Annotated in this window: 87 protein-coding genes, 1 rRNA gene, 2 pseudogenes and 2 riboswitches; of the genes and pseudogenes, 39 read left to right on the top strand and 51 right to left on the bottom strand. The window is 74.7% G+C overall.

The window, feature by feature from the left end:
• The 4 genes and pseudogenes from ACFVHB_RS17360 to ACFVHB_RS17375 all read left to right on the top strand — a co-directional run.
• Positions 1 to 84, top strand: a pseudogene (locus tag ACFVHB_RS17360) (transposase); the annotation flags it as partial.
• Positions 85 to 137: 53 nt separating this feature from the next.
• A complete protein-coding gene (locus tag ACFVHB_RS17365; protein WP_380322101.1) occupies positions 138 to 680 on the top strand; it encodes an MOSC domain-containing protein in 543 nt (180 codons plus the stop codon).
• Positions 681 to 797: 117 nt separating this feature from the next.
• Positions 798 to 1922, top strand: coding sequence for an NUDIX domain-containing protein (locus tag ACFVHB_RS17370; RefSeq protein ID WP_380322104.1), 1125 nt, complete (start codon positions 798 to 800; stop codon positions 1920 to 1922).
• Positions 1923 to 2097: 175 nt separating this feature from the next.
• A complete protein-coding gene (locus ACFVHB_RS17375; RefSeq protein WP_380322107.1) occupies positions 2098 to 2526 on the top strand; it encodes a DUF6188 family protein in 429 nt (142 codons plus the stop codon).
• Positions 2527 to 2621: 95 nt separating this feature from the next.
• Here the strand turns inward: ACFVHB_RS17375 and ACFVHB_RS17380 are convergent, their stop codons facing one another.
• The 7 genes from ACFVHB_RS17380 to ACFVHB_RS17410 all read right to left on the bottom strand — a co-directional run bounded on the left by ACFVHB_RS17380 (position 2622) and on the right by ACFVHB_RS17410 (position 9038).
• The gene (locus ACFVHB_RS17380; RefSeq protein ID WP_380322110.1) at positions 2622 to 2996 is read right to left on the bottom strand and encodes a hypothetical protein; all 375 of its coding nucleotides are present in this window, start codon (positions 2994 to 2996) and stop codon (positions 2622 to 2624) included.
• 200 nt (positions 2997 to 3196) lie between these two features.
• Complete coding sequence (locus tag ACFVHB_RS17385; protein ID WP_380322113.1) at positions 3197 to 3583, bottom strand: roadblock/LC7 domain-containing protein; 387 nt, start codon at positions 3581 to 3583, stop codon at positions 3197 to 3199.
• Between the two features lie 82 nt (positions 3584 to 3665).
• Positions 3666 to 4802 carry a hypothetical protein gene (locus ACFVHB_RS17390; protein WP_380322116.1) on the bottom strand — a complete coding sequence of 379 codons (1137 nt, stop codon included), beginning with the start codon at positions 4800 to 4802 and terminating at the stop codon, positions 3666 to 3668.
• Between the two features lie 163 nt (positions 4803 to 4965).
• On the bottom strand, positions 4966 to 5349 hold the full coding sequence (locus ACFVHB_RS17395) for a hypothetical protein (RefSeq protein ID WP_380322119.1): 384 nt from the start codon (positions 5347 to 5349) through the stop codon (positions 4966 to 4968).
• Between the two features lie 1520 nt (positions 5350 to 6869).
• A complete protein-coding gene (locus ACFVHB_RS17400; protein ID WP_380322122.1) occupies positions 6870 to 7400 on the bottom strand; it encodes a GNAT family N-acetyltransferase in 531 nt (176 codons plus the stop codon).
• A 153-nt stretch (positions 7401 to 7553) separates the two neighbouring features.
• Positions 7554 to 8306 (bottom strand): hypothetical protein, encoded by a 753-nt coding sequence (locus tag ACFVHB_RS17405; RefSeq protein ID WP_380322125.1) that lies wholly within the window; start codon positions 8304 to 8306, stop codon positions 7554 to 7556.
• A gap of 138 nt (positions 8307 to 8444) precedes the next feature.
• Positions 8445 to 9038 (bottom strand): DinB family protein, encoded by a 594-nt coding sequence (locus ACFVHB_RS17410; RefSeq protein WP_380322128.1) that lies wholly within the window; start codon positions 9036 to 9038, stop codon positions 8445 to 8447.
• Positions 9039 to 9147: 109 nt separating this feature from the next.
• On the opposite strand from ACFVHB_RS17410, the gene ACFVHB_RS17415 reads away from it, so the two are divergent.
• From ACFVHB_RS17415 to ACFVHB_RS17435, 5 genes are all read left to right on the top strand, one after another.
• Entirely contained in the window at positions 9148 to 9789 is a 642-nt protein-coding gene (locus tag ACFVHB_RS17415; protein ID WP_380322131.1) for an alpha-ketoglutarate-dependent dioxygenase AlkB, read from the top strand.
• Between the two features lie 89 nt (positions 9790 to 9878).
• Positions 9879 to 10655 (top strand): VOC family protein, encoded by a 777-nt coding sequence (locus ACFVHB_RS17420; RefSeq protein ID WP_380322134.1) that lies wholly within the window; start codon positions 9879 to 9881, stop codon positions 10653 to 10655.
• 1 nt (position 10656) lies between these two features.
• Positions 10657 to 10986 carry a hypothetical protein gene (locus ACFVHB_RS17425; RefSeq protein ID WP_380322137.1) on the top strand — a complete coding sequence of 110 codons (330 nt, stop codon included), beginning with the start codon at positions 10657 to 10659 and terminating at the stop codon, positions 10984 to 10986.
• Between the two features lie 241 nt (positions 10987 to 11227).
• Positions 11228 to 11977 carry an alpha/beta hydrolase gene (locus ACFVHB_RS17430; RefSeq protein WP_380322140.1) on the top strand — a complete coding sequence of 250 codons (750 nt, stop codon included), beginning with the start codon at positions 11228 to 11230 and terminating at the stop codon, positions 11975 to 11977.
• 594 nt (positions 11978 to 12571) lie between these two features.
• A complete protein-coding gene (locus ACFVHB_RS17435; RefSeq protein WP_380322143.1) occupies positions 12572 to 13120 on the top strand; it encodes an Imm50 family immunity protein in 549 nt (182 codons plus the stop codon).
• A gap of 78 nt (positions 13121 to 13198) precedes the next feature.
• Here the strand turns inward: ACFVHB_RS17435 and ACFVHB_RS17440 are convergent, their stop codons facing one another.
• The 7 genes from ACFVHB_RS17440 to ACFVHB_RS17470 all read right to left on the bottom strand — a co-directional run bounded on the left by ACFVHB_RS17440 (position 13199) and on the right by ACFVHB_RS17470 (position 22289).
• Entirely contained in the window at positions 13199 to 13630 is a 432-nt protein-coding gene (locus ACFVHB_RS17440; RefSeq protein WP_380322146.1) for a hypothetical protein, read from the bottom strand.
• A gap of 4 nt (positions 13631 to 13634) precedes the next feature.
• A complete protein-coding gene (locus ACFVHB_RS17445; RefSeq protein WP_380322149.1) occupies positions 13635 to 14213 on the bottom strand; it encodes a universal stress protein in 579 nt (192 codons plus the stop codon).
• Positions 14214 to 14459: 246 nt separating this feature from the next.
• The gene (locus tag ACFVHB_RS17450) at positions 14460 to 15815 is read right to left on the bottom strand and encodes a nitrate/nitrite transporter (RefSeq protein ID WP_380322152.1); all 1356 of its coding nucleotides are present in this window, start codon (positions 15813 to 15815) and stop codon (positions 14460 to 14462) included.
• Entirely contained in the window at positions 15812 to 16168 is a 357-nt protein-coding gene (gene nirD / locus ACFVHB_RS17455; protein ID WP_380322155.1) for a nitrite reductase small subunit NirD, read from the bottom strand. Before nirD ends, ACFVHB_RS17450 begins: the two co-directional genes overlap by 4 nt.
• Complete coding sequence (nirB, locus tag ACFVHB_RS17460; RefSeq protein ID WP_380322158.1) at positions 16165 to 18759, bottom strand: nitrite reductase large subunit NirB; 2595 nt, start codon at positions 18757 to 18759, stop codon at positions 16165 to 16167. The genes nirD and nirB overlap by 4 nt, the downstream gene beginning before the upstream one ends.
• 51 nt (positions 18760 to 18810) lie before the next feature.
• The gene (locus ACFVHB_RS17465; RefSeq protein ID WP_380322161.1) at positions 18811 to 20169 is read right to left on the bottom strand and encodes an NAD(P)/FAD-dependent oxidoreductase; all 1359 of its coding nucleotides are present in this window, start codon (positions 20167 to 20169) and stop codon (positions 18811 to 18813) included.
• Positions 20169 to 22289, bottom strand: a complete 2121-nt coding sequence (locus ACFVHB_RS17470) for a molybdopterin oxidoreductase family protein (RefSeq protein WP_380322164.1) — start codon at positions 22287 to 22289, stop codon at positions 20169 to 20171. Before ACFVHB_RS17470 ends, ACFVHB_RS17465 begins: the two co-directional genes overlap by 1 nt.
• A 192-nt stretch (positions 22290 to 22481) precedes the next feature.
• Between ACFVHB_RS17470 and ACFVHB_RS17475 the strand changes: the two genes are divergently transcribed.
• The 3 genes from ACFVHB_RS17475 (at position 22482) to ACFVHB_RS17485 (ending at position 25055) form a co-directional block, all read left to right on the top strand.
• Positions 22482 to 23627, top strand: a complete 1146-nt coding sequence (locus ACFVHB_RS17475) for a uroporphyrinogen-III synthase (RefSeq protein ID WP_380322167.1) — start codon at positions 22482 to 22484, stop codon at positions 23625 to 23627.
• A gap of 224 nt (positions 23628 to 23851) precedes the next feature.
• Entirely contained in the window at positions 23852 to 24568 is a 717-nt protein-coding gene (locus ACFVHB_RS17480; RefSeq protein ID WP_380322170.1) for a sirohydrochlorin chelatase, read from the top strand.
• 79 nt (positions 24569 to 24647) lie between these two features.
• The gene (locus ACFVHB_RS17485) at positions 24648 to 25055 is read left to right on the top strand and encodes a hypothetical protein (protein WP_380322173.1); all 408 of its coding nucleotides are present in this window, start codon (positions 24648 to 24650) and stop codon (positions 25053 to 25055) included.
• Here ACFVHB_RS17485 and ACFVHB_RS17490 read toward each other — a convergent pair.
• Positions 25007 to 25570 carry a hypothetical protein gene (locus ACFVHB_RS17490; RefSeq protein ID WP_380322175.1) on the bottom strand — a complete coding sequence of 188 codons (564 nt, stop codon included), beginning with the start codon at positions 25568 to 25570 and terminating at the stop codon, positions 25007 to 25009. The genes ACFVHB_RS17485 and ACFVHB_RS17490 overlap by 49 nt on opposite strands.
• Before the next feature lie 258 nt (positions 25571 to 25828).
• On the opposite strand from ACFVHB_RS17490, the gene ACFVHB_RS17495 reads away from it, so the two are divergent.
• Together ACFVHB_RS17495 and ACFVHB_RS17500 are read left to right on the top strand one after the other, a co-directional pair.
• Positions 25829 to 27487 carry a carboxyl transferase domain-containing protein gene (locus ACFVHB_RS17495; protein ID WP_380322178.1) on the top strand — a complete coding sequence of 553 codons (1659 nt, stop codon included), beginning with the start codon at positions 25829 to 25831 and terminating at the stop codon, positions 27485 to 27487.
• Positions 27488 to 28004: 517 nt separating this feature from the next.
• Positions 28005 to 28379 (top strand): transglycosylase SLT domain-containing protein, encoded by a 375-nt coding sequence (locus ACFVHB_RS17500; RefSeq protein WP_380322181.1) that lies wholly within the window; start codon positions 28005 to 28007, stop codon positions 28377 to 28379.
• Positions 28380 to 28686: 307 nt separating this feature from the next.
• Here ACFVHB_RS17500 and ACFVHB_RS17505 read toward each other — a convergent pair whose 3' ends face one another.
• Positions 28687 to 29136 carry an HD domain-containing protein gene (locus tag ACFVHB_RS17505; protein WP_380322184.1) on the bottom strand — a complete coding sequence of 150 codons (450 nt, stop codon included), beginning with the start codon at positions 29134 to 29136 and terminating at the stop codon, positions 28687 to 28689.
• A 142-nt stretch (positions 29137 to 29278) separates the two neighbouring features.
• Between ACFVHB_RS17505 and ACFVHB_RS17510 the strand changes: the two genes are divergently transcribed.
• Positions 29279 to 30325, top strand: a complete 1047-nt coding sequence (locus ACFVHB_RS17510; protein ID WP_380322187.1) for an AEC family transporter — start codon at positions 29279 to 29281, stop codon at positions 30323 to 30325.
• Positions 30326 to 30405: 80 nt separating this feature from the next.
• On the opposite strand, the gene ACFVHB_RS17515 is transcribed toward ACFVHB_RS17510, so the two are convergent.
• Positions 30406 to 30840 carry a MarR family winged helix-turn-helix transcriptional regulator gene (locus ACFVHB_RS17515; protein WP_380322335.1) on the bottom strand — a complete coding sequence of 145 codons (435 nt, stop codon included), beginning with the start codon at positions 30838 to 30840 and terminating at the stop codon, positions 30406 to 30408.
• A gap of 117 nt (positions 30841 to 30957) precedes the next feature.
• On the opposite strand from ACFVHB_RS17515, the gene ACFVHB_RS17520 reads away from it, so the two are divergent.
• The 3 genes from ACFVHB_RS17520 to ACFVHB_RS17530 all read left to right on the top strand — a co-directional run bounded on the left by ACFVHB_RS17520 (position 30958) and on the right by ACFVHB_RS17530 (position 33426).
• Positions 30958 to 31887 (top strand): alpha/beta fold hydrolase, encoded by a 930-nt coding sequence (locus ACFVHB_RS17520; protein ID WP_380322189.1) that lies wholly within the window; start codon positions 30958 to 30960, stop codon positions 31885 to 31887.
• A 201-nt stretch (positions 31888 to 32088) separates the two neighbouring features.
• The gene (locus ACFVHB_RS17525; protein ID WP_380322192.1) at positions 32089 to 32628 is read left to right on the top strand and encodes a DUF6817 domain-containing protein; all 540 of its coding nucleotides are present in this window, start codon (positions 32089 to 32091) and stop codon (positions 32626 to 32628) included.
• Between the two features lie 30 nt (positions 32629 to 32658).
• Positions 32659 to 33426, top strand: a complete 768-nt coding sequence (locus tag ACFVHB_RS17530; RefSeq protein WP_380322194.1) for a maleylpyruvate isomerase family mycothiol-dependent enzyme — start codon at positions 32659 to 32661, stop codon at positions 33424 to 33426.
• Between the two features lie 347 nt (positions 33427 to 33773).
• On the opposite strand, the gene ACFVHB_RS17535 is transcribed toward ACFVHB_RS17530, so the two are convergent.
• Complete coding sequence (locus ACFVHB_RS17535; protein WP_360192205.1) at positions 33774 to 34037, bottom strand: dsRBD fold-containing protein; 264 nt, start codon at positions 34035 to 34037, stop codon at positions 33774 to 33776.
• Positions 34038 to 34270: 233 nt separating this feature from the next.
• Here ACFVHB_RS17535 and ACFVHB_RS17540 point away from each other — a divergent pair.
• Both ACFVHB_RS17540 and ACFVHB_RS17545 read left to right on the top strand, forming a co-directional pair.
• Positions 34271 to 35110, top strand: a pseudogene (locus tag ACFVHB_RS17540) (DMT family transporter); the annotation flags it as partial.
• A 276-nt stretch (positions 35111 to 35386) separates the two neighbouring features.
• Complete coding sequence (locus ACFVHB_RS17545; RefSeq protein ID WP_380322197.1) at positions 35387 to 36055, top strand: DUF6629 family protein; 669 nt, start codon at positions 35387 to 35389, stop codon at positions 36053 to 36055.
• Positions 36056 to 36152: 97 nt separating this feature from the next.
• On the opposite strand, the gene ACFVHB_RS17550 is transcribed toward ACFVHB_RS17545, so the two are convergent.
• From ACFVHB_RS17550 to ACFVHB_RS17560, 3 genes are all read right to left on the bottom strand, one after another.
• The gene (locus ACFVHB_RS17550; protein ID WP_380322200.1) at positions 36153 to 37571 is read right to left on the bottom strand and encodes an MFS transporter; all 1419 of its coding nucleotides are present in this window, start codon (positions 37569 to 37571) and stop codon (positions 36153 to 36155) included.
• A complete protein-coding gene (locus ACFVHB_RS17555) occupies positions 37568 to 38239 on the bottom strand; it encodes an ArsR/SmtB family transcription factor (protein WP_380322203.1) in 672 nt (223 codons plus the stop codon). Before ACFVHB_RS17555 ends, ACFVHB_RS17550 begins: the two co-directional genes overlap by 4 nt.
• A 166-nt stretch (positions 38240 to 38405) precedes the next feature.
• Positions 38406 to 39203 carry a hypothetical protein gene (locus ACFVHB_RS17560; RefSeq protein ID WP_380322206.1) on the bottom strand — a complete coding sequence of 266 codons (798 nt, stop codon included), beginning with the start codon at positions 39201 to 39203 and terminating at the stop codon, positions 38406 to 38408.
• A 335-nt stretch (positions 39204 to 39538) separates the two neighbouring features.
• Here ACFVHB_RS17560 and ACFVHB_RS17565 point away from each other — a divergent pair, with 335 nt between their 5' ends.
• On the top strand, positions 39539 to 41380 hold the full coding sequence (locus ACFVHB_RS17565; RefSeq protein WP_380322209.1) for a helix-hairpin-helix domain-containing protein: 1842 nt from the start codon (positions 39539 to 39541) through the stop codon (positions 41378 to 41380).
• Positions 41381 to 41747: 367 nt separating this feature from the next.
• Here the strand turns inward: ACFVHB_RS17565 and ACFVHB_RS17570 are convergent, their stop codons facing one another.
• Together ACFVHB_RS17570 and ACFVHB_RS17575 are read right to left on the bottom strand one after the other, a co-directional pair.
• Positions 41748 to 42407 (bottom strand): response regulator, encoded by a 660-nt coding sequence (locus ACFVHB_RS17570; protein WP_380322338.1) that lies wholly within the window; start codon positions 42405 to 42407, stop codon positions 41748 to 41750.
• A gap of 232 nt (positions 42408 to 42639) precedes the next feature.
• Positions 42640 to 43881 (bottom strand): sensor histidine kinase, encoded by a 1242-nt coding sequence (locus ACFVHB_RS17575; RefSeq protein WP_380322212.1) that lies wholly within the window; start codon positions 43879 to 43881, stop codon positions 42640 to 42642.
• 456 nt (positions 43882 to 44337) lie between these two features.
• On the opposite strand from ACFVHB_RS17575, the gene ACFVHB_RS17580 reads away from it, so the two are divergent.
• Together ACFVHB_RS17580 and ACFVHB_RS17585 are read left to right on the top strand one after the other, a co-directional pair.
• Positions 44338 to 44484, top strand: coding sequence for a hypothetical protein (locus ACFVHB_RS17580; RefSeq protein WP_380322215.1), 147 nt, complete (start codon positions 44338 to 44340; stop codon positions 44482 to 44484).
• A 329-nt stretch (positions 44485 to 44813) separates the two neighbouring features.
• Positions 44814 to 45536 carry a (2Fe-2S)-binding protein gene (locus ACFVHB_RS17585; RefSeq protein ID WP_380322218.1) on the top strand — a complete coding sequence of 241 codons (723 nt, stop codon included), beginning with the start codon at positions 44814 to 44816 and terminating at the stop codon, positions 45534 to 45536.
• A 46-nt stretch (positions 45537 to 45582) separates the two neighbouring features.
• On the opposite strand, the gene ACFVHB_RS17590 is transcribed toward ACFVHB_RS17585, so the two are convergent.
• The 5 genes from ACFVHB_RS17590 to ACFVHB_RS17610 form a co-directional block, all read right to left on the bottom strand.
• Positions 45583 to 46656 carry a hypothetical protein gene (locus tag ACFVHB_RS17590; RefSeq protein ID WP_380322221.1) on the bottom strand — a complete coding sequence of 358 codons (1074 nt, stop codon included), beginning with the start codon at positions 46654 to 46656 and terminating at the stop codon, positions 45583 to 45585.
• A 273-nt stretch (positions 46657 to 46929) separates the two neighbouring features.
• On the bottom strand, positions 46930 to 48510 hold the full coding sequence (locus tag ACFVHB_RS17595) for an alpha-amylase family glycosyl hydrolase (RefSeq protein ID WP_380322224.1): 1581 nt from the start codon (positions 48508 to 48510) through the stop codon (positions 46930 to 46932).
• Between the two features lie 179 nt (positions 48511 to 48689).
• Positions 48690 to 49355 carry a bifunctional 4-hydroxy-2-oxoglutarate aldolase/2-dehydro-3-deoxy-phosphogluconate aldolase gene (locus ACFVHB_RS17600; protein WP_380322227.1) on the bottom strand — a complete coding sequence of 222 codons (666 nt, stop codon included), beginning with the start codon at positions 49353 to 49355 and terminating at the stop codon, positions 48690 to 48692.
• A gap of 34 nt (positions 49356 to 49389) precedes the next feature.
• Complete coding sequence (locus tag ACFVHB_RS17605) at positions 49390 to 50961, bottom strand: amidohydrolase family protein (protein ID WP_380322230.1); 1572 nt, start codon at positions 50959 to 50961, stop codon at positions 49390 to 49392.
• A gap of 167 nt (positions 50962 to 51128) precedes the next feature.
• Positions 51129 to 52472 (bottom strand): amino acid deaminase, encoded by a 1344-nt coding sequence (locus ACFVHB_RS17610; protein WP_380322233.1) that lies wholly within the window; start codon positions 52470 to 52472, stop codon positions 51129 to 51131.
• Positions 52473 to 52656: 184 nt separating this feature from the next.
• On the opposite strand from ACFVHB_RS17610, the gene ACFVHB_RS17615 reads away from it, so the two are divergent.
• The 4 genes from ACFVHB_RS17615 (at position 52657) to ACFVHB_RS17630 (ending at position 55904) form a co-directional block, all read left to right on the top strand.
• Positions 52657 to 53790: a sugar kinase gene (locus ACFVHB_RS17615; RefSeq protein ID WP_380322236.1), complete on the top strand. Its 1134-nt coding sequence runs from the start codon at positions 52657 to 52659 to the stop codon at positions 53788 to 53790.
• A complete protein-coding gene (locus ACFVHB_RS17620; RefSeq protein ID WP_380322239.1) occupies positions 53787 to 54539 on the top strand; it encodes an IclR family transcriptional regulator in 753 nt (250 codons plus the stop codon). Before ACFVHB_RS17615 ends, ACFVHB_RS17620 begins: the two co-directional genes overlap by 4 nt.
• A 28-nt stretch (positions 54540 to 54567) precedes the next feature.
• Positions 54568 to 54993: a RidA family protein gene (locus ACFVHB_RS17625; RefSeq protein ID WP_380322242.1), complete on the top strand. Its 426-nt coding sequence runs from the start codon at positions 54568 to 54570 to the stop codon at positions 54991 to 54993.
• A 191-nt stretch (positions 54994 to 55184) separates the two neighbouring features.
• Positions 55185 to 55904, top strand: a complete 720-nt coding sequence (locus ACFVHB_RS17630; RefSeq protein ID WP_380322245.1) for a DUF2470 domain-containing protein — start codon at positions 55185 to 55187, stop codon at positions 55902 to 55904.
• 41 nt (positions 55905 to 55945) lie between these two features.
• On the opposite strand, the gene ACFVHB_RS17635 is transcribed toward ACFVHB_RS17630, so the two are convergent.
• A complete protein-coding gene (locus ACFVHB_RS17635) occupies positions 55946 to 57532 on the bottom strand; it encodes an APC family permease (RefSeq protein ID WP_380322248.1) in 1587 nt (528 codons plus the stop codon).
• A 469-nt stretch (positions 57533 to 58001) separates the two neighbouring features.
• Positions 58002 to 59036 carry a peptidoglycan DD-metalloendopeptidase family protein gene (locus ACFVHB_RS17640; RefSeq protein ID WP_380322251.1) on the bottom strand — a complete coding sequence of 345 codons (1035 nt, stop codon included), beginning with the start codon at positions 59034 to 59036 and terminating at the stop codon, positions 58002 to 58004.
• A gap of 3 nt (positions 59037 to 59039) precedes the next feature.
• Positions 59040 to 59199: riboswitch (cyclic di-AMP (ydaO/yuaA leader) on the bottom strand.
• Positions 59200 to 59509: 310 nt separating this feature from the next.
• Here ACFVHB_RS17640 and ACFVHB_RS17645 point away from each other — a divergent pair.
• The gene (locus ACFVHB_RS17645; protein ID WP_380322254.1) at positions 59510 to 61060 is read left to right on the top strand and encodes an MFS transporter; all 1551 of its coding nucleotides are present in this window, start codon (positions 59510 to 59512) and stop codon (positions 61058 to 61060) included.
• Between the two features lie 13 nt (positions 61061 to 61073).
• Here ACFVHB_RS17645 and purB read toward each other — a convergent pair whose 3' ends face one another.
• The 4 genes from purB to ACFVHB_RS17665 form a co-directional block, all read right to left on the bottom strand.
• Entirely contained in the window at positions 61074 to 62504 is a 1431-nt protein-coding gene (gene purB / locus ACFVHB_RS17650; protein WP_380322257.1) for an adenylosuccinate lyase, read from the bottom strand.
• A 143-nt stretch (positions 62505 to 62647) separates the two neighbouring features.
• Positions 62648 to 63100 (bottom strand): MarR family winged helix-turn-helix transcriptional regulator, encoded by a 453-nt coding sequence (locus ACFVHB_RS17655; protein ID WP_380322259.1) that lies wholly within the window; start codon positions 63098 to 63100, stop codon positions 62648 to 62650.
• A gap of 95 nt (positions 63101 to 63195) precedes the next feature.
• Positions 63196 to 63612 carry a DUF3037 domain-containing protein gene (locus tag ACFVHB_RS17660; RefSeq protein ID WP_380322261.1) on the bottom strand — a complete coding sequence of 139 codons (417 nt, stop codon included), beginning with the start codon at positions 63610 to 63612 and terminating at the stop codon, positions 63196 to 63198.
• Positions 63609 to 64364: a HipA family kinase gene (locus ACFVHB_RS17665; RefSeq protein ID WP_380322341.1), complete on the bottom strand. Its 756-nt coding sequence runs from the start codon at positions 64362 to 64364 to the stop codon at positions 63609 to 63611. The genes ACFVHB_RS17660 and ACFVHB_RS17665 overlap by 4 nt, the downstream gene beginning before the upstream one ends.
• 194 nt (positions 64365 to 64558) lie before the next feature.
• Between ACFVHB_RS17665 and ACFVHB_RS17670 the strand changes: the two genes are divergently transcribed.
• Positions 64559 to 65917, top strand: coding sequence for an NAD(P)/FAD-dependent oxidoreductase (locus ACFVHB_RS17670; RefSeq protein ID WP_380322264.1), 1359 nt, complete (start codon positions 64559 to 64561; stop codon positions 65915 to 65917).
• Between the two features lie 95 nt (positions 65918 to 66012).
• Here ACFVHB_RS17670 and ACFVHB_RS17675 read toward each other — a convergent pair whose 3' ends face one another.
• Both ACFVHB_RS17675 and ACFVHB_RS17680 read right to left on the bottom strand, forming a co-directional pair.
• Positions 66013 to 67266: a GDSL-type esterase/lipase family protein gene (locus tag ACFVHB_RS17675; protein ID WP_380322267.1), complete on the bottom strand. Its 1254-nt coding sequence runs from the start codon at positions 67264 to 67266 to the stop codon at positions 66013 to 66015.
• A gap of 156 nt (positions 67267 to 67422) precedes the next feature.
• On the bottom strand, positions 67423 to 68760 hold the full coding sequence (locus tag ACFVHB_RS17680) for an aminotransferase class I/II-fold pyridoxal phosphate-dependent enzyme (protein ID WP_380322270.1): 1338 nt from the start codon (positions 68758 to 68760) through the stop codon (positions 67423 to 67425).
• 34 nt (positions 68761 to 68794) lie between these two features.
• Here ACFVHB_RS17680 and ACFVHB_RS17685 point away from each other — a divergent pair, with 34 nt between their 5' ends.
• The 6 genes from ACFVHB_RS17685 to ACFVHB_RS17710 all read left to right on the top strand — a co-directional run bounded on the left by ACFVHB_RS17685 (position 68795) and on the right by ACFVHB_RS17710 (position 74461).
• Positions 68795 to 69457, top strand: coding sequence for a pyridoxamine 5'-phosphate oxidase family protein (locus ACFVHB_RS17685; protein ID WP_380322273.1), 663 nt, complete (start codon positions 68795 to 68797; stop codon positions 69455 to 69457).
• 13 nt (positions 69458 to 69470) lie between these two features.
• A complete protein-coding gene (locus ACFVHB_RS17690) occupies positions 69471 to 70088 on the top strand; it encodes an FMN-binding negative transcriptional regulator (protein ID WP_380322276.1) in 618 nt (205 codons plus the stop codon).
• A gap of 211 nt (positions 70089 to 70299) precedes the next feature.
• Positions 70300 to 71712 (top strand): sugar porter family MFS transporter, encoded by a 1413-nt coding sequence (locus tag ACFVHB_RS17695; RefSeq protein WP_380322279.1) that lies wholly within the window; start codon positions 70300 to 70302, stop codon positions 71710 to 71712.
• Between the two features lie 63 nt (positions 71713 to 71775).
• The gene (locus tag ACFVHB_RS17700; RefSeq protein WP_380322282.1) at positions 71776 to 72477 is read left to right on the top strand and encodes a dienelactone hydrolase family protein; all 702 of its coding nucleotides are present in this window, start codon (positions 71776 to 71778) and stop codon (positions 72475 to 72477) included.
• A gap of 82 nt (positions 72478 to 72559) precedes the next feature.
• Positions 72560 to 73837 (top strand): MFS transporter, encoded by a 1278-nt coding sequence (locus tag ACFVHB_RS17705; RefSeq protein ID WP_380322285.1) that lies wholly within the window; start codon positions 72560 to 72562, stop codon positions 73835 to 73837.
• Between the two features lie 90 nt (positions 73838 to 73927).
• Entirely contained in the window at positions 73928 to 74461 is a 534-nt protein-coding gene (locus ACFVHB_RS17710) for an HAD domain-containing protein (RefSeq protein ID WP_380322288.1), read from the top strand.
• Here the strand turns inward: ACFVHB_RS17710 and ACFVHB_RS17715 are convergent.
• Together ACFVHB_RS17715 and ACFVHB_RS17720 are read right to left on the bottom strand one after the other, a co-directional pair.
• The gene (locus tag ACFVHB_RS17715) at positions 74439 to 75227 is read right to left on the bottom strand and encodes a CPBP family intramembrane glutamic endopeptidase (protein WP_380322291.1); all 789 of its coding nucleotides are present in this window, start codon (positions 75225 to 75227) and stop codon (positions 74439 to 74441) included. The two genes, ACFVHB_RS17710 and ACFVHB_RS17715, sit on opposite strands and share 23 nt — an antisense overlap.
• 116 nt (positions 75228 to 75343) lie before the next feature.
• The gene (locus ACFVHB_RS17720) at positions 75344 to 76849 is read right to left on the bottom strand and encodes a glutamate--cysteine ligase (protein ID WP_380322294.1); all 1506 of its coding nucleotides are present in this window, start codon (positions 76847 to 76849) and stop codon (positions 75344 to 75346) included.
• Between the two features lie 367 nt (positions 76850 to 77216).
• Between ACFVHB_RS17720 and ACFVHB_RS17725 the strand changes: the two genes are divergently transcribed.
• Together ACFVHB_RS17725 and ACFVHB_RS17730 are read left to right on the top strand one after the other, a co-directional pair.
• Positions 77217 to 77789: a hypothetical protein gene (locus tag ACFVHB_RS17725; RefSeq protein ID WP_380322297.1), complete on the top strand. Its 573-nt coding sequence runs from the start codon at positions 77217 to 77219 to the stop codon at positions 77787 to 77789.
• A gap of 388 nt (positions 77790 to 78177) precedes the next feature.
• A complete protein-coding gene (locus tag ACFVHB_RS17730) occupies positions 78178 to 78369 on the top strand; it encodes a DUF5999 family protein (protein ID WP_380322300.1) in 192 nt (63 codons plus the stop codon).
• Positions 78370 to 78477: 108 nt separating this feature from the next.
• On the opposite strand, the gene gcvP is transcribed toward ACFVHB_RS17730, so the two are convergent.
• Entirely contained in the window at positions 78478 to 81378 is a 2901-nt protein-coding gene (gcvP, locus tag ACFVHB_RS17735) for an aminomethyl-transferring glycine dehydrogenase (RefSeq protein WP_380322302.1), read from the bottom strand.
• A gap of 238 nt (positions 81379 to 81616) precedes the next feature.
• Positions 81617 to 81720: riboswitch (glycine riboswitch) on the bottom strand.
• Positions 81721 to 81943: 223 nt separating this feature from the next.
• On the opposite strand from gcvP, the gene ACFVHB_RS17740 reads away from it, so the two are divergent.
• On the top strand, positions 81944 to 83143 hold the full coding sequence (locus ACFVHB_RS17740; RefSeq protein WP_380322305.1) for a PRC and DUF2382 domain-containing protein: 1200 nt from the start codon (positions 81944 to 81946) through the stop codon (positions 83141 to 83143).
• Positions 83144 to 83330: 187 nt separating this feature from the next.
• Entirely contained in the window at positions 83331 to 84827 is a 1497-nt protein-coding gene (locus ACFVHB_RS17745) for an MFS transporter (protein WP_380322308.1), read from the top strand.
• A gap of 143 nt (positions 84828 to 84970) precedes the next feature.
• Here ACFVHB_RS17745 and ACFVHB_RS17750 read toward each other — a convergent pair whose 3' ends face one another.
• From ACFVHB_RS17750 to rrf, 12 genes are all read right to left on the bottom strand, one after another.
• Positions 84971 to 86425 carry a DNA polymerase IV gene (locus ACFVHB_RS17750; protein ID WP_380322311.1) on the bottom strand — a complete coding sequence of 485 codons (1455 nt, stop codon included), beginning with the start codon at positions 86423 to 86425 and terminating at the stop codon, positions 84971 to 84973.
• A gap of 63 nt (positions 86426 to 86488) precedes the next feature.
• Positions 86489 to 87193: a vancomycin high temperature exclusion protein gene (locus ACFVHB_RS17755; protein WP_380322314.1), complete on the bottom strand. Its 705-nt coding sequence runs from the start codon at positions 87191 to 87193 to the stop codon at positions 86489 to 86491.
• A 138-nt stretch (positions 87194 to 87331) separates the two neighbouring features.
• Positions 87332 to 87991, bottom strand: coding sequence for a MerR family transcriptional regulator (locus tag ACFVHB_RS17760; RefSeq protein ID WP_380322317.1), 660 nt, complete (start codon positions 87989 to 87991; stop codon positions 87332 to 87334).
• A gap of 273 nt (positions 87992 to 88264) precedes the next feature.
• On the bottom strand, positions 88265 to 88741 hold the full coding sequence (locus tag ACFVHB_RS17765) for a bifunctional nuclease family protein (RefSeq protein WP_360185161.1): 477 nt from the start codon (positions 88739 to 88741) through the stop codon (positions 88265 to 88267).
• Between the two features lie 74 nt (positions 88742 to 88815).
• Positions 88816 to 89508, bottom strand: coding sequence for a MerR family transcriptional regulator (locus ACFVHB_RS17770; RefSeq protein WP_380322344.1), 693 nt, complete (start codon positions 89506 to 89508; stop codon positions 88816 to 88818).
• 182 nt (positions 89509 to 89690) lie between these two features.
• Positions 89691 to 90236, bottom strand: a complete 546-nt coding sequence (locus ACFVHB_RS17775) for an FHA domain-containing protein (RefSeq protein ID WP_380322320.1) — start codon at positions 90234 to 90236, stop codon at positions 89691 to 89693.
• A 553-nt stretch (positions 90237 to 90789) separates the two neighbouring features.
• Positions 90790 to 92019, bottom strand: coding sequence for a DUF881 domain-containing protein (locus ACFVHB_RS17780; protein ID WP_380322323.1), 1230 nt, complete (start codon positions 92017 to 92019; stop codon positions 90790 to 90792).
• A gap of 55 nt (positions 92020 to 92074) precedes the next feature.
• Complete coding sequence (locus ACFVHB_RS17785) at positions 92075 to 92407, bottom strand: small basic family protein (protein WP_030062488.1); 333 nt, start codon at positions 92405 to 92407, stop codon at positions 92075 to 92077.
• Positions 92404 to 93537 (bottom strand): DUF881 domain-containing protein, encoded by a 1134-nt coding sequence (locus ACFVHB_RS17790; protein WP_380322326.1) that lies wholly within the window; start codon positions 93535 to 93537, stop codon positions 92404 to 92406. Before ACFVHB_RS17790 ends, ACFVHB_RS17785 begins: the two co-directional genes overlap by 4 nt.
• 157 nt (positions 93538 to 93694) lie before the next feature.
• Positions 93695 to 96190, bottom strand: a complete 2496-nt coding sequence (locus ACFVHB_RS17795) for a sugar phosphate nucleotidyltransferase (RefSeq protein WP_380322329.1) — start codon at positions 96188 to 96190, stop codon at positions 93695 to 93697.
• Between the two features lie 123 nt (positions 96191 to 96313).
• Positions 96314 to 96934: a CDP-alcohol phosphatidyltransferase family protein gene (locus ACFVHB_RS17800; RefSeq protein WP_380322332.1), complete on the bottom strand. Its 621-nt coding sequence runs from the start codon at positions 96932 to 96934 to the stop codon at positions 96314 to 96316.
• A 99-nt stretch (positions 96935 to 97033) separates the two neighbouring features.
• Positions 97034 to 97125: ribosomal RNA gene (rrf, locus tag ACFVHB_RS17805) — 5S ribosomal RNA — on the bottom strand; the annotation flags it as partial.

Consider the following 97125-nt stretch of genomic DNA (forward strand, 5'->3'; position numbering starts at 1 on the left):
ATCCGCCGCTACATCATCTGGCGAAACAAGCACGCCGCCGACGAGCACCTACGCGAAGTCGTCACCAGGGCAAACGTTGCCTGATGCGGCACTAGGCTCCTGACGAGACGTCGATGCGATGGGGGAGGGCCCTCGGCATGAGCGGAACGGTCACGGCGGTCAGCAGCAACGGCGAGTACGCGTTCACCAAACCCAACCGGGTCGCGATCACCCTGCTGGCCGGGCTCGGCGTGGAGGGCGACGTCCACGCCGGGGTCACGGTCAAGCACCGTTCGCGGGTCGCGCAGGACCCGACCCAGCCGAACCTCCGGCAGGTCCACCTCATCCACGAGGAGCTGTTCGCCGAGGTCGCCGGGGCCGGTTTCGCCGTGCGGCCCGGCGACCTCGGCGAGAACGTCACCACTCGTGGCATCGACCTGCTCGCCCTGCCGGTCGGGACGCTGCTGCGGCTGGGGGACGAAGCGGTCGTCGAGGTCACCGGCCTGCGCAATCCGTGCCTGCAGATCGACGCCTTCCAGGACGGGCTGCTGAAGCAGGTGGTCGGCCGGAACGAGGCCGGCGACGTCGTGCGCAGGGCCGGGATCATGGGCGTCGTCCGGGCGGGCGGCGTGGTGCGGCCGGGCGACGCGATCGCCGTCGAGCTGCCGGACGGCCCGCACCGGCCACTCGAACGGGTCTGACGCCCGTCCCGTCCCGGGCGCTCCCCCGTCGGTCGGGGAACCGTTGGGACGTGCGGGGGTGTCGTGGTGGGCAGCGGGCGGGGGTCTGCCCGGTTTGGGGTGGAGGGAGCTGCTGTGGTGTCGTCACCGCCTGCGGGAGGTCAGGACGGACGTGCCGGGCGCGGATTGCTGGCGGCCTCCGGGGTGCTGTTCCCGGACGGGCGGGGCAACCTGCTGGTGGTGCGCCTGCCGTACGACCGGAAGCATCCGATGTCGATCCCGGGCGGCGGCTGGGAGCCCACGGACCTGTCGCCGCGCCGGACTGCCGTCCGGGAGATCGCCGAGGAGCTGGGGTTCACGCCCAGGCTGGGGCCGCTGGCCTGCATCGACTGGGCGCTCGGCCTCTCCCGGCCGCCGATCGCCGCGCACCTCTACTGGGCCGAACCGCTGACTCCGGAGGAGCTGGCCGCGTTCACGCCGGACGTGCTGGAGGTCGGCGGGTGGACGTGGCTGACGCCGGAGCAGGCGGGCCACGCGCTGCCGCCGCGGCTGTCCCGCCGGGTGAGCGCCTGCCTGCGGGCCCCGCGCGAGGCCGGGCCGCTGGAGTTGGAGGACAGCCTGCCCGCCGGGCACACGCTCGACCACCTGGCGGTCGAACCGCCGCCCGAGTACACCGGACCGGCCGGGGTCGTGCTGGCCGGTGCCAACGGCCGGCCGCCGGCCGCGCCCGTCGATCCGCCGCTGGACCGGGACACCTACCTCGCCACCCGGCCGCGGATCCGGGCCAAGGCCCGCGCCCTGTTCACCGACGCGGCCGGGCGGGTGCTGCTGGTCCGGCTCCGGCCGTGGTCCGGCCCCGGCGGCGAGGAACCCTACTGGGTGCTGCCCGGCGGCGGCATCGAGGCGGACCGGGAGACGCCGCGGGAGGCCGCCCGCCGCGAGGTCCGCGAGGAGTTGGGCTGGGAGTGCGAACCGGGCCGGCTGCTGGCCCTCGACTGGCTGCCCGGGCGGGCCGCCGACCCCGCCACCGGGCGGGACACCGCCGTCCTGGTGTATGTGTTCGACGGCGGAACGGTGACGGACGAGCAGCTCGCCTCGATGGTGATGGCGGAGGACGAACTCGTCGAGTGGCGGCTCTGCGAGGCGGCGGAGGCGCGGGCGCTGCTGTCCGCTTCCTCCTGGGCCAGGACGGCGGCCGCGCTCGCCGCCCGTGACCGCGCCGGCGGCCCGGCCGAACTGGTCGGCGGCCGGCCGGCGGTCTGAGCCGACGGCCGGGAGCACGGTCCGAACCGGCGTTCCGAGCCGTCGTTCCGAACCGGCGTCCCGAACCGGGCGTTCAGCCGGCGGGCGTTCAGAGGCGGCAGCCGGTGCCGCCGGCCCCGTCGTCCGTGGGACGAAGCGCCGGACCCGGGTGGTGGTCCTGGTTCACACTGGACCCATGCAGAACACGATCGGAGAGGTACTGGCCGGCCGCCGGGTGGTCGCGGTCGGGGGCGGCGCCCGGCTCGACATCACGCTCGACGGGCCGGTGACCGTCCGGGTGGCGCACGAGTTCGTGTTCACCACGCCGTCCGAGGTGGACCACTTCTTCCCCGCGCTGACCTTCCGCCCCTCTCCGGGCCTGCTCGGCCTGGTGGGCCGGACGGTCGGTGCGGCCCGGGTGACCATGGCGGGCGGGCTGCGACTGACCTTCTCCGGCGACGGCGAAGGCGAAGGCGAGGGCGAGGGCGACGGCATCCTGCTGTCCGTGCCGCCGCACGCGCTGGTCGCGCCCTGGAGCGTGGTCACACCGGACGGTGCCGTCTGCGCCGGGCTCGCGGGCGGCGAGGTGGCGTGGACGGAGGAGCCGGCGACGCCCAACGGGTGACCGGCCCGACGGGTAACCGGCCGGCCCGACGGGTGACCGGCTGCCGGATGGCCGGACGGACCCCGCGCCGCGCGACGCGGGGTCCGGGTCCCGGGTCAGACCTCCAGGTCGGTCTCGATCTTCGTCAGCTGGTGCCGGGCCATCGCCAGGTTGGCGCGGCCCCGGTCCAGCGCGAGGTAGAGGAACAGGCCCTTGCCGCTACGGCTGGTGAGCGGGCGGATCAGGTGGTACTGGCTGCTCAGCGTGATGAGGATGTCCTCGATGCCGTCCGCCAGCCCGAGCATGTCCATCGTGCGCATCTTCGCCCGGACCACGTCGGTGTTGCCCGCGGCGGCCACGTTGAGGTCCAGCCCGCCGGGGCCGTCGAGGGTGGCGAGGGCCATGCCGCTGTTGTAGTCGACGAGGGCGGCGCCGACGGCGCCCTCGATCACGGTCATGGCCTGCTTGAGCGCGCCGGCTGCGTCCGTCATGTCGGTTTCTCCAGTTCGTTCGGAAGGAAGCGGAAGGTCGGTCGAAGGGTCGGTTCGGTTCGGAGGGGTGTCGGGTCGGTTCGGAAAGGCGTCGGTTCGAGGAGTCGGAGCGGATCGGGTGGTGCCGGATCGGCTCGGAGCGGGTGGGATCGGGGCCGGTCGGAGGAGTGGCGTCGGAAGGAGTCGGGGCGGGCCGGGGGCTAGAGGGGCTCCCTCGTCGTCAGCGTTTCGTTGAGCAGGGCGGCGATGCGCTGGGCGGAGCGCCGGGCCTCCAGGTGCAGGCGGCCGACGTTCGCGTCCGGATGCGCCAGCATCGTCAGCACGCAACTCCCGCCCGCCGCGTAGGTGGCGACGTACCCGTGCTCGCCGCGCACCAGCGACTCCCGGAACTCGCCCTGCCCGGTGGTGTCGGCGAGCCGCTGGGCCAGGCTGAGCGAGGCGGCGGTCATCGCGGCCAGCCCGGAGGGCTCGGTCCCGTGGGTGTCGTGGGCGACCAACAGGCCGTCCACACTGGCCACCAGACCGCCCGCGAGGTGCGGGACCCGGTGCTTGAGAGCACGCAGTTCGGCCAGCAGCTCGGTCTCCAAGGCGATCAGTTGTCTCCTTCCGACACGCTGCTTGAGCGCCCGCCTCATGGCCGTGAGAACGGGGTCGCGGGCGGAGAGAGGTTCAAAGTCGGGCCTCCAGAAGGGTTCGGACCCGGGTCAGCAGCGCGATGTCCGGGTCGGGGACGGTCAGCGGGTGGGCCGCTGCCGGGGTCGGCGGGTGGGCCGGGGTCGGCGGGCCCCCGGACGGCGAGGGGTGGGCGGAGCGGGTGGCGCCCGGCGGGAGCAGCCCGGCCAGGGCCGCGCCGGGGACCCGGCGATGCAGCCCTCCGCCGGTCCGGGCCGGCGGGGCGTGCCCGGGCGGGGTCTGCACCGAACCCGCCTGCCCGGGAGCGGCCTGCCCGGGAGCGGCCCCCACCGAACCCGCCCGCGCGGGAACGGTGTCGCGCGGACCGGCCTGCGCCATGCCGACCGCGGCCGACGGCTGGGCGGCGGCGTGCCGTGGGGCGCTGCGCCCGGGGGTGGCGAGCAGTCCGGCCGCGGCGAGGCGGCGGACGTCGGCCGTGGTCGCGAACGCCGAGCGGCCGAGCAGCCGGGCCAGCTCCGCCGGGGTTCTTCGGCCGTCCGCGTGGTCGAGCAGCTCGCGCTGGCGCCGACTGGGCGGACCTGGGCGACCGGCGCGCGCGACGGGACCCTGGCACGGCCCCTGGGTACCGAGCCGGCGGACCGGCGCGGTGTCGAGCAGCGGCCACGGCCAGATCCGTTCGAGCAGCCGGCAGCGGCGTTCCACCTCGCGGCGCAGCCGTCGGGCGCTCACCGCGACGACCGGGCCGAGCCAGTGCCGGACGCCCGGCTCGAAGGTCCACGGACCGGCCGCCGGGCCGGCGGGGTCCAGCACGAAGTACGCGGCGTCGTAGAGGACAGCGAGCTGGCAGATCTCCAACTCGCCACGGGAGAGCCGGCGTTGCTCGACCAGGGCGCTGCCGACCCGGCCCTGCGGGCCGAAGGCGCGGACGGTCTGGCGCCACGCCTCCGGGGTGATCCGGCCGCAGCCGGTGAGCAGCGCGGCCAGGCCGGGCGCCCGCTCGGAGTCGGCGTGCACCACCAGGCCGTCGGCGAGGTGGACCGCTCCGCCGGGGGCCCGCAGAGCACCGGTCGCGCGCTCGGCGGCCAGCTGCTCGAGGATGACGAAGGCCTCGGCGGCGCCCGGGGAGGGCCGATCGGTGGACGGCACGGCCGCGAGGACCTCGGTGGCGTTCACCTCGACCGCCCGTTCCCGGCGGCGGACCGGGCCCGCCCGTCCGACGGCCGGCCAGCGCCTCGCCCCGCCCCCCGCCGCGCTCCCCCACTCGCCGACCGGCCCGTTGGCCGAAACGCGACCTCGCCGGCGGCGACGTCACCGGACCATTGCGTCTTCATGTCGCTCATCCGAGCACCAGCTCCTCGGCGAGGGTCTGGAGGCGGTAGCGGGCCCCGGCGAGGTTGCCCTCCGCCCGGTCCAGCCAGAGGTGCAGGACGAGCGGACTGTCGAAGACGGTGTCAATGAAGCAGATCAGGTGGTAACTCCGGCCCGCGGTGACGATGATGTCCTGCAAGGGTGCTCGCCGGTCCTCCGCCATGGTGAAGGTCTCGCTCTCAACGGCCGCCCGCACCAGGTCGGTTGTCTCCGCGGCCGAGGCCTCGTGGTCGCCGGTCGGACTGATGCCGGCGCTGCCGAGGGCGAGTCCGCTGCTCCAGTCGATCAGGCTGGCCGCGCGGGCGCCGGCGATCGCCATCGCCCCGGACAGGCATTCGTCGATACCCGGCACTCGGGCTCCTTCGGAGGGGGTTCGGACAGCCGGGCGCACCAGACCTGCGCCGACCGGACCGCCACAAGGAGTGGCGGGTTCGACACGGAAGGCTACTGGCGGATTCCATATGACGAACATTCCAATGGCATATTCAGATCTTTAGCCGCAATTTTCGGCCAAGCTATGACGGGCGGTCAGTCCGGACCGGCCCGCCGAACGCACTGGCCGGAGCCCCGGCAGCCCCCGCACCACCGGCCGGCCCACCGGCCCACCTGGCAGCGGACCTTGGCCGGTTGTCGGCCACGCCGGAGGCTTTCGGCCACGCACTGCGATAAGGCGCCCTCGGCGACCGGAACCCCTCCGACAGGCGATCGATGAGCCCGGGCGGCGGCGTGACCTCGCTCAAGGCGGGCTGATCCGGTACGGCCACCGCCCCGCACCCGACGGCCCTGCGCCGGCCGAGCTCCGCGCCCGACGACCCTGCGCCGGCCCGGCTTCGCACCCGACGGCCCCGCGCCGGCCGGCTCCGGGAACACCCGGCCGCAGCCCGCCGGGCCCGCGCGGAGCGGTGGCGAAAAACGACGAAGGGGCCGTTCCGCAACGGAACGGCCCCTTCGGGATGGAGCGCCAGGCCCGGGTTGAACGGACTCTCCCTACTGAAAGTAGGACGTGCTCCGGTAGCACCACTGACGCCTGTTCGAGAGATCGTTTCCTCTCGACGGGATGAACAGTAACACGACATCACCCCTGGTCAGAAATCGATCCGGAGGGAACCGCCCCCGGCGGAAAATCGGCGGACCGGACGGGCGGGGGTCCGCCAGGATGCCCACATGAGGTCCTCTTGAACCGCCACCTCCGCAACGGTCTCGCCCTGCATCCGGCCCTGCCCGCGCACCTGGTCGACCGGCTCGCCGCCGGGGCCGACCCCGAGCTCGCCTGGCACCTGGCCGCCCGGCCGGACCTGAGCCCCGGCCAGGTGCGCGCCCTCGCCGCGCGCAGCACGGAGGTCGCCCGGTCCCTGGTCCGCCGCGAGCTGCCGCAGTCCGGCCGCACCCGGAAGGCCGGCGGGGTCGAGGCGCCCCCGCCTCCCGCTCGGGGAGCAACCCGATGGGCACGGAGGACGCCGCACAGAAGAGTGATGGCGAGTCAGAATCCTGTCGGCGAAGCGGAATCCGACGACGTCCGTCAGCGCGATCAACCGCGCCGCGCTCCCCGGGGCGTCCCGCCGGGCGGCCCGGGTGGCCACCGCCTCCGCGCTCCGCACCGACTGGACGCCCCACCCGCCCGTCCGCCGCTCCTCCGGCGGCCTCGACGGTGGCGTGGCCGCCGCCACCACCGAGTCCCGCGAGGCGCGGTCCGGCCGCGCACGGGGTCGACGCCCCGGCCAACCGTGGAAACCACGGACCGACCACATCGACTCGGCCCTCGCCTCGGCCCCGGCGATCCTCGCCTGGTTCCCCGGGCTCTCCGCCACCGGGCCGCGACCGCCACCGGGAGGCGACGGCTATCGGGCGGTCACCGCCACCGGAAGGTGACCGCTACCGCCGCCACTCGTCGGCGAGGAGGCCGAGCACCACCTCGTCGGCGAACTCGCCGCAGACCCAGGCGGATCGGCGCAGGCGGCCTTCCGGGGTGAAGCCGGCGCCGGTCGCCGCCCGGATCATCGGGGCGTTGTCGGCGAGGGTCTCGATCTGGAGGCGCTGCAGGCCGAGCACCAGGAAGCCGTAGCGGCAGAGCACCTCCAGCACGTCGGCGGCGAGCCCGCGGCCCCGGTGGCCGGGGCGCAGCGCGACGCCCAGGTGGGCCGCCCGGTTGTGGGAGTCGATGCCCCAGAGCAGGGCTTCGCCGGCCAGTTCGCCGGACGCCGTCTCGACGACGGAGAAGGGCGCGACCTCGTCCACGGGGTCGGCCGGCGCGTACGGGGAGCGCGGTGAGCCGGGCGGGAGCGGCCGCCAGGGGCGGGTGTCGGCCCGCGAGCGGGTGGCGACGTCGTCGTACAGCTCGGCCTGGAGGACGGGGACGTCGCTCTCGTGCCGGGCTCGGAGGGTGATCAAGGCGCCTTGTAGCATGTCACATTGTCTACCAGCGCCCGGCCGCCCGCGGCCAACGCTTTTCCGCGCCGGCGAGCTCTGCGGGTGAGGAGCCCCGCGGGTGAGGAGCCCCGCGGGTGAGGAGCTCTGCGGGTGACGACCCCCGCGGCTGACAGGCCGGCCCCGGCCCGCTCAGCCGCGGCGGCGCCCCGTGTCCCCCTCCGCCGCCCAGGTCCGCAGCCGGGACGCGGCCTCTTCCGGTGACAGCGGGCCGCGTTCGAGATGCAGATCCTGCAGGTGGCGGGTGGCCGCACCGATCAGCGGGCCCGGAGGAAGGCCGAGCAGCTCCATGATCGCCTTGCCGTCCAGGGCCACGGGAACGTCGGCGAGCCGCCTTCTCCGCTCGGACTCGGCAGCGGCACGCGCTGTTCTCTCCTGCTCCGCCGAGTGCTCCTCGTCCCACTCGTCGTAGCTCGCCGCCCGTCGAGCGGTCCGGCCGGCCGATCGCCAGCCGTCCGTGTCCTGCTCCCAGCCGAGCCCCACCTCCAGGAACAGGTCGTGGTGATCCGCCCGTTCGGTGCTCCTCGGAACGACTCCGAGCCGGGCGAGCGCGGCATTGATCGGCCAGTCCTCCCGTGGACCGGTGAAGTCCCCGGTACTGGCCGGACCCCACACCCTCGCGCCGGCTCGCCACACGGCGGCGCTCTGGTGCCCGTCCCCTCCGTGGAACTCCGCCTCCACGTGCGCGATCGGCCCGCCCCGGGACCAGTGGCTCAAGATCCGTTCGAAGGCCGGGCCCGAACCGAGCTGGTCCAGGAGGTGTTCGGTGACGGGCACCAGCCCCATGCGCTGTCGGAGCGGGGCGACAGCCGCTCCCCGGACCCCGACAGTCCGGCTCCTGAGCAGGTCGAAGCGTCCGATGACGGCGTTGAGCTCGTACGGCATCCCCGCAGGCTAGCGCTACGGCCGCCCCGCGCAGGTGCGGGCCCGCCAGGGAGAACGCGCGCCGGACGCGCCCCCGGGCGAGCTCGTCGAGCGCTGAACGTCTCGCGCCGTCCCGGCCGGCCGACGGCCTTCCGGCGCCTAGGGTTCGCGGGCGGCGGCCTCCTTGGCGGCCTGTTCGACCCGGTCGCGGTGGGCCCGCCACCAGGCCGGGTCGCCGGGGGCGGTGTTCTCGCCGCCGGGGCGCTGGCCGGTGGTGCCGTCGATGAGTTCGCGGACGATGTCGGCGTGGCCGGCATGGCGCTGGGTCTCGGCGATCATGTGGACGAGGGAGCCGTGCAGCGTCACCTCGCCGCGGTTGCCCCAGGGGACTCGGCCGGTGGCGTCGAGCGGCAGCGCGGCGATCGTCCCGTCCGAGTGGGCCCAGACCCTCCGGTACGCGTCGACGATCTGCTCGCGGGTCTCCTCGGGGGTGGCCCAGAGGTCGGCGTTGGGCTCGGCGTCGCCGGTGATCCAGAGCCCGGGGCCGCTGAAGGGGCGCCCGTAGGTCTCGCCGAAGTAGACGGCTTCGGCGCCGGTCAGGTGCTTGACCAGGCCCAGCAGGTTGGTGCCGGTGGGCGTCAGGGGGCGCCGCACGTCGTACTCGGAGAGCCCTTCGAGCTTCCAGAGGACGGCGTCGCGCGCGTCCTGCAGGTAGGTCCGCAGGTCTTCCTTCGGGTCTCGTCCGGTCGCCATGCCGACCAGTCTGCCGATCGCCCGGTCCTTGTCCACCGCGTTTCCGAACCCCGGCGGGGTCACCCTCGCGATTCGAGCGGATGTTCGATTCAAAGCGTAGGCTGGATCCATGCGCACCGCCGTACACCTCCAGCCCTCGCTGTTCGACGACGCCGACCGGCGCGGGATCGCGCTGGGCCCGCTCGGCGGGCTGCGGCGCCGGCAGCTCGGGGCGGGAGCCTGGGTGGACGTGCTGACCGGCTGGCTGTCGGGGGCCGACGAGCTGTTCGAACACCTCGCCGCGCAGGTGCCGTGGCGGGCGGAGCAGCGGGAGATGTACGAGCGGACGGTCGAGGTGCCCCGGCTGCTCGCCTCGTACGGGGAGGGCGACCCGCCGCCGCATCCGGTGCTCGGGGACGCGCGGGCGGTGCTCAGCGCGCACTACGCGGCGGAGCTGGGCGAGCCGTTCCGCACCCTGGGGCTGTGCTACTACCGGGACGGGCGCGACAGCGTCGCCTGGCACGGGGACCGGATCGGGCGCGGGGCCCGCGAGGACACCATGGTGGCGATCGTCTCGGTCGGCGAGCCGCGCGCGCTGCTGCTGCGCCCCCAGGGCGGCGGCGGGCCGGCGGTGCGGCACCTGCTGGGACACGGGGACCTGCTGGTCATGGGCGGGTCGTGCCAGCGGACCTGGGAGCACGCGGTCCCGAAGACGGCCCGGCCGGTGGGGCCGCGGATCAGCATCCAGTTCCGGCCGCGGGGAGTGGCGTGAGCCCGGCGGCGGCCGGCGTGCGCGCCGCCGCCGGGTTGCCGCGGTCCGGGCGGCGGCGGAGGCTGGCCGGGAGCACCGAGGAGGACGCCATGCCGAAGGCGGGCAGGTACCGGGAGGGCGTGCCGTGCTGGGTCGAGCTGGCGGCCGGCCCGGACCGGCGGCGGGCCCGGCGGTTCTACGGCGGGCTCTTCGGCTGGGAGTTCGTCGACCTGGACGGGCCGCCCGGCTACACGGTGGCGACGCTGCGCGGCGCCCAGGTGGCGGGCCTCGCCCCGGGGCCCGGCGACGATGAGCAGGCCTGGCTGACGTACCTCGCGGTGGAGGACGCCGACCGGGCGTCGCTGGCGGTCCGGCAGGCCGGCGGGCGGATCGTCCGGGAGCCGGCCGAGGTGGCCGGGCTGGGGCGCGGCGCGCTCGCGGTGGACCCGACCGGTGCCGTCGTGGGCCTCTGGCAGGCCCGGCTGAACCCGGGCGCCGGTCTGGTCAACGAGCCGGGCACGTTCACCTGGAACGAGCAGTTGTCGCCCGACCCGGACGGCGCCCGGTCGTTCTACCGGCAGGCCTTCGGGTACGACTACGCCCGCCCGGCGGGCGACTACACGGTGTTCCGGGCCGGCGGGCTGCCGGCCGGCGGGATCGGCGGCAACCCCGGGGTGGACCCGGAGGGTCCGGCGGCGCTCTGGGCGGTGTACTTCGGCGCGGCGGACACCGACCGGACGGTGGAGCTGGCGGTCGAGCTCGGCGGGAGCGTGCTGGACGGGCCGGAGCCGACGCCGTTCGGGCGGGTCGCGGTTGTGCGGGACGATGGCGGGGCGGTGTTCACCCTGATCGCCGCCGCGGTGGCGGACACGGCGGAGGCGGCCTGAGGTGACCGAGCGGACGGAAGCGCGGTTCGAGGCGCTGGTCGACGAGTTGGCGACGCTGGACGGTGTCACCGTCCCTTCGGCGCAGGGCGCCCGGCGGTTCGGGTCGGACGCCCTGAAGGTGGACGACCGGATCTTCGCGATGCTCTCGGACGGCCGGCTGGTGGTGAAGCTGCCGCGGGCACGGGTGGACGAACTGGTGGCAGCCGGCGAGGGTGAGCGGTACGACGCCGGGCGCGGGCGGCCGATGCGGGAATGGCTCGCCCTGGACTCCGGGTCGGCCCTGCCCTGGGCCCGACTCGCCCGGGAGGCCTACGCCTTCGTCCGGTCCTAGAAGCACTGCCGGAACGCGGACGAGGTCCGGTGCCTGGAACGGCACCGGACCTCGTCCGACTGTGGAGCGCCAGGCCCGGGTTGAACGGACTCTCCCTACTGAAAGTAGGACGTGCTCCGGTAGCACCACTGACGCCTGACGAGAGATCATCTCTCTCGCGACAGGTAGAACAATAGCAGGTCGGAGACCATGTCCTGCCTTGGCCCTGCCCTGCCCTGCCCTGCCCAGAGGAGATCACCACATGACCGTGCACCCCGCCCAGCCCGAGGTCGTCGAGTACGCCGGGGGCCGGCTGATGGACGTCCACCGGCCCGCCGGTCCGCCCGGGCCGTGGCCCGTCGTCCTGCTCTGGCACGGGCGCGGCCCCGACGAGCGGGACGTCCTGCACCCGCTGGCCCGGGAGGCGGCCGGGCTGGGCCTGCTGGTGCTCGTGCCCGACTGGCGCTCGGACGCGGAGGACGGCGGCCGGGCCCACCTGCTCGCCTCCCTCGCGCACGCCCGGCGGCACGCGGCCGCGTACGGCGGCGACCCGGACCGCTTCGTGCTGGCCGGCTGGTCGATGGGCGGCCGCGAGGCCGTCGCCCTGGCCACCCACCCGGCGACGCCCGCCGAGGAGCGCCCGACGGCGGCCGTCGGCATCTCGTCCAGCTACACCAACCCCGCCCTCACCACCGGCGAGGCGCCCCTGCCCCTGCTCACCGGCCGGCTCTCCCCCGTCCCGCTCTGGCTGGTGCACGGCACCCGCGACGACCTCGTCCCGGCCGAGCGCACGCGGGAGTTGAACGCGGCGCTGCTGAAGCCGGCCGAGCGGTTCCTGGAGCCGGACACCGACCACGCCGGCACCGTCCTCACCGAGTACGACCCGGCGTTCAACCGCTGCCGCCCCGCCCGGGCCGCCCACGCGGTGGACGCCGGCCGGGCCACCGCCCGCCTCCTCGCGGAGGCCGCCGGGGTGCCGGCCGGCGGATCGCCGGCCCACCCCCTCGGCTGACCCCGGCCCGTGAGACCCTGGGCCGGAGGACACCGGCCGCCGCCCAGGGCTCCGGCCGGCCACGCCACCCATCGGCCGGAGGATCACCGCCATCGCCGACCACCCGCCCCGGTACCAGCCGCTGGTCAACCCCCACCTGCTGACTGGCTGTCACCGCTCGGTGCCGCCACGAGGAGGCGCGCCACCGCGGGCGGTCCACCTCGGCCGCACCGGGGCGAGGCTCCGACTGCGCGTCCACCTGCCGCACTTCGCGGACGTCCGGCCGGCCGAGCGGGCCGGGACGGGCCGCGACCGGGTTGAACGACAGGTGCGGTTCGCCCTGACGGAGGGTAACCTGCGAAGGCGAGGCCTTCCGGCCGGGCAGCCGGTCGACGTGGTGCACACCCCGCTCGACCGCCGGCGGCCGAAGGTCTCCGTTCGCGGAGCAGGGTTCGAACTCGGCTTCACCGCCGCCGACTCCCTGCAGCTGAGCCATGTGAGCGCCCCACCGCTCCGGCGACGGCGATCCGCACCCGGCCCGCCGCCGGTTCGTGAGCCGGGTGGACCACCTGCCCCACACCACCCTTCCGTCCCCCACAACCCGGAAGCCGTTCTATGACAGCCCCTGACCTCGCCCCGTGTCCCGCCTCCGACGTCGACGACTCCTCCGCCTCCGACGCCGCCCCCGACGTCGGCCGCAAACGCGAACACGACCGCAAACACGACCGCGGACTCGACCGTGACCTCGACACCGACACCGACACCGGCTCCGGTCCCGGCACCGACTGGACCGCCCTGCTGGCCGACCCGCAGCCGGTCCGGGACGTGCTCGGCGTGCCCGTTCCGCCACTGGCCGCGTTCAACCTGTTCGTCGCCCACTTCGACGAGCGCGACTCCTCGCTCACGGTCGCCTTCGAGGCCTTCGAGGCCCCGGCCGGCGCGCTCGCCGAGTGGGCCGGGAACGGCCACGACGCGCTGGAGTTCTTCCTGGTGTTCACCGGCGTCACCGAAGTCGAGGTCGACGGCTGGAGCCACCGGCCCACCAACACCGTGATCCTGACGGAACGTTCGGCCGTGTTCGCCGGGCCCGCCCACCAGATCTCCTTCGCCTACCGGGAGGTCAGCGCCACCCGGCCCCGGGGTTACCGCGCCGGCACGCCCTGACGGACGCGGCGCCGGCGGACGCGGCACCGGCGGACCCGGCCCTGAGGGAGGCGGCCCTCGGGGGAACGCGGCCCCGGGTCAGGCGGCGGTGCGCCAGTCGTCGCGGCTCGGGCGGGGTGCGGACCGCCCGGGGCGGCGCCGAAGCCCCGGGAGGAGCGAGAGCAGCAGCGCGGCCGCGGTGAACAGGAGGAGGTGCGCCGCCTCGGGGCCCGGCCCGGACCAGCCGAGGGCCCCGTGGCGGTGTTCCACGAAGCCGTTGTGGAAGAGCCAGGCGGCCGGCCCGATCAGCGGCGCGGCGACCGGGCGGGAGTGGCGGCCCAGGACGGCGCAGAGGGCGGTGTAGGCGGCCAGGGCCACCCAGGTGGGCCGCAGTTCGCCGAGGACGGCGAGGGCCGGCAGCAGCGCGGCCGAGGCGAGCAGGGCCACCGCGGCGGACATCGGGACGGCGAGCGCGGTGGGCTCCGCCGGGGAGGGCACCGTGCGCGGACGGCGGCGGTCGGGGCCGGTCATGGCGTCACCGGCCGACGGTGAGCGGGCGCAGCAGCGCGTGGTGGTGGCCGCGTTCGAGCGCCTCGAGTTCGCGCTGCAGCGGCGGCCTGGGGACGGCCAGGACCGGGCAGGTCGCGCGCCGCACGCAGTAGGCGGTGACGGAGGGGCGCAGCAGGCGGGCGAGCGGGCCGCGGCCGCCCGCGCCGAGGACGAGCAGGTCGCCGGGGCGGTCGGCGGAGCGGACCAGCGCCTCGCCGGTCTCGCCGCGGACGATCTGGCAGTGCAGCCGGACCCCGGCGTGGGCGCCGCCGAAGGCCTCGTCGAGGGCCTGGCGCAGCCGGGTGGCGGCCGCGTCGCGGCAGGCGGCGAGCAGCGGCGGGCACGGGGAGCGGCGGTAGCCGAACTCGCCGCCGGGCGGGGTCCAGCAGTGCACCGCGAGCACCTCGGCGTCGGTCCGGCGGGCCTCGGCGACGGCGTGGTGCAGGGCGGCGAGGCTGCCGAGTGAGCCGCTGACCCCGACCACGATCCGCGGCCGCCCGTCGTGGTGGTGTCCGCCGTGCCCGTCGAGCGCTTCGGTGTCGGTTCCGGCGCCGTTGTCCGCCATGGCCCTGCCCGTCCTTCCGGCTGGTGCTGTTCGCAGTTGTCGCTTCCAGCAAAGCCGGGCGGGGCGGGCCGGGGCCGTTCGTTGACGGAGCTCTGACGTGCGGGGCCCGGATCCGTACGCGCTCCTGACGCGTGCGCCGGTCACCACGGCCGCTCATGACGGCCGGTCATGACGGCCGGTCAACGGCCGGTCACGACGGCCGGCCGGCCCCGGGGTGCTCCCGGGACCGGCCGACCGCCGTCGGGGTCAGCTGGCCGCGCGGGGGCGGATCCAGATCGCCCAGGTGAGGACCGAGCAGACGACGTACGCGGCGAGGAAGGCCAGGTAGGCGTTGTCGCCGTTGTGGCTGGTCAGGAACGACTGCCGGAAGGCCAGGTTGACCAGGACGCCGCCGAACGCGCCCACCGCACCGGCCAGGCCGATCAGCGCGGCCGAGCGGCGGCGGGAGTCGGCCTCGGCGGTCTCCGGGTCGGCGCCCGTCGCGACGGCCGCCCGGGCCCGGGCCTGGTAGTGGGCCGGGATCATCTTGTAGGTGGATCCGTTGCCGATGCCGCTGAGCACGAACAGCGCGATGAAGCCGGCGAGGAACAGCGGCAGCGAGTGCGCGCGGGAGGCGGCCAGGACGACCGCCGTGCCGGCGCCCATCGCCACGAAGGTGGCCAGGGTGACCCGGGCGCCGCCGAAGCGGTCGGCCAGCCGGCCGCCGACCGGGCGCAGCAGCGAGCCGAGCAGCGGTCCGAGGAAGGTCAGCGCGGCCGCCTTGACCGGGGTGTCGAAGCGGTCGTGGAACTGCACCTGGAGCACCTGGCCGAAGGCGAAGCCGAAGCCGATGAACGAGCCGAAGGTGCCGATGTACAGGGTGGAGACCGCCCAGCCGTACGGGTCGCGGGCGACCTCGCGCAGCGCCCGGCCCTCGCCTCGCGGCGGGGCGGCCAGGTTGTCCATCCGGGCCCACGCGCCGAACGCGGCGAGCACGATCAGCGGCAGGTAGAGCAGCGGGAGCAGCCGGGGGTGGGTGGCGCCGGCGGTGGCCAGGACGAGCAGGCCGAGCAGTTGGACGGCCGGGACGCCGAGGTTCCCGCCGCCGGCGTTGACGCCGAGCGCCCAGCCCTTGAGGCGGTGCGGGTAGAAGGCGTTGATGTTGGCCATCGAGGAGGCGAAGTTGCCGCCGCCGACGCCGGCCACGCAGGCCACCGCGAGCAGGGTGCCGTAGGAGACGCCCGGGGTGAGCACCAGGGCCGCCAGGGTGGTGGGGACGAGCAGCAACAGGGCGCTGATCACCGTCCAGTTCCGGCCGCCGAAGCGGGCGACGGCGAAGGTGTACGGCAGGCGGAGCAGGGCGCCGAGCGCGGTGGGCAGGGCGGTGAGGGTGAACTTGCCGGCGGTGTCGACGTGGTACTCGGGGCCGAGGAAGAGCACCAGGACGGACCAGAGGCTCCAGACCGAGAAGCCGATGTGCTCGGAGAGGACGGAGTAGACGAGGTTGCGGCGGGCGATCCGGGCGCCGGCCCGCTCCCAGAAGCCGGTGTCCTCCGGGTCCCAGTGGGCGAGCGGGGCGGTGCCGGCTCTGCCGGCCGACTGGGTCTGGGCGACGGCACTCATGCGGCGTCCTCCTGTCCGGTGGCACGGATCGGCCAGAGCCGCAGGACGGCGGGGCTGCCGTCGGGGGCGGTGTCCTCGTCCAGGCAGCGGCCGTCGGTGAGGTCGAAGACCTGCTTGTACATCGGGGAGGCCAGCGTGGGCCGGTCACCGCGGCTGCCGATCAGGCCTCGGGCGAGGACGTGGGCGCCGCTGAACGGGTCGCGGTTGTCGACGGCGTGCAGGGCGCCGGTGCGGTCGCGGAAGACGGCCACCTGGGCGTCGTCGAGCAGCACGGCCACGCCGCGTCCGGGCTGCAGGTCGTCGAGGGTGCAGACGGGTTGCCAGCGGGTGCCGTCGTGGATCTCCACGGTCACGGGGTGAGCACCTCCAGTCGGGGCCCGGCCACCAGGACCGGGGCGGGGGTGGCGAGGATCTGTCCGTCCTCGTCGGGGCGGGCGGGGCGGATCTGGCCGCGTTCGGGGACGAAGGTGACGGCCGGGTCCGGGGTGCCGGGGGCGTTGACGAAGGACGCGAAGCGGCGCAGCCGGTCGGGGTCGGCCAGGGTGGCCGCCCATTCGTCCTGGTAGCCGTCGACGTGCCGGGCCATCAGCTGGTCCAGCTCGTCGGCGATGCCGAGCGCGTCGTCCAGGACCACCGCGCGCAGGTGGTCGAGGCCGCCTTCGAGCCGTTCCAGCCAGACCGAGGTGCGCTCCAGGCGGTCGGCGGTGCGGATGTAGAACATCAGGTAGCGGTCGATGGTGCGGATCAGCGTCTCGCGGTCCAGGTCGGCCGCCAGCAGGTCGGCGTGCCGGGGCGTCATGCCGCCGTTGCCGCCGACGTAGAGGTTCCAGCCGGCCGAGGTGGCGATGACGCCGAAGTCCTTGCTCCGCGCCTCGGCGCACTCGCGGGCGCAGCCGGAGACCGCGGACTTGAGCTTGTGCGGGGAGCGCAACCCCCGGTAGCGGAGTTCGAGTTCGATCGCGAGGCCGACGGAGTCCTGCACGCCGTAGCGGCACCAGGTCTCGCCGACGCAGGACTTCACGGTGCGCAGCGCCTTGCCGTAGGCGTGCCCGGATTCGAAGCCGGCCTCGACCAGGCGGTGCCAGATGCCGGGGAGCTGGTCGACGCTGGCGCCGAAGAGGTCGATCCGCTGGCCGCCGGTGATCTTGGTGTAGAGGCCGTAGTCGCGGGCGATCTCGCCGATGGTGATCAGGCCCTCGGGTGTGATCTCGCCGCCGGGGACGCGCGGCACGACCGAGTAGGAGCCGTTGCGCTGGAGGTTGGCCAGGAAGTGGTCGTTGGAGTCCTGCAGCGCGGCCTGTTCGCCGTCCAGGATGTGGCCGCCGCCGAGGCTGGCGAGGATGGAGGCGACGGTGGGCTTGCAGACCTCGCAGCCCTCGCCGGTGCCGTGCCGGTCGAGGAGTTCGGAGAAGGTGGCGGTGCCGGTGACCCGGACGATCTCGTACAGCTCGGCGCGGGTCTGCCGGAAGTGCTCGCACAGACCGGTCCGGCTGGCGACGCCGGTGGCGGCGAGCTCCTCGTCGACGACGGTGGTGAGCTGCTTGATGCAGCTGCCGCAGCCGGTGCCGGCCCGGGTGCACTGCTTGACGGCGGCGACGGACTCGCAGCCCTCCTCGTGGACGGCGGCCCGGACGGCGCCGCGGGTGACGTTGTGGCAGGAGCAGAGCACCGCGTCGTCGGGCAGCGCGACCGGTCCGGCGGCGGCGAAGCCGGCCGGCAGCACGAGCTGCTCGGGCGGGGTGGTGAGCGGCTTGCCGGCCATCGAGAGCGGCCGCAGGGTGCCGTAGGCCTCGGTGTCGCCGACCAGGACGCCGCCGAGCAGCGCGCCGTCGGCGCCGATCACGAGCTTGCGGTAGACGCCGAGCCGGCTGTCGCTGTACAGCACGTCGAGGGAGCCCTCGGCGGTGCCGTGCGGGTCGCCGAAGCTCGCCACGTCGACACCGAGCAGCTTGAGCTTGGTGGAGGTGTCGGCGCCGGTGAAGCCGGTGCCGGGGGTGCCGGCCAGGGTGCGGGCGGCCGTCTCGGCCATCTGGTAGCCGGGCGCCACCAGGCCGTAGACCCGGCCGTCCACGGTCTGCGCGCACTCGCCGATGGCCAGCACGGCCGGGTCGGCGGTGCGGCAGTGCTCGTCGACCACGATGCCGCCGCGCGGGCCGACCGGCAGCTCGCAGTCGCGGGCCAGCTGGTCGCGGGGGCGGACGCCGGCCGAGAACACCACCAGGTCGGCAGCGAGTTCGCGGCCGTCGGAGAGGGCCAGCGCGCGGACCCGGCCGTCCTCGGCGGTCTCGACGCCGCTGGCGCCGGCGCCGGTGTGGACGGTGACGCCGAGGTCCTCGATCTTGCGCCGGAGCAGCTCGCCGCCGCCCTCGTCGACCTGGACGGCCATCAGGCGGGGGGCGAACTCGACCACGTGGGTGGCCACGCCCATCGCCTTCAGGGCGCCGGCGGCCTCCAGGCCGAGCAGGCCGCCGCCGACCACCACGCCGGTCTTCGCCCGCTCGGCGTCGGCGCGGATCGCGTCGAGGTCCTCGATGGTGCGGTAGACGTGGCACCCGGCCGCGTCCTTGCCGGGGACGGGCGGCACGAACGGCACCGAGCCGGTGGCCAGCACGAGGGCGTCGTACCGGACCCGCCGCCCGCTGCGGGTGGTGACGGCGCGGGCGGCGCGGTCCACCTCGGTGACCGGGTCGCCGAGGCGCAGGTCGATGCCGTGCTCGGCGAGGAAGCCGGGCGGGCAGAGCGAGAGGTCCTCGGCGGTCTTCCCGTCGAACAGCGAGCTGAGGTGGACGCGGTCGTACGCGGGGCGCGGCTCCTCGGCCAGCACGGTGACCCGCCAGGTCCCGGCACCGGGCTGCTCGGTGAAGGCCTCCAGGAAGCGCTGGCCGACCATGCCGTGGCCGACGAGGACGAGGTCCCGTGGTCGGCCGGGCGTGTGGGTTGTCATCGCGATGCTCCTCGGGTCGTGCTGGGTGGCGAGTTGAGGGTGAGCCGGGGGTCAGGGGGTGAGCAGGTGCAGGGGGTGGCCGGTGAGCGGGTCGTCGCGCCGCCAGGCCTCGGCCAGGGCGTCGACGCCGGCCAGGTCGCCGAGCAGGATCGCGCCGACCAGCCGGTCGCCGCGCAGGACGAGCTTCTTGTAGCTGCCGCGGGTCGCGTCGGTGAGCCGCAGCACGTCCAGACCGGGGTCGAGGGTCTCGTCGACGGCGCCGAAGGCCGCGTACTCCAGGCCGCCGGTGCTGAGCCGGGCCGGCGGCCGGGAACCGGTGTAGCGGGCGTCCGGGTCGGCGCCGGACAGGCGCAGCGCCAGTACGTCGGCCTGGTCCCAGGCGGGCAGCGCCAGGCCGTGGACGGTGCCGCGGTGCTCGGCGCAGTCGCCGATCGCGTGCACGCCGGGCGCGGCGGTGGCGAGCGCGTCGTCCACCAGGATCCCGGTGGAGACCGGGAGTCCGGCGGCGTGGGCGAGCGCGGTGCGCGGCCGGGTGCCGCAGGCGAGCACCACCAGGTCGCAGTCGAGCAGGTAGCCGTTGGCCAACTCGACGCCGGTGACCCGCGCTCCGCCGCGCAGCGCGCGGGCCCGGTTGCCCGGGTAGGTCTCCACGCCGACGCCCAGCAGCCGGTTGCGCAGCACTTCGCCGGCCTGCGCGTCGAGTTGACGCTCGATCAGATAGGGCCCCTGGTGGACGATCTCGGTCGGCACGCCGAGCGCGGCCAGTGCCCGGGCGGCGCTCACTCCGAGCACCCCGCCGCCGATCACCACGGCCCGGCGGGCCCCGACGGCGTCGTCGGCCAGCCGGCCGCAGTCGTCCAGCGTGCGCAGGGTGTGGACGCCCTCGGTGAGGCCGCCGCCGTCGGCGCGGCGCAGGCCGCGGACGGGCGGCAGCACCGGGTTCGAGCCGGTGGCGAGCACCAGGTCGTCCCAGGGTTCCACGGTGCCGTCGGCGAGCCCGAGGGTGCGGGCGGGGACGTCGAGCGCCACCACCTCGCAGCCGGGCCGCGGTTCGGCCCCGCCCAGCGGCAGCGCGATCGCCTCGGCGTCGTACCGGCCGGTGAGCACGTCGGCGAGCAGCACCCGGTTGTAGGGGGTGCGGGCCTCGGCGCCGTAGACGGTGACCCGGCCGGTGCCGCCCAGCGCGGAGTAGCGCTCGGCGAACCGGGCGGCGGCCATCCCGCCGCCGACCACCGCGATCCTGCGCTCCCGCGCGCTCCCGCGGTCGTGCGCGGTCCTGTGGTCGTGCGCGGTCCTGCCGTCGTGCGGGATCCCGCCGTCGTGCGTGGTCGCGTGCTCGTGCGCGGTCCCCGTGCCGTCGTGCGCGGCCCCGCCGTCATGCGCGGTCCCGCCGTCCTGCGCGGTCGTCATCACGCCACCTCCGCCGGGGCCCCGGCGCGCTCGACGCGGACGGCGCAGAGCTTGAACTCCGGCATCCGGGACACCGGGTCGAGCGCGGGGTTGGTCAGGGTGTTGGCCCGTCCGGCGCCCGGCCAGTGGAAGGGCATGAACACGGTGTCCGGGCGGATGGAGTCGGTGACCCGGGCGGGCGCCACCGCACGGCCGCGCCGGCTGGTCACCGCGACCAGGTCGCCCTCCGCGACGGCCAACCGGGCGGCCAGCCGCGGGTGCAGCTCGACGAACGGCCCGGGCGCGGCGGCGTTCAGCTCCGCCACCCGCCGGGTCTGCGCGCCGCTCTGGTACTGGGCGAGCACCCGGCCGGTGGTCAGGTACAGCGGGTAGTCGCGGTCCGGCTCCTCGCCCGCCGGGCGGTGGGTGACCGCCGCGAACCGGGCCCGGCCGTCGGGGGTGGCGAACCGGTCCAGGAAGAGCCGCGGCGTCCCGGGGTGCTCGTCGTCCGGGCAGGGCCAGAAGACGCCGTCCTCCGCCGCGATCCGCCGGTAGCTGATGCCCGCGTAGTCCGCGTCCCCACCGGCCGAGGCGCGGCCCAGCTCGTCGAAGACCGGCTCGGCCTCGACCGGGAAGCCCTTCTCGACGCCCAGCCGGGCGGCGAGTTCGCGCAGCACCCAGAGCTCGCTGCGCACCCCCTCGGGCGGGTCCAGCGCCTTGCGGCGCAGGATCACCCGGCCCTCCAGGTTGGTGGTGGTGCCGTCCTCCTCGGCCCACTGGGTCACCGGGAGGACGACGTCGGCCAGCCGAGCGGTCTCCGAGAGCACCAGGTCGGCGACGACCAGCAGGTCCAGCCCGCGCAGCCGGGCCGTGACGTGGGCGGCGTTCGGCGCGGACACCACCGGGTTGGAACCCATCAGCAGCAGCGCCTTCGCGCCGCCGGGCTGCCCGAGCCCGTCCAGCAGCTCGTAGGCGGAGCGGCCCGCGCCGGGCAGCGCCCCCGGGTCCACGCCCCAGACGCCGGCCACGTGCGCCCGGGCCGCCGGGTCCTCGATCGAGCGGTAGCCGGGGAGCTGGTCCGCCTTCTGGCCGTGCTCGCGGCCGCCCTGGCCGTTGCCCTGGCCGGTCAGGCAGCCGTAGCCCGCGTACGGGCGGCCGGCCTTGCCAGTGGCCAGGCAGAGGTCGATCCAGGCGCCGACGGTGTCCGTCCCCTTGCTCTGCTGCTCCGGACCGCGTGCGGTCAGCACCATGCCGGTCTCCGCGCCGCCGAACAGCTCGGCGGCGGCGCGCAGTTGTGCGACGGGCACGCCGGTGAGCCGCTCCACCCGGTCCGGCCAGTGCGCCATCGCGGCGGCCCGCGCCCGGTCGAAGCCCGTGGTGCGGGCGGCGACGAACTCCTCGTCCACCCGGCCGTCGGCGATCACCAGGTGGAGCAGGCCGAGCGCCAGCGCCAGGTCCCCGCCGGGCCGGGGCTGCAGGTGCAGGTCGGCCTCGGCCGCGGTCCGGGTGCGGCGCGGGTCGACGACGATCAACGTGCCGCCGTTCTCCCGGAGTTCGCGGAAGTACCGGAGCGCGGGCGGCATCGTCTCGGCCGGGTTGCCGCCGACCAGGATCAGGCAGCCGGTGTGCGGGATGTCCGCGAGCGGGAACGGCAGTCCGCGGTCCAGGCCGAACGCCCGGCGGTGCGCGGCCGCGGCCGAGGACATGCAGAACCGGCCGTTGTAGTCGATGTTGGCGGTGCGCAGCACCACCCGGGCGAACTTGCCCAGCTGGTAGGCCTTCTCGTTGGTCAGCCCGCCGCCGCCGAACACGCCGACCGCGTCCGCGCCGTGACGCTCGCGGACCCCGGCCAGGCCCTCGGCCACCCGGTCCAGCGCCTCCGCCCAGCCCGCCGACCGCAGCGGCCCGCCCGGCCGGTCGCGCAGCAGCGGACCGGTCAGCCGCAGGTCCCGCGCCAGCAGGGCCGGCGCCGACCGGCCCTTGCCGCACAGCGCGCCCCGGTTGACCGGGAAGTCGGGCCGCTCCAGCACCTCGGCGGGTGCTCCCTCCGCACCGGCCGCGTCCGGCCCGGCCCCGGTGCGCAGCCGCATGCCGCACTGCAGCGAGCAGTACGGGCAGTGGGTGTCGGTGGTCGTCGTCATGCCGAGGAATCTCGCCGGAGACGGTTTCGCCGCCGGGTCCCCCGTGTTGCGGGCCGGGTACGCGTCGCTCACGCCGCCGCCGGGACGGGGTGCGGCGCAGGACATCAGCCGTAACAGGCCGGCGGGTTTCGCTAACCCGCGGGTGACGGGCGGGCAATCCGGGGGTAACGCGGGCATCGCACCCTTGCGGCCATGGCACCCTCCCCCACGACTGCCCCGCGTCCCAGCGCGCAACCGGGACCGCTCACCGGCTTCACCATCGGCGTCACCGCCGCGCGCCGCCGCGACGAGCTGGTCGCCCTGCTCACCCGGCGCGGCGCCCAGGTGGTCGAGGCCCCCGTGCTGCGGATCACCCCGCTCGCCGACGACCTGGCCCTGCGCAAGGCCACCGAACGCTGCCTGGCCGCACCACTGGACTACGTGGTCGCCACCACCGGCGTCGGCTGGCGCGGCTGGATGAGCGCCGCCGAGGGCTGGGGCCGGGGTGCCGCGCTCGCCGACGCCTGCCGGGAGGCGGTGGTGCTGAGCCGCGGCCCCAAGGCCACCGGCGCGGTGCGGGCCAGCGGCCTCGGGGAAGGCTTCTCGCCCGGTTCGGAGGCCACCGGCGAACTGCTCACCTGGCTGCTCGCCCGCCCGCTGGCCGGCCGCCGGATCGCCGTCCAGGAGCACGGCATCCCGCTGGACTCCTTCGCGGCGGCGCTGCGCGAGCGCGGCGCCGAGGTGATCTCCGTCCCGGTCTACCGCTGGGAGCCGCCGGACGACCCGGCGCCGGTGCGACGGCTGGTCGAGCAGACCGTTCGGCGCCAGGTGCACGCCCTCACCTTCACCAGCGCCCCGGCGGTCACCGCCTTCATCGAGACCGCCACCGCCGAGGGGCTGCGCGAACCCCTGCTGGACGCGCTGCGCGCCGACGTCCTGCCGGTCTGCGTCGGCACGCTGTGCGCGCGGCCGTTCGCCGAACTCGGCCTGCCGGTGGTGTTCCCCGACCGCGGGCGGCTCGGCTCGCTGGTGCGTCTGCTCGCCGAGACCCTGCCCGGCCGCGGCCGCCAGGAGGTCGCGCTCGCCGGGCGGGTGCTCACCCTCCAGGGCAACGCCGTCCTGGTCGACGGCCAGAGCCACTGGCTCAGCCCGCGCGGCGCCGCCGTCCTGCGCGCGCTCGCCGAACGGCCCGGCCGGGTGCTCAGCCGCGCCGAGCTGCTCCGCACCGCCTGGACCGACGCGACGGCGGACGAGCACGCCGTCGAGGCGGCCGTGGGCCGCCTGCGGGCGGCACTCGGGCCGCACGGCGCGCTGATCCGCACGGTGCCCAAGCGCGGCTACCGGCTGGCGGCCGGCTGATGGGCGGGCTGCCGGGAAGGCTGGTGGGCGCGCGGGCGGGTGGGCCCGCGGGCCGGCCGGTGCCGGTGTCCGCGGGCGGGCCGCCGGGTGGGCCCGTGGGCGGGCCGACGAGTGGGCCCGTGGGCGGGCCGACGAGTGGGCCCGTGGGCGGGCCGACGAGTGGGCCCGTGGGCGGGCCGACGAGTGGGCCCGTGGGCGGGCCGCCGGGTGCCGACGGCCGGCCAGTGCTGATCGCCGTCGGCCACGGCAGCCGGAACCCGGCCGGCGTCGCCGCGACGCGGGCGCTGCTCGACCGGGTCCGCGCGCAGCGCCCCGAACTCGACGTCCGCTGCTGCTTCCTGGACCTCGCCACGCCCTCCCTGCCCGAGGCGCTGGGCGGCCTGTCCGACGGCGAGCCAGCCGTCCTCGTCCCGCTGCTGCTCGGCACCGGCTACCACCTGCGCGTGGACGTCCCCGGCGCGCTGGCCGCCGCCCGGCTGCCGCACGTCCGGCTCGCCCCCGCGCTGGGCCCCGACCCGCTGCTGGCCACCGTCCTCGCCGACCGGCTCGCCGCCGCCGGACGCCCGCCCGGCGCCGGCCCGGTGGTGCTCGCCGCGGCCGGCTCCTCCGACCCGGCGGCCGCCGCCGACACCCGCCGCACGGCCCGCCTGCTCGCCGAACGGCTGGCCGACGGCCGTCCCGTCGTCCCCGCCTACCTGTCGGCGGCCCGCCCGACCCCGCGCGAGGCCGTCGAGGCGCTGCACGCCGCCGGCCACCGCCGGGTCGCCGTCGCCACCCACCTCCTCGGCCCCGGCTTCTTCGCCGACCGGGCGGCCGGCACACCCGCCCGCTGGACCAGCGCCCCGCTCGGCACCCACGACGCCCTCGCCCGCCTGGTCGCCGCCCGCTACGACCGTGCCGCCGCCCCGATCGCCGGGCCCGTCCTGGCCGGAACCCGCTGACCCCCCTCGGCAGCGGCCGCCCGACAGTCGGAACCGTTCGCCCGCCGGCGAGTCGGCAGACACGCCCAAGCGTCCAGCCGTGTCCCGCACCGACCTCCCCCATGGCCTCCGCGACGAGGCGCAGCGCCGACGCGTGCGGCCCGCGCTGCACGACCGCCTCGCGGACGACCGGGAGCAGCCGGAGTGCCGGTACCTCATGCGGCTGTTCTGGCAGTTGTCCATGCCGTACGAGGAAGTAGCGGTCGAGCAGCTCCGCCGTCACGTCGACCCTGACGAGCTCCTCGTGGTCGAGGCGATGATCCGGGCCGTCCGCACCTCCCCGGAACGCGTCGACGCCTGGGTGACCGCCGTCGAGCCGGGCTGCGACGTCACCGAGGACCGCGGCGCCACCCCGGCCGCCGCAAACCGTCCCCGGACCGGCGACGCCGACCTGCCTGCTCAGCCGCGCGCACCCGTGTCGGCGCCCACGCCGCAACGGCGCCGGTAGTACGCGTAGGTCAGGGCCACCACCATCGGCGCCCAGAGCACGAAGAGGCCGCTGACCACCATCGCGAGCACCCGCCACCAGCCGTTGGTGTACTCGACGTCGTGGAACCCCGCGATGCCGAAGGCGCAGAGCACCCAGTCGGCCAGGAGCAGCACCAGGCCGACCCCGGCGAGCGCGGCGGGCACGAGCACCACGCTCGGCCGGATGCGCCGGCCGCCGAGCACCGGGACCCAGCCCGGCACGACCTCACCCCACCACCGGACCAGGCCGAAGCAGAGCAGGGCGAAGGCCTCGGACAGCAGGCTGAGGGTCAGGACGTAGGGCACCGTCAGCCACAGCGGCTGGGAGGACCGGGGCAGCACCATCCCCATCTGGAAGCCGAAGCCGATGGGCAGCCGCCAGAGGCAGACCGGCAGGCCGAGCAGCGGGACGGCGCGGGCGAGCCGCTCGGCCCAACCCGGCACCGGCCGCTCCGTCGTGGGCGCCGGCACGGGACGTGTCGTGGTGGTGGTCATGCGCCCAGCTTCCGCGTCCGCCCGTCGGTCCGGATCACGCACGGGCATGACCCCTCTCCCCCGCGCGGGGGAGGCCGGGGCCGGCGTCTCGCTCCCCGGGGCCGGCGACGCACCTCCACCGCCGACACCGCCGACACCGCCGACACCGTCGATGCTGCCGAGGCTGTCGACCCGGTCACATCCGGACGCCGGTCCGGGACGCGCCCGCCGTCGCCGCATAGAGTGGATCTTGTCTGTGCGGGCGACTCGGCTGGCGGGGTGGACGTGGGCACCGGAACTTCTCTGACGGCTCGTCAACTGATCGGCCTGCTGGTCGATCCCGGCACGTACCGGAGCTGGGACGAACCGCCCGGCGCGGAACCCGCCGAGGCCGACTACCGGGCGGCACTGGCCCGGGCCCGGGACCGGACCGGGGTGGACGAGGCGGTGGTCACCGGCGTCGGGCTGCTCGACGGCCGGGCGGTGGCCCTGGTGGCGTCCGAGTTCGGCTTCCTCGGCGGGTCGATCGGGGTGGCCACGGCCGAGCGGATCACCCGGGCCGTCGAGCGGGCCACCGCCGAGCGGCTGCCCCTGGTCGCGCTGCCGGTCTCGGGCGGCACCCGGATGCAGGAGGGTTCGGCGGCCTTCCTCTGCATGCTCCGGATCACCGCCGCCGTCCAGGCGCACCGGGCGGCCGGGCTGCCGTACCTCACCTACCTGCGCAATCCCACCATGGGCGGCGTCTTCGCCTCGTGGGGGACGCTCGGGCAGCTGGTGTTCGCCGAACCGGGCGCCCGGCTGGGCTTCCTCGGGCCCCGGGTGTACGAGGAACTGCGCGGCGTCGAGCTGCCCGCGGACGTCCAGCGCGCCGAGACCCTGGCCGGGCACGGCCTGGTGGACGCGGTGGTCGCACCGGCCGAACTGCGCGAGGTGCTGCGGCGGTCGCTCGCCGTGCTGACCCTGGACCCGCGGGCCGCCGACGCGCGGGCCGCGGACGCGCAGACCGCCGACGCGCGGGCCGCCGACGCGCGGGCCGCGGACGCGCAGACCGCCGACGCGCAGACCGCCGACGCGCGGGCCGCCGACGCGCGGGCCGCGGACGTGCGGACCGCGGACGTGCGGACCGTCGACGCTCCCGACGGGTCGCCGACCGCCGCGCCCGACGTCCGCCCCGACACCTGGGACGCCGTCCGCCGCACCCGCCGCCCCGACCGCCCGGGGACGCGCGAACTGCTGCGCCGCGCCGCCGGGGAGCTGGTCCTGCTGGACGCGCCCGGCGGGCGGGACGGCGCGCTGGTGCGCGCGCTCGCGGTGCTGGACGGCCGGCCCGCGCTGGTGGTCGGGCAGCAGCGGCAGACGGCGGACCGGGAGCGCCCGTTCACCGCCGCCGACCTGCGCGCCGTCCGCCGGACCGCCCGGCTCGCCGAGCAACTCGCACTTCCGCTGGTCACCGTGGTCGACACGGCCGGCGCCGAACTGTCCGCGCAGGCCGAGCGGGACGGCATCGCGATCGAGATCGCGCACTGCCTGACCACCCTGCTCGCGCTGCGCACGCCCGTCCTCGCGGTGCTGCTCGGCCAGGGGGCCGGCGGCGGCGCGCTGGCCCTGCTGCCCGCGGACCGGGTGCTCGCCGCCGAGAACGCGTGGCTCGCGCCGCTCCCGCCCGAGGGCGCCTCCGCCATCGTCCACCGGGACGGCGACCACGCCCCCGAACTGGCCCGCTCCCAGGGCATCGGCGCGTACGACCTGGCCGCCGTCGGCCTGGTCGACACGGTGATCCCGGAACGACCGGACGCCGCCGAGGAGCCCGCCGCCTTCTGCGCCCGCCTCGGCGGGGCGATCGGCGCCTCCCTCGGTGCCCTCACCGCCACCGGCCGGGCTGACCTGCTCGCCGCCCGCGCCGCCCGCCACCGCCGCCTGGGGGACGTGCTGGGGTAGCGCGGGCCGCCACGCGGACGGTGTCGGCCGCCGGGCGGGGCACCCGCGCCCCGTCGGATGTGGTGCCGCTCTCAGATCGTCTGTACCCGTAGTGGTGGTGACCGTCCGGTCGGTGACCGGCCCCGGCGGCCCGCCGGTGAGTGCGCTCACACACGATCGACCGCCACGACGACCGGTAGTGGTGACCGGACGGGCCCGGGCCGCGGGCGGCTCCGAGCACGTTTCCCGAGGTCAGCGGGCACAACCGAGGCCGCCGCGGCTCGCCCTTCGATTCCACGGCACGACCCCCTGCTACGACGGTGGATCGTCAACAGGGGGTCTTGGCGACGGCCGATCCGGTCTGGCAACAATGGCTCAGTCGTCAGCCGCCCCGGCTCCTGTCCCGCCGGGAAGCGGCTAGCTGCCGAGTCACGCCCCGCGACCGCTTCGGCCCCTGTCCGGCCACGGTCGAGACGGGGCGTGACTCCGGCCCAACCCGATTGAGGTCTTGTTCTTCATGCCCGCTTTCAAGCTCCGTATGCGCACTTCCGCTGCTCTTCTTGCCGGCGCCGCCGGTCTGACCGCTCTGGGCGCCGGTCTGATGCCCGCCACCGCCTCGGCCGCGACCGCCTCCCCGCAGGCCATCGCCGCCCAGATCGTGCCGGCCAACCAGCTCGCCTCGTTCAGCCAGATCATCGCCCACGAGTCCAGCTGGAACGTGACCGCGACCAACCCGAGCTCGGGCGCGTACGGCCTGGCCCAGGCGCTGCCGGGCTCCAAGATGGCCTCGGCCGGTGCGGACTGGAAGACCAACCCGGCCACCCAGATCAAGTGGGCGCTGGACTACATGAACACCCGCTACGGCAGCCCGAACGCCGCCTGGTCCTTCTGGCAGACCCACCACTGGTACTAAGCCGCCACCTGTTGGCGAGCCAGCACCGCCGCTGAACACCGGTCCCCGGCCACGGCCGGGCGGCGCCGGGCCGGCCACGTGAGCCACCGCGTCCGTCGACCACTGTCCCCCCTCACCCCGGGGATCGGACAGGGAGAACCGGGGTGACCGAGAGGGCCCGGGCACGCGCGCTCCGCGGGCCCGGGCCCTCTCGCCCGTCGTCCCGCACCGCGCCGGATCCGCGCCGGATCCGCGGCTGATCCTCCCCGACGTTCGCACGGGATCCGGGCGGGATCCGCGCGGGATCCGCGCCTGCCCCCGCGGGGAGTCAGCCCGCTTCCAGGCCGAGCAGTTCGCGCGTCCGCCGGTACTTCTCGGCCAGCCGTGCCGCCGTCGCGGCGTCCAGGGAGGCGAGCCTCGCCGGGTCCGCGTTGTGGGCGAGGTCGGCCTGCTTGACCAGCAGCGCCCCGGGCGTGGCCAGGATCCGGGCGGTGTACTCCTCCAGCGGCTCGCCGGGGCGCTTGGTGAGGGCGTCGACGATCGCCTTGGTCGTCCCGGAGAGCGCGGCCGCCGCCAGCCACTCACGGGTGAGCGCGTCGTCCTCGATCGCGTCGTGCAGCCAACCCGCCGCGATCTGCTCCTCGCTCCCGCCGCGCTCGGCCACGCCGTGCGCCACCGCGGCCAGGTGCTCGGCGTACGGCCGGCCGTTCTTGTCGACCTGCCCCTCGTGAGCGGCGCGCGCGATCGTCTCCACCTCGGCCAGGCTCAAGTAGTCCACCGGGCCATGGTAGGCCGCGCGCCCGCGTCTGATTGGATGCGGCGTGGCCCGGGCGGACCCCCGTGCCACCCGTCCGTGCCGGCGACCCGGCACCGCCGCGTCGGCATCCCGGCCCCGGCGAGCCCGAGCGATCCGAGGACCCATGCCCAGCCTGCATCCGCTGCTCTCCGGCTTCGCCCCGATCTGGGCCCTGACCGGAGTGGGCTACCTGGTCGGCCGCAGCGGGCTGCTCGGGCCGCACGCGGAGGCGGTGTTGAGCCGGTTCGTGTTCCACGTGGCGATGCCGGCCGCGCTCCTCCTGATGATCGGCCGCACCCCGCTGGACCGGTTCGCCAATCCGTCGATGCTGGCGTTCGCCGCCGGGACGGCACTCGCGGTCGCCCTCGGGGTGCTCGCCGCCCACCGGTTCTTCGGCCGGGGCCCGGCGGAGCGGGCGATCGGCGGGATGGCGGCCGGCTACGTCAACTCCGCCAACCTGGGCATCCCGGTCGCCCTGCAGGTCCTGGGCGACGCCTCGTTCGTCGCCCCGGTGGTGCTGTTCCAGACCCTGCTGGTGACGCCCTTCGCGCTGACCGTCCTGGACACCGGGCGCGCGGGCCGGCGCGCGGCGCTCACCCTGCCGCTGCGCAACCCCATCCTGCTGGCGGCCGCGCTCGGAGCCGTGGTCTCCGCGACGGGGTGGCACCTGCCGGCCGAACTGAACCGCTCCTGCGAACTGCTGGGTGGCGCCGCCGTGCCGACCGCCCTGGTGGCGCTCGGCCTGTCGCTGCACCACCGTCCGGCCGCGATCCCGCCGGCCCCGAGCGGCCCGGCGCCAAGCGGCCCGGCCCCGGCCGGGCCGACCACGGCCGGACCGATCCCTAGCAGCCCTGCCCCGTTCAGCCCGACCACGGCCGGACCGATCCCGAGCAAGGTCGCCCGGTACGCGGAAGTCGGGGTGGCGGTCGCGGTGAAGACGCTGATCCAGCCGTTGGGCGCGTTCGCCGTCGGCGCGTTCCTCCTCCACCTGCCGGCACACCAACTGCTCACCGTGGTGCTGTTCTCCGCCCTGCCGACCGCCCAGAACGTGTTCGTCTACGCCCGCGAATACGGTCAGAGCACCGCACTGGCCCGGGACTCGATCCTCTGGTCCACCCTGGCCTCGATGGCGACGCTCTCGGCGGTCAGCTGGGCACTCGGCCCGGCCTGACCGACCCGCGGCCACGCGCTCACCGCTCGCGGCCGGCCACGCGCTCACCGCTCGCGGCCGGCCCAGCGCTCGGGCTCCGGTCACTCCTCGCGCGCGGCGGCCACCACGTCCGTCATGGCCAGCAGGAACCGCCGTGCCGTCGCCAGTTCGGCCGCGTCGAAGCGTCCCATCGCCGCCACCAGATCGGCGATCAGACGGCCGAAGAAGGCCTGCCCGAGCTCCATCGCGCGGTCCTCCACCAGCAACCGGACCCTCCGGCGGTCCGCCGGATCGCGCTCGCGGCGGATCAGGCCGAGCCGCTCCAACCGGTCGATCAGGCCGGTGGTGCCCGCCGAGTTGAGCCGCAGCGCCTCGCCCAGCCGGCCGGGGGTCACCACCGTCCCGGCCCGGGCGGCGTCCAGCAGGTGGATCAGCGCCCGTAGGTCGGTCGGGTGCAGCCCGTGCCGACCGGCGAACTCGGCCCCGAACAGATCGAGTTCGACGGTCAGTCCGCGCAGCAGGTGGACCAGCTGCATCGGCTCCGCGGATTCGTCCACCCTGTCGTCCTTCCCCTGGCACGTCCCGTGCGATTATTCTCTCGCTCAGCGAGATTATTGTTCAGCGAGCTAATTCGCCACTCACCGGAGGGCATCATGTCAGCACGCACCGCCAAGACCGCCGGCGCCACCGCGAGCACCGGAAAGACCCGGGGCTCCGGCCAGCCCGCTGCCGCGTCCGACGCCTTCCTCGCCGCCTACGACGCCGTCCTCGCCCGCTGGCCCGTCCCCGCCGAGGCCCTCACCGTCCGTACGCCGCACGGCAGTACGCGGGTCAACGCGTGCGGCCCCCGCGACGGCCGCCCGCTGGTCCTGCTGCACAGCGGCGGCGCCACCTCCACCGGCTGGTTCGCCAACGTCGGCCCGCTCGCGGCCGCCGGCCACCGCGTGCTCGCCGTGGACCTGATCGGCGACCCCGGCCGCAGCGTCCTCGACGGCACACGGCTCGACGGCGTGTCCGGCCTGCTGGGCTGGCTGGACGCGGTCCTCGACGGCCTCGGCGTCTCCGAGGCCGACCTCTGTGGGCACTCCTACGGCGGGTGGATCGCCCTGGAGTACGCGCTGCACGCCCCGGCGCGCATCCGCCGCCTCGCGCTGCTCGACCCCACCCAGTGCTTCGCCGGGTTCCGCCCGGGCTACCTGCTGCGCGCCCTTCCGTTCCTCCTCCCGCCACGCACCGCCCGCAAGGCCCGCTCCTTCCTCGACTGGGAGACCGGCGGCACCGGCCTCGATCCCGCCTGGCGCGAGCTGTTCGCCCTCGGCCACGCCGGCTTCCCCGCCACCCGCCCCGTCACCGGCCCCCGCCCGACCCCCGAGCGGCTGCGCGCCCTCACCGCCCCGACCCTCGTGCTGCTCGCCGGACGCAGCCGCACCCACGACGCGGGCCGCGTCGCCGGCCTGGCGCGAAAGGCCCTCCCCGACGCCACCGTCACCGTCCTCCCCGACGCCGCCCACCACAACCTCCCCATGGCCCAAGCCCCCGAGGTCAACCACCACCTCACCCGCTTCCTCACCGAACAGCCCTGACCGACACACCACCCCAGGCAGCCCCCCGACCACCGACCACCCGCCCCCTCCACCACCCCTCCCACTCCCTCACCGGATTCCCCCGACCAACACGCCACCCCAGGCAGCCCCAACCGCCGACCACCCCTACGATCGATCGGACGGACACCGACGGACACCGTCGAGAAGCGTTCCGAGGACCGTTCGAAGGGGTGGGCCGAGATGACCGCGGAAGCGTTCGCGATGCTGCGGGCGGCGGGAGCCGAGGGGATCGAGCACCCCGGCGGCACGCTGCTGGCGCATCTGCGGCGTGTCAGTGCCCTGCTCGCCTCGTGGGGCGCGCGCCCTGCGCTGGTGTCGGCCGGCCTCTGTCACGCCTTCTACGGGACCGACGGCTTCCCGGTCGCCCTCCTGGACCTCGGACGCCGGGCCGAGCTGGTCGAGGCGATCGGCACCGAGGCCGAGGCGCTGGTCCACTTCTACGCCTCCTGCGACCGCGCCGCCTCCTACGGCCAACTGACCGAGGAAGCCGGCCCGTTCGTCGACCGGTTCACCGGTGCCCGACTGCGGCCGAGCCTGGCGGTACGTCGCGACTTCGCCGAGCTCACCGCAGCCAACGAGTTGGACATCGCCGCCATCAGCCCCGAGCTCCGCGCCCGCCACGGCGCGGACCTGCTCGTCCTGTTCACCCGCTGGCGCCCGCTGCTGTCCGACCCGGCCTGGGCGCACTGCCGCAACGTGCTGGGCCGGCCAGGCCCCTGACAGCCCGCCGGGCCGGCCGTGGACCGGCCGGTGGCCATCGGGCACGCTCGTCCTCATGCCCCCGCCCCGGCACCTCACCCGCGCCGGCCTCCTCGACGAACTCGGCCGCTCCGGCGCCCGGCTCGCCGCCACCCGCGGTGCCCTCACCGACGAGGAGCTACGCGCCCGCTCCGCCCTTCTGGGTGGACCCGCGCACACGTCGTCACCCACGTCGCCCTCAGCGCCGACGCCTACCGCCGCCTGCTCGCCGTCGCCCGCACCGGTGCCGAGCCGACGCCGCGCTCCGACGCCGGCCTGGCGCGCGCCGTCGCGGCCGGCGCAGCCCGCCCGGCCGCCGAACTCACCGCCGACCTGCACGACTCCCTCGCCGGCCTGCTCGCGGACGCCCGGTCCATGCCGGCCGAGGCGTGGAACGCGACGGTGACGCCGCTGGCCGACCGGCCGCACCCGGCCTGGTTCACCCTCCACCGCTGCTGGCGGGAGCCGGAGACCCACCACACCGACCAGGCCCGCCGGCTACGCCCCGGCCGACTGGCCCGCCGCCTACGTGTCCTGGGCCCTGGACGACACCCTCACCGCCCTGGCCGCCCGCGACTTCCCGCTCAGCCGGGTCGAGGCCCCGACCTGGACCGCCGCTGGACGCTCACCCCGACCGGCCCCGCCGTCACCGCCCCCGCCCACCGCCTGCTCGCCTGGCTCAGCGGCCGAGCCGACGCCGGCTCGCCGATCACCACCGGCCCCGTCCCGGCCCCGCCCGCCTGGCCGCTGCCCCCGACCCGGCCCTGGTCCTGGACCTGACCACGCACCGGGCCACGCCGCCCACGGTCAGGCGTTCGACATGCCCCGGCGCACACACAAGCGACGCCAAGCGTCGCACACGCGAGCGATGCACACGCAAGGGACGCGCACCCGAGGGACGCGCACCCGAGGACCGACCCCGCCAAGGGCCCCGGCCCGTTACGGCCCGCGGTGCGCCACGCTGCCCGCCGACTGCGCCGGACCGCGGCCCGATCGCCCCGACGAACCCCACCGAGGCACCCACCCGGGGCCGCGCCGTCCGCGGCCCCGGTGCCCCTTGGCGGTCCGTCGGATCCTGACGGCCGGCTCTCCCGATGTCCGTGGCCGCCGCCGGTGGGCGGCTCCCGTCAGTAGATCAGGTAACCGGGCCGGCGGCCCTCGTCCTCGATCTCCCCGGTGGCCTGCGCCCGCAGCTTGTGGGCCAGTTCCTCCAGCGCGCGGGAGGCAGCGACCTCCTCGCCGATCCGGGCGAGCGGGCGGTCGTCGGCGCTCTTGACGGCCTCACCGTGCGCGCTGAGACCCGGCGCCCTCGCCCCGGTCAGTCTCGCCTCGCACCCCGTGTGGACGCCGTCCTCCTCGAAGCTCAGCTCCACGTCCCATTGGTTGTGCATGCCACACCTCCTGGCACCGGCCCCCGTCCTGCCTGGTCAGACCGGCACGGATGCAGAGCCCGTGGCGGCTGCTCACACCAGCGTGCGCCCGCTCCGCCCAAGGCGGCAAGCGCGGCCGCGTCCCGCGGGTCGGCGCCCCGCCCCGGCGGTAGGCTGGCGACAGCGCGCCGCGACCGCAGTCGGGCGATGGACCGCCGGTGCGGCGCCGGCAGCGACGTTCAGGTGGTCCCTCCGTGGTGGTCTTCCTCCTCGCACTCAGCGCCGCCTGCTGCCTGGGCCTCGGCTTCGTCCTCCAGCAGCACGCGGCACAGCGGGCGCCGCGTGCCGACCTGCTGCACTGGCGACTGCTGCTCGACCTGCTGCGGATGCCCGAGTGGCTGCTCGGCACCGGCTTCATGGTCAGCGGACTGATCCTCTCCGCGCTCGCCCTCAACCAGGGCGAGGTCTCGCTGGTCGAACCGCTGCTCGCCACCAACCTGCTGTTCGCCATGGCGCTGTCCCGGATGCTGACCCGCCAGAGCCTCGGCCGCTCCGGCTGGGCCGGGGTCCTGTTGCTCGGCCTCGGCGTGACCGCGTTCATCGTGGCCGGCCGCCCGACCGGCGGCGGTCCACCGGCCGGCGAGCTGCGGCACTGGCTGGTGGTCGGCACGGTGACCGGACTGACCCTGCTCCTGGTGTCACTCGCCCGCAAGCTGCCGCTGTTCGAGGAGGCCACCCTGCTGGCCCTGGCCGCCGGCCTGCTCTACGGCCTCCAGGACGCACTCACCCGGACCACCACCCAACGCCTCGACCACGACGGGCTGGACGCCGTGCTGCGCAGCTGGCAGCCGTACGCGGTGGTGGCGGCGGGCGTGGTCGGCCTGCTGCTGGTGCAGAGCGCCTTCGAGGCCGCACCGCTGCGGATGTCCCTGCCCGCGCTGACGGCGGCCCAGCCGGTCACCGGCATCGCGTGCGCGGTGGGCTTCCTCGGCGACCGCCTCCGGGTCACCCCCGGTGCGCTGGCCTGGGAGTCCGTCGGACTGATGGCCATCGTCATCGGCGTCATCGTGATCGGCCGCCACCCCGCCATGCCCGGTACCACCGGCGATCTCCTGGAGACCTTCGGCGAACTCCCGGAGGACGTGGACGTCGAGGAGGACGACGGGAAGGCCGTGGAGAAGCCGGCGCCCGCCGACGCCTCGAAGAACGTGACCGAGACCGTGACCGAGGCGGAGGGCCGCGACCGGCCGAACCGCGGCACCGACGACACCCCCGGCCCCGGCCCCGGCGGCCCCCGGTAGCCGGCCGGGCAGCGACGGACCTGCGGCGAACCGGCGGCGGACAGCGCGGATCGGATCGGCGGCGGCGGAATGTGCTGGAGCGCGCAGGCGGACCTGATCGCCGGCGGGGTGGTGTCGGGCATCGGCATGCTCTGCCTGGTCCGCACGGCTCGTGCCGGGCGGCCGGAACGCCTGCTGCTCGCCTCGCTCCCGCTCGTCCTGGGCGTGCACCAGCTGGTCGAGGCCGCCGTCTGGTCCGGCGTCGAGGGCGGGCTGCCCGCCGGACCGGCCGGCTGGGCGCGCACCGCCTGGGCGGTGATCGCGCTGCCGCTGCTCCCCGTCCTCGTCCCGGCCGGCGTCCTCCACGCGACCCGTGAGCCGGACCGCCGGCGGCACCTGCGCCCGTTCCTCCTCCTCGGCCTGCTGGTGGCCGCCCCGCTTGCCGTTGCCGTCGCCAGCGGCCCGGTGACCGCCACCGACCACGGCCACACCCTCGGGTACGCGATCGGCGTTCCCCACCCGGTCCTTCTCCTGACCGGCTACCTGCTCGCCACCATCGGCCCGCTCCTCCTCAGCCACGACCGCCTGCTCCGCCGGCTCGGCCTCCTCACCGGCGCCGGCGCCCTCGTCTGCGCCCTCCTGTGGCGGCTGGCCTTCGTCTCCACCTGGTGCGCCCTCGCCGCCGTCGCCAGCGTTCTCCTCCTCCACTGGACCGCTCACCCGCCACCACCCACCGACGTCGGCCGGCAGCGGCTCTGAGCGACCTCGGCCGGGCGCGGCCGGGCGCGGCGATGGCACGGCCGCGCCACGTCCACGTGCTCCGTGACCCGGGTGCCCGCCGCCACCGGACCGGGCGCTACACCGCCACGGTCGGTCGCGCGGGCTCGGCAGGTGCGGAGGTGAGTTCGGATCCGGGCGCGGGTCCGGACGCGGGTCCGGACGCGGGCACGGCGGCGGATTCGGGAGCGGGTTCGGGGGCCGGACCGTGGCCGCGGCGGCGGTCCATGTCGCGCCACTCGGGTCGCAGTCCGGCGAGCGCGGTGGTGGCGAAGTACAGGCCACCGCACACGAACAGCACGGGTATCAGTCCGGAGAGGGCGACGGCGGTGCCGGCGAGCAGGCCGCCGAGCGGGATGCCGGCCCAGGCCAGGGAGTCGCCGAGGGCGCCGACGCGGCCGAGCAGGTGCCGCGGGACGCGTTCGAACGTCATCGCCCCGAGGATCGGATTGAGGAAGCCGGAGCCGAAGCCCCCCACCGCGAAGACCGCGAGCACCACGCCCATCGGCACGTCCAGCGCCAGGACGAGGAACCTTGGGGCTCCGCACAGCAGGAAGCCGGCGAAGAAGACCGTCCGGCGCGGGAGCCGGTGGGCGACGGCCGCCGCGATCAGGCTGCCGCAGACGGCGGCGATGCCCCACGCGCTGCCGGTCAGGCCGATGGCGGCCGGGCCGCCGCCGGACTCCTGCGCCCACACCGGGACCAGGACCGTCATGAACCCGGCGTCGAGCAGGTTGGTCACGCCGATCATCACGATCACGGTGAGCATCAGCGGCTCGCTGCGCAGGAAGGCGAAGCCCTCGCGGAACATCTGCCAGTACCCGGGCTGGGCCTCCGCCCGGCCGCTCCCGCCCGCCGGCTCCGGCGCGGCCGCCGCCCGCCCCATGCCGCGGGGCAGCGCGAGCCCGATGACCACCGAGCCGAGCGCGAAGGCGACCGCGTTGACCGTCAGACCGGCCATCGGGCCGAGCAGGGCGATCAGCCCGCCACCGACCGCCGGGCCGACCGTGGAGGCCAGCCGCTCGGTGACCCCGGCCAGGCCGGTCGCGCGCTCCAGCGGTATGCGGGCCCGGTCGGCCGCGTCGGGGACCATCACCTCCTTGGCCAAGTCCCCCGGGCCGCGGACCGCGCCGACCAGCCCGACCAGGGCGAGCAGCAGCCAGAACGGCAGCAGGCCCAGGCCGTGCAGCAGCGGGATCAGGCCCGCGGCCACCGCGCTCGCCGCGTCCGTCGTCCAGGAGACGACCCGTGGGCCCAGCCGGTCGATGACCGGTCCGGCGAGGGCCTTGACCAGGACGTACGGCGTCATCTCGACGAAGGCGACGACACCGGTCATGGTGGCGCTGCCGGTGGTGGCGAGGACGAACCAGGGTAACGCGATGGCCGAGACCCGCGTCCCCGTCAGGGAGATCGCCATCGCTCCGAGCACGCCCGCCAGCGGCCGGATGCTGCGCGGAGCAGCGGCCCGCGGCGGCTGTACCGAGGTGGTGGTGGTCATGCCCGGTCCTCCGTCTCACCCGTCTCACCCGTCGCGGCCGCACCGGCCTGAGCGTCGTCGTCCGGTCCGCCCTCGGGGTCGGGCAGCACCTGCAGCACCACCGCGACCCGCTCCGCGCCGTCGGGTGCGGTGTCCCGTGCGTCGGACCGGCGGTAGCGACCGATCACCTCCGCCACCTCACCGGCGAGGCTGCGCGCCTCCTCCGGCGTCAGCAGCAGACCCCAGTCGCTGAAGTCGAAGGAGCGCCGCCACTCCTGCGGCATGGTCTCGAAGGCGTTCAGCGCGCGCTGGGTGGTCAGCGCGTTCGCGGCGACGATCGAGCGCAGGTAGGCGATCGCGGCCTCCGGCTCCTCGTCGGCCAAGTCCCGGTCGGCCCACCAGGTGGTCTGGTGCAGCGGCTTCCACCAGCGCTCGCGGGCGTTGCCCCGCTCGGGATCCTCCGCGACGAAGCCGGCCGCCGCCAGCTGGCGCAGGTGGTAGCTGGTCGCGCCCGAGGTCAGCCCCATCCGCTCGGCGAGCCTGGTCGCCGTGGAGGGGCCGTGGCGGCGCAGCAGCCCGACCAGCTGGACGCGCACCGGGTGGGCCAGGGCGCGCAGGCCCTTGGCGTCCAGGACGACGACGTCGGTCTGCGGCTCCGGGCCGTGCTGCCACTTCTGCGGTTCGGTCATGGCAGCAGCCTAGAACCGCAAAGACTCCTTCGCAAAGAGTTTTTGCAAAGAAGACTTTGCGGTCCCGGCGGACCGGGAGGGCAGGAAACGGGCCGACGGGAAGTGGACGGGCGGAAGGGCGGCGGGCCGGCCGCGCTCGGCTGCGGTCAGTCGCGGTCAGTCGCGGTCAGTCGCGGGCGACCGCCAGGATCAGGACCACGGTCAGACCGCCGCCCGGGGTCTGCTCGACCGCCAGCCGACCGCCCGCCGCACGGACCAGCCCGCGCCCCGCCGAGCCACCCGCCCCGACGGCACCCCCCGGCCCGGCCGGACCGACGGGACCGCCAGAACCGACGGGACCGACGGGACCGTCCGACCGCAGGCCGGCGAGCAACCAGGCACGCGCCTCGGGGAGTTCGCTGGCCCCGCGGTCCACCACCCTGAGCTCCACCCACGCCCGGTCCGCCGCCGCACCACCCGTGGCCGCGGCCGCCCCGCCCCCGCTCCGGTCCACCACCGCCTCGGCGCGGACCAGCACCCGGTCACCCAACGGGCTGCGCCGGATCGCGTGATCGACCAGCCCGGCCAGCGCGGACTCCAGCCGCCGCGCATCCGCGGCCACCACCGGCAGGCCGTCCGGCACCCGCACCGTGACCGACGCCGCCCGGCCGCCGCCCCGCAGCACCCGCTGCACCACCTCGCCCACCCGCACGTGCTGCGCCTGCGGGCCGCAGCCCGCCGGTCGGTCCGTCCAGCCCACCCGTTCGAGCTCGGGCCGGGAGAGCGCCCGCGGCGCGGCCATCACGCCCTGCGGCGGCCGCCCCGGGCCGTCCGCGGCACCGCCGTCCGCGCCACGGCCGAAGCCGCCGGATCCACCGGAGCCGCCACCGGCACCACCGGCCGGCCCGGGCCCGCCCGGGCCGCCGAACACGCCGAACAACCTGGCGCCCGAGGCGACGTAGCCCCAGAGCTTCCCGCGTGCCATCGCCCTGCCCCTCGTACGTCACGGGCCAGCGCCGCGACGACGCGCGGCAGGCCGGACAGGGCCCGCGTTCCCGGCCCCTCCGCCTAGCCTGCGCCCCCGCCACCCGGGTGACAATCCGGCGCGTGAACACAAGGCGGACCCCGCACCCCGCCGGTCGGCGGGTACGCGCCCCGGCCGACCGGCGGGGCCGTACCCGCCACCGGCACGCGCCCCTCGGCCCCACCGCTCCCCCGGGTCACCGCCCCGGACCCCGGCTCGCGGCCCCCGCCCCGGTCGGCCCACCCACCAGGTCCGCCCGCCCGGCCCGATCAGCCGGCCGAACCTAGACTGACCCCATGACCCGGCTCAACGACCAGGTCCAGGAGCTGCTCCAGGAGTACGCCGACCTGATCTCGATCACCGGCGGCGACGCCTTCCGGGCCCGCGCCTACGAGAAGGCCGCCCGCGCCGTCGGCGGTTACCCGGAGGACGTGGCCGGCCTGGACCTCAAGGGCCTGCAGCAGATCCCCGGCGTCGGGAAGTCCACCGCCGAGAAGGTCGCCCAGTACCTCGCCACCGGCCGGATGGAGGCCCTGGAGACACTGCGCGCCAAGATCCCGGCCGGGGTGCGGGAGATGATGGCCGTCCCCAGCGTGGGCCCCAAACGCGCCCTGGCGCTCTACCGCGACCTCGACATCGCCTCCGTCGACCAGCTCGCCGAGGCGATCCGCGCGGACCGGCTGAGCGAGGTGGCCGGGTTCGGCGAGCGCAGCGGCGAGAAGATCCTGCACGGCATCGAGCTGATGCGGCAGTCCGGCGGGCGGACCCTGCTCGACGCGGCCACCGACCAGGCCGAGCAGATCGTCGCGGCGATCACGGCCGTGCCGGGCTGCACCCGCTGCACGTACGCGGGTTCGCTGCGCCGGATGCGCGAGACCGTCGGCGACATCGACGTGCTCGCCACCGCCGAGGACTCCGAGCCGCTGATGACCGCGCTCACCGAACTCCCCTCCGTGGCCGAGGTGATCGCGCGGGGCCCGACCAAGACCTCGGTGCGCACGACGAAGGGCCTCCAGGTGGACCTGCGGGTGGTACCCGAGGAGGACTGGGGCGCGGCGCTGGTGTACTTCACCGGCTCCAAGGCGCACAACATCAAGCTGCGCACCATGGCCGTCCGGGCCGGCCTGAAGCTCTCCGAGTACGGGCTGTTCGAGGCCGTCGGCGACGCGAAGGGCAAGCAGAGCGCGAAGGGCGAGGCGCAGGGCAAGCCGGCCGGGAAGGGCGGGCCGAAGACGAAGGACGCGACCGGCGACGGGGCGGGGTCCGGGGAGCGCGAGGGCCGGAAGGTCGTCTCGGCCACCGAGGAGGAGGTCTACGCGGCGCTCGGACTGCCGTGGATCGCGCCGCCACTGCGCGAGGACCGGGGCGAGGTCGAGGCCGCGCTGCGCGACGAACTGCCGGAGCTGGTCACCGAGGCGGACCTGCGCGGCGACCTGCACACCCACACCGACCTCACCGACGGGCTGGCCACCCTGGAGGAGATGATCGACACGGCGGCCGCCCGCGGCTACGCGTACTTCGCGGTGACCGACCACGCGCCCGACCTGGTCATGCAGCGGATGACCGACGAGAAGATGCTCGCGCAGCGTGAGCAGCTGCGTGAACTCGCCGGCCGGCACAAGCGGATGCGGCTGCTGCACGGCACCGAGCTGAACATCGGCCCGGACGGCGGGGTGGACTGGCCCGCCGAGTTCCTGGCCGGCTTCGACGTCTGCGTGGCCTCCGTGCACTCGCACTTCGGCGCCGACCGGGCCACCCAGACCCGCCGGCTGATCCGCGCCTGCGAGAACCCGCACGTGCACGTCATCGGCCACCTCACCACCCGGCGGATCGGCCGGCGCGGGCCGATCGACGTCGACCTGGACGCCGTCTTCCAGGCGGCCGCCCGGACCGGCACCGCGATCGAGATCAACAGCTCTCCGCAGCGGCTCGACCTGCGCGACGAGGACGCCCTGCGGGCGAAGCGGTTCGGCGTGAAGTTCTCGATCGACAGCGACGCCCACGCCACCGGCCACCTTGCCTACCCGCGGTACGGGATCGGCACCGCCCAACGGGCCTGGCTGACCACCGAGGACGTGATCAACACCTGGCCGTGGCAGCGGCTGAAGCGGTTCCTGCGCAAGGACGCGCTGCGGTAGCGGCGAACGACGGCGGACGGCGACGGACAGCCACCAGCAGCCACGGACAGCCACGGACAGCGGCAGGCAGCGGCAGGCAGCGACGAACGAACCCGGACCAATGGCCAGATTCGCCCGATTTCGCAGCGGAAAACCCTGGTGCGACGGCCCGCGGAGGAGCACCATGGAAGTGGACCTGCGAGGCAGCTGAGGGAGTTCGACCGCAGGAGGCAGTGGCGACAGATCGAGACGGATCAGGGTCTGCCGCTGGTACCTCGGTCGACGATCGAACTGTCAGGCCGGAGGACACGACGTCCGGAGGCCACCCCCGCCTCGCAGGTTCCGTCATGTGCTCCACCGTGTGTCTTGAGGGCACTCGTCCCCGGCACTACGCGATCGGCACCGCGTACCCCATCTCCCAGGCGTGCACGGCGATGCTGACCCGGTTCTGCACCCCGAGCTTGCGCTGGATGCTGGCGACGTGCGTCTTCACCGTGCCCGGTGAGATGAACAGTTCGGCGGCGATGTCGGCGTTGGTCCGGCCCGCCGCCACCTGGCCGGCGACCTCCACCTCCCGCTCGGTGAGCGGCACCACCGGCCCGCGACGGTGCTCCGACCGCCGCGGCGCCGTCACGTGCTTCAGCAACCGGACCGTGACGGACGGGCTGATCAGGCTCTCGCCGCTCGCCGCCGCCCGGACCGCCTCGACCAGCAGCGCCGGGCCGGAACGCTTCAGCAGGAAGCCCGACGCCCCGTGCTGCAGAGCCGGATAGACGTACTCGTCGAGGTCGAAGGTGGTCAGCACCACCACCCGCACCGGCGTGGCGGCCCCCGGCCCGGCCAGCCGCCGGGTCAGTTCCAGGCCGTCCATCCGTGGCATCCGGATGTCCACCAGCGCGACGTCCGGGCGCAGCCGCCCGGCGAGGTCGAGCGCGGCGGCGCCGTCGGCCGCCTCACCGACCACGGTGATGTCGGGCTGCGCCTCCAGGATCCGCCGCACGCTCCGGCGGACCGCCTCCTGATCGTCCGCGATCAGCGTCCGGATGATCCCCGGAGCGGTCTCCCCGGCCTCCCCGACCCTGCCTCCCACCTCGGCGTCCACCTCGTCGCCCAGCGCACCGCCCTCCACAGCACCGGGCACCGCAGCGGACGCCGGGCGGGGGTCCGGACGGAGGTCCGGACGGGGAACCGGGGAGGGACTCGTCACGGGGAGCAGTCTCGCACGCCCCGGCCCGCGCGCCCCCTGCCACCCGGCGCCACCCGGCGGCCCCGAGCCTTGACTAGCACCGTTCCTGACGCGCCGGCAGGAAGCAGCCGAGGCGCCATCCCGACGGCCGGTGCGGCCCCGCGTCCAGCGTTCCGCCGTGGGCCGCCACCCGCTCGGCCAGCCCGGCCAGTCCGGTGCCGCCACTGCCCGGGCGGCGGAGCCGCAGCCTCCTCGCGCCACGCCCCCTCGCGCCACGCCCGCCGTCGTCCGTCACCGACACCTCGACCGCCCGGCCGTCCGGCCCGGCCACGACCGCCACCCGGACCACCACCTCGGTCGCCCCGGGCGCGTGCCGCCGCACATTGGTCAGCCCCTCCAGGACCACCGCGTACACGGCGTCCCCGGCCTCGCGCGACAGCAGTCCGGCCGCCTCCGGCGCCAGCTCGACGGTGGCCCGAACCGCGCCGCTCCCCGCGAAGCGGCCGACCAACTCCGGCAGGTCGCCGGGCCCGTGGAGCCTGGTGGCACCCACGGCCGCACCCCGCGCGGCCTCCTCGTCGGCCTGGGGATCGCGCAGCGCTCCCACCATCGCGTCCATCGAGTCCAGTGCCCGCAGGCCGGCTTCCTCCAGTCGGCGCAGCAGCGCGGCCGTCTCCGCCGCGTCCTGACCGGGCAGTTGGCCGGCCTGCGCCTCCAGCACGATGCCGGTGATCTCGTGGGCGACGAAGTCGTGCAATCCGCGGGCGACTTCGAGCCGCTGCGCGCGGCGGGCGCCGGCCACCGCCCGTTCCCGGCGGGCGTCCAGGGCGCGGAGGTAGAGGCCGGCGCCGGCCACGCCGAGTGCCGTGAGGAGGGAGAGCAGCAGAGCGATCAGCGAACCGGCCGCGCCGCCCCCGGGCACCCGGAGGGTGAACCGGAGCGGCACCAGCAGTGCGGCCAGGCCGACCGCCGCCCCGACCGGTCCCGCCCACCGGCCGGGCACCCGCCGGACCGACCGGCCGAGCAGCGCCACCAGCGCGAGCCACTCGAAGAACAGCCAGAACCCGGCGAGCCGGTAGGGACCCTGGTAGCCGGCGTCCAGCAGCAGCGAGACGGCCGCGACGCTGCCGGCCGCCCCCGCGAGCGTCACCCGGCGGGACGGCCACGGCAGGACGGCCGCCACCGAGGCGAGCGCCGCCGCCGAGGCCAGGAGCAGCGCGGCCGCCCGCTCGCCCGGGTGCGCCAGCACCACCGGCGCCAGCACGCCGAGCGCCGCGACGACGGACAGCGGCCGTCGGAGCCGGACGGCGACGGACGCCGGGGTTGCGGTACGCATGCGGCCGAGCCTACGGGTGGGCAGATGCGTCGCCGCGCGCGGTCCGGCCCGGCTCTCCCGGGGGTGGCCGGAACCTCCCCGGGGTGGAGCGGATTCCCAGCACGGCACGAGGTCTGACGGCACGTCATCTCGCAGATTGGCTTCGTCAGCTTCGTCAGCCCCAGCGCACCACCCGTCCGGAAGGACCGACCACCATGCGTCGAACCGCGACCGGCCGCACCCGAACCGGCACCGGCAGCCGGCACCGCCCCGACACCGCCTGGACCCGCACCGCCACCGCGACCGCCCTTCGCCCGCTCACCGCCGTCACGCCCTGGGCACCGCCGCTCCGGCCGACACCGGCTCGGCCGACTCCGCCCGCGCCGGCGCCCCGGCAGCCGACTCCAAACCTGGCGGCGCCCCGGCCACCCGGCCCCGGGCAGCGGCGGCGGCACCCTCGCGCGCGCCTTCACCGGGATGGAGGGTGACCGGGTCCACCTCGACGTCGACGTGCGCACCGAGGCCAACGACTCCCCCTCGCACCCCCGGGGCCAGTTCCACATGACCACCACCGCCCGGACGAACGGCCGGTGGCCGATCTCGAAGGCGACCTCACCCGCGTGACCGTCGGCGGCCGGGACGCGATCACCACCGGCGTGGTCGCCAGCGCCGAGAGGCCGTGGTCCCCCGGGATCGAGTCCGTGGGCGCCGAGGCGCCGCTCACGGGTGCACGACGACGGCCGTGCCGACCGCCCGGGCTGACTCCTGGGCGCGTTCGGCGTCCCGGTGGCGGACTGCCGGGGCACGGTACCGTTGCCCGGGACCGACCACGGCAACCTCACCGTACGGGGCTGACCGCCCGACCCGCCCCGCCCGGAGGACCACCCGATGCCCGACCGCCGCCCGGCCGCCACCGCGGCGCCCCGCCACCGGCCCCGGGTGGCGGTCCCCCGGTGACCGCCACCGCGCCCGACTACCGCCGACTCGCCGCCGTCGGCCCGTACTTCGCACTGGACGCCGCCGCCACGGCCACGGACGGGCCCCCGCCCGGCTTCCGGCCACTGCGCGAGCTCTACGCGGCCGGGCCGGACGCGCCGCTCACCGCTCGGGTGCGGGAGGTGGCGCGGCGGCTCGGCACCGCCGAACCGCGGGTGGCGGCCTCGATCCTGCACCTCGGACTGGCCGCCCGGTTCTGCTCGGTGAGCCTCGGCGCGGCCGTCCTGCTGGACGTCGTCCCCGACCTCGACCCGGACCGGGCGTACGTGCGGGTACCGGACCAGGGCCCGATCGACCTCTGGGCACCGTACCGGCGCACCCCGGAGCCGTGGACGCACGGGTCCGCACTCGCCGACCGGCTCCACCACGCCCTGGTCGAGGGCCAGTTGGCGCCGCTCGCCGCCGCCGTCCGGGCCGCGGTGCCGCTGTCGGAGCGGCTGCTCGACGGCAACGCCGCCTCCGCGCTGGCGGGCGCCCTGCGGATGCTCGGCCCCCACGCGGCCCCCGGCCGGGCCCGTGCCCTCGCGGCGGACCTGCTCGAACGGCCGCCCCTGGCCGGCACGGGAACGCTGCGCGGCGCGGGCTTCCGGCGGAACAGCTGCTGCCTGTACTACCGGGTGGGCCCGAACGCCGGCGTCTGCGGCGACTGCTGCTTCGCCCGGCCGCCGCGCCGCCGCTGACCTCGCCGGCGGCCCAGCCGGCTGCGCCGCGCGAGCGCGGTCGCGGTCAGACCGCGACCGCCTCCTCCATCTCCTCCTCCGCCTCCGCCGCGAGGTCCGCCCGCGCCGCCGACCGCCGCTCCGCCGACCGTCCGCGCCGCTCGTGGAGCGCGGCGGCCGCCATCACCAGGGCGCCGAGCAGCAGCCACAGCGCCAGGGTCAGCAGGTGCCCGCCGAAGCCCGCGCCGCCGTCGAAGTAGAGCAGGCTTCGCGTGCCCTCCAGGAAGCCGGCGCCGGTCCAGAAGGAGTGCAGACCGCCGAAGAATCCGTTCTGCAGGTCGGGCCGGTAGACGCCGCCGGAGGTGGTGAAGTTCAGCATCACGAACAGCACCATCATCACCAGCGTCGTCCACCGCCTGAAGAAGGTGTGCAGGCCGATGCCGATCGCGACCACACCGGCCGAGTAGAGCCAGCCGAGCGCCCAGACGGCCGCCAGGTCGTGGTCGACGACGTGGAACACGGGCCCGGCGGTGACGATCCCGATCACGCTGACCAGCAACGAGGCGGCCAGGCCGACCAGCGCCCGGACCCGCATGCCCAGCGCCGCGCCCGCCGCGCCGATCACCGCGACGCTGCCGTAGGAGCCGATGCTGAGCGCGACCAGCAGGAAGAACAGGCCCTGCCCGGTCGGGTCACCCTCGGCCGGGGTGGCGAGGTCGGTGACGCGCAGCGGCACGCCCTGCCGGTCGGTGACGTTCCGGAACACCGCCTCGGCCGCCATCGCCGAGGTGTCCGAGCCGGCCTTGGCGATCAGCAGCTCGGGGTGCTGGGCGTCCGGCAGGAACGCGCCGACCAGGTCGCGGTCGCGCAGTTGCCGCTCGGCGGCCTCCCGGCCGGGCAGCGTGCTGACGTCGAGCGCCGGGCCCGCCTTGGCCCGGACGGCGTCCGCGAGGCCCTGCGCCTGCGGGGTGGTGCCGACGACGGCGACCTTCAGGTGGTTCGGCTCGGGCTGGTGGAACGCGCCCTGGTAGGCGAGGGCCATCCCGAGGCACATCAGCAGCGGGGTGAGCAGGTGGACGGCCAGGTGCTTGAGCGAGTGCCCCAGGGTGGGCGCCGCGGCGGTGGTCTGGGGAGTGCTCATGGTGTTCGTTCCGTCCTCCGGTGGCGTTCTCGATGACAGGCCGCACGACGCGCCCGCACACGAGCGGGGGATCGCGCGATCACGCGGCAAATCGGATGGTAAATGCAACCATCTGGATGCAGTGTACAACCATTGCGAAAGCGTCCGGAAGCCCGCCCCCGCCCACCGCCCCGCTCAACCGCGGCCCAGACCCTCCTCAGCCGGGGCCCAGACCCTCCTCAACGGGGGCCCAGACCCTCCTCAGCCGCGGCCCGGCCGCAGCTCGGCCGTACGTCAGCCCAGCTCGAACACTCCGTACGAGAAGCCCTCCGCCCGCAGCTCCCCGCCGCTCACCCGCACCCCGTGCACGTCCAGCGGCCGCGCCGTGACCGGCCCGAGCGCCACCGCGCCCGGCTCCCGGCGCGGATTGACGGCCACCAGGTACCGGCCCGCCCGGACGTACACCAGCGGGTACCCGGCGTGCCGGACGTCCACCGACCCGCCGGCCCCCAGCCCCGGGTGGGCCCGGCGCAGCGCGATCAGCCGGCGGACGGTGTGCAGCAGCGAGGTCGGGTCAGCCCGCTGGGTGGCGACGTCGGGGCGGTGCGGGTCCGGGTCCACGGGCAGGTAGAGCCGCTCGGCCGGCGCGGTGGAGAAGCCCGCGTTCGGCCCGGGCTCCCACTGCATCGGGGTGCGCGAGCCGGCCCGGTTGTAGTGCGGGCCGAGCACGCTGCCCTCGACGTCGGGCAGGCCCGGCAGGTAGCGCATGCCGATCTCGTCGCCGTAGTAGACGGCCGGCAGGGTGGGCCAGGTGAACAGCAGCGCGAAGGCGGGGGCGAGCTGGGCGGCGGTGCGCGGGCCGGTGGCGAGCCGGGAGAAGTCGTGGTTGGCGGTGGGCAGGGCGATGTACCCGGCACCCTCGGTGAGTTCGGCGGCGGAACGCCAGGCGTCCAGGAAGACCTGCGGGGTGCCGCGGCCCTCGGCGTCGAAGTAGCACGGGCCCTGCTGCCAGAACTCCTCCACCGTCCCGGCGTTGTTGTTCCAGAGCGAGCGCAGCGGCAGGCCCCGGTCGGCGCCGCCGAACTGGAGGAAGAAGTCGGCGTGGAAGCCGGCCGCGACGGCGGTGGCCGGGTCGCCCCACTCGGCGAACAGGGCGGCCTGCGGGTGGGTGCGGTCGAGCCAGTCGCGCAGTTCGGTCCAGAGCTTGGCGGTCTCGGTGAACCCGGGGTCGTCCTTGACCAGTGAGGAGGCCATGTCGACGCGGAAGCCGGCCACGCCCAGGCCGAGCCAGTGCGCCATGATCCCGCGCAGCGCGGCGCGGTTGGCGCGCGGCCCGTCGGCGTCGACCGGCTGGCGCCAGGGCTGGTCGGAACGGCTGCGCGCGTAGCCGAAGTTGAGCGCGGGCTGACAGTCGAAGAAGTTCGGCCGGTACCAGCCGGGGCGACTGCCGGGCGAGGCGACGAAGCCGTCCACCGGTCGGTCGGACCAGATGTACCGGTGGTCGGAGGGGTCCTCGGCGGCGGCCAGGAACCACCGGTGGCGGTCGGAGGTGTGGCCGGCGACCAGATCGAGCAGCAGCCGGATGCCCCGGCGGCGGGCCGCCTCGACCAGCGCCGCCAGGTCCTCGGCGGTGCCGTACCGCGGGGCGGGCGCGAGGTAGTCGCTGACGTCGTACCCGGCGTCGCGGAACGGGGACTGGAAGCAGGGGGTGAGCCAGACCGTGTCGACGCCGAGCCAGGCGAGGTGGTCGAGGCGCTCGGCGATGCCCGCGAAGTCGCCGATGCCGTCGCCGTCGGAGTCGGCGAAGGTCTGCGGGTAGATCTGGTAGAGGACGGCGTCGGCCAGCCAGTCGGGGCCGGGGCGGGTCGAGGTCATGGGGTGGATCCTCCTACCGAGTGCCGAGTGCCGGGCGCTGAGTGCTGGTTGCTGAGTGCTGGTGGCTGGGTGCCGTGGACGGGGGCCGGGTCTACCGATTCTCGTCCAATCCCGGCCGGCCCGACAGCCCGCGTCGGTGGCTCCCGCCCGCGCCTCCGCGCCTCCCCCGCCGGCGGGCCTCAGTTGCTCCCTTCCCCGCCTCCCGCCGCCCCGCAGGCCTCGGTGAACGCCTTCGCCCGGCGGGTGATCTCGGCCCAGTCGCCGGCCGCGACCGCCTCCGGCGGCACCACGTCCGTCCCGGCGCAGACCGCGAGCGCGCCCTGCGCCAGGAACTCCGCGGCGTTGCCCGTGTTGACGCCGCCGGAGGCGACCAGCGGGATGTCCGGATGCGGACCGCGCAGGTCCCTGAAATAGCCGGGGCCGAACGCCCGGGCCGGGAAGATCTTGACGGCGGCGGCGCCGAGTTCGGCCGCCTGGAGCACCTCGGTCGGGGTGAGCGCGCCGAGCAGCACCGGCACCCCGGCGGCGTGCGCGGCCCGGGCCACCTCGGGCCGGAGCCCGGGGGTCACCACGAACCAGGCGCCGGCCGCGATCGCCCCCTCGGCCTGCTCCGCGGTCAGCACCGTCCCGACCCCGACCCGCCAGCCCTCGCGGGCGGCCCGGCGCAGATGGATCGTCACATCGGGTGTGGTGAAGGTGAATTCGGTCAACCGGATGCCGCCCTCGGCGAGCGCCCCGCAGAGCGCGGCGGCGTCCGGGATCCGGGGAGCGCGGACCACGGCGATGACCGGCGAGGCGGCCATCACGGCGCGGGCCCGGGCGAGAACGGCGGGTGTGGGACTCATGCGCACCCCTCGATGAATCGCTCGCTCAGCTCACTCATAAGGCTCGGGTCCCTCGGTCGGTTCGGCGCAGGGCGCGCCCGGGCCGGGCGCCCGTGGTGCGGCCCTGCCGGACTACGGCGGTGCCGTTGACGTAGACGTGCTCGATGCCGGTGGCGGCCAGCCGCGGCTGCTCGAAGGTGGCGGTGTCCTGGACCGTCCGCGGGTCGAAGAGCACCAGGTCGGCGTGGTGGCCGGGGGCGATCAGGCCGCGCCGGTCCAGCCCGAGCCGGGCGGCCGGGCGGCCGGTCATCCGGGCGACCGTCTCCTCCAGCGTGAGCACGCCCAACTCGCGGCTGTAGCGGGCGAGGTAGCGGGGGAAGGTCCCCCAGGCGCGCGGGTGCGGCCGGGCGCCGGTCAGCAGGCCGTCGCTGCCCACGGTGTGCACGCGGTGCCGCATGATCGCCCGGACGTTCTCCTCGTGGCCGACGTGCTGGAGGACGGTGGTGGCCAGTCCGTCCCGACGGAGCAGGTCGAGGAAGACCTCGGTACCGCTGCGCCGCTGCTCGGCGGCGAGTTCGGCGACGGTCCGCCCCACCAGGCCGGTCAGGCCGGCGTCGCCGACGCCGGAGAGCTGGACGGTCGCCCAGTCGGTGACCACGCCGTGGCAGCCGTCGCTGCCCTTCTCCTCGACCTCGTACCGGATCCGCTCGCACTGGTCGCGGTCGGCGAGCCGCTCCAGGGTGGCCGCGGGGCCGCCCTCGGTGGCCCGACCGGGCAGCAGGGCGGCCAGGGTGGTGGAGCCGGGCAGGTAGGGGTAGCTGTCCAGGGTGAGGTCGACGCCGTCGGCGAGCGCCCGGTCGACCAGGTCGAGCAGCTCGCCGGCCCGGCCCCGGTTGACGCCGAAGTTCATGGTGGCGTGGGTCAGGTGGACGGGGCAGCCGGACTGCCGGGCGATCTCCACCATCTCCGCGTAGCCCTCCAACGCCCCTGCCCCGTAGGAGCGTTGGTGCGGCGCGTGGAAGCCGCCGTAGCGGGCGACCACCCGGCAGAGCTCGACCAGCTCGGCGGTGCCGGCGTACATCCCGGGGGTGTAGCTCAGTCCGCTGGACATCCCGACCGCGCCCTCGGCCAGCCCCTGGGCCAACAGCGTTCGCATCCGGTCGAGTTCGGCCGGCTCGGGGGCGCGGTTCGCCCAGCCCACGGCGAGCATCCGCAGCGAGCCGTGCGGGACCAGGTAGCAGGCGTTGACCGCGGTGCCGGTCCGGTCGAGCCGGTCCAGGTACTCGCCCACGGTGCGCCAGTCCCAGTCGAAGCCCTCCGGGTCGCCGTTCCACCCGGCGAGCTGGCGGCGCAGGGCGGGCAGCGTGGTGTCGTCGGCCGGCGCGTACGACAGGCCGTCCTGGCCGAGGACCTCGCAGGTGACGCCCTGGGTGACCTTGGCGGGGTGCTCGGGTTCGCGCAGCAGGGCGAGGTCGGAGTGGGCGTGCAGGTCGATGAAGCCGGGCGCCAGCACCAGCCCGTCGGCGTCCACCCCGGCCGCGCCCAGGCCTCGGCCGATCGCGGTGATCAGCCCCCGCTCGATCCGGACGTCGGCGCGGTACCGGTCGGCGCCGCTGCCGTCGACCACGGTCGCGCCCCTGAAGACCACCGCCCCGGCCGCACGGCCCGAGCCCGCACCGCCCGAGCCCGCAGCACCCGCGCTCGGCCCACCGGACCCCGACGTGCCGGACCCCACGGCATCGGCCCCCACCGCGTCGACCCCCGCCGTGCCGGGCGCAGTCCCGCCGCCGGCCATCAGAAGAACGTCCGAACCAGGCCGGTGACCTTCGGCTCCGCCGCGGAGGAGTCGTCCAGCACCGGGATCATCGTCCACCGGTCGAAGGCGGTGCACGGGTGCGAGATGCCGAGCCGCAGCACGGCGCCGACCGGCGCGAGGTCTCCCGCGTCGCGCAGGAACGCGTGCTGGTCGTTGAGCGCGGTGATCCGCGCCGCCGTCCCGGTCAACTCCATTCCGCCCCGGACGAGTTGTGGCTCGGGAAGCCCCTCGTCGAACGGCAGGTCGCGCTTGCCCGCGTCCAGCAGCGCGAGCTGCGGCTCCGGCCGGGAGACCACCCGGGCCCAGCCGTGCAGGGCGCTGCGGAACGGCGTGGTGCCACCGCCCGCACCCCGGACGAACGGCGAGATCCCCCGGTAGAAGCCGTCGTCGTGGGCGACGTACGCACCGGAGCGCAGCACCACGACGGCTTCCGGCAGGGCGGACAACTCCTCGACCACCAGGTCGAAGTAGGCGCTGCCGCCGGCGCTGACCACCGGGGCGGCCGCGGCGGAGTAGGCGGCGGCGAGCCGCCCGTGCAACTCGGCCAGCGCCCTCAGGTAGCCGCGGACGGCCTCCAGCCCGCCGTCGGTGGCGTCGTGGGCCAGCGCGCCCTCGTACCCGCCGATCCCGGCCAGCCGGAGGGTGGGCGCGCGCAGGACGGCGGCGGCCACCTCGACCGCCGCGTCGACGCCGCGGGCGCCGGTCCGCCCGCCGGGGCCGCCCAGTTCGACCAGCACCTCGACCGGGCGACCGGCACCGGCCGCGCGAAGCGCCCCGTCCATCAGCCGGACGCTCTCGGCGGAGTCGACCCAGCAGAGGAAGGCGAAGGCCGGGTCGGCGGCCAGCTCGTCGGCGAGCCAGCCGAGCCCGGCCGGGTCGAGCAGGGTGTTGGCGAGCAGGATCCGCCGCACGCCGAACGCGCGCGCGACCCGGACCTGCGGCAGGTTGGCGAGCGTGATGCCGTGGGCGCCGGCGGCCAACTGCGCCTGCCAGAGTGCGGGCGCCATGGTGGTCTTGCCGTGCGGGGCGAGCGCGACGCCGGCCCCGGCGCACCAGTCGGCCATGGTCCGCACGTTGTGCTCGACGGCGGCCGCGTCGAGGGTGAGCAGCGGGGTGCCGAGCCCGGCGAGGGTGGGCCCGGTGGCGAGGTAGTCGCGGACGCTGAGCCCCCGGGCGGCGGGTGGCAGCGCCTTGAACCGCCAGTCGAGCACCTCGTCGGCGAGGGCCGCCACCTGGCCGGTGTCGATGCCCGGCCCGGCTCCGGTGCCGCCGAACGCGCCGCCGAACGTACCGGCGGTGCTGCCCGCGAAGGTCTGACCCACCGTCTTCCCCCTTCCGCCTGTTGCAACATGTGCAACGCCTGTTGCGCATGTTGGCGCCACGGTTCTAGCATCGGCGCCGGACCGAGGTCAACGGAGCCGGGCCGAACCCACCGGAGCCGGTCCGAGGCCGACGGACCGCCCGCCGCGGACCCGGAACGCCCGCCACAGACGAGGAGTCCCGCCGATGCCACGACAGCCGTCCGCCGTGGGCACGGGCCCCTTGCCGCCGCCCGGCAGCCCGCTCGCGGTCTGCGTGGGCGAGTCGATGGCGGTGCTGCTGCCGGACCGGGCGGGCCCGCTGGAGTCGGTGGAGAACTTCCGTCTCGCGGTCGGCGGCGCCGAGTCCAACGTGGCGGGCGCGCTGGCCGCGCTCGGCGTGCCGAGCGCGTGGATCAGCCGGGTGGGCGACGACGGCTTCGGCCGGCGGCTGCTCGCCGAGGTCGCCGCCCGCGGGGTCGACGTCTCGGCCGTCGCCGTGGACCGGCACCGCCCGACCGGCCTCTACCTCAAGGAGGTCGGCGGTGGCGGCGGCAGCCGGCACGACCTCGGGCCGGGGCGCAGCCGGCTGCACTACCACCGCCGCGGCTCGGCCGCCGCCGCGCTGTCCCCCGCCCTGCTGGCCGACCCGGCCGCCGCCCGGCTGCTGGCCGGCGCCCGGCTGCTGCACCTGTCCGGCATCACCGCCGCCCTCTCCGACGACTGCCTGGCCCTGCTGCGCGCCCTGCTCGCCGACCGCCGCCCGGGCCGGCTCACCAGCTTCGACCTCAACTGGCGCCCGGCCCTCTGGCGCGACCGGGACCCGGCGGTACTGCCGCCGCTGCTGGACGCCGCCGACCTGCTGCTGCTCGGCGCCGACGAGGCCGAGGCCGTCTTCGGCACCGGTGATCCGCACGAGCTGCGCCGCCGCTTCCCCTCCCCCGCGACCGTGGTGGTCAAGGACGCCGCCCGCGTCGTCACCGCGCTGGACCGGGACGGCACCGCCGTCACCGAACCGGCCCTGACCGTCGAGGTGGTCGAGGCGACCGGTGCGGGCGACGCCTTCGCGGCCGGGTACCTGGCGGGCACCGTGCGCGGCCTCGACCAGCGCCGCCGGCTGCGGCTCGGCCACCTCAGCGCCGCCTGCGCGCTCACCGCCCACGGCGACCAGGCCGAGCCGCCCCCGGCCACGGTGGTCGACGCCCTGCTGGCCGCCTCCGCGGCGGACTGGGCGGCCACCCGGGTCTCGGCGGACGGCTTCGCCTCCCCCGCCCTGCCCGCACCCGGACGCACCACCGCGGACCCCCGACCGGCGCCCTCCCCGGCCCTTGGAGCACCATGAGCCAGACCGTCACCCGCGCCCTGCGCATCCTCGCCGAGCTCGGCGAGGGCGAGCGCTCGCTGGACCAGCTCGCCGAGGTGCTCGGCGTCCACAAGACCACCGTGCTGCGGTTGCTCCAGAGCCTCGAACAGGAACGTTTCGTCTACCGGGACCAGGCCTACCGCTACCACCTCGGCGCCGGCCTCTTCGCCCTCTCCGGCCTCGCCCTGGAGCAGCGCGGCATCCGCCGGATCGCCGCCCCGCACCTGGCCGAGCTGAACGCCGCCACCGGCCAGACCGTGCACCTGGCCGCGTACGAGGGCGGCGAGGTCGTCTACGTCGACAAGTACGACTCGCGCCACCCGGTGCGGATGTATTCGCGGATCGGCCTGCGCGCGGTCCTGCACAGCGCGGCCGTCGCCAAGGTGCTGCTGGCCGACCTGCCGCTGCCCGAGCGGCGCCGGGTGGTGGCCGGCATCGACTTCACCCCGCACACCACCCGGACGCTCACCACCCCCGAGGCGCTGCTCGCCGAGCTGGAGAAGGTCGCCGCCCAGGGCTGGGCGCAGGACCACGCCGAGCACGAGGCCTTCATCAACTGCGTGGCCGCGCCCGTCCGGGACGCCGGCGGCCGGGTCGTCGCGGCCGCCTCGATCTCCGTCCCGGACGTCGTCCTCCCGTACGAGCAGGTGCTGGAGCTGCTGCCGCGGTTGCTGGCCACCACCCGTGCCATCTCCGCCGACTGCGGGCGGACGCCCCCGGCCGGCTGACCCGTCACCCCCGAACCCGAGGAAGCCGATGAGCGAGCACCCCCGTTCCGACGACAAGGCCGAGATCCGCACCGACGGCGCCCCGGCCCCGGCCTGGATGTTCTCCCAGGGCGTGCGCAAGGGCCCGATCCTTCAGGTCTCCGGCCAGGGCCCGCAGGACCCGGCCACCGGCGAGTACCTCCACCACGGCGACGTGCGGGCGCAGACCCGGCGGACGCTGGAGAACGTCAAGGCGATCGTCGAGGCCGGCGGCGCGAGCATCGAGGACGTGGTGATGTTCCGCGTCTACCTGACCGATCGGGCCGACTTCCCGCTGATGAACGAGGCCTACGCCGCGTTCATCGAGGAGAACATCCCGCCGGGCGGCGTGAAGCCGTGCCGCACCACGGTCTTCGTCGGGCTGCCGCAGGAGCCGATGCTGGTCGAGATCGACGCCCAGGCCGTGATCGGCTGAGCCGGCGCACCCGCCTCGAACCGCCCCGACGGACGCCCCCACCGCGACGGGCCCGGACGACCACCGTCCGGGCCCGTCGCCGCCCGCACACCCCCGCAGCCAGCCGTCCGCACCACGCCCCGGGGCCGGGCGCCTTGCCGCCAAAGGGCAAAGTGATTAGGTTAGGCTCACCTAACTCACCGGAGGTCGCCATGAGCCCCACCCCCACCGACGTCGAGGTCCCCGAACCCACCGCCGCCGAACGGGTCCACAGCCTGCTCGGCGCCGCCTCCTCGGTGGTGATCCGCGCCTACGGCGAGCGCCACGACCTCGACACCCCGGTCTCGGTGCACGGCTCCCGGCTGCGCCTGCGCGCCCCGCTCGACGCGCCGCTCACCCTCGCCGTGATCCGCGAGCAGGACGGGCTCGCCGTCGTCCTGGACCTCACCGACATCGCCCCCGTCGCCGTCCGCGACCGGGTCCGCGGCCGCCTCACCCTGGCCGGCCGGCTCCACCTCGCCCACCTCGCGGACGACGGCCTCAGCGTCCACCTGCGACTGGACGTCGCCCACGCCGTGCTCTCCACCCCGTACGGCACCAGCGCGGTCACCGGCGCCGACCTCGCCCTCGCCGCGCCCGACCCGCTCGCCCGCCACGAGGCCCGCCTGCTCACCCACCTCGCCGACGACCACCCGGACGTGCTCGCCGTGCTCACCCGGCTGCTCGACCCCCGACTCCTCGCCGGACGGCCGGAGATCCGCCCGCTCGCGCTGGACCGGTACGGCCTGGTGCTGCGCCTGGACCACCCGCACGGCCACCGGGACGTCCGCCTGGTCTTCCCCGAACGGGCCGATGACGCCGACGAGTTCGGCCGGCTGGTGCACCAGCTGCTGACCGCCGCGCACTGCGCGCTGCCCGCCCACCACAGCTGAACGACCGAACGGCGGGCGGGCAGCGGCAGACTGAGCTCCCGTCAGACCGGTACCGGCGCCTGCGGCCGCTCCGCGGCGTCCTCCAGGATGATCCGCCCCATCCGGGCGTAGCGCTCCGGCCGCCGGTTCTTCATGTAGAGCGCGAGCCCGATCCCGGCCAGGAAGGTGCCGATCACCAGGTACGGGATCAGCCGGAAGAGCAGCGTGTCGGAGGCGGCCCCGGCCGCGGTGTCCTTGTTGATCACCAGCAGCACCACCACCCCCGCCATCGCCACCCCGCCGACCACCGGCGCGACCAGCGTCCGGAACCAGTGCCTCGTCTCCGGGTGCCGCCCCTGGACGTGGAAGTACCCGACCACGGCGAACGAGCAGAGCGTCTGCACGATCAGGATCGCCATCGTCCCGAGCAGCGCCAGCAGCGTGTACAGGTGCACGTACGGGTCCATCCCGGCCGCCAGGAAGGCCAGCACCAGCCCGACCGCGATCACCGACTGGACCACCGAGGCGACGTGCGGCGAGCCGTGCCGCGGGTGGGTGCGGCCGAGGGCCGGGTGGATGAACCCCTCGCGCCCGATCGCGTACAGGTACCGGGCGGCGCACTGATGGAAGGCCATCGCGCAGGCGAACGAGCCGGTGACCACCAGCCACTGGAACACCTTCACCGCCCAGGCCCCGAGGTGCGCGCCCAGCGGGTCGAAGAACAGGCTGTTGCCGTCCTTGCCGGGCACCAGCCCGTTGGCGACGTCCACCGCGTGCCCGACCCCGTTGCCGGCCACGATCATCCACGAGACGAAGACGTAGAACAGGCCCACGCCGACCACCGAGATCAGCGTCGCCCGCGGCACCACCCGCTTCGGGTCGCGGGACTCCTCGCCGTACATCGCGGTGGACTCGAAGCCCACCCAGGACCAGAAGGCGAAGAACAGCCCCAGCCCGGCCGCCGCCGCGCCCGAACCGCCCACCCCGCGGAAGGCGTTGAGCGGGTTGACGGCCTCGCCGGCGAAGCCGTCCGGCCCGCCCCCGCTGAACAGCACCGCGAGCGACACCGCGCTCAGCACGGTGATCTCCAGCACCAGCGCTATTCCCAGCACCCTGGCGGTCAGGTGCAGGTCGAACCAGGCCATCACCGCGATCGCCAGCAGCCCGAACAGCGCGTACCAGCCCCAGGCCAGGTCCACGCCCAGCTGCGAACTCACCAGCCCGCGCAGCGAGTACGCGAAGAAGCCGATGATCGAGGCCTCGAACACGATGTACGCGAGCACCGCCAGCAGCCCGGCGGCCATCCCGGCCACCCGGCCGAGCCCGTGCGAGATGTAGCCGTAGAACGCGCCGGCCGCGGTGATGTGCCGGGCCATCGCGACGTACCCCACCGAGAAGACGGTGAGCACCACGGTGGCGAAGACGTACGCGGCGGGCGCGCCGACGCCGTTGCCCTGGCCGACGATGATCGGCAGGTTGCCGGTCATCGCCGTGATCGGCGCGGCGGTGGCGATCGCCATGAAGACCACGCCCACCAGCCCCACCGAGTCGGCCTTCAGCCGGTTGACCACGTCGGTGCCCCCACCGCCCTGGCCGCCGCCCCCGGCTCTGCCGTCCCCGCCCACCGCGTCCCCGCTCTGGATGGCCATCCGGCCTCCTTCACCTGCCGTGCCTGTGCCGCCCGCCGGTCCGGTCGGGCGATGACTGCCCGACAGCATCGGGGCACGGCGAACCGGCCCGCAACGGACAGGTAGTCAAGCAACATCAGCAGGAAGTTGACGCTCTGTTCGGTTCGTGACCCACCGCGTCCGAACGAAAACCGCCCCGGACCGGCCGGGGGTCCGGGCTCCGCCACCCCGCCGGGGGGCACGGAAGCGACGGCGGCCGGCTCCGCGGAACGACGGCGGCCGGCCTCCAGGAACGACAGCGGCCGGCCTCCGGGAACGACAGCGGCCGGCCCGGCCCGCGAAGTGCTTCGCGAGCCGGGCCGGCCTGCCTGGGCGTGTCCCGCGCCCGTGTTCCGCCGAAGGTGCGTCGATCACCCGGTCGAGCGGTCACCCGACATGACCATCCCGGGAGGTCGTTCGCCCCGCACCCGGCGGGAGTCTGGACCCGGCGTCAGAGGGAGACGCCGTGCGCCCGGAGGTAGGCGATCGGGTCGATGTCCGAGCCGTACTCCGAGCCGGTGCGGATCTCGAAGTGCAGGTGCGGGCCGGTCACGTTGCCGGTCGCACCGGAGAGGCCGATCTGCTGGCCGACGGTGACGGTCTGGCCGACCGTGACGCCGATCGAGGACAGGTGCGCGTACTGGGCGTACTTGCCGTCGGCGAGCTTGATCTCGACCTCGTTGCCGTAGGCGCCGCCGTTGCCGGCCTTCACCACGGTGCCGGCCGCGACGGCGCGCAGCGGGGTGCCGGTGGAGGCGACGAAGTCGACGCCGGTGTGGTGGCCGGAGGCCCACATCGAACCGGCGACGCCGTAGGCGGTGCCCATCTTCGGGTTGGCCAGCGGGGCGACGTAGCCGGAGGTGGAGGCGACGGCGGCCGGGGCCGGGGTGGCGGCCGGAGCGGCCGGCTTCGCGGCCGGAGCGGCCGGCTTGGCGGCCGGGGCCTGCGCGGGCTTGGCGGCCTGGACCGGCTTCGGCGCCGGGGCGGCCGGCTTCGCGGAGTCGTTCGAGGCCTGCGGCTTGGCGGCCGGGGCGGCCGGCTTGGCGGCCTCGGCGGCCGGAGCGGCGGCGGCCTTGGTGCCCAGCGCCAGCTTCTGGCCCGGGAAGATCAGGTTCGGGTTGGCGCCGACGACCGAGCGGTTGTGGTCGTACAGCGCGTGCCAGCCACCCTCGACGTTCTTCGCGGCGGCGATCTTCGACAGGGAGTCCCCGCTGACGACCTTGTAGCTCTCCTCGACCGGGGCGGCGGCCGGCTTGGCGGCCTCAGCGGCCGGAGCGGCCGGAGCGGCGGCGGCCGGAGCGGCGTCGACGCTGGTGGCGCCGGTCCAGGTGCTGGTCTGCGCGGGCTTCGCGGCCGGGGCGGTGTGGGCCTGGGCGGTGATGGTGGTCACCAGCGGGAGGGCGAACGCGGCGCCGGTGACGGCGGTGGCGATGCCGATGCGGGCGGCGCGGGGCAGGGAAACGCGACGGCGAGCGTGAGCGGGCATGGAAGATTTCCTCTCCGACGCCTGCGAGGTGAGCTGTCGGGTTCGGGCTGGAGTTGCCCGGCCGCATGCGCGGCTTCACCCCAAGCCGGACCGCGAATTCCGGTCCGGCGACTTACCTTTGGGTCCCCCGCTCCTGCCGTACAGAGTTCAGTTCGTACCACCGGGCAGCGGCAGGACTAGGCGTTCCACCCGGTGGCCACCCGGGCTGACGCCGGGCGGTCGCTGAACTAAAACCCATCCGTCCGGGTGAAGCAATGTCGATCTCTTGAACCCGCAACAAAGCCCCGGAAGGCCGTGACGCTCCGGATGATCGGCTGCACAGTACGTGCACAATCGATTAACCGCGCGCCACTGATCCGCGACACTCCGCCTATTTCGGTTTCCCTCCGCATGCGTTCGCCCACGGAAAGCCATCCGCCGACACGCCCCCGGTGAGCCTTGTCACGTGGCGCCCGGGGGCGGACGATCGGGCCGTGGCCACCCCCGAGGCCGGCACCCTGCGCCTGGGCACCGCGCAGGGCCGCTGGGTACTACTGGCGACGGTGCTCGGATCCAGCATGGCGTTGCTCGACGGCACCGTGGTCAACGTCGCCCTGCCCCGGATCGGCGAGGACCTCGGCGCCGAGCTCGCCGCCCTGCAATGGACGCTGAACGCCTATCTGCTCACCCTGGCCGGGCTGATCCTGCTCGGCGGCGCGCTCGGCGACCGCTACGGCCGGCGAAAGATCTTTCTGCTCGGCGTGGTCTGGTTCGCCGCCGCCTCGGCGGCCTGCGCCGCCGCGCCCACCATCGAGGTGCTGGTCGCCGCCCGCGCGGTGCAGGGCGTCGGCGGGGCGCTGCTGACCCCCGGATCGCTGGCGATGCTCCAGGCGGTGTTCCACCCGGACGACCGCTCGGCGGCGGTCGGCCTCTGGTCCGGCCTCGGCGGGGTGGCGGCCGCGGTCGGCCCCTTCCTCGGCGGCTGGCTGGTGGACGGCCCGGGCTGGCGGTGGATCTTCCTGCTGAACGTCCCGCTGGCCGCACTGGTGGTCGTGGTGGCCTCCCGCCACGTCCCGGAGAGCCGCGACGAGAGCGCGACCGGCCGGTTCGACGTGCGCGGCGCGGTCCTGGCCGCGCTGGCGCTCGGTTCGATCACCTACGCCCTCACCGCCGCCGGTGACGGACTGTCCGCCCGGGTCTGGGTGACCGGTGCGGCCGGGCTGCTGCTCGGCGCGGCCTTCGTCGCGGTCGAGCGCCGCACCCCGGAGCCGATGCTGCCGCTGGGCCTCTTCTCCTCCCGGCTGTTCACCGCGGTGAACCTCGTCACCCTCTGCGTCTACGCGGCCTTCAGTGGCGTCTTCTTCCTGCTGGTCGTGCAGCTGCAGATCGTCTCCGGCTTCTCCCCGCTGGTCTCCGGGCTGGCCCTGGTGCCGATCACCGTGCTGATGCTGGCGCTGTCCGCCCGGGCCGGCCGGCTGGGCAAGCGGATCGGCCCGCGGCTGCCGCTCACCGTGGGCCCGCTGCTCTGCGCGGCCGGCGTGCTGCTGATGCTGCGGATCGGCCCCGACGCCTCGTACTGGACGGACGTGCTGCCGGCCGTCACCGTGATGGGCTGCGGGATGGTGCTGCTGGTGGCGCCGCTCACCGCGACGGTGCTGGCGGCGGTGGAGGTGCGGCACGCGGGCATCGCCAGCGGGGTGAACAACGCCGCCGCCCGCGCGGCCGGCCTGCTGGCGGTCGCCGCGCTGCCCGCGCTGGCCGGCCTCAGCGGTGACGACTACCGGGTGCCCGCCGCGGTGGACTCCGCCTTCCGGACCGCGATGCTGATCTGCGCCGGGCTGCTCGTCACCGGCGGGCTGACCGCGTTCGCCACCGTCCGCGGCAACGTCCTGACGGCCGAGGACCACCCGGTCGCCGAGCCGGACTGCCGCTACGCCTGCGGCACCAACGCCCCGCCGCTGGACCCCGGCCACCTCACCACCGACGGCGCCTCCGGCCGGACGACGGAGGGCCCCGCCACCGGAACGGCGGCGGGGCCCTCGTAGAGCCGGTCGAGCGTCAGAGGATGTCGCCCGGGGCGTACTTGGCCGCCTCCGGGTAGGCGGCGGCGACGGCCTCGACCCGGCGGACCACCTCGGCGACCTGGGCACCGGCCGCACCGGTGAAGGAGAGCTTGTCGGCCAGCAGCGCGTCCAGCGCGGCCCGGTCCAGCGGGATCCGCTCGTCGTTGGCGAGGCGGTCCAGCAGCTCGTTCTCCCGCGCGCCGGCCCGCATCGCCAGCGCCGAGGCGACGGCGTGCTCCTTGATGACCTCGTGCCCGGTCTCCCGGCCGACGCCCGCGCGCACCGCGCCCATCAGCACCTTGGTGGTGGCCAGGAACGGCAGGTAGCGGTCCAGCTCGGCCTCGATCACGGCGGGGAAGGCGCCGAACTCGTCGAGCACGGTCAGGAAGGTCTCCAGGAGGCCGTCGAAGGCGAAGAACGCGTCCGGCAGCGCGACCCGGCGGACCACCGAGCAGGAGACGTCGCCCTCGTTCCACTGGTCGCCGCCCAGCTCGGCGGTCATCGACGCGTAGCCGCGCAGGATGACGGCCAGGCCGTTGACGCGCTCGCAGGAGCGGGTGTTCATCTTGTGCGGCATCGCGGAGGAGCCGACCTGGCCCTCCTTGAAGCCCTCCGTCACCAGCTCGTGGCCGGCCATCAGCCGGATGGTCTTGGCCAGGCTGGACGGCGCGGCGGCGAGCTGGACGAGGGCGGAGAGCACCTCGAAGTCCAGCGAGCGCGGGTAGACCTGGCCGACCGAGGTGAGCACGTTCTCGAAGCCGAGGTGGCCGGCCACCCGGCGCTCCAGCTCGGCGAGCTTCTCGGTGTCGCCGCCGAGCAGGTCCAGCATGTCCTGGGCGGTGCCGACCGGGCCCTTGATCCCGCGCAGCGGGTAGCGGGCGATCAGCTCCTCCAGGCGGCGGAAGGCGACCAGCAGCTCGTCCGCGACGGTCGCGAAGCGCTTGCCCAGCGTGGTGGCCTGCGCGGCGACGTTGTGCGAGCGCCCGGCCATGACCAGCTCGGAGTGCTCGGCGGCGAGCCGGCCCAGGCGCACCAGCACGGCCACCGTACGGTCGCGCACGTGCTCCAGCGACTGGCGGATCTGCAGCTGCTCGACGTTCTCGGTGAGGTCCCGGGACGTCATGCCCTTGTGGATCTGCTCGTGACCGGCGAGCTCGCTGAACTCTTCGATCCGGGCCTTCACGTCGTGGCGGGTGATCCGCTCACGGGCGGCGATCGAGCCGAGGTCGACCTGGTCGATCACCCGCTCGTAGTCGGCGACGGCGTTCTCGGGCACCTCGACGCCGAGGTCCTGCTGGGCCTTCAGGACGGCGAGCCACAGGTGGCGCTCGAGGACCACCTTGTGCTCGGGGGACCAGAGCTGGGCCAGGGTCGCCGAGGCGTACCGGGAGGCCAGGACATTGGGGATCTGGGGCTTCGCGCTCACGCTTCGCAAGCCTAACAGCCGAGGTCAGCCGGACCGGCGCCACCCGTCGGCCCGTGCCGCTCCGCCACCGGCCGCGCCCCGCCGCGCGGCGCTGCGCCTGCTGCGGCCCTGAAGGCCCCGAACGTCCCCGGAGCCGACCGGGACTACTGGCCGGCCGCCCGACCGGCCAGCACCGGGAGCACCTGGGCGCAGATCGAGTGCAGCGCGACCCGCTGCTCGTCGCTCATCGCCTCGAACGCCTGATGGGTGCGGCACATCTCACCGCGGATCAGCCCCAGGATCTCCCGGCCCTGCTCGGTGATCACGACGATCTTCACCCGCCGGTCCCCGGCCGCCGCCTCGCGGTTCGCCAGGCCCAGCGACTCCAGCCGGTCGACGATCCCGGTCACGTTGGAGGCGTCACAGCCGAGCCGCCCGGCCAGCGCCCGCATCGGCACCGGTTCCTGGACCGCGCCGAGCGCCTTCGCCTGCGAGGAGGAGAGCCCGTGCCGGGCCGCGGCCGCCGCGAAGTCCTGGAAGTAGGCAGCGCCGACGGCGGCCAGCACCTCCATCAACTCGGCGTTGGTCGGTACGGTCGTCGTCGCTGTCGAACCCATGGCACCAGCGTACGGCGGAGTGCTTCAGCAACTCAAGCTTTGACCACGGCAAAGGTCCGGAGGCCAACCGCTCACCCGGCCCCGCGCGACCCCGCTCAGAGCACCAGCTGGTCGAAGAGCCGCCGCAGCTCGGCCTCCGGGTCGGCGGTCAGCCCGGTGTGCACCGGCCCCGGCTGGACGATCGCGCTGCGCGGCGCCGTCAGCCAGCGGAACCGCTGTCCGGGGCTGTCCGCCGCAGCCGGACCGGCCGCCGGGCCCCCCGTGCAGACCGCCTCGATCCCGTGCAGCGCGCGCCGCACGCCGGCGACGTCCGCCACCGGGTCCAGCGCCAGCAGTCGGGCCTGGTCCAGGTGGGTCCGCGCGGCCAGGTGCGCGTTCTGCCGGCAGTACAGCAGCACACCGACGTTGACGCACTCGCCGCGCTCCACCCGGGGCACCGCCCGGATCACCGCGTACTCGTAGTCGTGCAGCTCGGCGACGGCCGGCGGGGCCGGCGGCACGGGCTCGGTCATGCGGGCACCTCCGGCAGCCAGTCACGCGGACCGGCCAGTCGCGCGGTCAGCTGGGCGCGGTACGCGGCGCGCACCGCCTCGGGCGAGTCGAATCCCGGCTCGTCGGCCAGCCAGACGTCGGGGATCTGCGCCACCGCCCCCTCGATCGCCGCCTCCGCCAGCGGGGCGAGGGTCTTGTCCGCCGCCACCAGGTCCGGCTCGGCCCCCAGCAGCGCGTGGTCGGACGCGTCGTACGGGCGGCGGACCCAGGCGGCCGCGCCGGCCCAGTGGTGATGGAAGATCAGGCTGGCGCCGTGGTCGATCAGCCGCAGGCCGCCGGTGGCGACCAACAGGTTCGGATTGCGCCAGGACCGGTCGACGTTGCCGATCAGCGCGTCGAACCAGAGCACCTGCCCGGCCAGCCCGGCGTCCACGTCGAAGCAGAGCGGGTCGAAGTTGAGCGCGCCGCTGACGAACGCCATGCCCAGGTTGAGGCCGCCGCTGGCCCGCATCTGGTCCTGGACCTGCGGATCCGGCTCACTGCGCGCGAGCACCGGGTCCAGGTCGACGGTGACCAGCTCCGGCACCGGCAGGCCCAGCCGCCGGCCGAGTTCGCCCGCCAGCACCTCCGCCACCAGCGCCTTGCGGCCCTGCGCGGCACCGACCCATTTCAGCGCGTACAGCCGCCGGTCGTCGGCCTCGACCAGGCCCGGCATCGAGCCGCCTTCTCGCAGTGGGGTCACGTAGCGGACCGCCGTCACCTCGGGGAGCACGCCCGACAGCCTATCGGGCATATGCCCACCCCGGCCCCCGCACCACCCACCGCCGGACGCACCGCCTCCACCCCCTCCAACCCCCTCCACCATCCGCACCGCCCCGGTGGCAGCCCGTGCTGCTCCGTGCGAGTGTGGCGGGCAGTAGTGGCCTCGGACCCCGCGCGGTACGACCTGCACTGTGAGGATGAACGATGGAACGACCTCGGATCCTGATCGTGGGCGGCGGCTTCGCCGGACTGGAGTGCGCTCGCCGCCTCGAACGCAAGCTCTCGCCCGCGGAGGCGGAGATCTCGCTGGTCACGCCGTTCAGCTATCAGCTCTACCTCCCGCTGCTGCCGCACGTCGCCGCCGGCGTGCTCACCCCGCAGTCGGTCGCGGTCTCCCTCCGCCGGACGCTCCGCCGCACCCACATCGTCCCGGGCGGCGCGATCGGCGTGGACCCCCGCTCCAAGGTCTGCGTGGTCCGCAAGATCACCGACGAGGTCGTCGCGCAGAAGTACGACTACCTCGTGCTCGCCCCCGGCAGCGTCACCCGGACCTTCGACATCCCGGGCCTCACCGACTACGCCCGTGGCATGAAGACGCTCGCCGAGGCGACCTACGTCCGCGACCACGTGATCGCCCAACTCGACCTGGCGTCAGCCACCTTGGACCAGAAGGAGCGCGAGTCCCGGCTCCAGTTCGTGGTGGTCGGCGGCGGCTACGCGGGCACCGAGACGGCCGCCTGCCTGCAGCGCCTGACCACCGCCGCCGCGCTGCGCTACCCCCGGCTGGACGCCCGCCAGATCAAGTGGCACCTGATCGACATCGCCCCGAAGCTGATGCCCGAGCTGGGCGACGTCCTCGGCACCGCCGCCCTGGAGGTGCTGCGCGGGCGCGGCATCGAGGTCTCGCTCGGCGTCTCGGTGGCCGAAGTGGGCGCCGAGACGGTCAAGTTCACCGACGGCCGGGTCCTTCCCTGCCGCACCCTGATCTGGACCGCCGGCGTCGCGGCCAGTCCGCTGATCGCCACGCTGGACGCCGAGACCGTCCGCGGCCGGATCGCGGTGACCGCCGAGATGCGCGTGCCCCAGTTCGAGGGCGTGTTCGCCCTGGGTGACGCGGCGGCGGTGCCGGACCTCGCCAAGGGCGACGGCGCGGTCTGCCCGCCGACCGCTCAGCACTCCGCCCGCCAGGGCCGGGCGGTGGCGAACAACGTGATGGCCGCGCTCCACAACCAACCGCTGGAGCCCTACTACCACAAGGATCTGGGCCTGGTGGTGGACCTCGGCGGCAAGGACGCGGTGTCCAAGCCGGTCGGCGTCGAACTGCGCGGCGTTCCCGCCCAGCTGGTGGCGCGCGGCTACCACATGATGGCGATGCGCACGAACGTCGCCAAGTTCCGGGTCGGCGCCAACTGGCTGCTCAACGCGGCCGCCGGCGACGACTTCGTCCGGACCGGCTTCCTGGCCCGCCAGCCCGCCCGGCTGCGCGACTTCGAGTACACCGACGCCTATCTGACGAAGGATCAGGTCCGGGCGCACGCCCAGGCCCTGCTCGCCAAGGGCTGACCGACGACGGCCGGCCCGCCCGGCCCCTCCGCCCAGGTGCCCCCGCCCGGTGCCCCTGCCGCCCACCGGCAGGGGCACCGGGCGTTCATCGCGGGCTACTTCGCGCTCAGGTACATCCCGCCCGCGTCCTGACCGGCGGTGTTGCGGCACGCGTAGTCGCCGCTCGGCCGCGCGTACAGCAGGGTCAGGCAGCGGCCGAGGGCCTGCTGGCCGTAGTGGTTCGGGTGCATGGACTCCTGCACGGTGCCCTGCGAGGCGCTGAGCCCGGAGTCGACGAACCGCGCCCACTCACTGGTGGTGGCGGACGGCGCGGTGGTCGAGGTCGCCTGCCGGGTCGACGTCGAGCAGACCTCGCGCCCCTGCAGCATGTCGCTCAGGTCGAGGAACTGCACGCCCTTGGCGGCGGCGACGCCCGCCAGCTCCCGGGAGATCTGCGGGACCAGCGAGTCGCGCGCCCAGTCGGCGTCGCCGTCCCAGAACGGGCAGCCGCCGGTGTCGGCCCGGCTCCAGCCGCTCTCCGGGTAGCGCATCTCCGTGCTGCGCGGGATCGGCGAGGGGTAGGACTGGAGCACGATCCGGTAGTCGCCGGTCCGGTATCCGGCGTTCGACATCACCGCCCGGATCTCGTCCAGCGCCTTGCCGACGCCGGCCATCGCGGCGGGCATCCGGGCGTCGATCTCGGCCTGCTGGTCGTCGTGGCAGTAGGAGTACCAGATCAGGTAGTCCTTGACGCAGGTGGTGATCACGTCGGAGAAGCCGAGGTCGTTGCCGCCGATCGAGAGCGTGATCAGTTTGACGTCGTACTGGTTTGCCACCGAGGCGAGTTGGTCGGCCTGCGGGGCCTCGCCCTTGAACGACTGGCCGCCGTTGGCGGCGCGGTAGACGTTGGCGGCGACGGCCCCGGAGCAGGCCAGGTTGATCTGGGCCTGCGCCACCGTGGGCGCACTGCGGACCTCGGCGCCGTCCGAGCGGTCGCACCCGCTCGTGTACGTCGCGCCGTACACCCGGCTCGGGTCGTAGGCGCTGCCGGTCCAGGCCCGGTCGGTCCCGGCCCGGCTGCCGCTGGTGACGACGGAGTTGCCCTTCCAGCGGCCGGCCTCGCCGGAGATGTAGCTGTCGCCCAGGGTGACGCTGGCGGTGGTGCCCGTCCCGGCGGCGGCTCCGGCGGGTGCGGCGGCGAAGGCGACCAGGCCGGCCGCGCTCAGCGGCACGGCGAGCGCGGCGGTGAACAGGCGCCTGCCCAGACGGGCGAGGCGGGCAGTGCGGGTGGCGCGGGCGGTGCCGCTGGTGCGGGTGGCGCCGGTGGTGCGGGTGGTTCTGCGAGTAATGCTCGAACATCTTTCGGGCACGGCGGAACTCCTGCGGTCGGTCTCGCCCGCGGTGTGGGGGCGGGGAGACACGGAGGTGAGGGTGGGCCGCCGGCCGGTGGCGCGATGAAGATGACATGCCCGCGCTTGTTACCGCTAGGTATCTGCACCAGGTTTCTCGTTGTGTTACCGATCGGTTCAGATCAGTCGCGTGACGGCGCCCGCCGTTCCCAGGACGGCCGCCAGATCGTCGGCCAACCGCGGCGCGTCGGCCGGGTCCAGCTCGGCGACGGTGATCCGCAGGCCGGGCGGGGACTGCAGGCGGAACCGCGCGCCCGGAGCGGCGACCCAGCCGCGCTGCACGAGCGCGGCCAGCGCCGTCGTCTCGTCCGCCACCGGCACCCAGACGTTGAGCCCGCTCGCGCCGTGCGCCTCGATGCCCCGGGCGGCCAGCTCGCCGAGCAGCGCGTCCCGCTTCGCCCGGTAAGCGGCCGCGACCCGGGCGACGGGCGCCGCGTCGGTGCGCCAGAGCTCGGCGACGGTGACCTGCAGCAGGTGGCTCACCCAGCCGGCCCCGAGCCGCTGCCGCCCGAGCACCCGCCCGATGGTCTCCGCGTCGCCGACCGCGACCGAGAGGCGCAGGTCCGGCCCGTACGCCTTGGCCGCCGAGCGCACCACCGCCCAGTGCTCGGACCCGGCACCGGCCAGCGGGTGGTACGGCCGGTCGACGATGCCGTGGCCGTGGTCGTCCTCGATCAGCAGCACACCGGGGTGGCCGCTCAGCACCGCGCGCAGCTCCCGCGCCCGCTCGGCGGTGAGCGCGGCGCCGGTCGGGTTCTGCGCCCGGCTGGTGACGATCACCGCGCGGGCGCCGTCGGCCAGGGCGTCGGCGAGCGACCCGGGCAACGGCCCGTCGTCGTCCAGCCGGACCGGGACGGCGCGCAGGCCGAGCGCGGGCAGCAGGTCCAGCAAGCTGCCCCAGCCGGGGTCCTCGACCGCGACGGCGTCGCCGGGGCGCAGCCGGGTGACCAGGATCCGTTCGATGGTGTCGAGCGCTCCGGAGGCGATGGCGACCGGGCCGGCGGGCAGGCCGTCGGCGTGGAAGCCCGCGGCGGCCAGGGCGAGCAGCCCGGGGTCGGCGGAGGGGCGCCCGTAGCGGACGGGGTCGCGCCGGGCGGCCTCGGCGGCGGCGGCCAGGGCCGGGGTGAGGTCGGGCAGCTGGGCCGGGTCGGGGTTGCCGTTGGAGAGGTCGCGGGCGTGCGGGGGGACGGGCAGCCGGATCTGGTCGCGCGGGGTGGTCGCGGGCCGCGGGCGGATGCGGCTGCCCTTGCGGCCGGCGGTCTCGATCACGCCCCGGTCGCGGAGCAGCCGGTAGGCGGCGGCCACGGTGTTGGGGTTGACGCCGAGTTCGGCGGCCAGGTCGCGCAGCGGGGGCAGGGGGGTGCCCGGCGCGAGCCGTCCGGTGCTGACGCCCTGCTCGACGTCGGCCGCGATTTCGCTGGCGCGCCGTCCCTTGATCGGATAGTCTCCTAGCACAAAACAGATTATGCACTAGTACATAGAGGTTGTCATGTCAGGCAGTACCGCGTCCTACTCCCGCACCCCGCGCACCACCCCGACCCGCTACAAGGAGCGCGCGACCTGGGAGCAGGACGCCATCCACGCCATTCTGGACAGCACCTACCTCTGCCACCTCGGTTTCGTCGCCGACGGCGCGCCGGTGGTGCTCCCGACCATCTACGCCCGGGTGGGCGACCGCCTCTACATCCACGGCTCCACCGGCAGCCGGCCGATGCGCGGCGCCAAGGGCGAGCAGGGCCTGCCGGTCTGCGTCACCGTCACCCTGGTCGACGGCCTGGTGCTGACCAAGTCCGCGTTCAACCACTCGATCAACTTCCGCTCGGTGGTCGCCCACGGCACCGCCCACCAGGTCACCGATCCCGACGAGCTGTCGGTCGCCCTGGACGCGCTGGTGGACCAGACCGTCCCCGGCCGCTCGGCCGAGGTCCGCCCGGCCAACGCCAAGGAGCTGGCCGCCACCGCCGTCATCCGCCTCGTCCTGGACGAGGTCTCCGCCAAGACCCGGGACGACGACGCCGACGACGACGAGGCCGACCTCGATCTCCCGCACTGGGCCGGCGTGGTGCCGGTGACCACGGGGTACGGCACGCCCGTGCCGCACGCCTCCACCACCGTGCCGCTCCCCGCGCACCTGCGCGACCTGCTCGCCTGATCGGGGCCCGGCCATGCTGATCAGGTCCTGGGACCGGGGCGACGAGGCCGAGTGGCGGGCCTGGCTCGCCGAGGGGCGCGACTTCGGCCTGCTCGCCGCCAACGGGCGCGCCGGCGAGGGTCCGGTGCTGGTCCCCACGCACTTCCTGCTGGACGCGGAGGCCGGCGAGATCCTGCTCCACCTCGCCGCGCCCAACCCGCTGCTCGCGGCCGTCCGCGCCGACCCGGCGGTCACCCTGGCGGTGACCGACGACTACGCCTTCGCCCCGGGTCACTGGCGCGGCGAGCCGGGCACGCCCACCAGCTTCTACGCCTCGGTGCACTTCCACTGCGCGGCCGAGGTCGTCGAGGACGCGGCCGGCAAGGCGGAGATCCTCAACCGGCAACTGGCGCACTTCCAGCCGGAGTCGCCGCGGACCCGGGTCACCCCCGGCGACGGCCCGTTCGGCCGGCTGCTCCCCGGTCTGCGCGGGCTGCGGCTGACGGTCCGCGAGGTGCGGGCCAAGTTCAAGTACGACGACAAGAAGCCCGTCGCCGAGCAGTACGCCCTGGCGGACCGGCTGGCCGAGCGCGGCCGCGCGCTGGACGCCGGGGTCCGCACCCAGCTGCTCCGCCGCAACGCCCGGCGCTGAGGCCCACGGGCCCGGCCCGGCGCTGAGGTCCACGGGCCCGGCACCCGACGTCCGGCCCGCTACGCCCGGCACCCGGCACCGGCCCGGGCCCTGACACCCACTCACCCGTTCGGCCCGATTCTCGGGCGGTTCGCCACCACCCCTGATCGAATGTGAGACGAGTCCTGCCCAAGCGGCCGTGCCGGCGGGCCCGTCCACCCGGGGAGCGTGCGTGTCCACTACCCACACCCAGCCGGTGACCCGCCAGGCGCACCTCGGGCACGTCGTCTTCATCTCCGCCGCGGCGGCGATGGGCGGCTTCCTGTTCGGCTACGACAGCGCGGTGATCAACGGCGCGGTGACCGGCATCCAGAAGCACTTCGGGGTCGGCAACGGCGAGACGGCCTTCGTGGTCGCCATCGCGCTGCTCGGCTCGGCGGCCGGCGCGGTGGCCGCCGGCCGGCTCGCCGACCACCTGGGCCGGGTCCGCACGATGCTGCTGGCCGCCGTGCTGTTCGCGGTCAGCGGGATCGGTTCGATGTTCCCGCCGGGCATCGAGGTGCTGGCCGCCTGGCGGGTGGTCGGCGGCGTCGCGATCGGCATCGCCTCGGTCATCGCGCCCGCCTACATCGCCGAGGTCGCGCCGACCGCCTACCGCGGCCGGCTGACCTCGTTCCAGCAGATGGCGATCGTGCTCGGCATCGCCGTCTCCCAGCTCGCCAACTGGGCGATCAACCAGGTCGCCGGCGGCGAGTCCACCGGGCACCTCGGCGGCATCCAGGCCTGGCAGTGGATGCTCGGGGTGGAGGCGGTCCCGGCCGTGGTCTACGGGCTGATGGCGCTGGCCATCCCGGAGTCGCCGCGCTACCTGATCGCCGACCGCCGCGAGCCGCAGGCCCGCCGGGTGCTGCTGGAGGTGGAGGGCGAGGGGGCGGACCTCGACGCCCGGGTCGCCGAGATCCGCGCCGTGCTGGAGTCCACCCGCAAGCCCCGGGCCAAGGACCTGCTGAGCAGCCGTTACGGGCTGCTGCCGATCGTCTGGGTGGGCATCGGCGCCTCGGTGTTCCAGCAGTTCGTCGGCATCAACGTGATCTTCTTCTACTCGTCCTTCCTCTGGCAGTCCCTCGGCATCGACGAGTCCGACTCCCTGCTGATCAGCCTCTCCACCTCGATCATCAACGTGATCGGCACGGTGGTCGCGATGGCGCTGATCGACCGGATCGGCCGCAAGCCGCTCGCACTGGCCGGCTCGGCCGGGATGGCGGCCGCCCTGACGGCCGCCGCCTGGGCCTTCTCCTACCGGCACGGCACCGGCGACACCGCCACCCTGGACGACACCCACGCCACCGTCGCCCTGATCGCCGCCCACGTCTTCGTGTTCTGCTTCGCCTTCTCCTGGGGCGTGGTGGTCTGGGTCCTGCTCGGCGAGATGTTCCCGAACCGGATCCGGGCGCTCGCCCTGTCCGTGGCCGCCTCGGCCCAGTGGATCGCCAACTGGGCGATCGCCGTCAGCTTCCCCGACCTCGCCGACTGGAACCTGTCGGCGACGTACCTCGTCTACGCGGTGTTCGCGCTGCTCTCCATCCCCTTCGTGGTCCTCTGCGTCAGGGAGACCATGGGCCGCGCCCTGGAGGACATGGGCTGAGCGCCTTCCCGCGGCACCGCCGTCCACGCCGCCGCGCGCGGCCCGTCCCACCGAGAGGAAGCCATGCCTGAGCAGGGCGGCTCCCGGCAGAACGTCACGTTCCCGAGCAACGGCCGTACGGCCCACGGCTACCTGGCCCGGCCACCGCAGGGCGTCGGCCCCGGCCTGGTGGTGGTCCAGGAGTGGTGGGGCCTCACCTCGCACGTCGCGGCGATGGCGGACCGCTTCGCCGCCGAGGGCTTCACCGTCCTCGCGCCGGACCTCTTCGGCGGCGTGACCACCCACGACGCCGCCGAGGCGGCCCGGCTGAAGCGCGAACTCCCGGTCGAGCGGGCCGTGGTGGACCTTCGTGGCGCCGTCGACCACCTGCTCGGCCTGGACGGCGTGGTCGGCGACGCGGTCGGCGTGGTCGGGTTCTGCATGGGCGGCGGCTTCGCCCTGCTGCTGGCCACCGCCGAGGGGGACCGGGTGGCGGCCGTCGTCCCGTTCTACGGGCTGCCGCCCGACCCGGAGTTCGACTACCGCGGCCTGACCGCCCACGTCCTCGGCCACTTCGCCGAGCACGACCGCTCGATCCCGATGAGCGCCGTGGACGAGGCGGCGATCCGGATCGGCGAGGCCACCGACGTCCGTCCCGAGATCCACTTCTACCCGGCCGGGCACGCCTTCATGAACGACGAGAACCCGCTCGGCAGCTACGACCCGCTGCAGGCCGCGATCGCCTGGCGCCGCACGCTCAGCTTCCTCCGGGGCCACCTGGGCTGAGCCGTCCGATCCCGGCGAACCGCCCCGGCGGCGTCCCGATTATCGGATGGACACTGACCGTCCCACCCGCGATAGTCGCTGGGTGCAGAGCCCTCCCCCGCCCCCGCCACGCCCCCGGTTCGCCTGGGCGAGCCGCAACTTCCGCATCCAGACCGCCGCCACCGTGGTCAGCGGTCTCGGCAACGCCGGCGCCCCGATCGCCACCGCCTTCGCCGTTCTGGAGGCCGGCGGCTCGCAGGCGGACGTCGGCTACGTCACCGCCGCCCGGCTGCTGCCCACCGTCCTGCTGCTGGTGGTCGGCGGCGCCCTCGCCGACCGGCTGCCGCGCCACCACATCATGGTCGCCGCCAACCTGTTCAGCGGCGCCTCGCAGGCGGCCCTCGCCGCCCTCGTGCTGACCGGCCACCCCCCGCTCTGGCAACTGCTGCTGCTCTCCGCCGGCGGCGGCGCGGGCTACGCGTTCTACTCCCCCGCCGCCGGGGGCATGATCATGGAGAGCGTCGCCCGGGAACACGCCGCCCGCGCCTTCTCGGTGTTCCGGATGGGCCTCAACGGCGCCCAGATCGGCGGCGCCGCACTCGGCGGCGCGCTGACCGCCGCGATCGGCCCCGGCTGGGTGCTCGCCCTGGACGCCGGCTGCTTCCTGGTCGCCGCGGCGCTGCGGTTCTTCCTGGAGCCGCAGGCCCCGGCCGCCCCCGGGGCCGGCGGCTCGATGCTGCGCGACCTGCGCGAGGGCTGGCAGGAGTTCGCCTCCCGCCGCTGGCTCTGGGTGATCGTGCTCCAGTTCTCCGTCCTGGTCGCCTGCGTCAGCGCGGTCGAGGCGGTGTACGGGCCGGTCGTCGCCAAGGAGCGGCTCGGCGGGGCCGGCGACTGGGGGCTCGCCATGGCCGCCTACGGCTGCGGCCTGGTCGCCACCGGCCTGCTGATGGTCCGCTGGCAGCCGCGCCGGATCCTGCTGGTCGGCAACTGGGGCGTCTTCCTGTTCGGGGTGCCCGCCTTCGCGCTGGCGGTGGCCGCGCCGCTGCCGGTGCTGGCCACCGCGATGTTCCTCTCCGGCGTCGGGGTCACCGTGTTCGGCGTGAACTGGATGATCGCGCTGCAGCAGGAGATCCCGGCCGAGGCGTTCTCCCGCGTGGCCGCGTACGACGAACTCGGCTCGCTGTCGCTGGCGCCGCTCGGCACCGCCCTGGCCGGACCGGCCGCGGACGTGCTCGGGCTCTCCGGCGCGCTCTGGGCCTGCGGAACCCTCTCCCTGCTGCTGAGCGCCGCCGTCCTGCTGGAGCCGCAGGTCCGCCGGCTCTCCCGGCGCGCCCCCGAGCGGTCCGAGCCCCGGCTCGCCGAACCGGCCGCCACCCACTGACGCGCCCCCGCGTGCGCCCCCGGGTGCAACCTCCGGGGGGCGCCGCTCGTCCGACCAGGTGATGACGGAGTCGCACCCGGGGGGCGCACGATGCCGAAGCCACTGCTGTTCCTGGACGTCGACGGCGTGCTCAACCCGGTCTGCCCGGGCCCCGACGCCGACTTCGACACCCACACCCTGCTCGGCTACACCGTGCTGCTCTCCGCCCGGCACGGCGAGTGGCTGCACGAACTGGCCGGCACCTACGAGCTGGTCTGGGCCACCACCTGGGAGGAACGGGCCAACACCCACATCGCCCCGGCGATCGGCCTGCCCGAGCTGCCCGTGGTCCGCTTCACCGGCTACGTCCCGCAGCCCGGCGACCCGCGCGTCCCGCTGATGGAGCTGTTCTCCGCCCACAAGTGGGCCCCGCTGCTGCGCCACGCGGCCGGCCGCCCGTTCGCCTGGGTCGACGACGTCATCCCCGGCCGCCTGGTCCGCGGTTCGCTCTGGCGGCGCGACCGCCTGCTGCTGCCGGTCGACCCCGGCCAGGGCCTGCGGCGCCGACACGTCGACCGGCTGCTCGCCCGCCCGCCGCGCGCCTTCGGCGCCCGGCCGTCGCTCAGCCGGTGGGCAGCCAGCTGACGTGCCCGGCCAGCAGCGCGTACCCGACGAAGGCCACCGTGTCGATCAGCGCGTGCGCCACCACCAGCGGCATCACCCGCCCCCACCGCCGGTACAGCACGCAGAACACCGCGCCCATCACCATGTTGCCGACCAGCCCGCCGACCCCCTGGTACAGGTGGTACGAGCCGCGCAGCACCGAGCTCGCCACCAGCATCGCCGGCCAGGACCACCCCAACTGCCCCAGCCGGCGCAGCAGGTAGCCGACGACGACGACCTCCTCCAGGATCGCGTTCTGCCAGGCCGAGGCGACCAGCACCGGGATCCGCCACCAGACGTCCGGCAGCCCGGACGGCGCCACCGTCAGGTTGTAACCGGCCGCCTGCGAGATCAGGTACAGCGCCAGCCCGGACCCGCCGATCGCGGCCGCCACGGCGGCGCCGCGGCCGAGGTCGCGCAGCTTCTGCCCGAGGTCGAAGCCGAGCACCCGCAGCGAGACGCCCTCGCGCACCAGCAGGTAGCCGACCAGGACGACCGGCATCAGCCCGCGCGCGACGTAGTAGAGCTGCCAGGCGAGGTCCAGCCAGGGCCGGCCGGGGGCGCGCGAGGCGTTCAGGGTGGCGACCTGCTGGCCGAGCTTCAGCGTCTCCGTGAGCGAGCCGGTGAAGCTGATCAGCGCGCCGATCCCGCTGGCGCCGAGGGACAGGCCGAGGACGATCAGCAGCTCCACGCCGAGCAGCCGGCGCGTCGGCTTCGCGGTCTCCGGTTCGGTCGAGGCGGTGGTCACGGCGTGCTCCAGCGGTCCGGCATCGCTCCGGCCGTCGGCCGACCGCCGGAGCGATCATCCTTCCACAGGAGCGCGGCCCGGAGTCCGTGTTCGAGGGCGGCCCCCCGGGACGCCCCCTAGCCGACGGGCCAGGTGTGCACGGGTTCCCCGCCGCGCATGTGCTCGATGTAGCGGCGGGTCATCGCCGCCAGCGCGGACGGCCGGTCCATCCCGAACTGCTCGCGCAGCCGGTGGAAGGTCGCGCTCTGCCAGGAGGCGCCGTTCACCCGGCGCAGGCAGCGCTGCTCGATGATGCCGAGGTAGCGGTCCCGGTCGGCGGGCTCCACGCCCCACTCGTCCAACCCCTGGTGGGCCATCGGCAGCAGCTCGTTCAGCACCAGGTCGACGGCGGGGACGGTGGCGAGCCCGCCGCCGCGCCCGGCCCGGCCGTGCCGCGGCCACTGGAAGACCGCGTCGACCCCGTACCGGGCGGCCTGCCGGAAGTTCTCGTCGGCGCGCTCGAACGGCAGCCTGGTCCAGATCGGCCTGGGCTGCTCCGCCAGCACCCGCACCAGGCCGTAGTAGAACGCCGCGTTCGCCAGCGTGTCGGCGACCGTCGGCCCGGCCGGCAGCGCCCGGTTCTCCACCCGCAGGTGCGGCACCCCGCCGCTGACGTCGTACACCGGCCGGTTCCACCGGTAGATGGTGCCGTTGTGCAGCCGCATCTCGGCCAGCCGCGGCACGCCGCCGGAGGCCAGCACCTTGACCGGGTCCTCGTCGTCGCAGATCGGCAGCAGCGCCGGGAAGTACCGCAGGTTCTCCTCGAACAGGTCGTACGCGGAGTCGACCCAGCGTTCGCCGAACCAGGTGATCGGGCGCACGCCCTGGGCCTTGAGCTCCGCCGAACGGGTGTCACACGCCTGCTGGAAGAGCACCGGCCTGGTCTCCCGCCACAGCTCCCGCCCGAACAGGAACGGCGAGTTGGCGCCGAGCGCGAGCTGCGGGCCGCAGATCGCCTGGGCGGCGTTCCAGACCGAGGAGAACCGCTCCGGGGTGACCTGCAGGTGCAGCTGCAGCGAGGTCGCGGCGGCCTCGGCCACCATGGTGATCGACTCCAGCTGGAGGTGCTCCACGCCCTCGATGTCCAGCGTGATGTCCTCGCCGCGGGCGGCCAGGATCTGGTCGCTGAGCAGGCTGTACCGCTGGTTGTGGGACATCGCGTCCAGCCCGGTGTGGTCGTTCTCCAGGGTCGGCAGGATGCCCACCATGACGATCCGCGCGCCCGCCTCGGCCGCCCTCCGGTCGGCGTAGCGCAGCCCGGTGTCGATCTCCTCGCGCAGCTCCTCGAAGACGTGGCCGCAGAGCCGGTGCGGGGCGATGTTGACCTCGATGTTGAACTGGCCCAGCTCGGTCTGGAAGTCGCTGGAGCCGATCGAGCTGAGCACCTGCGCGTTGCGCATCACCGGCAGGCCCTGCTCGTCGGCGAGGTTCAGCTCGATCTCCAGGCCCATCACCGCCCGGGGGCGGTCGAACCGGTCCTCGCGCAGCATCCGTCCGAGCGCGTCGAGACAGGACTGGAGCTTGCGGCGGTACAGCTGCCGGTCCGACAGGTCCGCCCGCGTCGCCACGACCTTCTCGCCCATGGTCCCCTCCTCCTGAGCCGCCCGGCCGAGCGACCGTGCAAGCATCATGCCCACCCCGAAGATCGATACCCGATTGCTTCGAACGGCTTGCAATGCAAGGAAACTGATGGCCTTTCAGCACATCCGTCGACTTGCTCGGCGCCACCGCCTGTGATAAACAGGTCACCCTGCGCACCTGTTCGATAGAATTCGCACTGCGCCCAGGCCGGCCCGCTGCCGCTCCGAAGCCCTCGTCGACGACAGCGGCCGTACCCGCACCGCGATCACGCACAACCGGACACGGCCAGGTCCCGTCACCGACGACACACCGCGCCATGCCGGTATGCCGCACTCGCACGCCGATCTCGCACGGAGAGGCGACCCCGCCATGACTCTGCAGACCCCCCAGCCCCCACCCAGCGCCCTGCGCGCCGTCCTCGCCGCGCTCGACTCGGAGGACGCACTGCGCCAGCCCGCTGCCGCAGCGCTGCGTCATCCGGCCGGACCGCTGCTCCCCGCGCACCCGCTCGCCGTCCACGTCCTGGACGGGCCGCGCCCCGAGCTCGCCGCCGCCCGGCGGACGGGCTGGCGCTTCCTGATCAAGGACGGCGCCGAGGTGGCCGCCGCGGCCGAGGTGGTGCAGGGCGTCGAGGGCCACACCTTCTCCCACTTCACCGCCGGGCCGTACCTGGACTCCACCGTCCGGGCGCTGCGCCAGGCCTGGCAGCTCGCCCAGACCTCCCGCGCGCGCCAGCTGCCGCGGCTGCTGACCTTCCCGGGCCAGTACGCCACGGCGCTGTGGCTGCACGCCCCGGACGCCGGTCCGGCCGCGGACCTGCTGATCCCGCTGGCGCCGGCCCCGCTCGGGGTCACCGCGCACCGCGCCTACCCGGCCGCCGACCTGCTCCCGGTACTGGCCCGCGCGCCGCTGGGCAGGCCGCTGCTGCTCGGCTCGCCCTGAGCCCCCGTCCGAGCCTCCCGTCCGAGCCCCCCACCCGGACCCCAGATCCCAGCTCCGTTCCGCCCGCCTCCCCCGGACGGGCCATCGCGCATGGCCGTAACGGGCCATCCGCCGGATGGCCCGTCCGGGCGCCTTTTCCGGCCGTTGCCACCTGAACGGGTGATCTCAGCCCACGAGTTGTGGCGCATGTCACGAAATTGCTGCGCGAGCGTCCCCGGACGCCGACACTGGGAACCAGCGTGGAAGGACCACCTGTCCTACCCACTTGAGCGCCGGTCTACACCTGGCCCGGCGCCGGACAGGATCCGACTACCGCGGCGGCTCCCGACGGCCATCCGAACGGCGCCGCACCACGGGGAGGATCGCAGAGCGAAGCGAGGGTACGCGTATGTGCCAGCACCGTCCTGAGTGTCCGTCGGCCGAGTCCGAGGACCGCGAGGCCGCCGTACCGGTGGCCTGTCACCCGGAGCAGGGCTGGAGCCTGCTCTGCAACGGCGTCCTGCTGTTCGAGGACACCGGCGAACTGCTGCCCGACGGCCGGGTGATCGCCCCGCGCCGCCCCGTCGCCCAAGCGGCCTGATCCACCGCGGGCGGAGGCGGCCGCCGGACACACGCGCGGAACGGGCAGGGCCCCGGCGGAAGTCCACCGGGGCCCTGCCTCGTGCCGTCCTGAACCGGACCGGGTCCGTCAGACGCCGTACTCGTCCAGCGGCGGGCAGGAGCAGACCAGGTTGCGGTCGCCGTAGGCGCCGTCGATCCGGCTGACCGGCGGCCAGTACTTGTCCGCCGGGTTCACGCCCGCCGGGAAGACCGCCTCCTGCCGCGAGTAGCCGTGCGCCCAGTCGCCGGCCAGCGTGGCGGCGGTGTGCGGGGCGTTGCGCAGCGGGTTGTCCTCGGCGGCCCACTCGCCCGAGCCGACCTTCTCGATCTCGGCGCGGATCTCGATCATCGCGTCGCAGAACCGGTCGATCTCGTGCAGGTCCTCGGACTCGGTCGGCTCGATCATCAGCGTGCCGGCCACCGGGAACGACATCGTCGGCGCGTGGAACCCGTAGTCGATCAGGCGCTTGGCGATGTCGTCCACCGTCACGCCGGTCTCCTTGGTGAGCGGGCGCAGGTCGATGATGCACTCGTGCGCGACCAGGCCGCCGGGGCCGGTGTAGAGCACCGGGTAGTGCGGGGCCAGGCGCTTGGCGATGTAGTTCGCGTTCAGCACCGCGACCTGGGTGGCGCGCTTGAGGCCCTCGCCGCCCATCAGCCGGACGTACGCCCAGGAGATCGGCAGGATGGCGGCCGAGCCCCACGGCGCGGCCGAGATCGGGCCGACGCCGGTGGCCGGGCCGGCCTCCTCCTGCAGCGGGTGGTTCGGCAGGTACGGCGCGAGGTGCGCGCGCACCGCGACCGGGCCGACGCCCGGGCCGCCGCCGCCGTGCGGGATGCAGAAGGTCTTGTGCAGGTTCAGGTGCGAGACGTCCGCGCCGAACTTGCCCGGCTTGGCGAGGCCGACCAGGGCGTTCAGGTTGGCGCCGTCGACGTACACCTGGCCGCCGGCCTCGTGCACCATCGCGCAGATCTGGGTGATCTCGGTCTCGTACACGCCGTGGGTGGACGGGTAGGTGACCATCAGCACGGACAGGCTGTCGCGGTGCTGCTCGATCTTGGCCTTGAGGTCCTCGACGTCGACGTCGCCGTCGACCAGGGTCTTCACCACGACCACGCGCATGCCGGCCATCACGGCGGAGGCCGCGTTGGTGCCGTGCGCGGAGGACGGGATCAGGCAGACGTCGCGCTGGGTGTCGCCGTTGGCGTGGTGGTAGGCGCGGACGGCCAGCAGGCCGGCCAGCTCGCCCTGGGAGCCCGCGTTCGGCTGGATCGAGACGGCGTCGTAGCCGGTCACCTCGACCAGCTGCCGCTCCAGCTGGCGGATCAGGGTGAGGAAGCCCTGCGCCTGGTCGATCGGCGCGAACGGGTGCAGCTGGCCGAACTCCGGCCAGGTCACCGGCTCCATCTCGGTGGTCGCGTTGAGCTTCATGGTGCAGGAGCCCAGCGGGATCATGCCGCGGTCCAGCGCGTAGTCGCGGTCCGACAGGCGGCGCAGGTAGCGCAGCATGGCGGTCTCGGAGCGGTGGCTGTGGAAGACCGGGTGGGTCAGGTACTCGTCCTCGCGCAGCAGCGCGGCCGGCAGCGCGTCGGCGCTCTCGGCGACCTCCACGCCCTCGACGCCGAACGCGGCCCAGACGCCGGCCAGGTGCTCGCGGGTGGTGGTCTCGTCGGTGGAGACCGAGATCCGGTCCTCGCCGTCCTGGTACACGTTGATGCCGTGCTCGCGGGCGGCCTCGGCGATCGCGGCGGCGCGGCCCGGGACGACGGCGGTGACGGTGTCGAAGAACTCGCCGTGCAGCAGCTCCACGCCGCCGGCCCGCAGGCCCTCGGCGAGGGCGGCGGCGTAGCGGTGGGTGCGGCGGGCGATGTCGGCCAGGCCGTCCGGGCCGTGGTAGACGGCGTACATCGAGGCCATCACGGCCAGCAGGACCTGGGCGGTGCAGATGTTGCTGGTGGCCTTCTCGCGGCGGATGTGCTGCTCGCGGGTCTGCAGCGCCAGGCGGTAGGCGCGGTTGCCGTCGGCGTCGACCGAGACGCCGACCAGGCGGCCGGGCAGCGAGCGGGCGTACTCGGCGCGCACCGAGAGGTAGCCGGCGTGCGGGCCGCCGAAGCCCATCGGCACGCCGAAGCGCTGCGAGGTGCCGCAGGCGATGTCGGCGCCGAGCGAGCCCGGGGACTTCAGCAGGGTGAGCGCCAGCAGGTCGGCGGCGACGGCGACGATCGCGCCGAGGCCGTGGGCCTGCTCGATGACGGCGGTGAGGTCGCGGACCACACCGGTGGCGCCCGGGTACTGCAGCAGCACGCCGAAGACGCCGCGCTCGGCGATCTCGGCCGGGATGCCCTCGGAGAGGTCGGCGACGACGACCTCGACGCCGGTCGGCACCGCGCGGGTGTTGATCACCGCGATGGTCTGCGGCAGGGTCTCGGCGTCGACCAGGAAGACGCCGCCCTTGACCTTGGTGACGCGGCGGGCCAGGGCCATCGCCTCGGCGGCCGCGGTGCCCTCGTCGAGCAGCGAGGAGCCGGAGGTCGGCAGGCCGGTCAGGTCGGAGACGAGGGTCTGGAAGTTGAGCAGCGCCTCCAGGCGGCCCTGCGAGATCTCCGGCTGGTACGGCGTGTACGCGGTGTACCAGGCCGGGTTCTCCAGGACGTTGCGCAGGATCACCGGCGGGGTGAAGGTGCCGTAGTAGCCCAGGCCGATCATCGGCTGGAGCACCCGGTTGCGGCCGGCCAGCTCGCGCAGCTCGGCGAGGACCTGGGCCTCGCTGCGGCCGCCCGGCAGGTCGAGGCCGGTGATGGAGCGGATCGCCTCGGGGACGGCGGTGGCGGCGAGCTCGTCCAGCGAGCCGTAGCCGACCTGCGCCAGCATCTTCTCCTGCGCGGCGGCGTCGGGGCCGATGTGGCGGTTCTCGAAGGGGCTGGCCAGCTCAAGATCGGTGAGGGTCGAGGCGCCGGTGGGGCGTCCCGCGTTCGGCTGGGCGTTCATGTGGTCGAGGCCTCCTGGTCACGGACCGGCGGGGGTACGCACGCCGGGCGGCTTGCCGCTGCGGACAACAGCGGAGCGGCCTGGGCGGGCGAACCCGACAGGCCTCCCCCTCTGTCATCGGGACCTGAGAGCTTCGCCCGCGCGGTGCGCCGTGGGCGCCCCGCCGGCTTGCACCGTCGGTGAGGGTGGTGGCCACCGGCTCCCTCGCCGGGGGTCCTGCCCTGCTTTCCAGAGTGACCTATCCCACACGGTACGGATGCCTGAGAGATTCCGGGGAGGAGTTGCTCCTTCGGCGCCCCGACCAGCTCTTTCCGCTGTCGGGGACTCTCCCGAGCGGGCTCGGCGGTCGCGCCCAGGGTACCAGCGGGACGCCCTCCGATCACGGGTGCGCCCGGTCACTCCGGGAGCTCGCGGGTGACCCGTACGGCGCAGCACCGGGCCCGTCCGGCCCTGCCCCGGTCGCGGACGTCCGGTTCATGGCTTTTGGTGTGAAGTGGCGGATGGGACGGGCGGGCCGGCCGCCGGCCTGCGGGAGTTCCGCAGGCGCAGCGCACTGGAGGAAAGAGTGCAGACCGATATCGACCCCCGGGACCTCATCGGCCACAAGGCGGTCGACCGCAACGGAGACAAGATCGGCACGGTCGACGAGGTGTACCTGGACGACGCCACCGGCCAGCCCGAATGGGCCGCCGTCCGGACCGGCATCTTCGGCCGGGACGCCTTCGTCCCCCTGACCACGAGCGAGTTCTCCGGCGACGAGCTGCGGGTGCCGTACGACAAGTCGCTGGTGAAGGAGTCACCGGACTTCGGTGTGGGCCAGCACCTGTCGCCCGCCCAGGAGCTCCAGCTGTACCGCTACTACGGGCTGGAGACCTCGCCCGACGGGCGCCCCTCGGCGGGCGACGGCTCCGGCTCGCAGCCCGCCGACCTCGACTTCGGCTCCGTCCCGCCCGCGGCCCCGGCCGCAGCGGCGGGCACGGCCGCCGCCGGCACCGCGGCGGCGGCAGCGGGCACGGCGGCGAAGCCCGCGAACCCCCCGGCCGCCGCGTCCACCGCCAAGCCGCTCGCCTTCCACCCGGCGGACACCGCGGCCCCGGCCCACCACACCACCAGCCCGGCGGCCGATTCCGGCAAGCCGTCCGACCCCGCCACGGAGGCCAACGTGCGCACCCTCACCACCCCAGCGCCGGCCGCCCCCGCGGCGCCGGCCCCGTCCCCCACCCCCGCGAACGGCACCACCCTGCACGGCACGGCCCCGGCGCCGACGACCTCCGCCCCGGGCACCACCGGCCCGGCCGAGTCCGCGCCCAGCGGGCCGGTGGAGATCACCTGCCGCGAGGAGCGCCTGGACATCACCACCGAGTGGCACGTCCTGGGCACCGCGAAGCTGCGCAAGTACGTGACCACCGAGCCGGTGGAGCGCCGGGTCCCGGTGGTCCGCGAACGGGTCCGGGTGGAGCGGATGCCGGTCGGCGAGGCGGAGCGGTCGTCGATCACCGATCAGGAGATCGAGGAGGCCATGGAGGAGGTCACCCTGCGCGAGGAGCGCCCGGTGGTCCGCAAGTACCTGGCCCCGATCGAGCGGGTGCGCCTGGTGGTCGAGCGGTACACCGCCGAGGAGGTGGTCCGGGACGACCTGCGCCGCGAGCACGTCGAGGTGCACGACCACACCGACGCCGCCCAGGCCCAGGAGGAGGAGCGGTCCTCCGCCCGGGCGGGCGCGGACGAGCCGCATCGCGGGCCCTCGCTCCGGCCGCTCGGCTGATCCGGGCCGTTCCCCAGGCCCGACGCACCCAGGGACCCCGGACCAGCAGGTCCGGGGCCCCTGCGCGCTGCCTCCCGGCGCAACTGCTTCGACTTTGCCAAAGCTTCACCGATCGATATTTGACACAATGAAGTATCTCCCTGCATGGTTACTTCAGTTCATTCACTATGTACGGGAGGAAGCAACCGTGAGTGAGGCACCACAGCCCACCACCGCGGCCGAGAAGCAGAGCAGCGCCCGGGTCCTGCCGGCCCTCATCCTGGCGATGCTGTCGTTCAGCGTGGTGCAGACCGCGGTCGTCCCGATCCTGCCCTCGCTGGCCAAGGAGCTCAGCGTCTCCGGCTCCAGCATCACGTGGCTGATGACGGCCAACCTGCTGTCCGCCGCCGTGCTGACCCCCCTGCTGGGCCGCTTCGGCGACCTGCGCGGCCGCAAGCCGATGCTGCTGATCTCGCTGACCGGCCTGGTGGCGGGCTCCGCGCTCGCGGTCAGCACCCACTCCTTCACCTGGCTGGTCGTCGCCCGCGTCCTCCAGGGCGCCGGCGGTGGCGTGCTCCCGCTGGCGATCAGCATCGTCCGCGACGAGCTGCCGAAGCAGAAGGTCACCGGCGGCGTCGCCGCCATCAGCGCCTCGATGGGCGTCGGCAGCGGTCTCGGCCTGGTCGCCACCGGCCTGCTGCTGGAGCACTGGAGCTACAAGTCGATCTTCTGGATGGGCCTGGTCTTCGGCCTGATCGCGGTCGCCCTGGTCGCCCTGCGGGTGCCCACCGACCCGGTCACCGACAAGGACGGCGGCGCCGACCCGCTCGGCGCGCTCACCCTGGCCGGCTGGCTCTCCGCCCTGCTGGTCGCGGTCAGCCAGGGCAACAACTGGGGCTGGACCTCCACCAAGACCCTCGGCCTGTTCGCCGTCGCGGCCGTGGTCGCCCTCGTCTGGGGCATCATCGAGGTCAAGGTGAAGCACCCGCTGGTGGACATGAAGATGATGTCCCGCCCGGCCGTCGCCTTCACCAACCTGGCCGGCCTGCTGATCGGCTTCGGCATGTACGGCTCGTTCATGGTGATCAGCAACTTCGCCCAGACCCCGGAGAAGTTCGCGCACTACGGCTTCACCGCCACCGTGCTGCACGCCGGCGTCATGCTGCTGCCCTCCGCCATCGGCTCGATGGTCGCCGCCCCGCTGGGCGCACTGCTGATCGCCCGCCGCGGCCCGCGTCTGCCGCTGGTCCTCGGTGGCGTGCTCGGCGCCGTCGCCATGGCCTACCTGGCCGTGCGCCACAGCCACGAGGGCGACATCTACACCGCCTCGGCGATCTTCGGTCTGGGCATCGGCCTCGCCTTCTCCGCGATGCCCGCCTACATCAACGGCGCCGTCCCGGTCGAGCAGAGCGGCATCGCCAACGGCATGAACGCCGTGCTGCGCACCGTCGGCGGCGCCATCGGCACCGCCGTGATGGCCGCGATCCTGACCGGCGACACCATGAAGCTGCCGCCGAAGATCCCGCTGGTGCTGCCCACCCTGGACGCCTACCAGCACGCGTTCTGGACCGCCGCCGCGGTCTGCGTGATCGCCGGCGCCGTCCCCTTCCTGATCCGCACCATCAAGCCGACCACCACCGTGGCCGCCGGCAACGAGGTGGCGGACGTGGACTCCAGCCCCCGGCTGGCCAAGACCGACGCCTGACGAGGCGTCCACCCCCCGCGCCCAGGGACAGGGCGCGGGGGCCCGGTCCCCGAACGGTCGACGAGGGCATCGCGACCGGTCCGAGGCCGGCACACCACGCGGCCCCACCCGGCCCCCCTGCCGGGTGGGGCCGCTCCGTGCGTTCAGCCCCCGGCCGCCGCACCGCCCCCACCGGCTCCGGCGTCCCCGGGCTCCTCGCCCGCGCCGCCCTCGACGCCCTCGCCGCCCTCGAAGCCGTCGCCGCCGCGCAGCGGCAACGGACGCGCGGGCTCCAGCGCCGGATCGTCCACCGCGAAGGTCCGCACCCGGCCCGGCCCGCTCCACGGCGTCTCGAACCGCACCGTCACCCGCCCCACGCCGCTGCCCTGCACCCACCCCGGCCCGAACTCCGCGTGCCGCACGTCCTGCCCCGGCATCCAGTGCCGCACCGCCGGCCCGGCCGGCTCGGCCTGCCCCTCCTCCTCGCCCGCGGTCGCCTCCGGCTCGCCGGCCTCCTCCCGGACCGCCTGCGCGAACAGGTCCTCCTGGGTGTAGTCGGCCAGCTGCGACACCCCGACACCGAGCAGCCGCACCCCGCCGGTGATGTCCACCTGCGAGGCCAGCCGACGGGCCGTCTCGGTGATCACCGTCTCGTCGTCCGTCGGCCCGCGCAGCGTCTCCGAACGCGTCAGCGTGGAGAAGTCGAACCGCCGGACCTTCAACACGACCGTCCGCCCCGACCGGCCCGCCGCTCGCAGCCGCCGCACGCACCGCGCGGCCAGCACCTCCACCTCGCGCAGCACCCGGTCCCGGTCGGCGAGGTCCACCTCGAAGGTGTCCTCCACCGACACCGACTTGGCGTCCTGATCGGCCACCACCGGCCGGTCGTCCAGGCCTATGGACATCGCGTACACGCCGCTGCCGTGCGCCCTCCCGAGCAGCTGCACCAGCTCCGCCTCCCCCGCCTCGGCGAGGTCGGCCACCGTGGCCAACCCGGCCCGGCGCAGGACCTGCTCGGTGGCCGGCCCGATGCCGGGCAGCGCGCGCACCGGCATCGGCCCGAGGACCGCCCGCTCCTGGCCCGGCTCGATCAGCACCAGCCCGTCCGGCTTCGCCTGCTCGGAGGCGATCTTCGCCATCAGCTTGGACCCGGCCGCCCCCACCGAGGCGGTCAGCCCGGTACGCCGCTGGATGTCGGCCCGGAGGTCCTCCGCCAGGGCCAGCACCAGCCGCTCCCCCGTCCCGTGGTCCACCGCCGCCAGCGCCGGGCCGTACGGACCGGCCTCCAGGTCGACGAAGGCCTCGTCCAGGCTGAGCGGCTGCACCAGCGGCGACAGCTCCCGCAGCAGGCCCATCACCAGTTCGCTCACCTGCCGGTAGGCCTCGAAGCGCCCGGCGAGGAACGCCGCGTTCGGGCACAGCCGGCGCGCCTGCGCCATCGGCATCGCCGAGTGCACGCCGAACCTCCGGGCCTCGTACGAGGCCGTGGAGACCACCCCGCGCCCGCCCAGCCCTCCGACGATCACCGGCTTCCCGCGCAGGCTCGGCTTGGCCGCCTGCTCCACCGCCGCGAAGAAGGCGTCCATGTCGAGGTGGATGATGCTCGGCAGTGACCGCACCCGCCGATCATGCCGCACGGGTCCGACAGCCGGTCCGAACCCGGCCGTCGGCCCCGCCCGGGATCAGCGCCGCTGCGCCCCGGCGGCGTCCGCCAGCGCCCGGGGGATTCCCTCCTCCTTCGGGCCCAGGAACAGCGGGTCCGGCCGCAGCCAGGCGTTCAGCGCCGCCTTGCCCGCCCCCGGGATCTCCCGCAGCCCCCCGTACAGCCAGGTGGCGTCGTGCCACTCCGGCACCCCCACCGCGTACGCGTCGATCCCCGCCGCCTCGCACAGCGCCAGCGCCCGCCGGACGTGGAAGTCCTGGCTCACCAGCACCGCCCGGTCCACCCCGAAGACCCGGTGCGCCCGGGTGCAGGAGTCCCAGGTGTCGAAACCCGCGTAGTCACCCACCACCCGCACCCGCGGCACACCGTGCTCGACCAGGTACTCCCGCATCGCGTCGGTCTCGTCGTAGCTGTCCCGCCCGTTGTCCCCGGTGACCAGGATCGCCTGCACCTTCCGCTCCCGGTACAGGTCGACCGCCGCGTCCAGCCGGTGCGCCAGGTACGGCGACGGCTTGCCGTCGAACAGGCCCGCGCCGAACACCACCGCCACCGGGGCCTCCGGGGCGCTCGCCACCGTACCGACCCGGTCGCCCGCCGAGACCCAGAGCCACGCGCTCGGCGCCAGCGCCACCGCGCAGCCCACCGTGACGAGCTGGAAGATCCGGCGCTGGGTGCGCCGCCGCCCCAGCCGCACGCCGAGCCGGCGCGCCCGCCGCCGCAGCAAGCCCGGTATACCGGTGCCGAACCCCACGAGTCCCCCCTCGAGTCGCCATCACCCGGCTTGACCGGGCTCAACCGGCACGACGAGGCCGCGGGCCCGGACGGTTCCCCGCCCGGGCCCGCGGCCTCGTCAACGTGCTGTTCAGACCGCCCGGTTGCGGCGCTGCGCCAGTTCGTCCCCCGGGTCGTGCCCGAGCACCGTCTCCCCGGTGTCGGTCCGCTCGGCGTGCAGCCGGCCGAGGGCCAGCTCCAGCTCCTGCCAGACCGCGCCGACCGCGATGCCGAAGACGCCCTGACCACCCTTCAGCAGGTCGACCACCTGCTGCGCCGTGGCGCACTCGTACACCGTGGCGCCGTCGCACATCAGCGTCAGCCCGGCCAGGTCGGCCACCTCGGCGGCCTGCAGGTGGGCGACCGCCACCCGGATGTTCTGCAGCGAGACCCCCGCGTCCAGCAGCCGCTTCACGATCTTCAGCAGCAGGATGTCGCGGAAGCTGTACAGCCGCTGGCTGCTGGCCGGGTAGACCGAACGGACGCTGGGTTCGAGCAGCCCGGTCCGGGCCCAGTAGTCCAGCTGGCGGTAGGTGATCCCGGCCGCCGCGCAGGCCGTCGGCCCGCGGTAGCCGATCAGCTCCGAGGTCGGTGCGAGCCGCTCGATGGCGGGCTGGCCGGGCTGTACGGCCGGGAACCGGCCCACCCGGGGCAGCTCCGTGCGGGGCAGGTCGGTCACGGTGCGGGAGGTGCGCGGCAGGTGCACGGCGCACAGGCCTCCTACGGCCGCGTCATCGCCGGTGCCGGTCATGCCTACCTCCGTCCACTCATGCTGCGGGCAGCCCAAAGGCTGCGGGGACAGGCACCCGGGCAGCCACTCCTGACGGTAGGCAGTCCCCCATGACCCGTCAACGATCGCCACGCCGGGCCCGACAAACCACGTCACCCAGGAGAGTGGTTTTTCGTGCCCCTAGTGTGGGTAGGTGGACCCCATTTGGCAAAACGGCCGAACGTATACGGCACGAGCCGGTGCCCCACGGCCCCCGGGCCCCTGCCGGGCCGTCGGACGGCCACCGCGTCGGCCCTACTGCGGCGTGCCGCCGCCGAAGTCCTCGGGCGAGACCTGGTCGAGGAACTCGCGGAACTTCTCGACCTCGTCCTCCTGCTCGTCCGGGATCGCGATGCCCGCCTCGGCGAGCACCTCCTCGCTGCCGTAGATCGGCGTGCCGGTGCGCAGCGCCAGGGCTATCGCGTCGGACGGCCGGGCACTCACCTCGACCCCGCCCGCGAAGACCAGCTCGGCGTAGAACACGCCCTCCCGCAGATCGGTGATCCGCACCTCGGTGAGCTGCTGGCCGAGCGCCTCCAGGACGTCCTTGAAGAGGTCGTGCGTCAACGGGCGCACCGGCGTCATGCCCTGCTGGGCGAAAGCGATCGCGGTCGCCTCACCGGGACCGATCCAGATCGGCAGGTAACGGTCGCCCCCGACCTCCCGCAGCAGCACGATCGGCTGGTTGGAAGGCATCTCCACCCGGACACCCACGACGTCGAGCTCATTCACACAGGCAACCCTATGGCCCTTGCCCCGGATATGAAAGCGCAGGACCGACCGCGCTGGTCAGCGGGGTCGGCCGGTCAGGAACGGGTCCGCAGACCGGCCTGCACCATGGCCGCGTGCAGCCGGACGGAGAGTGTCGCCAGCTCCCGGGCGGTGGCCTCGGCGTGCGCCCTGGTCTGCGGGTTCCGGTGCCGCCGCAGCGGCGCCACCACCTGCTCGACGAGTGCGATCTCGCGGTCGGCGGCCGCCTTCATGGCGCGCAGGTGTCGCGGCTCCAGCCCGTACCGGCCCAGCTCCGCGACCAGCCGGGCGACCTGCAGCGCCTCGCCGTCGTAGCCGCCGTCCGGGCCGGGCGCGACCAGCCCGTACGACTCCCACTCGACCAGCTCGCCCTCGCCGGCCTCCGCGGCCGCCAGCAGCTCGGCCCGGCCCAGCCGGACCCCGGTCGACGCCTCGGCGCCCGCCACCAGCTCGCGGTCCGCCTCCTCCATCGGCCCGGGCCGGGCGTCGGCCGCCGGCAGCGCGGGCGGGTTCTCACCGCGCTCGATCGCGTCCAGGTGCTCGCGGATCACCCGCAGCGGCAGGTAGTGGTCGCGCTGCATCCGCAGCACGTACGCCAGCCGCTCGACGTCGGCCGGGCTGAACTTGCGGTAGCCCGAGGGCGTGCGCTGCGGCTCGACCAGGCCCTCCGCCTCCAGGAACCTGATCTTGGAGATGGTGACCTCGGGGAAGTCGTCCCGCAGGTGCGCCAGCACCGCGCCGATGCTCAGCAGCTCGTCGCCGCCGCGCCGCCGCCCGCCCCCGGCGGGCCGGTCCGGACGGACCGGCTGCCTGGGGGCCGCGACCACGCCCCGCGCGCCCTGGTCCGGCTGCGGACCGGACGACGCGGGGGCGGCCGTCCCGAGGGATGAAGGGGTGTTCGCGGTCACTCGGGCTCCAGACGCCGTTGGTTTCAGTACCCCCGGTGGTGGCTGGCGAAGAAGACCAGCCGGTACTTCCCGATCTGCACCTCGTCGCCGTTGTTCAGCGGCACCTCGTCGATCCGCTCCCGGTTGACGTAGGTGCCGTTGAGGCTGCCCACGTCCGCGACGGTGAAGCCGCCGCCGGGCGTCCGGCGGAACTCCACGTGCTTGCGCGAGACGGTGACGTCGTCCAGGAAGATGTCGCCCTGCGGGTGACGGCCTGCCGTGGTCTTGTCGGAGTCCAGCAGGAACCGGCTGCCCGCGTTCGGGCCGCGCTGGACGATCAGCAGGGCCGAACCGGCCGGCAGCGCGTCGATCGCCGCCAGCACCTCGGCCGAGAGCGCCGGCGTGGCACCGGTACCGGTCGTGGTGTTGGGGTCGTACGACTCCAGGCCGGAGATCGAGATGGTCGACGTGGTCTCCGCCGCCCCCTCGGGCAGCGCGCCGCCGCGCAGCGCCGTACCGCAGTTGGAACAGAAGCGGGCCGCGGCAGGGTTCTGGTTGCCGCACCTGGGGCACGGAGTGGGGCCAGCCATGTTCACAGCCTCCTGGCGCGGCACACCCGACGGGTTGTGCGCGGCGTACGGGTCCGGGGCAAACCCTCCACCAGAGGTTGAGGGTCCTGACTGGAAACCTATGCGCGGGTCGCCGGAAGGGTCAACCGACGCGCCGTAGCCCGCCGGATTCGCCGCGAACTGCTGGTCGGCGCCGTCCCGGAAGAGGGGACGCTCCGCGTATTCCACCCCCTCGGGGGCGGGGCGCATGCCCGGCACGGCGGGCTCTTCGTCGGCCCGGCGGTGACGCGCGGTGGGTGCCTCGACGGCAACCTCGTCACGGCCCTTGCTACGACCGAACAACTTCGAGAAGAAACTCACGGGCGAATCCCCTTGCGTGTGACAGACCCGCCCGCGGGGCAGGGTGAGAACCTCGGACAGGCTGCGGGCCCGGTCGTGGATCGGGCCGGCTGGAGTGGTACTCCGACGTGTGGTGCTCCGTCAGGTGCTGGTGTGGACCAGTCTCGTCCACGGGACGGCGGCGCCCCGCACCGGGGGCCGCCCGCAGCTGACGGGCCGTTCGGCCGGTACCCCGTCACTTCGGGGCCGGCTTGGCGTACTGCGGCGTCTTCAGATCGACGAGGGCGTCGACGACAACCTTCTGCTGCTGGGAGATGGTCGCGCGCGCCTGATGGCTCTCCAGCGTACGGACCACACCTCCCGGGATGTTCAGCGCGGGTGTGAGGTCCTGCGGGTTCCCCACGACGGTGAAGCGGTAGGGCTGCGAGACCTTCTTGCCGTCGATCTGCACACCGCCGCCGGACACGTCCGTGAAGTGGGTGTTGACCACCACGCGCACATCGTTGATCTGAATCGCCTCCGCCCCCGCCGCTCGGAGTTCCTGCAGGGTGTCCAGCAGCATATCCGCCTTCACCTGCCCTTGGGGATCATCGACCGTGAGTACGATGCCCGGACCAGTGGCTTTGACGGTCCCGGCGAGCACACCGAGCTCCGTCACCTTCTTCCTGGTCTGCTCCTGGGCCTCCTTGGCCTGGTTGGAACTGTTCTCCAACTTGGCCAGGGACTGCTCAAGCTCCGCCCTCTCCTGTTGGAGACGCTGCTGGCGGCTGTCCAGTTCGTCGAGGATCCGCACAAGATCCTCCTGACGTGCGCCGCGCAGCTGGCTGTGGTGGTCGTTGGTCGAGCGGACCTGGATCGCCAGGGCCAGGCCGAGCGAGAACAGCAGCAGCGCCACCACCAGCTGGCCGCGGGAGAGCCGCGGCGGCCAGAGCGCCGCCTTCAGGCGGCGCCGGCCCGCACTGCGGTCGACGGCGGGCGCGGCGGGCTCCTCGACGGCGGGCTCGTCGACGGCGGACTCGGGCTCGGGCCGGGGCTCACGAGCGGGCTCGGGCTCGGGGTTGGCCTCCGGCGCGGGCGCGGGCTTGGCCATCGGCTCGGGCTCAGGATCCGGCTCGGGCTCAGGATCCGACGCGGGCTTGTCCTCCGGCTCGGGCTCGGGTTCCGGCGCGGGCTTGGGTTCCGGCTCCTGGACCTCGGCCGCGGCCGCGCCCTCGGCTTCAGTCCCAGCCTCCGGCACCTCCGGCTTCCCGTCCGGCTGCTCCTGAGCGTCCCCGGCCGACTCCGTCCGCCCAACGGCCTTCACCAGTTCGACCGGCTCAACCGGCTCAACCGGCTCGACCGGCCGGACGGCCTTCCCAGCCGGCTTCCCGGCCGGCTTCTCGACCGCCTTCGCGGCCGCCGTCTCGGTCACCGGAGCCTTCTCCCGCTCCACCGCGTCGTGCTCCACCGTGCCGTCCTCGCGCACGTCGTCTCCTGCCCGTCCGTCCGCCTGCTTCTCGTCCGCCGGCCCGCGGCCCTGCTCAGGCGCGGAAGACATGGCGCCTGATCGCAGCGGCGTTGGAGAAGATGCGGATGCCGAGGACGACGACCACGCCCGTGGACAGCTGCGAGCCGACGCCCAGCTGGTCACCGAGGAAGACGATCAGCGCCGCGACCACCACGTTGGAGAGGAACGAGACGATGAACACCTTGTCGTTGAAGATCCCGTCCAGCATCGCCCGGACACCGCCGAACACGGCGTCGAGCGCCGCCACCACCGCGATCGGCAGGTACGGCACGACGGCGTCCGGCACCTCGGGCTGGACGAAGAGCCCGACGACCACCCCGATCACGAGACCCAGTACGGCAATCACGGTCTAGCTGCTCCTGTCCCTGCAGAGGACGACCCGCTGGTGGTCGCCGTGGGCGTTTGGGCTGTCGTGGTCTTGGCGGTACCGCTCGGCGGGCGCTTACCCGAGCTCTTCGCGCTCGGCGTGGCCGACGGCGACGCGCTCGCGGACGGACTCTCCCCGCCACCGGCCGGGGCCGTGGCGCTCGGGGCGGTGGCGGACGGGCTCACCTGCTGGCCGGCGGACGGGCTCGCCGTCGGCGAGGCCTCCGGCGTGGCGGGCTGGGCGGTCCGCAGGGTGACGCCCACCGCCGCCGGCAGCGTCAGCATCTTCTGCGCGGAGATCGTCGACTTGATGCCGTACTTCTCCTGCAGCAGGCGCAGGTACTGGCCCGCCATGTGGCTCTCGAAGGCGGCGACCAGCTTGGGCCCGTCCCCGAGCGCCTGCACGTTGTACGGCGGGACGAGCGGCCGGTTGTCCACCAGCACCGCCTCACCCGCGGCGCGGATCGCGGAGAGCGCGGTGAGCCGCTGCCCGTTGATCGAGATCGCCTCCGCGCCGGACTCCCAGAGTCCGTTCACCACCAGCTGCAGGTCCCGGTCCCGCAGCCGGCCGCTGTTGGAGAACCCCTGGCCGGCCCGCGGGTCGACGTTCCCGCCGGCGCCGGTGCCGGCCGCGTCCTCCAGGACCAGCTTGATCCCGGGACCGGTGACCTCGGCCAGGCCGACCGCACCCGCGAGGGCGGCCGGGTCCCCCTCCCCCGGGGCCAGCGCCTGCTGCTGCGCGCTGTCGACCTTGCGGCGCAGGTCCTGCACCTGCTTCTGCAGGCGGTCCGCCGATGCGTTGCTGTCGTTGATCCGGTGGATCAGCGCGTCGCGTTCCTTGGCGAGCGTCGGCTCGGCCTTGTGCGCGTTCACCGCGCCGATCGTCACCACCACCCCCACCAGGGCCAGCCCGGCGCCCAGCGTGAGCAGGCCCCGGACCGTGCCGGGTATCCGGCTGTCGCGGTCCCCGCCGCGCGCCGCGGCGGCCTCCGCGTACCCCTCGTCCAGGCCGTGGTCCATCACGTTGGTCAGCAAGGACATCGAGGCGTCCGGACGGTTGTACCGTCCGTTGCTGGCACTCGGCGTCGGCGTCGCTGGCATGCGGACCATCGTCCCACGTCGGCGGAGGGACCCGAACACAGCCCCTGACCTGCGCACTCACCAGAAGCGACGGATCATACGGAACAGCCGCAAAACGGACAGGGGTGAGCACGAACGGGGCGGGCGGCACCGGCCGCCCGCCCCGCCGACGTTCCGCTACCTCAGGTCACCGCCCGGCGCCGTCGACCACCGCCGCCCACTCGTCCAGCAGCGCCTCGGTCGCCTCGTCGTCCGGGCCCTCGGCCCAGAGGTGGGTGACCGCCTCGGCCGGGTCGGGCAGGACGAGCGTCCACCGCCCGTCCGCCTCGACCACCCGGACGCCGTCCGTGGTGTCCAGCCGCCGGGTGCCGGCCGCCTCCACCACCGAGCGCATGACCATGCCCTTCGCCGCCCAGGGCGTCGCGATGTCCCGCCGCCTGATGTGCGCCTGCGGGATGCGCGCGTCGATCTGGCTCAGGGTGAGCTGGGTCCGGGCCACCAGCCCGACCAGCCGGACGAACGCCGCGGCCCCGTCCAGCACCCCGCTGAACTCGGGCACCACGAAACCGCCTCGCCCGTCCCCGCCGAACACCGTGCCCTCGGCGGAGGCCGCCTTGGCCAGGTCGTCCGGTGTGGTCGTGGTCCAGATGACCTGCGTACCGTGGTACGCGGCCACCTGCTCGGCGATCCGGGTGGTGGTCACCGGCAGCGCCACCTGCCCGCTCCGTCGCTCGGCCGCGACCAGGTCGAGCAGCACCAGCAGCGCCCGGTCGTCGTCGATCACCCGGCCCAGCTCGTCGACGAAGGCGACCCGCTCGCCGACCGGGTCGAACCGGACGCCGAAGGCGGCCCGGGAGGACGCCACCAGCTCGCCCAGCCTGGCCAGCCCCGCCCGGCGCTCCTCGGCGTCCTCGGTCGGCCGCGCCTCGTCCAGCCCGCTGGAGACGGTGAGCGCCTCCACCCCGAGCCGGCCGAGGATGCTCGGCAGGACCAGCCCCGCGCTGCCGTGCGCGGTGTCCACCACCACCTTGAGCCCGGCCTCGCGGACGCCCGTGGTGTCGATGGTCCGCAGCAGGTTGCCCGCGTAGGAGTCGAAGACGCTGGACGGGAAGGTGAGGTCCCCGATCTCGCCGGGGAAGGCCCTCCGGTACTCCTGGCGCGCGTACACGCGGTCCAGCTTGCGCTGGCCGGCCTGCGAGAGGTCGGCCCCGCGCTCGTCGAAGAACAGGATGTCCAGCGAGTCCGGCACCCCGGGCGTGGTCCGCAGGAAGATCCCGCCGGCGCTCCCGCGCGCGGTGTGCTGCCGGGCCACCGGCATCGGCACGTTCTCGAGGTCGCGGACGTCGATCGCGCTGGTCTGCAGCGCCGAGATCATCGCCCGTTTGAGCGCACGCGCACCCCGCGAGTGGTCACGCGCAATGGTGACGGTGGCGCCCTTCTTCAGCGTGGTCGCGTACGCGCCGGCCAGCCGCACGGCCAGCTCCGGCGTGATCTCCACGTTGAGGATGCCCGAGACCCCGCGCACCCCGAAGAGGTGCTCCTGCCCGCGGGACTCCCAGATCACCGAGGTGTTGACGACCGCACCGGCCTCGATGGTCTTGAACGGGTAGACCCGGACGTTGGCCGCGATCATGGACTCCTCGCCGATCAGGCACTCGTCCCCGATCACCGCGCCGTCCTCGAGCCGCGCGGCCCGCATCACGTCGGTGTTCTTGCCGACCACGCAGCCGCGCAGATTGCTCTGCGGTCCCACGTACACGTTGTCGTGGACGACCGCCTTGTGCAGGAACGCGCCGCGCTTGACCACCACGTTGCTGCCGAGCACGGTGTGCTCGCGGATCTCCACGCCGGCCTCGACCTTGGCGTAGTCCCCGATGTACAGCGGCCCGCGGAGCACGGCCTCCGGGTCCACCTCGGCGCCCTCGGCCACCCAGACGCCCGGCGAGATCTCGAACCCGTCGAGCTCGACCTCCACCTTGCCCTCCAGGACGTCCGCCTGGGCCTTGCCGTAGCTCTCGTGGGTGCCGACGTCCTCCCAGTAACCCTCGGCCACGTACCCGTAGACCCGCTTGCCCTCCTTCAACAGCTGCGGGAACACGTCGCTCGACCAGTCGACGGACTCCCCCGCCGCCACGTAGTCGAAGACCTCGGGCTCCATCACGTAGATACCGGTGTTCACCGTGTCGGAGAAGACCTGCCCCCAGGTCGGCTTCTCCAGGAACCGCTCGACCCGCCCCTCGTCATCGGTGATCGTGATGCCGAACTCGAGGGGATTCGGCACCCGGGTGAGACAGACCGTGACCAGTGCGTTCTTACTGCGGTGAAACTCGATCAATTCCGTGAGATTGAAGTCGGTCAGCGCGTCACCGGAGATCACCAGAAAGGAGTCGTCCTTGAGCGCGTCCTCGGCGTTCTTGACACTCCCCGCAGTGCCGAGTGGCGTCTCCTCGTTGGCGTAGGTCAGATGCATACCCAGCTCTTCGCCGTCCCCGAAGTAGTTCTTGACCAGCGAGGCCAGGAACTGGACGGTGACGACGGTGTCGGAGAGGCCGTGCCGCTTCAGCAGCCGCAGCACGTGCTCCATGATCGGGCGGTTGGCCACGGGAAGCAGCGGCTTCGGCATGCTGGAGGTCATCGGGCGGAGTCGGGTGCCTTCGCCCCCTGCCATTACAACGGCTTTCATTACGGGTGCGTCCTCCTTCGCGGTGGTGGACCTGCAGGTCCATCAAACCGTTCCAGAGGTTCTCTACCCGGAAGATATGCTCCGACGCACCGTGGCGCCGTGGGACTTCTCTCAGATCACGTCTCAGACTGTGGACGCGGAGGAGGTCGCGCCCGCCCGGATGATCTGCCTGACCTGCACCGCGTAAAGAATGGCCGCCCACCAGTAGAGCGTCGTCCCCCACCAGATGAAGGCCCAGCTCACCACCTCGGCCGGCCGCGCGATCCAGCTGTCGCCGGTACCGAGCAGCAGGAGCGGGAACGCGTACATCAGATTGAAAGTCGCGGCCTTGCCCAGGAAACTCACCTGCAGCGGCCCGTAGCCGTGCCGGTTGAGAATGGGCAGCAGCGCCGCGATAAACAGCTCACGGGCCAACAGGATCGCCGTGAGCCACCACGGCAGGATCTCACGCCAGGTCAAGCCGACCAGGGTGGACAGCACATAGAGCCGGTCGGCCAGCGGGTCGAGCAGCTGCCCGACCCGGCTGATCTGCCCCCACCTGCGGGCGAGCTTTCCGTCCAGGTAGTCGCTGACGCCGCTCAGCATCAGGATCAGCAGCGCCCAGCCGTCGTTGTTCGGCCCGCCGAACACCGGCCAGAGAATCAGCCAGAGGAAGAGCGGAACGCCGACCAGCCGGCCCATGCTCAGCAGGTTGGGGATGGTGAGGACGCGATCGGTCTGGACCCGCGTCTCCTGGACCTCCACCCGGGGGCCTCCTGTACCGTGTGACGACTTCTGCACGTTGACCTTACAGCAGAAAAGCCCCCGTCCGGTTCCCCGGGCGGGGGCTTCTCTCGAAGAATTGTTCGGCGGCGTCCTACTCTCCCACAGGGTCCCCCCTGCAGTACCATCGGCGCTGTGAGGCTTAGCTTCCGGGTTCGGAATGTAACCGGGCG

The sequence above is a fragment of the Kitasatospora sp. NPDC127111 genome (genome assembly GCF_042677465.1).
Classification (GTDB): domain Bacteria; phylum Actinomycetota; class Actinomycetes; order Streptomycetales; family Streptomycetaceae; genus Kitasatospora.

Coding starts and splice junctions, on each gene's coding strand:
- ACFVHB_RS17545 (WP_380322197.1), top strand. CDS start 35,387: ATGTGCTGGAGCGCGCAGGCGGACCTGATCGCCGGCGGGGTGGTGTCG.
- ACFVHB_RS17625 (WP_380322242.1), top strand. CDS start 54,568: ATGAGCGAGCACCCCCGTTCCGACGACAAGGCCGAGATCCGCACCGAC.
- ACFVHB_RS17560 (WP_380322206.1), bottom strand. CDS start 39,203: ATGGCACGCGGGAAGCTCTGGGGCTACGTCGCCTCGGGCGCCAGGTTG.
- ACFVHB_RS17640 (WP_380322251.1), bottom strand. CDS start 59,036: ATGCCCGCTCACGCTCGCCGTCGCGTTTCCCTGCCCCGCGCCGCCCGC.
- ACFVHB_RS17520 (WP_380322189.1), top strand. CDS start 30,958: ATGTCAGCACGCACCGCCAAGACCGCCGGCGCCACCGCGAGCACCGGA.
- ACFVHB_RS17490 (WP_380322175.1), bottom strand. CDS start 25,570: ATGACCACCACCACGACACGTCCCGTGCCGGCGCCCACGACGGAGCGG.
- ACFVHB_RS17500 (WP_380322181.1), top strand. CDS start 28,005: ATGCGCACTTCCGCTGCTCTTCTTGCCGGCGCCGCCGGTCTGACCGCT.
- ACFVHB_RS17435 (WP_380322143.1), top strand. CDS start 12,572: ATGACAGCCCCTGACCTCGCCCCGTGTCCCGCCTCCGACGTCGACGAC.
- nirB (WP_380322158.1), bottom strand. CDS start 18,759: ATGACAACCCACACGCCCGGCCGACCACGGGACCTCGTCCTCGTCGGC.
- ACFVHB_RS17660 (WP_380322261.1), bottom strand. CDS start 63,612: ATGACCGAGCCCGTGCCGCCGGCCCCGCCGGCCGTCGCCGAGCTGCAC.
- ACFVHB_RS17440 (WP_380322146.1), bottom strand. CDS start 13,630: ATGACCGGCCCCGACCGCCGCCGTCCGCGCACGGTGCCCTCCCCGGCG.
- ACFVHB_RS17550 (WP_380322200.1), bottom strand. CDS start 37,571: ATGACCACCACCACCTCGGTACAGCCGCCGCGGGCCGCTGCTCCGCGC.
- ACFVHB_RS17420 (WP_380322134.1), top strand. CDS start 9,879: ATGCCGAAGGCGGGCAGGTACCGGGAGGGCGTGCCGTGCTGGGTCGAG.
- ACFVHB_RS17795 (WP_380322329.1), bottom strand. CDS start 96,190: ATGAAAGCCGTTGTAATGGCAGGGGGCGAAGGCACCCGACTCCGCCCG.
- ACFVHB_RS17670 (WP_380322264.1), top strand. CDS start 64,559: ATGGAACGACCTCGGATCCTGATCGTGGGCGGCGGCTTCGCCGGACTG.
- ACFVHB_RS17620 (WP_380322239.1), top strand. CDS start 53,787: ATGAGCCAGACCGTCACCCGCGCCCTGCGCATCCTCGCCGAGCTCGGC.
- ACFVHB_RS17635 (WP_380322248.1), bottom strand. CDS start 57,532: ATGGCCATCCAGAGCGGGGACGCGGTGGGCGGGGACGGCAGAGCCGGG.
- ACFVHB_RS17465 (WP_380322161.1), bottom strand. CDS start 20,169: ATGACGACCGCGCAGGACGGCGGGACCGCGCATGACGGCGGGGCCGCG.
- ACFVHB_RS17790 (WP_380322326.1), bottom strand. CDS start 93,537: ATGGTCCGCATGCCAGCGACGCCGACGCCGAGTGCCAGCAACGGACGG.
- ACFVHB_RS17525 (WP_380322192.1), top strand. CDS start 32,089: ATGACCGCGGAAGCGTTCGCGATGCTGCGGGCGGCGGGAGCCGAGGGG.
- ACFVHB_RS17405 (WP_380322125.1), bottom strand. CDS start 8,306: ATGCCGTACGAGCTCAACGCCGTCATCGGACGCTTCGACCTGCTCAGG.
- ACFVHB_RS17450 (WP_380322152.1), bottom strand. CDS start 15,815: ATGAGTGCCGTCGCCCAGACCCAGTCGGCCGGCAGAGCCGGCACCGCC.
- gcvP (WP_380322302.1), bottom strand. CDS start 81,378: ATGAACGCCCAGCCGAACGCGGGACGCCCCACCGGCGCCTCGACCCTC.
- ACFVHB_RS17725 (WP_380322297.1), top strand. CDS start 77,217: ATGACTCTGCAGACCCCCCAGCCCCCACCCAGCGCCCTGCGCGCCGTC.
- ACFVHB_RS17655 (WP_380322259.1), bottom strand. CDS start 63,100: ATGGGTTCGACAGCGACGACGACCGTACCGACCAACGCCGAGTTGATG.
- ACFVHB_RS17685 (WP_380322273.1), top strand. CDS start 68,795: ATGTCAGGCAGTACCGCGTCCTACTCCCGCACCCCGCGCACCACCCCG.
- ACFVHB_RS17595 (WP_380322224.1), bottom strand. CDS start 48,510: ATGACCTCGACCCGCCCCGGCCCCGACTGGCTGGCCGACGCCGTCCTC.
- ACFVHB_RS17615 (WP_380322236.1), top strand. CDS start 52,657: ATGCCACGACAGCCGTCCGCCGTGGGCACGGGCCCCTTGCCGCCGCCC.
- ACFVHB_RS17410 (WP_380322128.1), bottom strand. CDS start 9,038: ATGGCGACCGGACGAGACCCGAAGGAAGACCTGCGGACCTACCTGCAG.
- ACFVHB_RS17600 (WP_380322227.1), bottom strand. CDS start 49,355: ATGAGTCCCACACCCGCCGTTCTCGCCCGGGCCCGCGCCGTGATGGCC.
- ACFVHB_RS17400 (WP_380322122.1), bottom strand. CDS start 7,400: ATGCTACAAGGCGCCTTGATCACCCTCCGAGCCCGGCACGAGAGCGAC.
- ACFVHB_RS17700 (WP_380322282.1), top strand. CDS start 71,776: ATGCCTGAGCAGGGCGGCTCCCGGCAGAACGTCACGTTCCCGAGCAAC.
- ACFVHB_RS17365 (WP_380322101.1), top strand. CDS start 138: ATGAGCGGAACGGTCACGGCGGTCAGCAGCAACGGCGAGTACGCGTTC.
- ACFVHB_RS17470 (WP_380322164.1), bottom strand. CDS start 22,289: ATGACGACGACCACCGACACCCACTGCCCGTACTGCTCGCTGCAGTGC.
- ACFVHB_RS17535 (WP_360192205.1), bottom strand. CDS start 34,037: ATGCACAACCAATGGGACGTGGAGCTGAGCTTCGAGGAGGACGGCGTC.
- ACFVHB_RS17590 (WP_380322221.1), bottom strand. CDS start 46,656: ATGAGCACTCCCCAGACCACCGCCGCGGCGCCCACCCTGGGGCACTCG.
- ACFVHB_RS17720 (WP_380322294.1), bottom strand. CDS start 76,849: ATGGGCGAGAAGGTCGTGGCGACGCGGGCGGACCTGTCGGACCGGCAG.
- ACFVHB_RS17415 (WP_380322131.1), top strand. CDS start 9,148: ATGCGCACCGCCGTACACCTCCAGCCCTCGCTGTTCGACGACGCCGAC.
- ACFVHB_RS17510 (WP_380322187.1), top strand. CDS start 29,279: ATGCCCAGCCTGCATCCGCTGCTCTCCGGCTTCGCCCCGATCTGGGCC.
- ACFVHB_RS17380 (WP_380322110.1), bottom strand. CDS start 2,996: ATGACGGACGCAGCCGGCGCGCTCAAGCAGGCCATGACCGTGATCGAG.
- ACFVHB_RS17580 (WP_380322215.1), top strand. CDS start 44,338: ATGGAGGGTGACCGGGTCCACCTCGACGTCGACGTGCGCACCGAGGCC.
- ACFVHB_RS17630 (WP_380322245.1), top strand. CDS start 55,185: ATGAGCCCCACCCCCACCGACGTCGAGGTCCCCGAACCCACCGCCGCC.
- ACFVHB_RS17565 (WP_380322209.1), top strand. CDS start 39,539: ATGACCCGGCTCAACGACCAGGTCCAGGAGCTGCTCCAGGAGTACGCC.
- ACFVHB_RS17775 (WP_380322320.1), bottom strand. CDS start 90,236: ATGGCTGGCCCCACTCCGTGCCCCAGGTGCGGCAACCAGAACCCTGCC.
- ACFVHB_RS17445 (WP_380322149.1), bottom strand. CDS start 14,213: ATGGCGGACAACGGCGCCGGAACCGACACCGAAGCGCTCGACGGGCAC.
- ACFVHB_RS17575 (WP_380322212.1), bottom strand. CDS start 43,881: ATGCGTACCGCAACCCCGGCGTCCGTCGCCGTCCGGCTCCGACGGCCG.
- ACFVHB_RS17690 (WP_380322276.1), top strand. CDS start 69,471: ATGCTGATCAGGTCCTGGGACCGGGGCGACGAGGCCGAGTGGCGGGCC.
- ACFVHB_RS17430 (WP_380322140.1), top strand. CDS start 11,228: ATGACCGTGCACCCCGCCCAGCCCGAGGTCGTCGAGTACGCCGGGGGC.
- ACFVHB_RS17475 (WP_380322167.1), top strand. CDS start 22,482: ATGGCACCCTCCCCCACGACTGCCCCGCGTCCCAGCGCGCAACCGGGA.
- ACFVHB_RS17375 (WP_380322107.1), top strand. CDS start 2,098: ATGCAGAACACGATCGGAGAGGTACTGGCCGGCCGCCGGGTGGTCGCG.
- ACFVHB_RS17760 (WP_380322317.1), bottom strand. CDS start 87,991: ATGACCGGCACCGGCGATGACGCGGCCGTAGGAGGCCTGTGCGCCGTG.
- ACFVHB_RS17515 (WP_380322335.1), bottom strand. CDS start 30,840: ATGCAGCTGGTCCACCTGCTGCGCGGACTGACCGTCGAACTCGATCTG.
- ACFVHB_RS17710 (WP_380322288.1), top strand. CDS start 73,928: ATGCCGAAGCCACTGCTGTTCCTGGACGTCGACGGCGTGCTCAACCCG.
- ACFVHB_RS17730 (WP_380322300.1), top strand. CDS start 78,178: ATGTGCCAGCACCGTCCTGAGTGTCCGTCGGCCGAGTCCGAGGACCGC.
- ACFVHB_RS17555 (WP_380322203.1), bottom strand. CDS start 38,239: ATGACCGAACCGCAGAAGTGGCAGCACGGCCCGGAGCCGCAGACCGAC.